This is a genomic window from Bradyrhizobium sp. USDA 3364 (genome assembly GCF_054056355.1).
This window is the reverse complement of sequence record NZ_JBSRYG010000002.1, coordinates 1,978,125-2,093,467: the sequence shown is the minus strand read 5'-3', so window position 1 is coordinate 2,093,467 and position 115,343 is coordinate 1,978,125. Positions and strand designations below refer to the sequence as shown.

The following is a 115,343-nucleotide window of genomic DNA, read 5'->3' as shown; positions in this document are numbered from 1 at the left end:
TGTCGAAGAAGAAGGAGATGGACGCTGTCTGGACCGAGTTCTTCGGCGATGACCTGCCCGCGCGGGCAACGGTCGGCGTCGCCGACCTCGGCGGCAGCGCGCTGATCGAGGTGGTGGTGACCGCGCTCAAGGGCTAGTGCACGATGCGGCTTCGGCGCTAGACCTCTGCGTCCGCTGCCGGAGCCGCGTAGATTTCCCGCGCGCGCTTGGTCACGGCCGCATAGCGCGCCGTGGCGCTGAGGCTCATCAGGCCGGCGCGCACCAGTCCCAGAATGGCGCGTCGCGAGTGGAACGGTCCGGTCTTGCTCGCGGCATATCCGCGCGGATAGAGCTGCAGGCGGCCGGCGAGGGCTTCCCGCAACGCCAGCTTCTGGGTCGCACTCAAGCGCCGGCGTCGTGCGGGCTTCTCCGCTTCCGCCAACATGCGCAGCTCGATGCGCGACGATTTCCGTGGCGCGGCCCTCATTGTCAGTCCAAACTCCGGTCGACGGGCGCGACCCTCCCAGGGCGCGGCCCGGCTGGCGTCGCCATCGGCGACGGCATGTGGCACATCGTGGATTGCGCCCTTGCTCATGCGTGAGAGACAATCGCATTTCGTGCGGCCGCGGCATCTGACGAAGGTCAGGATCAGTTGTGACGAAAGTCATATTCGTTTGCGGCCGCTGCCGGCTTACGCCAGAGTGGGCTGCTCGCTGAGTTGATGGGCAACGCATGATCGATCTGAGCGCGGATTTGCTTGCGGCCGCGGAAGCCGATGTCATCGGTCTCGCCGTCATCGGCGCCGACCGGCGCATGCAGCGGAAAATCGGGCGGCTGGTCGAATGGCTTCCTGCAATCGGCGCCGATTGCTGCGAGTGCATGCTGCTGGTCGGTATGGAAGCCGAACTGGCGGCGCTTGCCGGAGGCCGGCGGGACATGATCGCGCTGGCCGGCGTGCGCGGTGCATCGCCCGACATCGCGCAGCCGATGACGGCGGTCGTGCGGTGGAATGGCGCGCTGTCGCACTTCTTCGTGATCGCCATGCCCGACTTTGCCGGGCGCCAGGTCGAAACGCTGCTCGGCAGCGAGCGCCGGGCGCGGCGCCTGATGGAGCAGCAGCTCGAGGCGGCGAGCGCGGAGGTGCGCTTTGCCTCGCTGGCGCGGACGCGGCTGCGGCTGGCGCGCGATCTGCACGATACGCTGGTGCATTCCATCGTGGCGCTGCTGACCCAGATTCGGCTGATCAGGCACTATTTGTCCGCCGATCCCGCGCGCGTGGCGGACAGCCTTGCGACCGCGGAAGATGCCGCGGCGAGCGGGCTTTCGCGCGCCCGCGAAGCCATCGACCGGCTGCGAACGCCCGATGATTTGAAGCTTGATCCCGATGTCGAAGGATTGTTGAGCGACTTCGCGACACGCAGCGGCGTCAGGGTGTCGATCCAGATCGATGAAGAGGCACGGCCCGGCCTGCGCGATTGCGGCCTGACCGTTCAACGCATCCTCAGCGAGGCGCTGCGCAATGTTCAGGCCCATGCGCAGGCGCGCCGCGTCTTCTTTCACGCCTTCGATGCGCCGGCCGCGGTCGGTCGGAAGCTCGTCGTCGAAATCCGCGACGACGGCCGCGGCTTCGACCCCGCGGTCCCCCATCCCGGACATTTCGGATTGATTGGCATGGCCGAATTTGCTGAACTTGTCGGCGGAAGCTGCGCGGTGGAGAGCGCGCCCGGACAGGGAACGCTGGTCCGGATCTCGCTCCCCGTGGCGGTGCCGTCGGCAGGGTCTGCCGGCGTGCTGGCCGATTGATGTAGTTGCCGTACGTTCGGAGCGTTTTCGAGCGAAGTGGGTACCGGTTCGCGTCAGGAAAACGCGACCGCAAGACGACGGAATCTTCGAGAGGATGACGGAAGCCCGTGAGCAGGATTGAGAAGGTACGGGTGCTGATCGCCGAGGATCAGACGCTGATCAGGGAAGGTATCGCCACACTGCTCGCGCAGCAGAACGACGATTTCGAGATCCTTCCCGGCGCGTCCGACGGCGAGCAGGCCATCGAATTCGCGCGGCGCTATCGGCCGGACGTCATCCTGATGGACCTGCAGATGCCGCGCGTCGACGGCATCGCCGCGACCCAGCGGATTCTCCGCGAACTGCCGCAGACCCATGTCGTGGTGCTGACGACGTTCGAGACCAACGATCTGATCTTCGAGGCGGTGAGCGCGGGTGCCAAGGCGTATCTCTTGAAGGATGCCAGGATCGACGAGATCGCAGGCACGATCCGCGCCGTGATCAACGGCCAGTCCGGGTTGTCGCCCGGCGTCGCCGCGCGCATCCTCGACGAGTTCAAGCGGCTGCGCGGCCCGCGCGTGTCGGCGAAGCTGCCGGTGCGCGACGGGCTGACGGCGCGGGAGAATGAAATTCTCACGCTGATCGTCGAAGGCAAGAGCAACACCGAGATCGGTGAACGGCTGCATTTGGCCGAAGGAACCGTGAAGAACTATGTCAGCACGATCCTGGAGAAATGCCAGGTCAAGAACCGTACGGAACTGGCAATAAAGGCAATAACTTACTAGAAATAATTGCCCTCAACCGCACAACCATCCGGTTGATCTGGCTGAGATTGCTCGCCTTTCTCTGGGCCGTGCCCGCAAAATTGGCTATAGGGTTGTTTCGGATTTGCTTTTTGACACCGCAGATCCGGAGTGCGCGGCTATGAGTAAGCAGGAAATCACCATGAAGGGTACCGATCGCCAGACCAAGGACACGGACGGGCCGGCAAATGCTCCGGCGGCCGGCAACGGCGCGGATCCGGCAGCGCATGGCATGGCGGCGATCGATCAGGTCCGCGACCTCCTGTTCGGCGGCGCGCAACGCTCGCTCGAGACCAACCTCTCGGGTCTGCGTGACGAGATGCAGGCATCGCTGAAGCAGATGCAGGCGGACTTCACCAACGAGCTCACCGCGCTGCAGGCGAGGCTCTCCGACCTCGAACGCGATACCGAGCAGAAGCGCCTCGAGTCGCTGAAGGATGTCGGCGCGGCCATCTCCCAGCTCGGCACCGTCATCAGCGGATTGGGATCCGGCCGCACGAGCAAATAGCATGGCAGCTGCTGCCGGCCAGAACCGCGAGATCGAGCAGCTCAGGACCTTGCTGTTACAGCCTGAGGCGACGCGTCTGACTTCGCTCGAGGCCGATCTCGATACGCTGCAGCGTTATGTCGGCAATGCCGATCGCCTGGAGACGGCCACCGCCGGCATCCTGGTCGAGGCGCTGGAGCGCGCCGAGGTCAACCGGCCGCGCGAGCTCGCCAGTGCGATTGCGCCGGTCGTGGTCTCCGCGATCCGCAGCGAGATCAAGAACTCGCGCGAGCAGATGATCGAGGCGCTCTATCCGATCGTCGGCCGGCTGGTCAGCGCCGCGGTCGCCAATGCGTTCAGGGAGCTGGTCGCCTCGCTCGAGCAGCGCATCAATGCGCTGACCTCGGCGCAATTATGGGTCGGGCGGACCAAGTCGCTGGTGACGGGGCGTCCGATCAGCGAGTTCGTGCTCGCCGACAGCCCGCCGCGGATCAACCGGCTTTTGATCATCGAGCGCGGCAATGGCCGCCTGATCGCGGACTGGAAGCGCGAGGCGAACCCGGACGAGCGCGCCGATCTGCTCAGCGCGATGGTTGCCGCGATCCTCGAATTCTCCGTGCAGGCGTTGGCCGGCGAGGGCAATCTGCAGACGCTCGATTTCGGCGGACGGCAGCTCGCGCTGCGCGCCTCGCCCCGCTTCATCCTCGCGGCGGAGTGCCTGGGACCGCTGCGTCCCGCCGACAATGCCAGGATCAACTCGCTGTTCTTCGACGCGATCGAGCGCATCGACCGCGGCGCGGATTGCGACGGGCCGATGCTGGCCTCGCTTGCGGCCGCGATCGAGACCGACGACGCGCCGCCCAGGATCGCGAGCCGGCGCGGCAAGGTCATCCTGTTCGCCGTGCTCGCCGCTGCGGCCGCGCTACTGCTCTGGCTTGCCGCGACGTCGGTGACGCGCAGCCTGCTGGAGCGGCGGACCCATGCGGCTCTGGAGCAGCTCGCCGCGAAACAGCCGTTGCTGAACTCATTCCCGCTGCAGCTCGACTTCGATCACGGTAGCCGCAGCGTCGCCGTCTCGGGCATCGAGCCGAGCCAGCTGGAGACCGCGCCGTTGATCGACGCACTGGCGGCGGCCGCGGCGCCGTACAAGATCGTCAACCACATCGGGCTAGTGTCGACGCCGGAGCAGGCGGCGGCATCGCAGGCCGGTATCGCGGGCCTGCAGCAGAGCCTGACGCGGCTGCAGGCGAGCCTCGACCAGATGCGCGAGGCGATTGGCGCGCAGGCGAAGTCGGGCGACCAGAAATATGCCGGGCTGACCGAGCAGTATGACAAGCTCGGCGAACAGTACGCCAAGCTGGGCGAGCAGTACGCGAAGCTGCAATCCGTCGCCGACGGTCCGGTGGCGCGGCTCGACCGCTTCATCGCCTCGACCGCGATCTTCTTCGCCAACAATTCGGACGAAGTCCTCGACAACGACCAGGCCGAGCAGCAGCTCCGCGAGCTCGCCGGACTGCTGGCGAACAACGATCTCAGGGTGCGGGTCGTCGGCTATGCCGATCAGAGCGGCACCGAGGGCACCAACAAGACGCTGGGGCGCAAGCGGGCGGAACAGGTGCAGCGCAAGCTGACCGCGCTCGGAGTCGATCCGTCGCGGCTGATTCTGGTGTCGCGCGCCGCGACGATGCCGATCACCGACCGGCTCGAAGCCACCGTCGGCGGCAACCGCCGCGTGGCGTTCGAGACGGTCTATCGAGGCGAAGTGGCCCGCTGATGCTCACCGCGAAAGTCATGCTGCTCGGCGACATGGGGGTCGGCAAGACGTCGATCCTCTACCGGTTGATCTACAACCGGTTCGAGGGTCAGTACAAATCGACGCTAGGCGTCGAGATCCTGAGCCATGACGTGGCGCCGGCGGACGGCAGCGATCCGATGCGCCTCGTGCTGTGGGACACCGACGGCGATTTCGGCACGCAGATCTTCGACACCGTCTATGTCACCGGCGCGTCCGCGGCCATCATCGTGTCCGACGTCACGCGGCCGCAGACGGTGACCCGGATGGTCGAACTGGTCCGCGGCTTTGAAGAACGCTTCCCGGGCCGGCCCTACCGGGCGCTGTTGAACAAGATCGACCTGCCGGAAGCCGCGGGCAGCGCCGGCGCGATCGCGGGGCTCGCCAAGTCAAGTGTCAAATCGGTCAGCGCCAAGACCGGCGTCGGCATCGCGGAAAGCTTTGTCGAACTCGCGCAGACCATCCGCCGCCGCCAGCTCTAGTCTAGGTCACGATACCTAAGCACATAAGCGCGTTGGTGTCAGCCGTCCCGACTTCTCGGGGCTGGCGAATCGGGCCGGGACGGCTGACTTCATCGCACGTGGGGCGTACGATGAAACGCTCGCGACGCGCGGTGCACGACCGCACGATTCTCTCCCCGACTGCACCACGCTGTCCCACACTCCGATAGTGACGATGGTCATCTTCCGCTCGGCCAATGGCCTGCCTATCGTCCGCCCCGTCACCGGAATCAGCCACGAGACAAACGGTGTCTCGGGCGCACGGAGTGAGAGACATGAGCATTTTTGGAAGCATCATGGGTGCAATCTTCGGCCACGGCGCCCAGGCCAAGACGGCTGAGACCACAACCGCTGCCGCGCCCGGCGCTGCGCCGGCTTCAACATCGACATCATCGTCAGCACCTGCATCCGCCACGCCCACAGCGCAAACGGTCGACGTCGCTGCGATCGTCGACAAGGCGGCTGCTGCCAGCGGCGAGAAGCTCGACTGGCGCACCTCCATCGTCGACCTGATGAAGGCGCTCGGCCTCGACTCGAGCCTTGCGGCGCGCAAGGAGCTCGCCAAGGAGCTGCACTACACCGGCGATACCAACAACACCGCCACCATGAATGTCTGGCTGCATCAGCAGGTGATGGCCAAGCTCGCCGCCAATGGCGGCAAGCTGCCCGACGACATCAAGACCTGACATCCTGCCTCGAGCCGTGCGTGGCGTTCGCGCCCCGCACGGCTCAGAACAATGCGTATTGCGTGAGGAGCAGCTGCGATGACCTCATCTCATCTTGCCATCCTGAACCGGCCCGTGAACAGATCTTGGACCGGCGTCGTCGCCGCTTCGATCGGCGCGGGACTTGGACTGGCAGCACTGGCGCTGGGCATCACCATCGCCATTGCCCGCGCGGATAATGCCGGCAACGAGCCACGGCCGGCGAGCGCGAATGTGCAGCGCGCCGCGCAGAACCCGCCGCCCGCGCGGGTCATCTTGCCCGCGCCGTGGGAGCAGGCAGCGCCCGCGCAGCCGGTCGCGGCGCCCGCGAAGCCGGCAGAGCACCAATAGTTTTCGCACCTTTTGTTACGGCCGGCGCATCCGTCGCCGGGCCGCGCCACATCCTTTGGAACAGGAGATCACATGCTGAAGGAATTCAGGGAATTTGCCATGAAGGGCAACGTCGTCGATCTCGCCGTCGGCGTGATCATCGGCGCCGCGTTCGGCGCGATCGTTTCGTCGATGGTCGCCGATATCATCATGCCGATCATCGGCGCGATCAGCGGCGGGCTCGACTTCTCCAACTATTTCACCGCGCTGTCGAAGTCGGTGACGGCGACCAACCTCGCCGACGCCAAGAAGCAGGGCGCGGTGCTGGCCTGGGGCAACTTCCTGACCCTGACGCTGAACTTCCTGATCGTTGCCTTCGTGCTGTTCATCGTGGTCCGCCTCATGAACCAGCTCAAGCGCGAAGCACCCGCGGCACCGGCCGAGCCGCCGAGGCCGAGCAGGGAGCAGGAGCTCCTCACCGAGATTCGCGACCTTCTGAAGTCGCGTGCGTAGAGCGTTTTCAAGCGGCGACACTGTCGCTGCAAGCATGCTGCGTACTGCCCAGCTCTGGAGCCTCATCATGCCAGAACAGGTCAAGCTGCCCCGAAAGCTATCGCAAGAACCCGGTGCTCCGTCCAGGTTGCGGCCGAGCCACCGGCGGGTCATCGAAGAACTCGACCGCTGGGCCAATAGCCCCGGCCTGCAGCCGCCGAGCGACGGCGACCAGCAGGACGACGACAAGCGCTAGAGCATGATCCGGAAAAGTGGAAACCGGTTTTCCGAAAAGAGCATGCTCAAACAAAGAGGTGAGATCGTGATGCGATTCCGTGGAAACGCATCATGATCTAGCCAGGTGAGAACGGCACCTGCGGTTACGACCGCAGCGCCGTCGCGATCAGCGCGGTCGAGGGAATCGCGAAGCTGTCGCCGACCCGCCTGCGCTCGATCTCGCTCCGAAGCGCGCGCGCGACCGCGGCGCTCCGGTCCGCATCGAGCCCGCTCCAATGCGGCATGAACTCGAACAATTTGTCGATGTCGGCGGGATTGGCGACATTGAGTTGAAAGTCATGGGTGATCTCGGCGACGACAGGATCGGAGAAGCCGGCGGCGATGACCGCTGCAGTGAGGCGGCCGGGATCGGCGAGTTCGGCGAGGCCCGCGACGGGCATCGGCGTGACGCTGTCGGGATAGAGCCGCCGGATAATCTGCGAGAGCAGGAGATGCACGGCGGCGCCGTCGGCGCTTTTCCAGACCGCCACCGCCACCGATCCGCCTGGTCGCGTCACCCGTGCCATCTCGCGCAGGCCGGCGCGCCAGTCCGGAAACAGCATCACGCCGAACACCGACACCGCCGCGTCGAAGGCGGCATCGGGCAAATCGAGCGCCTGTCCGTCCATCTGCCGCGCCTCGATATTGGGCAGGCCATGGGCGCAGACCCGCGCCACCATCCCGGCCGAGAAGTCGATCGCGGTGACCGCGGCGCCGGTGTGTGCGGCAGCGAGTGCTGCGGCGCCGGTGCCGGTGGCGACGTCGAGCACCTTCGACGACGGGCCGATCGGGAGCGTTGCGACCGCGGCGTCGGCGAACAGCGTCGTGAACGGCTGCGACTGCGCCTCATAGGCGGCGACCATCTTGTCCCAGTGTGCGGGATCGTTATACGGCAGCGGCTTCGCCTGCTCACTTGACTGCATGAATCTGGTCCTCGAGGCTTTGCTTGTGCTTGGCGAGCCGGCGCTTGAAATCCTTCGCGAGCGCTTCGAGCGTCACGGCGCCGAGCCGCTTCAGGAACAGCGCCTCGACCTCGCGAAACGTGTCGCCGAGCGCTTCGTTGACGGCCTGTTCGACCAGGCAGCCGGGATTCTCCGAGCGGTGGCCCATCGCGACGATGGTGGGCGCGCCCACCGCGCGATAGATGTCCGCGAGCGTGATGTCGGCGGGATCGCGCGCCAGCGTCCAGCCGCCGCCATGACCCTTCTCCGAAGAGACCTGCCCTTGCTCGCGCAGGCCCGCCATCACCCGGCGCACCACCACCGGGTTGGTGGCCATCGCCTTTGCAAGCTGCTCCGACGTGACCGGTTCGCCCGCTCCGATCATGTGGAGCAGGCCGTGCAGGACGCTGGACAGGCGGCTGTCGCGGATCATGTAACGTCATATGTTACATGATAGCCGAGACGTCAAGAGGGGTAATGCGTCGCAGGAGTCGATGCATTGATCCGATATTCGCGTGCCGGATTTGGCGGCGCCGCCCGTTTAACCCCCATCGGGGTCTTGAAAGGCGGGGGCGGTATCGTGGGCAATGTGGCGGTCGATCGGATGTTGCTGGATGCGGTGGCGCATTATGGCTCGGGCCGCGCGACGGAAGCCGATGCGCTGTGCGGCGATATCCTCACCGCGCATCCCGACCATGTTCCGGCGCTGCATCTGTCCGCGGTGATCGCCTTCGTGACCGATCGCGCCGCAGAAGGCGCGGTGCTGCTGAACCGGGTGTTCAGCCTCGATCCGCATCATGGCCCGGCGTTCGGCACGCTCGGCGATGCGCTCGCCGTGAAGGGCGAGCATGAAGGTGCGGTGGCGGCGTTCCAGCGCGGCGTGACATTGCGGCCGAAGGATGCCGGCCTGCACATCAAGCTCGGCGTGGCGTTGTGCGAGCTGTCGCGCTTCGACGAGGCCGAGACGGCATTTCGCCGTGCAATCGCGCTCGATGGCGGCCTGACGCGGGCGCGATTCAACCTCGCGGTCGCCCTGGCCGGGCAGCACCGGCTGGTCGAAGCAGAGCAGGCCTATCGCGAGGTGATCGCGCGCGATCCGGCTTATCGCGGCGTCTGGCTCAATCTCGGCAATGCGCTAACCGACCAGAAGAGGCACGAAGCGGCCGTCACGGCCTATCGGCGCGGGCTTGCCACGGATCCCGATAATCCCGGGCTTCACAGCGGCCTTGGTGCGGCGCTGTACCGGCAGGGCTTGCTGGAAGACGCGACCCGGCATTATCGCCGCGCGATCGCACTCGATCCCGACAGCATCGCGCCGCAGCGCCTGCTCGCCATGGTGCTGCACGAACTGGGCGAGCGCGAGGAGGCCGTCCGGATCTATCGACAGGTCTCCGCCCGCAATCCGTCGGATCACGTCATCCTCAACAATCTCGGCGCCGCCCTGTTCGAGCTCGGACAGGTCGACGACGCCATCGCCTGCGCCGAGCTCGCGCTGGCGCTGAAGCCGGACTACGCCGCCGCGCACACCAATCTCGGGATCATCTTCGAGGCGCAGAATCTGGTCGAGGCGGCGGTCGCGGCGCATCGGCGCGCCATCGAGCTCGATCCTCTCTATGCCAAGGGCCACGCTAATCTTGCGGTCGCGCTGCGCAATGCCGGTGAGATCGATGCGGCGCTGGTGGCCTCGCGACGGGCCATCGCGCTCGATCCCGATCAGGCGCTCGCGCATTACAACCACGCGCATTTCCTCCTGATGAACGGCGAGTTCGAGGAGGGATTTGAGAAATATCAGTGGCGCCGCAAGACCAAGCTGCTGAGCGACGGCGATCCCGTGTTCGACGAGCCGGAATGGCAGGGTGAGCCGCTGGCGGGACGCACGCTGCTGCTGTTCGCCGAATACGGGCTCGGCGACGCCATCCATTTCGTCCGCTATGTGCCGATGCTGGGGGGCAGAGGCGGCCGGATCATGCTGCAGGTGCAGCCGGCGCTGGTCTCACTGCTGCGGTCGATGCTGCCCGACGTCGCCGTGTTCGCCCGCGGCGAGCCGCTGCCGCCGTTCGACCTGCAACTGCCGCTGCTGAGCCTGCCGCGGATCTTCCGCACTACCGTCGGGACCATTCCCGCGGCGACATCCTATCTGCAACCGGATGCGATCAAGCTCGCGCGCTGGCGCGAGGCGCTCAGTGGCGTGTCCGCGCTCAAGGTCGGCGTGGTCTGGGCCGGCAATCCCAGGCACAAGGGCGACCGCCAGCGTTCGCTGCCGGCGGATGCCGTGCTGCCGCGGCTGGTCACACAGGGCGTGCAGCTCTACAGCCTGCAGAAGGAACCGCGGCCGGACGATGCGCCGGTGCTGCGGAATCTCGGCGCCGATATCGTCGACCTCGCGCCGACGCTCGGTGATTTCGCCGACACCGCGGCGGCGGTCTGCGCGCTCGATCTTGTCATCGCCGTCGACACCTCGGTGGCGCATCTCGCCGGCGCACTCGGCCGCCCGGTCTGGATGCTGTGTCCCTATGCGCTCGACTGGCGCTGGCTGCGCGACCGCGCCGACACGCCCTGGTATCCGACCATGCGGCTGTTCCGCCAGGACAAGCCGCAGGCCTGGGACCGCGTGCTGGCGCGGATCTCCGACGAGCTTGCCCGCGTCGCCGCCGGTGAGCGGGAGTTGCTGCTGCCGCCGACGGCTCGTTGACCGGCCGTCACACTGCGCTCATCCCCTGCGCGCCGCCGAGCAGCTTCACGTTGAGCCGGCCGCCGTCGAACAGCATCTCGTTCAGTGCTGCGTCGATGTCGTCAGGCTTGACATCCTGTCCACCGTCGCGGGCGATGCTGGCTTGCGCGATGCGGCGCATCAGCTCCTTGATGAAGGCGGCGCTGACGCCTTCGGTGCGCTGCACCGCCGCATCGACGACGGGCGGCTCGAGCGGCAGGCCTCTGCCGTAGAGCCGGATCAGCTTGCCGCGTCCGGTCTCGTCGGGCAGCGGCACCTCGATCGCCTGGTCGATGCGGCCGGGCCGGCCGGCCAGCGCGCTCTCGAGCTCTTCGGGGCGGTTGGTGGTCAGCAGGAACAGGATGTCGCAATCCTCCTTCAGGCCGTCCATCTCGTTCAGCAGCTTGTTGAGCAGCGATTCCTCGCAGGGGCCGCCCATGTCCTCGCGGTCGCGCGCGATCAGATCGACATCCTCGATCACGACCATGGTCGGCTGCAGCAGCCGCGCAAGGCTCATATAGGCGCCGAGCAGCCCAACCTGCTCGGCGGTGATGATCAGCGTGGTGTGGCCGGGCAGGTTGGTCGCGAGATAGCGAATGGTGTGGGTCTTGCCGGTGCCGGGCGGGCCGTACAGCAGGATACCCTTGCGGGTCGACTGGCCGAGCTTGCGCAGCAGATCGCGGCTTTCGACGAAACCGAGCACGTTGCGGTCGAGCAGCCGCAGCGTCCGGTCCGGCAGGATCACGTCATCGCGCGCAACCGTCGGCAGCCGATGCACGGTCACGCCGCGTGCGCGGCCGCGATAGTCCGGGGCATTTTCCAGCGACAGGATCTTGCCGCGATAGGATCGCGCCGTATGCACCGCAGCTTCCAGTTCGGCAAAGGTCTGCTGCACCAGGGCGTTTCCGGCGGCGCCCGCGGGCACCGCGAGCTCGATCCGCAAGCTCGGCTCGCTCTGATAATCGCGATGGTAGCTGAGCAGCACCGCGTAGCGCAGCTCTGCGGTCTGGCACAGCCACAAGCCGTTGGTGAGGCATTTCACCGGCTCGGCCTCCCCGACGTCGACGTCGTGATACTGCGGCGGCGCGATCGCCGGCGCGTTGCGGCTGTTTTCCATCAGCGCGGCGAAAGCGAGCGTCTCGTAGCGGTGTTCCTCATGAAGGCCGAAGAAATGGATCGGCGCATCGAACAGCCTGTCGATCGCGATCTGAACATCGGCACGCATGTGACCGGGAAACTGCCGCGACCGGGTCAGGATCTGGTTGCGCGGCACTCCGGCAAAATGCCAATCGAGTGCTATAAAGGCGTATCTGAACTCCTCGCCCGGCAGTTTTTCCGAACTGGCCCTGGCCGCGAGCAGGCAGTTGCTGCACAGGCAGACCGTCTTGCGGAAGAGAAAGACGTCCGTCACGGGTTCCAGTGAGCCGCAGAGGTGGCATGGCCGCGCCGCGTCGGCAGCCTCCGTCGTGATCGTTAACGGATGGCCATTGCTGCGGATCAATTGCTGGGCGGACTCCAGCAGGGCCTGGGCCACTGGCGCTGGATAGGGACCGCATGCGATTCCGTTGTGGGCCTCGATCCGTGCGGTAGCGGCAACCGCCTCTTTCCGGGATTTGCCAAATACCGTGCGCAGCAGGTTGCGGATGAACTCTATCGGTGTCTCGCTGTCGTCGTGAATGAAGAGCTTGAGCGGGCCGTTCTCGGCAAAGACGTCGTGCATGATCACCTCGAAACGCAATTGGAAACAACAAAGAACAAAATAAGAACATCACAAGGGTTCCTGCCCGTCAAGCGAAAGATTCCGCCACCTCATCCCTGGCGTGTGGCGCGCCGGTCGGCCGGCTCAGCCTGGAACGCGCGGCATGTGTAAACGCGGCTCAACGCCTGTGACGATTGTGTTGCGGCAAATGCCAAGAGATGGCCGTCACAGCGGCAAACTTCCGACACACCATCGGGGCGAAAAGGAGTATCCGACATGGCGCGAGCGCGAGAGCAGATTCCTCCCAAGGGTTTGCGGTCGCGCAGTTATTTTATGAGGCCCTCGTGTCGCACAAACTTCGCCTTGCGCTGCTTCTCGTCTTCACTTTGTTCGTCTCTCCCGCGCTTGCGCAGCCGGCCGCCAAGCCGGCGCCGCCGCAACCCGCTACCGGCGACGCGCTGACGCCCGAGCAGGCGAAACGTGCGCTCGACACGCTGCAGGACGACAAGAAGCGCGGCGAGATCATCAACACCCTGCGCGCCATCGCCAATGCCTCGCCGCAGCCGGCGCCCGCGCCCGAGCAACCGCATTCGCCGATCCCGCTCACCGCGGACAGCCTCGGCGCGCAGTTGCTGCTGATGGTGTCGGAGCAGGTCGGCGAGGTGTCGCGCGAGGTTGCCGGCGTCGCGCGCACGCTGACGCATTTCCCGGCGTTCTATTACTGGTTCGTGCGTACCGCCAACGATCCGGACGCCTATGGCCTCCTGATCGACATCGCCTGGAAGCTGGCGCTGGTGTTCGGCTGCGCGCTGGCCGCCGAATGGGTGGTGTTCCGCCTGATCAAGCGGCCGGTTGCGTTCCTGGAGCAGCGGCTGCCGCAGGCCGAGCGGATGCCGGTGCCGGTGCTGGCCAGCGCCGATCCGCCGTCGTCGGTTGCCGACGTCACGCCGACACCCGAGTTGCAGCGGCGCCGGCTCAGCCTGGCGCGGGCCTGGCAGTCGCTGATCCGGCTACCCTTCGTGCTCGGCCGCCTGCTGCTCGAATTGCTGCCGGTGCTCGTGTTCGCGGGCCTCGCCACCGCGCTGCTCGGCACCGAGATCGGCGACCAGTCGACCACGCGGCTCGTGATCCTCGCGGTCGTCAATGCCTATGTGTTCTCGCGCGTCTTGATCTGCGCGGTGCGCGCGCTGGCGGGGCCATTCGGCCTGTTCCGCGTCCGGGCCGAGACCGCGGCCTATATCGAGATCTGGGCGCGCCGCATCGTTGCGGTCGGCGTCTCCGGCATCGCCTTTGCCAATGTCGCGCTGCTGCTCGGGCTGCATCGCGCCGGCTACGCCGCGCTGATCCGGTTGGTGATGCTGGTCGTGCACCTCTTCATCGTCGTGATCATCCTGCAGTGCCGCCGCCAGGTCGCCGAATTCATCCGCGCGCCGGCCGATCGCATCGGCCTTGCGGCGCGGATGCGCAACCGTCTCGCGGCGCTCTGGCATGTGCTGGCGATCGCGCTCGACCTCGCGCTGTGGGCGGTGTGGGCGCTCAACATCCGCAACGGCTATTCGCTGCTGCTGCAATATTTCGTTGGCACCATCGCGGTGCTGTTGGTCACCCGCCTGGTCACCATGGTGGTGCTCAGCCTGATCGATCGCGGCTTCCGCATCAGCCCGGAGTTGATCCAGCGCTTCCCGGGGCTGGAGACCCGCGCCAACCGCTATCTGCCGCTGCTGCGCAAGGTGGTCACGACGGTGATCGCCTTCATTGGCTTCGTCGCGCTGCTCGAGGTCTGGGGCGTCGACGCCATCGTCTGGTTCTATGGCGGTCAGATCGGCTCGCGCCTGATCTCGGCGCTGGTGACGATCGGCATCGCCGCGCTCGCTGCCGCAGTGATCTGGGAGGTCGCCAATGCGCTGATGGACCGGCAGATAGACTCGCTGTCGCGCGAGGGGCATTACGCCCGCGCCGCGCGCCTGCGCACCTTCCAGCCGATGCTGCGTACCGCGCTGTTCTGCATGATCGTCGCGGTGGTCGGGCTCACTGCGCTGAGCGAGATCGGCGTCAATGTCGCGCCGCTGCTCGCCGGCGCCGGCATCGTCGGCATCGCGATCGGCTTCGGTTCGCAGAAGCTGGTGCAGGACCTCATCACCGGGTTGTTCCTCCTGATCGAGAACACCGTGCAGGTCGGCGACACCGTCACGGTGTCGGGCCTCTCGGGCGTGGTCGAGAACGTCTCGATCCGCACCATGCGGCTGCGCGCCGGCGACGGCTCGGTGCACGTCGTGCCGTTCAGCGCGGTGACCACGATCACCAATTCCAGCCGCGGCGCCGGTAATGCCGCGGTCAGCGTCAACGTGTCCTACAAGGAGGACACCGACCGCGCCGGCGAGGTGCTGAAGGACATCGTCGCCCAGATGCGCCAGGAGACGGCGTATCGCGCGCTGATCCGCGGCGATCTCGAATTGTGGGGCGTCGACAAGGTCGACGGCTCGGTCGTGACCATCGTCGGCCAGATCCGCTGCACAGACAGCGGCCGCTGGTCGGTGCAGCGCGAGTTCAACCGCCGCATGAAGCGGCGCTTCCAGGAGGAAGGCATCGAGATCGCCTCGATGGGCCAGACCATCCTGATGCAGCTCCCGCCCCCCTCCGAGCCTGATGGCAGCGCGATGCCGCGCCGCGCGGCAGGCTAATCTGGCACGCTATCGGCGCGTCTCACGGTCGCGATACGTCTCGCGACCGTGAGACGGCCGCACCGCTTCTGAAGCCTGCGCTCGGCCACGGCCGGCCGGAATCCCGCCGTTCCCACCCATTCCTTGCGATTTCCTTGCTGGCACAGCGCTTGCTGAACGCATCAGCGAATGCGCGGCAAGACGCATTGCATGACTGAACCGCAAAGCCAGAAGGAAGGAAACGCACATGGAGCTTGGCTACTTCACCATGCCCTCGCACCCGCCGGAGTGCGGATTGAAGGAGGGTCACGACTGGGACCTGCAGACGCTGCGCTGGCTCGACGAGCTCGGCTATCAGGAAGCCTGGATCGGCGAGCATCACACCGCGCCCTGGGAGCCGCATCCGTCGCCCGATCTGCTGATCGCGCAGGCGCTGCTGCAGACCACGAACATCCGCATCGGGCCCGGCGGCTTCCTGCTGCCGTATCATCACCCCGCCGAGCTCGCCAACCGTGTCGCGATGCTCGATCACCTCTCGAATGGGCGGCTCAACTTCGGCGTCGCCGCCTCGGGCCTGCCGAGCGACTGGGCCATGTTCAACGTCGACGGCATGTCCGGCCAGAACCGCGACATGACCCGCGAGGCGCTCGAGATCATCCTGAAGCTCTGGACCGAGCCCGCGCCGTTCACGCACAAGGGCAAGTACTGGACGGTGAGCAAGCCGGACACGATGTTCGACTTCCTCAAGCCGCACATCAAGCCGCTGCAGGGGCCGCATCCGCCGATCGGCGTCGCGGGGCTGTCGAAGAACTCGGACACGCTGAAACTCGCCGGCGAGCGCGGCTTCATCCCGATGAGCCTCAACCTCAACCCGGCCTATGTCGGCAGTCACTGGGAGTCGGTCGAGGCCGGTGCCGCCAAGACCGGCCGCAAGCCGAGCCGCAAGGACTGGCGGCTGGTGCGCGAGGTGTTCGTGGCGGACACCGATGAAGAGGCCTGGAAGCTGTCGACCGGCGACATGATGGGCAGGATGATGGGTGAGTACTTCCTGCCGCTGCTCGGCCATTTCGGCTTCAAGGACTATCTGAAGCACGCGCCCGACGTGCCCGACAGCGACGTCACCGTCGAATATTGCGCGCGCCGGAATTGGATCGTGGGCTCGCCCGCGACCGTCACGGAGACGATCGAGAAGATCTACCAGGAGGTCGGCGGCTTCGGCGTGCTGCTGGTGTTCGGCTTCGACTACAAGCACAAGCCGGAAGCCTGGCGGCACTCGCTCGACCTGCTCAAGAACGAGGTGATGCCGCGGCTCAAGCATCTCGGCGCCGAGTTCGAGAAGGCTGCATGACAGCTGCGCAGGGTGCGGGGCTTGCCTCGTACCCTGCGTCACATATGTTGGGCTGAGTGTATTCTACGAGGTATGCGGCATGAGGGTCGACGCGCAGAGTTTCAAGCAGGCGATGCGGCATTGCGCTGGCGCGGTGGCGCTGGTGACCGTCGGCCGCGAGCCCGGCAAGCGCACCGGCCTGACCGTGACCTCGGCCTGCTCGCTCTCGGACAACCCGCCTTCGGTGCTGGTTTGTGTCAACCGTAACGCAAGCGCGCATGCCCGCATCCTTGAGGAACGCCATTTCGTCATCAACTTCCTGAACGAGGAGCACGCGCTGCTGGCGCTGACCTTCTCCGGCCAGAAGGGCGTCAACGGCGACGACCGTTTTTCGTTTGGGCGCTGGACCACGGGCGCCACCGGCGCTCCGGTGCTGGAGGATGCCGTCGCGGCGTTCGACTGCGTGCTGAGCCAGGAGCTCGAGACCAAGACCCATTCGATCTTCATCGGCGAGGTCCAGCACGTCCGCGCCGTGACCACGGTCGATCCGCTGATCTATCTGCGCAGCAGCTTCCAGAGCGTGCGCAACATCCACGATCCGATCACGCTCGGCGACGTCGACGCGCGCCGCGTCAGCTGGAACGAGTTTTCGTAAAGCCGCGACGCGCTCGGCCAAGAGCCTGACGCTATTTGAGCCACACCAGCAGCGGGACGGGCGCGCGGCCCTTGCAGGACAGCGTGCCCTCGTAATTGTGCGTCTTGCGGGCGCTGTAGGTGCAGGGCGCGCCGTCCAGCACCAGCTCGGCCGTCACCTGCGAATCCGCCGTGAGTTGCAGCCGGATCTCCCCGGCGCGCTCCTCCGGCCCGTCCTGCGTGCAGATGCCCACATGCTTCATCTTCAGCGGTCCGGAGAATTGCCTGGGCGCGTCCGGTCCGCTTTCGGTGAGATGCCCGGTCAGCTCCCATTCGCCGAGCACGCCGGCCTGGCCGAGGATCTCCATCGCGCCAAGCGGCGGCACGTGGCAAAGCCAAAGCGCAACGGCGCAGAACAGGGCCGCCGTACCGTTGCGCCAAGGTGTCTGCGGCATCAGAGCTTGCTTCCGGTTGTCTGCCGCAATTCGATCAGCTCCGGCCGCGACAGATCGGCATCCGCGGTGAGCCGGGCGATCTGGGTGGCGCATTCCCGCGTCTTGGCCTGATCGCCGGACGCTTTCGCGCTCTTGATCATCCCGACATAGGCGGCCAGCCGGTTGGGCTCCTTCTTGAGCACGGCCTCATAGGTGGCGAGCGCCTCCTGGGCCCTGCCGCGATCAAGCAGCATCGCCGCGTAGAGCTCGCGCGCCGGCGCGAGCGGTCCCGGCGTGACGGGATGCTTCTCGGTCTTGTCTTCCGCCTCCGCAGCGGCATTCATCGCGCTGAGCGCCTCGTCGTATTTGCCTTCGGCGTACAGCACCCAGGCGCTGGCGATCTGCTGCTGGATGTCGACGATGTTGGACCAGTAGGCATCCTTGGCGTCTTTGAGCTTGTCGCGCAACTCGACGAGCTTGGCGATGTCGGCCTTGGCGGCAACAGGATCACCGGAGCGCGCGGCGCCGACCGAGCGCGCGAAATAGGTGATGGCATCCGCATAGGCGTATTTGGTCGGGCGCACCTGCAGCGCTGCCGCGCCCTTCCAGTCGCCGCGTTCGAACACATAACGGGCCTGGCTCGCCGCCACCGCGTAGGGACCGGCGAACCGATCCTGCTTGAACTCCAGCTTGGCGAGCTCATCGATCACCGCGCGCGCCTCCTTGTCCTGGCCCAATTGCAGATAGGCATAGACCAGATAGTCCATCGCGTGCGCCTGGTCCTGATCCTCGCCGTCTTCCTTGGCGATGCGCGCGGATTCCTTGTTCGAGGCGATCGACTCCTTCCAGTAGCCGACGCGCGTGAAGATGTGCGACGGCATGTGCTGGGCATGCGGCGCGTGCTCGGCGATCTTGGCATAGCGCATCGCGGCGGGGAGGCCTTTCTCCGCAAGCGCCGGATAGTCGTAGAGATGGATCAGGTAATGGGCGATACCGGGGTGCTCGGGCTGGCGCTTGAAGATAGGTTCGAGCAGCGCCGCGCCTTTCAGCTGGTTGGCATAGGTCTTGTCGGCCGGCGACGCCGCGACGTTGAGCGTGATCGCATAGGCGATCTGCGCCTCGTCATCGTCGGGATAGCGCGTCGCGACCTGTTCTTCGGCCGCGAGGAATCGCTGCACGCGGGTGCGGTGATCGACCTTGTCGTAGTCGACATACATCACGGCGATCGCATCGACGTAGTCCCGCTCGCGCTGGGTCTGTGCACCCAGCGCCTGGCCCTTCTTCGCGGCTTCGAGGCCGAGCGGAAGGTTCTCCGGCGGTGGCGGCCCGTGCGGATTGTAGAGATAGCTGAGCGCGATGCCCCAATAGGCGATGGCGCATTGCGGGTCGGCCTCGAGGACTTCCTCGAAGGTCCGTCGCGATGCGCTGTACCAGAACGAATGCTGGTACAGCATGGCGCGATCGAACAGCTCCTGCGCTTCCGGCTTGCAGGACGTCGCGAAATGAACTTTGCCCAATCGTTGTTCGGTTGAATCCGAGGCAGCAGGTTGCGAAATGGTCGCGGCAATGAGGCCAACGACCACAGCGAGGGGAAACCGAGTCATGGGACCCGCTCCGTGGCGTTGAAATGAAAGCCGTACGGTATCACCTTTGCCGCAAGGGCGGAACAGGCGGCGCGGTTCTGGCCTAGCTGTCGAGCTCGATCCCTAACGCCTTGATCTTCCGGTACAACGTCGCGCGGCTGAGCCCGAGCGCCCTGGCGGCGTCCGTCACTCTTTCGTCATTGGCGCGCAACGCTTCGACGATCGCGGCGCGCTCGCTCGCTGTGTGATCGGCCGGCACACTGCGCACGGGGAGCGGCGGCAGATCGAGATCGGCTGCGGTGATGACGCTGGCTTCCGCAGTCGCGCCGGCGAGCCGCAGCACGTGGCGAAGCTGACGCATGTTGCCGGGGAACGGATAGGCCATCAGCTGCGCCCAGGCATCCGGTGCGATGCGGCAATGCGGCGCCTCCTGGTCGGCGATCTGCGCGATCACCTCGCGGCGGTCCGCGCGCTCGCGGAGCGCGGGCAGGCGGATCTCCATGCCGCGCAGCCGGTAATACAGATCGGAACGGAAGCTGCCGTCCTCGGCCATCCGCGCCAAATCACGGTGCGTGGCGCTGATCAGGCGAATGTCGACGGCGACGGGCTTCAACGCGCCGAGCGGCCAGACCTCGCGGTTCTCCAGCACGCGCAGCAGCCTTGTCTGCAGTGCCAGCGGCATGTCGCCGATCTCGTCGAGGAACAGCGTGCCGCCGGAGGCCTGCACGATCAGCCCCTTCGATCCCTCGCGCCGGGCGCCGGTGAAGGCGCCGGCCTCGTAACCGAACAGCTCGGCGTCGATCAGGCTCTCCGGCATCGCCGCACAGTTCAGTGCGACATAGTTGTTGCTGGCGCGATTGCTTGCCGCATGGATGGCGCGCGCGAACACGTCCTTGCCGGCGCCGGTCTCGCCATGCAGCAGGATCGGCAGATCGAGATTGCCGACCGTCATCAGCCGCTTCACGCCCTTGATCAGCACGGGATCGCTTCCCGCCAGCCGGTGCAGGCCGTTGAATTGTCCGGCCGGCTTTTCACGCGGCGGTGTGGGTAAGCGCGGCGATCGCGTTCGCACCGGCGGCACCACGCGGCCGCGGCCCCATGGCGTGCCGTCGGCGCGGCGCAGCGCGACCGGCTCGTCCGCGGCCCGCGTCGCGCGATCGTCCAGTTGAATCAGGTGCGACAGGTCGATGCCGTCGTCGATCATCGCATCGGTCAGGCCGAACACCGCGCGCGCGGTGCGGCAGGCGCCGACCACGCGGCGGTCGTCGTCATAGGCGAGCATGCCGTGCCCGTCGCCGGGCAAGGTCGCGATCCAGGCGGCGCGGTAGCGCCGGCGGAAGAACCCATGCTCGATCCGCCGCGTCGCCTCCGTGGTCACGGCGAGCGCGAGTTCATGCGCGCTGCGGCCGAGGTCGCTGCGGCACGAGGAGATGTTGACGGCGCCGGCGAGCCGGCCGGCATGGTCGAACAGCGGCGACACCGCGCAGGTGAACATGTGCCACTGCTCGCGGAAATGCTCGTCGCCATGCACGATGATCGGCCGCTGCTCGGCGAGCGCGGTGCCGAGCCCGTTGGTGCCCTCGAACGTCTCGGCGAAGTTCGAGCCGGTGTAGATCTTCCATTCCAGGAACATCCGCGCGTAGTCGCCCTCGGGCAGCCGGCTCACCAGCATGGTGGCATTGGGATCGGCGAGGTTGACGCAATAGCCGCTGTCGTGGAGCACGCGGGCGAGGTCTTCCAGCTCCGGGATCGCGACCTGGATCAGATCCTCCATCGGCTCGGCGATGTGCCGGACCTCGGCTTCGGTCAGGGTCTGCGGCGGCCCGCGCCGCGCCGGATCGAGGTTGTGATTGACCAGGCAGCGCCGCCAGGACGCGGCAATCCGCGCCTCGGTGTCGACGCCGGCCACCTGATTGGCCGCCGACAAAACACGGGCGACGTGATTTGAGGCCGAAAGATTGGCCATCCAGAGGTCTCCACCCTGTATTTTGTACGAAGTCTGGCAGCCCGACGGCGAATGTCAATTGGCCGACGGGGTCGCGGGGAGGGGACCTTGGGTGGATTGGGCATGACCCAATCGTCATTCCCCGATGCGTAGTTGCACATCGGGGAATGACGAGAGTGGAGAGTTGTGCCCGGCCCTACTTCACCTCACCCGCGGTGAGCAGCACGAACGACCGCCCCGCCGCCTTGTACGTGCCGGCGAACGCGAACGGCGCGTCCGTCTCTTGCTCGGGCGCGTTGGTATCGAGCAGCAGCGACCAGTGCGGGCCGGCTGAGGTCGCCGGCAGCTTGAAATCGACCTCGCCCTCGTAGCTGTTGAGGATCACGAGCACGGTATCGTCCTCGCCCTCGCGGGCGATCGCGGTCTTGCGGGCGCGGCCGTCGAGCAGCACGCCGAAACATTTGATCCAGCCGGTGGTCCAGTCGGCCTGCGTCATCTCCGTTCCCGACGTGCTGATCCACACCACGTCGCGGATGGCGAGCTGGGGATCGCGATCGCCGGAGAGGAAGCGGCTGCGGCGCAGGATCGGATAGTCGCGCCTGAGCTTGATCATCCGCTTGGTGAAGGCGAGCTGCTTCTCGGCGTCGGCGGAAAGATTCCAGTCGAACCAGGAGATGTCGTTGTCCTGGCAATAGGCGTTGTTGTTGCCGCGCTGGGTGCGGCCGAACTCGTCGCCGCCGAGCAGCATCGGCGTGCCCTGCGAGGCCAACAGCGTCGCCAGCATGTTGCGCTTCTGCCGTTCGCGCAAAGTGCGGATCTCGGGATTGTCGGTCGGGCCCTCGGCGCCGCAATTCCAGGAATGATTGTCGGACGAGCCGTCGTTGTTGTTCTCGCCGTTGGCCTCGTTGTGCTTGTTATTGTAGCTCGCCCAGTCGTTCAGCGTGAACCCGTCATGGGCGGTGATGAAGTTGACGCTGGCCCAGGTGCGGCGGCCCTCGCGGTTGAACACGTCGTGCGAGCCGAGCAGCCGCGGCGCCAGACTGCCGGGCGCCGCCTCGCCGCGCCAGAAATCGCGCACAACGTTGCGGTACTTGTCGTTCCATTCCGCCCAGCCCGGCGGGAAGCCGCCGACCTGGTAGCCGCCGGGTCCGCAGTCCCACGGCTCGGCGATCAGCTTGACGGTCGCGAGCAGCGGGTCCTGGTTCATCGCCTTCAGGAAGCCCGACTGCTCGTCGAAGCCATAGACTTCGCGCGCCAGGATGGTGCCGAGATCGAAGCGGAAGCCGTCGACATGCATGTGGCCGGCCCAGTAGCGCAGGCTGTCCATCACCATCTGGATCACCCGCGGATGCGACAGGTTCACCGTGTTGCCGGTGCCGGTGTCGTTGATGTAGTAGCGCCGCTTGTCGGGCAATAGCCGGTAATAGCTCGCATTGTCGATGCCCTTGAACGACAGCGTCGGGCCGCGCTCATTGCCTTCGGCGGTGTGGTTGTAGACGACGTCGAGGATCACCTCGAGCCCGGCGCCATGCAGCCGTGACACCATCTCCTTGAATTCGCGCAGGCTGTTGGCGACGTCGGCGGCATAGCGCGGATCCGGCGCGAAGAAGCCGATCGTGTTGTAGCCCCAGTAATTGGTGAGGTGCTTTTCCAAGAGATTGCTGTCGTTGACGAAGGAATGCACCGGCAGCAGTTCGACCGAGGTGATGCCGAGCGCCTTCAGATAGTCGATCGCGGCATTTGAGCCGAAGCCGGCATAGGTGCCGCGCAATTGTTCGTCGATGCCGCCGTGCTGCTTGGTAAAGCCCTTGACGTGGGTCTCGTAGACGACGGTCTCGTCCCAATGCACGTCCTGCCGTTGCGCCTCCTGCACCCAGTCGAAATTGGGATCGACCACGACGCATTTCGGCATGAACGGCGCGCTGTCGCGCTTGTCGAAGGTGAGGTCGTCGCCGCTCTCCATCTTGTAGCCGAACACCGCCGGATTCCATGTCAGGCTGCCGGCATGGGCGCAGGCATAGGGATCGAGCAGCAGCTTGTTCGGATTGAACCGATGACCGCCCTCGGGCTGGTAGGGCCCGTAGACGCGGTAGCCGTAGAACGTGCCGGGCTGCACGCCGTTGATGAAGCCGTGGAACACCTGGTCGGTATATTCGGGCAACTCGAACCGGTGCGTCTCGCGCTCGCCGTCGAACAGGCAGACCTCGACCTTGGTGGCGTTGGCGGAAAACACCGCGAAGTTGGTGCCGTGGCCGCTCCAATGGGCGCCCAGCGGGTAGGGCAGCCCTTCTTCAATGACGTAGTCGGACATCCGTCCCCCAAGATCTCGAAGGCATCAAAGCAACCTGCAACAAACGCCGCCGCGCCGGAAACGTTGCATGGATGACCCTAGCGGCAGTTATCGATGATCCGTGTGACGCTTCAAGCAGCGCGCGCACCGTCGGAATGATCGTGAGATGAGCACGCTGGTTGGGCTCCCTCCCCCCTTGCGGGGGAGGGTGGGGAGAGGGTCCTAACCGGCTACATGGGTAACAGAATAGACCGGCGACATAGGTAACAGGTCAACTGATCGGCAGGGAGGGCCTTGCTGATGGGATGGGCGGAGACCTGTGCGGTGGACGAACGGATGCGGTTTGTGGTGGCGGTGCAGAAGCACGAGGAGTCATTTGCGGCGATATGCCGAGGGTTCGGCGTGAGCCGCCGGATCGGGTACAAATGGCTGGCGCGGTTTGAGGAGGAAGGCGCGGCCGGTCTGTTCGATCGTTCTCGTGCCCCGCTGCGCCATCCGCAGAGCATCGCCGAGGGAATCGCGGAGCGTTGCCTTGAGGTGCGTCGGGCGCATCCGAGCTGGGGACCGATCAAGATCCGCGCCTTTCTGGAACGGAAGTCACCCCGGACGGCATGGCCTGCGGCGAGCACGATCGGGGAACTGTTCGACCGCGAAGGACTGACGGTGAAGCGCAAGCTGCGCCGGCGCGGGCCGCCCTCGAGTGCGCCCTTTGCCGGTTGCGAGGCGGCCAACGATGTGTGGTGCATCGACTTCAAGGGCTGGTTCCTGACCGGGGACGGCAAGCGATGCGAGCCGCTGACGATCACCGATGCCTATAGTCGTTATTTGCTGCGTTGCCAGGCTCTGGCACGCACCGACACAGATCACGTCTGGCCGGTGCTTGATGCGGCGTTCCGCGAGTTTGGGCTGCCGTGGTATCTGCGCTCCGACAATGGCTCCCCGTTCGCCTCGCGCGGTGCCGGTGGGTTGTCGCGGCTGTCGGTCAAGCTGATCAAGGCCGGCGTGACGCCGGAGCGCATCGCGCCGGGCAAACCTCAGCAGAATGGCCGCCATGAACGGATGCATCTGACCCTGTTGCAGGACGTCGCCAGTCCCCCGGCTCCGACCATGCGCGAGCAGCTCAAGCGCCTACGCAGCTTCCAGCACCTCTACAACGAAGAGCGTCCGCACCAGTCGCTCGACAACGCCACGCCAGCCGACCGATACCAGGCCTCCCCGCGCCGCTTCCACGGGACCTTGCGCAAGCCGGAATACGCTGATGACCAGGACGTTCGCTCGGTCCGGCGCAACGGAGAGATCAAGTGGCTGGGCAACACGATCTATATCAGCGAAGCGCTGATCGGCGAGCCCGTCGGCCTGGCCGAGGATCAGGACGGCTGGACCGTCAGCTATGGTCCGATCGTGCTCGGCACGATCGCTCATCGCAGTGACCAGCTCCGCAGACCCAAACGAAAAGCAAAAGGCTGTGGACTTGAGGACAACGCTGCGCGTTGCCCTCAGGGTCCACAGCCTCAACAACAACAGACCTGAACGAAACGAGAATTGTGTTACCCATGTCGTCGGGTTGAAGTGTTACCTAAGTCGCCGGTTGCTCAAGAGGGGTGGCCCCAGGTTCCTCGCTTTTCGATTGCCTTGTCGATCAGATCCAGAAGTCGCGCCGGCGCGATGTCGGGAGGCGCGGCAATGCGGCCGGTGACGACGTGCTTCTCCATCGGCTCGTGATTCGACATCATCGTCTCCGTGGGGCGCCTCGGTGTGGGCAGGGATCGGCGGGGGGCGACACGTCTCGACGCAGCGAGACTACATCAATCTCATGCCCTTGAAGCTGGTATGCCCGTTCTTGCCGACGATGATGTGATCATGCACGGCGATCCCGAGCGGCTTTGCGATGTCGACGATCGCTTTGGTCATCTGGATGTCGGCCTGCGACGGCGTCGGGTCGCCGCTGGGGTGGTTGTGCATCAATCAACCCCGCCGCGAATTGCCGTTAATTTTCCGACGCATACCTGATTTCCAAGATTAACTGGGGTATCGATGCGGGATCGGTTTCTCATGCTCAATCGTGACAAGCCTTGGCGCGCACTGAGAGTAGTTGTCAGCAATCGTCGATCCCATCAAGTCACGGATTCCGAATCGACCTCAATCCTTGTCGCATCCGTTGTGTCTGCGACTTAGGCCCGGTACGCTCGTTTGTGTGATCGATGATGGCGCCCGCTACTCGTTGACCTCATCTATCAGGAGTGGTCTGAAGGACCGGCAGACGATGAGGCTCCGGCGGTCCCACCGATCGAGTTCCTCAAGGGGGTAAAGAACGGCTTTGCCGACTTTTAGGAACGAAGGTCCAACTCTCATAGAACGCCAGTTGCGCAAGGTGCCCTCGCTGATCTGGCCGCGATAACGTTCGATAACTTCATTGAGCGTCAGGAACATTGGCTCGGACATATGTGCCCTCCTTGTTGTCCGGACACTTCCGGAACCAAGGCGAACGATCATATTCCGCGGTCTCATCCTAGCTGCCGTGGAATCTAAATTAACGATCCTCCGTTCTGATGCCTCACAATGAGCGAAATGGAGCGACCGCTTCTGGCGGATATTGTTGAAAAAGTCGAAAATCGAGCGACACGAAAAATCTCGCGAAAGTTGACGTCGATGCATCTCTGCTGCTGCATCGTTTGCCAGCGCCACTACGGAGGCACGTGATCGATTTTGGACGAAGCGATATGGTCCCTCACGTCGCTGCCTATAAGGCGCATCAGCGGCGCTGGGAATTTTCGTTCCTCACCCCAAAACGCCTTTTTCAACAATATCGGCGCAAAGCGGCCGGTCCACATGTCCGCTCCCGGCGGCAGAACGGACATGAGCTTCCATTTCGCGAAAACGCCTGGCGCGAGCGGTTAGCGTCTGCCACTACGTGCAACACTCGAAACCAGCGCGGCGAGACAACCGAACAACAAGACGGCGCCCGCCGCCAACGGCACGTTGGGCATCAGCACTGCCACCATGCCCGAGAGGCCGACGACCGCCAGGATCGCAAGCGCGAGCGCGCCGTCGTCGACGAACAGACGGGCCAGTTCGCGCAGCAGGATCATCATGACAAAGCCCTCGTTTGGGGGCGACGCACGAGCACGATGGCCGCGCCGCTGACCGCCAGAAAGATCGCGGCGATTGCGACGATCGCGAGATCTTCGCCCGGCCAGGCGACGCCGAGCCCTTCGCCGGTCCAGAATACGCCGAACGCGGACAGCATGACGCCGACGCCGAATTTCAGGGTGTTTTCCGGCACCCGCGCCAGCGGCCGGTGCACGATCAGGCCGGCGGCGGCGACCGCGAGACAGGCCGCGAGGGCACCGATGCTTGCGGGCAGGAGCATGCCACGACCGCTGCCGAGCGCAATCACGATGAACACGACCTCGAGTCCTTCGAGAAGCACGGCCTTGAACGTCGTCAGGGTCGCGATCCAATCGAGGCGGGCGTCGTTGCGGCGGGCCTGTTCGCGCAATTCCGCCGTCTCGGCTGAGAACGCGGTCGTCTCGTCATGCAGCGGGATGATGCCGGCCGCGCGCAAGATCGCCTTGCGCAGCCAGCGCAGTCCGAACAGCAAAAGCAGGATGCCGATGACGAGTTGCAGCAGGTGCAGCGGAACATGATCGAGCAGCGGTCCGAGGGCGAGAACGATCAGCGCCAGTACGATCAGGCCGGCGAGAACACCGAGCCCGGCCGGCCGCCAGCCGCGCACGATGGCGACCGCCAGCACGATCGTCAGCGCCTCGACCGCCTCGACCAGCGAGGCCAAGAACGCGGCCGCAATCGCCGGCCAAACCAGTGCGAAGCTGGCTGTCATCCCACGTCTCCGCGCCCGGCAGACCCGCTGCGGATGGACCTACTGCGTTTGCGGCTGATCATCCAGATATCCTCGTCTCAATCCTACCAGGCAGGTGCAACTCTACGGCCGGCTGGTCGGCATATAGCCGTCGGAGAGCGTCTGCATGAAGCTCACCAGCGCATCTTCCTCCGCGTCCGACAGGCCGAGGTTGCCCACCTTGCTGGTGTTCATGTTGTCGGTCGATTCTGGTGCGGGCCAGCACGTGGTGCTTTCGCCGGGATCGCCGGGCCGACAGCGCGGCAGCGCGTCGCGCGTATTGTAGAAATGCACGATTGCTTTCAGGCTCGTGAAATATCCGTTGTGCCCGTAAGCCTTCACGAAGCCTGGATAGGGCCGCTTATCGACGTTGCGCAGGGTGGGCACCTGAATTCGTCCCTGATTGTCCGGCGCAAGCTTGAGCCATCGCGCGTCGACCGGCGAGGGCTGGCTCAACACGTGGCCGCCGCGGAGAAACGTGCCGACGCCGTCATCGACGAACGACGGGCCTTGCGGGTTGGCCACATATCCGAGGGTGTCGGGCCGATCCTCCCGGTAATAGGGAAGCCGGGGATTGGCGGGGGTTCCGATGTTGCTGGCGGTGAAGTCGGTGAACAGCGGGTCCTCGCCGGGGCCGCCGTCGCGGTGACAGCTGTTGCAAAGCGCCTTGCCGCGGAAGAGATCGTAACCGGCCCGCTCCTGCGGCGTAAATTGCGCCTTGTTCGCAAGCATCGCGTCGTATTTCGAGCTGAAGGCCGTGACCTCGGCCGAAGCTTCATAACCGGCGATAGATTGCGCCATCTGATCGAAGGTGGCGTTGGCCCGGCCGCGATCGAGCCGGTCGAGATGCAGTGGCAATGGATCGCTGGCGGACGGCGGTCCCGGCCGAGCGCAGACCTGCTCGACGCCGGCCGGCCAGGCGATGGCGAAGGCCTGCGGTCCCCACACACTTTCGAACAACGGGCGGTACGGCCGCTGCGAAGCGCGATAGACCGCGCAGGCCACATCGGGCAGCCCCATTTCCACCGGATTGGTCGGCGGCCCCTCGGCCTGCTCGGCGGCAGGATTGCCCAAACGGCGGCCAGTCGCGCGCATATCCCAGAAGTTGCCGCCGACCAGATCGCCCTGCGCGGAATTGAAATGCAGGACGGGGGACAGCGGCGCATAGGCATGCGATTGCGGCTTGCGATTGCTGAAGCGCGTGCGGACGGAGCCGGGATAGGAACCGGTGATCCGGTTCAATTCGGACACCGGACCGGTAAAGCCGGTCTCGGGCATGTGGCAGAAGGCACAGGCCTCGTTGCGGTTCACCGAGAGCTGCTTGTCGTAAAGCATCAGCTTGCCGAGCAGTTCGACTTGCTGGACTTGATTGTCCGGCGGCTCAGCTAATCGCTCGATCGCGCGCGCCTCGATGCGGTCGATCTCGGCCTCGACCTGCTCGATCTCCTGCAGCACACGGGGCGAGAGCGTCGTGCCGCTCTCTTCCGCGCCGGGTGCGTCAGACGCCATGGCAATGCTAATCGTCGCCGCCGCGAACCATAACACCGCCCGCGAGGTCATGCGCGGAACTGAGCTAAAAAATAGCATGCGAACTCCCCTTGGCGACAGCGTCTTCGTGCGCGACCGGTTCGCAGCACTGACGCTTCCACGCCGGCCACCAATACCCCCGCCAGTGAGCTAAGCCAGCTTGCCGTCTTGACCATGTCAAAATGGATGCGCCTATCGTCAAAAACAATATTCCCCCAGCACCCACGCCAAATTGAACCCACAGCGAATTTAAGCTCAATTCGATCGCAGCGTGGGCGCAAAACGACAGCACGATGCCGGTGCAAAAGACTGACAGCGAGTTTTGGCCACATTTGATCAGCGGCGCCAGCGCTCGCCATTCCAGAATTAGCGAGTACGCTGGTAGCAAACGGGTAACGACAATGGCGAGGGCAATGAAGTGAACGACCCGATACGGTGCAAGATTGGTCTTGTCGTTTGGGTTGAACGGCGCCAGCAACCAATCTGGAAGAAGATGGTCGAAATCAAGGGCGCGAATGGCGATCGTCACGATCAACGCGAAGACGAGGTAGGCAATCGACAGCCCGAGCGACGTCCTCGTTCGAAGGACCGGCTGGAGTGCGCGCGCGCCGCCAAGCGCGATCCAGGCGCCCAGGAAGAACAAGAGCTGCCAGGCGAACGGATTGAAGTACCAGACGTCCGATGGCGAGGCCGGCAAATTCCAGCCAAATTGCCGCGCGGCAAGATACAGGGCGATCGAGCCAGCCAGGGTCAGATGCGACCTCCGGACCATGACCCATAAAGCAGGGGCGAACGCGCCCAACAGCAGGACATAGAGCGGAAGCACATCCAGATTGACTGGCTTGTAGATCAACGCCAGCGCCTGGATGAATTCGCGGAACGGCTTGTTCAAGAAAACCGCGACGTTGAACTGGTTCAAATCATCCGGATCGTGAAACCCGTGCGAGACACTCGCGATCACCGCGATATAGATGAGGATGACGGCTATATGCGCGACATACAGCTGGAGGGCGCGCTTGGCCAATTTCGCGGCAGCAGCCACGTAGCCACGCTCGATCATCAAGCGTCCGAACACGAGAGCCGCTGTGTAGCCCGATATGAACACAAAGAGATCGGCGGCGTCGCTGAACCCGTAATGTTTGATCGTGAGCCAGCTCAGCGCCTCGTGCGGGATGTGATCGAGAAAGATCGCCCAGTTCGCAAGGCCGCGGAACAGGTCGAGCCTGACGTCGCGACCCGTAAAAGGAAGGTTTACGCAAGCCGGCATGCGAGACCTATTGCCGGGACGTTGACGAAGGCGATAGAGCGACCTGCGGCGTTGCGACGGCGACGCGAACGGTATCGCCGGTCGTCAAGGTTTCCGGCGGTGAGTTGATAATGCGGTCGGACGGCGACAGGCCGGCGAGCACCTCCACGCTGTCCCCGAGATCGCGGCCGAGCTGGACGCTCTTCAGCGCGACCTTGCCGTTGCCGTCGATGGTCGCGACCTGCGTACCCTGATTGCCGGTGACCAGCGCGGTGGAGGGAATGGTCACCAAATTCGGATCGGCCGGGATTTGGAAGTGGACATTGCAGTAGCTGCCGCCGAAGAACTTTCCGGCCGAGTTGTCGGCCTGAAGCTCGACCTGCATGCTGTGCGAATTCTGATTGATCGCCTTGGAAATGTGCGAGAGATCGGCGTCGAACTGCACTCCCGGGTATTGCGGCATCTCAAATTTGGCTTTCATCCCGACCGTCAGGCCGGCCGAGAATGATTGCGGCACCTGTACATAGATGCGGACGCGATGCAGGTCGGACACTTCGAACAGCGGCTGGCCAGAGTTTCCCGGGTTGATCAGCATTCCGAGCTCGACATTGCGGGCAGTGACGATACCGTCGAAGGGGGCGCTGATCGTCTTAAAGGATTGCATAGCCTCCAACTGCCGAACATTGGCTTGATTTGCGTCGACCACCGCCTCCTTCGCCTTCTCGTCGGCCGACGTCTGGTCGGCCAGCTGCTGGGCGACGATCTGCTTCTGCAGCAGGATGTTGTTGCGGTTCGCGGTGAGCGTGGCGATCTGGTGATTGGCCCGCACGCTTGCCAAGGTCGCCTTGGCTTGGCTGAGCTGCTGATCGAGATCGGGAGCGTCGATGGTGGCCAGCATCTGCCCGGCCTTCACCGGCGTGCCGATGTCGTGATCCCAGCTCTGCACGTAGCCATTCACGCGGGCGAACAGCGCCGCCCGGTTGAACGGCTGGATATTGCCCGGCAGCGTCAGGGCCTGGCTCGGGCTGCTTGGCGTGACTTGCGCGAGGGCCACGGTCGGGATCGCCTGCGCATTGGCCCAGGCCACGACTTCCTGCTTGCTCTGCGCTCGGCTCATCAAGCCGTAGCCGACCACGACGCAGCCGATGAGGACTGCAGCCGTGGCGACGGTGAGGAGGCTTCGCCGGCTTGGGGCTTTGACGTCTTCCGAAAACATTTCTGTTGTTCTCCAATTAGTGTGACGGCGAGGGCAGGGCATCCGCCTGATCTGCGGCGGCGGTCTTTCGTCCGTGCACCAGACTGAAAATCGTCGGCACCAGGAATAGCGTGGCACATGTGGCGAAGATCAGGCCCCCGATCACGGCTCGACCCAGCGGGGTGTTCTGGCCGGGCTCGATCGCCATCGGCAGCATGCCGATCACCATCGCGAGCGCCGTCATCAGCACGGGACGGAACCGGGAGCCGCCCGCCTCGAACGCGGCCTGCAGCGCGCTCGCGCCGGCCGCCATCCGCTCGCGGGCAAAGCTGATCACCAAAATGCTGTTGGCGGTCGCAACCCCCATGCACATGATCGCGCCGGTCAGGGCGGGGACCGAAAGCGTCGTGCTGGTGCCGAACAATATCCAGACGATGCCGGCCAACGCGGTCGGCAGCGCCATGATGATGACGAAGGGATCGACCCACGACTGAAAGTTGATGACGATCAATAGATAGATGAGCACGATCGCGGCGGCGAGCCCGACGAACAGCTGCTGATAGGCACTGGTCATCGTGCTGACTTGACCGCGCAGCGCGACACTCGCGCCTTTGGGCAGATCCCTTGCGGTGTCGTGGATGACCTGTTGAATGTCGGACGCGAGCGCACCAAGATCGCGCCCCTGCGGCGCCGCGTAAATGTCGATCACGGGCTGGACGTTATAGTGCGATACCACGGCGTTGCTGTTGCTGCGCTGGACCTGCGCCAGGCCGCCCAGCAATTGGGTACTGACGGCGGCCGCCGACGTCACAGGAATATTCTTCAACCCCGTCAAGGTGCCGATATCGCGTTGTGGCGTCTGCACTGAGACCGCATAGGAGACGCCGTTGGTCGGATTGAGCCAATAGGTCGGCGCGGATTGCGAGCTGCCAGACAGCGTCGTCAGCATCGCGGTGGCGACGTCCTTTTCGGTGAGTCCGACCAGCGAGGTCAGCGAGCGGTCGACATTGACGTTGAGCGTCGGCTGCTGGAATGCCTGCTGGATGCGCGCGTCGGCGATGCCGGGGATCGCTCTCACTCTGGCCAGCAGCGCATTTGCGTATTTGCGGTTCGCCACCAGGTCGCGGCCGGCGACCTGCAGATCGATCGGGGCTGGCACACCGAAATTCAGGACCTGGCTGACGATGTCGGCCGGCAGGAACGCGAAACTGGTGCCGGGAAACTGCCGCGGCAGTTTTTCCCGCATGGTCTTGATGTAATCGTCGCTCGGCGCATGGTTCGGCTTGAGGCTGATCAGGATGTCGGCATCGCCGACGCCGATAGTGCCGGAGTTGTTGTAGGCCATGTTGATGCCCGAAACCGTGAGCCCGATATTGCTGACGATGCCGTCGAGCTCGCTGGCCGGAATGATGCCGTGGATGGCGGTGCCGATCCGGTCGGTCAGGCTGGCCGTCTCCTCGATCCGCGTCCCCGTGGGGCCGCGGATGTGAAGTTTTATCTGCCCGCCATCGACGGCTGGGAAAAAGTCCTGGCCGAGATAAGGCGCAAGCCCGAACGACAGGATGCTGAAGACCAAGAACCCGGCGATCACCTTGACCCGGTTGTGCAGGCACAGCTGCAGCAGGCCCAGATAGCTCCTGCGGATGTTTTCGAACATGCGCTCGAAGCCGCGTTGAAAACGCTTGAGCGGATTGCGGCTGGGTTTTTCCGGATCGGCGTTGGCATGGATGTGTTGATTGCGCAAGAGATAGTTCGCCAATGTCGGCACCAGCGTGCGCGACAGCGCGTAGGACGCGGCCAGCGCCAGTATCACCGCCTCGGCGAGCGGGCGGAACAGATAGCCGGCGACGCCGCCGAGCCCGAACATCGGCACGAAGGCGATGCAGATGCAAAATAGTGACACGGTGGCCGGCACCACGATCTGCTGCGCGCCGTCGAGAATGGCGGGCTCGATCGCCTTGCCCTGCTCAAGATGCCAGTTGATGTTCTCGATGGTAACGGTGGCGTCGTCGACGAGGATGCCGACGGCGAGTGCCAATCCGCCGAGCGTCATGACGTTGATGGTCTCGCCCAGCAGCGAAAGCCCGGTCAGCGCAGCGAGGATCGCCAGTGGAATCGACAGCGTGATGATCAAGGTCGAGCGCCAGCTGCCGAGGAACAGCAGGATCATGGCGCCCGTCAACGCTGCTGCGATCACGCCTTCGCGGACCACGCTGGAGACCGCGTCGGTAACGAAGACCGATTGGTCGCCGACCGCGGTCAATTTCAGGCTGGCCGGCAGCGTCTGCGACACCGACGGCAGCAGGTTCTTGACCCCGTTGATGATGTCCAGCGTCGAGCTTGCGCCGGCCTTCATGATCGTGAGCAGCACAGCGCTGGCGCCATTGACGTGGACGGCGTTGGTCTGCGGCGGGCTCCCGTCATGCACATAGGCGATGTCGCGCATGTAGATCACGGTGCCGTTGACGGTCTTGATCGGGAGGTCGTTGAACGCCGCGACCGCTCCCGGCGAGCCATTCAAATTGACGGTGTATTCGTAGCTGCCGATCTTCTGCGTCCCGACCGGCGTGATCAGGTTCTGTAGCGATAGCGCGTTGATGACGTCGTTGGCGGACACGCCGTATTGATGCAGCGCCTGCTGGTTGAGGTCGGCCTGGACCTGGCGCACCTTGCCGCCGAACGGCAGCGGCAGCGCGGCGCCGGGCACCGGCGCCAGCGCCGGGCGGATGAAGTTGAGCGCCGAATCGAAGATCTGCGTCTCGGACATCCGGTCGCTCGATAGCGCCAATTGAAAGATCGGCACGCTCGAGGCATTGAAGCTCAAGATCAGGGGCGGCGTGATGCCCGGCGGCATCTGCTTCAACACCGTCTGCGACATGCCGCTGACCTGCGCCAGCGCGGCATTGATGTTCACGGTCGGTTGGAAGAAGATCTTGATGATGCCGTAATTCACGATCGACTGCGACTCGATATGCTCGATGTCGTTGACGCTGTTGGGCAGCGAGCGCTCGTAGAACGTGACGATGCGGCCGGCCATGTCGTCGGCCGGAAGCCCGGTGTAGCTGAACACCACGCTGATGACGGGGATGTTGATGTTCGGAAAGATGTCGGTCGGCGTCCGCAAGGCGGAGGCCGTGCCGATGATCATGATCAGCACCGCCATCACGACAAACGTATACGGCCGCCGCAGCGCGAGCCGGACTATACCGATCATGGTATTCTCCCCGTGGAATGACCTGCCGTCGCGGTAGCGACCGATCCTTAGGGCTGGCTTAGCTCGCCCCTAGCACGTTCTGGTTCGCAGTCTGCGAGGTGCAATCAAGTCGACAAGCCGGAATCTAGGATTGCGTTTCGCATGCGCAAAATGCATTCTCTTCATCCTCACATGCTTGTTTTGAATTACGTTGGAGCTCCAATCGCTTGAGCAAAACCCCGCCCAATCTGGCGGCGCTCGATCTGAACCTCTTGGTGGTGTTCGACGCCATTATGCGGGATCGTTCCGTGACGAGGGCGGGGCAACGCCTGGGGCTGAGTCAGCCCGCGATGAGCCATGCGCTGACCCGGCTGCGTCACATGCTGAAGGACGAGCTGTTTGTCCGCAGTCCGAACGGAATGGTGCCGACGCCGCGAGCCGACGAACTCGCCACCCCGATCAGGACGGCGCTCGACGGCCTGCAACAGTCGTTGGAACCGGTGCAGTTCGATCCGTCAAAGGCGACGGCATCGTTCCGCATTGCGGTCGACAACTACGCAGCCATCGTTCTGGTAGCTCCGATCGCGGCGCGGATCGCCAGGATCGCCCCCGGAGTGCGGCTGGATTTTCGGCCAAGCGGCACGCTGGACGTTTTCGAACAGCTTGATCGCAACGAATTGCATCTGGCGATCGGTCCGTCAGCAGTCCAGGGCGAGCGTTTCTCGCGGCGGCGATTGTTGCAGGATCAATTCGTCGTCGTTCATCGCAAGGGACATCCCGCGGCGAAAACACAGGAAATCTCGACGGAACAGCTGACGACGCTACCCCAATTGGAAATCTCGTCTGCCCAGTTTGGGCCCGATTTTGTCGAAATCGGACTTGGCAAGTCAAAGCCCGGCCTTAAATCGGCGATGCGTGCACCATTTTTGTCGGCAGCGCAGATTATGGCGACGTCGGATTTGGTGTCTGTCCTTCCGCTCAACGTCGCCAAAAACATGACCAGGTCTCACCCCCTTGTCTTCCGTCGGCTGTCGCGTTCGCCTCGGCCGATCGAAGCTGCGATGATTTGGTTGCGACGGCTCGACAACCAGCCGGCACATGCTTGGCTGCGGGAAGTTATCAGCCGCGTGACAAGCGAGCTTCGGGATAGTTGATAGGCTATTTTCGACAGAGATCCGGGTGCTATAGCGCGTTCGCCCGAAGAGTGGGTTGGCCCCCGGTTCGGCGCGATTGCGCGCCGAGCTCAGTCAAAATGTCTGCTTTGCGCGTTACGTCGTCAGGCCGGATGTTCCCCTGAGCGCTGCGGTACCAGCACAATCAACAGAACGATGATGGCCGCCAGCGAGGCCGACGCCGCGTATCGGCTGAGCGCCAGCCCGCCATGGTCGAGCGGCTTGTCGAGGAAATCGCCAACGGTGGCGCCCAACGGCCGGGTGAGAACGAAGGCGACCCAGAACAGGACAGTCCGCGAGACTTTGGTCGAGAAATAGGCCGCGGTAACGACCGCAAGTCCGGCGGCAAAGACCAGCGCGCCGCCAGCATAGCCGAGCCCGGTCGAGTCGGCCATCCAGTCACCGAGTGCGGTGCCCAGGGTCTGCGAGAACATGATCGTAATCCAGTAAAAGGTCTCCGCAGGCCTCGAATCGATCGAGGCGATCGAAACCGTCCCCGTCGTCCGATGCCAGATCGCCAGCGAAGCGACCAGCAGCACGGCGAGAAGCGAACTGCCGCCGAGATAGCCGATCCCGAGCGACCGATCGACGAAATCGGCGAGCGTGGTTCCGACCGTGGTGGTCGCGACGATCACCAGCCAGTAAAGCGGCGGGTGGAATCGCTTCGCGCTCATCTGTGCGGCGACAGCGGCGGCGAAGATCGCCGCAAAGATCGCCGTTCCCGTTAAATAACCTAGATTCATCGACATCGTCACGGCATCGCCGCCGGTCTCGCCGAGCGTCGTCGCGAGTATCTTAATGATCCAGAATGCCAAGGTGATTTCAGGGACTTTGCTCGCACGCTCGGTGCGGATGGGGTGCTTGTAATATTGATCCATGCTTCTTCCACTTCCGCTGGACGTCGACGGCAGACGTGCAGCGTCGCCGTCGGCCGCGTTGATACGTGTCAAAATGCAACGCTGCAGAGCGTCAGGATTTTCCGATTGAATCCATGATCGACAGCAGCTCCGCTATGGTCTGCTTGCATTTGGCAGCGTCTGGGGAGGTGGCGCGTAGCGCTTCTAGCGTGCGGTCAATCGCCTTGTCGACGATGTGCCAGTCGCCGGCCGCGCGCGGCTTCAAGACGGCCTCCGCTTCGTCCCACTGGATCTCTAGATCCTTGATCCGCGTCTTTGCGCCGGCGAGGTCGCCCTTGTCGACCAGCGCTGAGACGTCCACGACGATGGTGCGGAACGGCGTCAAGTCGCCGAGCTTCGATGACATCGCCGCTTCGGCAAGCGGCACGAACGAAATGTGCCCGTTGGTGCGGACGTTCGGCTCGCTTGTTGGCACCGTCAGAAAGCCGACGGCCAGCGCCAGAATTGTCTTGTTCATGCGTGTTCTCCTCTTGGCCTTGCCCGCACGCGATTGCGCGGATTTCTAATGAACATTGACATTGGAAATCACCGGACCGCATCGGTCTTGCCGGTTCGCTCGCCTTCAAAACTCGCCCAGGTGACCAGTGCGACGATGACGGTGAGAAATCCAATGCTGGTGTAGATGGTGCCGAGGCCGACGCCGCCGTAATTTCTGGACTGCGAAAGCAGGTCACCGAGCGAAGCGCCGAGCGGACGCGTAAGGATGTAGGCCAGCCAGAAGGTGAGAATCGGATTGGCGCCGAGATAGTAGGCGAAGGCGATGACCGCGATCAGCGCGCCGAATGCGACGACGCCGAGCTGGAAGCCGAGGCCGAGGGCTTCGGTCGCCAGATCCCCGGCCGCTGTTCCCAGCGCAAATGTGGAGAGGATCGCCGCCCAGTAGAACAGCTCGCGCCGCCTGGTGACAATGGTGTGAATTGAAAGCGTCCGCTCGGCGCCGTACCAGATCGCGAAAGTCGCCGCCAAAGTGGCGGCAAAGGCGGCCGTGCTAAGATAGAGGCTGATTTCAAGCTTGTCGGTGAGCAAGTCGGTGATCTGCGTGCCGACGACGCTGAGGAGGACCACCGTCAGCCAATAGCTTCCAGGAATGTAACTTCGCGCACGGAGCTGCAAGGCCAGTGCGGCGACGAGGAAACCGGCCATGATCACGGTCGTCGTGCTTGCCCCAAGGCCGACATGCACCGCGAGATAATCGGCGCTGGTCTCGCCAACTGTGGTCGACAGGATCTTGATGATCCAGAAGATCGCCGTGACTTCCGGGACCTTGTTGAGCAACAGTGGCGGACGCGGATTCACCGTGGCGGGCACGTGATCTCTCCTCGAAGGAATGCGGCGTGTTGAAGACGATGCCGGACCATGGCGACGCCAACTTAGGAGCGGCTTAGGAGGAGATTTTGAACGGAGTGAACGCGTGTTGACGACGCCGTGTCATTGGCGAGGTCTGCTCTAAGTGTCCGCTAAGTCGGGATGGGGAGAAACGATATCGGTCTCGAGTCGGAGAAATCAGCCGTGCGCGACGAGCGGTATCCCAGGGTGCGGTGTCATATGGGGATTAACCTGGGCGTCGAAAATGAGGCATCGAAATGCGGGTTTTGCTGATCGAGGACGACAAGATGGTAGGCGCGGCCGTCGAGCAGGCGCTTAGGGATGCGGCCTATGCGGTGGATTGGGTGACGGATGGTGAGACCGCCATCCACGCTGCGGAGAATGAGGCCTACGAGGTAGCGCTGCTCGATCTTGGGCTTCCCTTGGCCGATGGCCGCGAGGTGCTGCGCCGGCTTCGTGCGCTTGGCCGCAAGCTACCCGTCATCATTGTTACCGCGCGGGATGGCGTTGACGACCGCATCGACGGCCTCGATCTCGGCGCGGACGACTATCTGGTAAAGCCGTTCGAGATTCGCGAACTGCTGGCGCGCATGCGCGCGGTGCTTCGCCGTGAGGGCAGCGGTTCACCGGCGCTGCTCAGCAATGGCAAGCTTCACGTGGACCCTGCAACCCGGGAAGCTTCTTTCCACGGCGAGGCATCGCTGCTTACCGCTCGCGAGTTCGCGTTGCTTTCGGCCTTGTTGGCGCGGCCGGGTACGATCCTGTCGCGCAGTGAGTTGGAACGGCAAATCTACGGCTGGAACGAGGAAGTCGAGAGCAATGCGATCGAATTCCTGATCCACACCATCCGCAAGAAACTGGGCGCCACAGTGATCCGCAATGTGCGCGGCGTCGGCTGGATGGTGGACCGCCCATGATGACAAAATCCCTGCGCGCTCGGCTTTTTGTCGGCTTGACTGCGGTCATCCTCCTGGCGGGGTCCATCGGAGGCGCGTTCACCTATCTCTGGGCCTTCGACGAGGCGATCGAGATGCAGGATTCGATCCTGATCCAGATCGGAAGCCTGCTGCAGAACGGTAGCGTCAAGAGCGACCGGTCGCTTCGCGGCGTTGATGCGGACGCGCAGGTTGATGTCACGGAATTGGGAACGACGCCGCACGGCCCGGCCGAGGAGCGTCGACTTTGGGGCCTCCAGGACGGACTGCACGTGGCGTCGCGCACCGGTCAGTCGGCGCGGGTGCTAGTGCAGACCCGACCTGATGGAAGCCGGTTTGCCGTGACGCAACTGACCGACGTCAGAGATGACATAGCAGGCAGCATGGCGCTTCGCACGCTGCTACCGATCGCGGCGTTGATTCCCTGCCTGCTGCTGGTCACGGCCTTACTTGTTGCGAGGTCGCTGCGCCCGATGGTCCGGCTGGCCGGCGATCTCGACGCAAGACGCGCCGATGACATGACCCCGCTTCCGCTGTCGCGTACACCAAGTGAACTTCACCCGTTCATCGCATCGATCAACGGGCTGTTGGAGCGAGTGAAACTGATGATGGATCAGCAGCGACGTTTCGTCGCCGATGCTGCGCATGAACTGCGGACGCCTATCACTGCGCTTAGCTTGCAGGCCGAGAATCTCGATCTAGTCGATCTTCCTGAGCAAGCGCGTGAGCGTTTGGCCGCGCTCAAGCAGGGTATGCGCCGCACCAAGCATCTTCTTGAGCAACTGCTCGCGCTGGCGCGACATGAATCCGACCCGAGCAATGAAGCCACCGTGGTGCCGCTGGACCGCATTGCGAAGGATTTGGTGTCCGATTTGCTGCCGGACGCGGCGCGCAAAGGAATAGATCTCGGTTTCCAGTTGATTGAACCGATTGCGACCAAGGGCGAACCCATGATGGTCGCAACGATGATGCGGAACCTGCTCGACAATGCCGTACGGTTCACGCCGCCGAGCGGCCGCGTCGATATCGGGGTCTATCGCGACGGCAGCGAAGCGGTGGTTCAGATTGAAGACACCGGGCCAGGTATCCCGCCGGGCGACGTCGATCGGATATTCGAGCCGTTCTTCCGCGGCAGCCGCCCGTCCGAAGATGGCACCGGACTGGGCCTCTCGATTGTAAAACGCGTCGTTGATCGCCTGGGAGGCACAGTTGTGCTGGAGAATATTTCCGACCGACCCTCGAAAGGTCTTCGAGCAACCGTCCGCCTCCCGGTCGTGAACGATCTTGGTCGATAGCAGTTCAGCTTCGATATCCTGGTTCGATCAAAAGCGCCGCTTTGCGTTTCGGCCGGTTACTTCCGGTCCCTCTCTCACTCTCTCGAGGCAAAGTGCGGAAATGATGTCCTAGGGAGGTAGGTAGGCGCTCTATGTCGTACCTAAGTCGTTCGAGTTAAGGCTCTCTCGTCGTTCTTCAAGCGACGCTATATCCGACGACGTCTTGAGACAGGAGAGTCATGATGACCATACAGACAAGCGAGGACCGAGTTCTTCTGCGCGAAGCTGCGGATGGAAATCCGGAGATCGGCTTCGAGTCGTTTGTACCGGTGCTTATGATGTCGTCTATTGGGCTAACGCTTAGTCTCTTGATAATAATTCTTGTCGCGCGTTAATTCGGCGAAGTTCTCCAGCGCCCTGTATGGCGCTGTCAGCAACATAGAGATTGAGCGCTGGGGGTGGGGGTCGGACTGAGTCATTCGCGCCGACTTTGGCATCTTCGACATGTCCGGTTGCGCGCATTGCGGCCATTTCCAACCTGAATACAAGCGATGCGGGCCGGCCGGTGATCGGCGCATCAAAACCCTCGCTACGGACCAGTATGGCGCAATGGCCGAAAGCGAGTGGTCAAGAACACTTTGTCGGTGTTGTCGGCGACAGGCTCATCCCGGAACTGGATTCAATCGATTCGGGTCTGCGGGCTTCAGCGCGAGAGTACTGAAGCCCGCGGACGATCACACCGTCATCGATACCGACGTTCTTAGCCGATCGCCCTAGATGCAATCACCCTCGGCGTGCGACGGTTAACCGCACACCTGGACGGGACGCAGGCGCCAACCATGTGAGGTGTGGAGACGTCGCTGAACCACGCGGCAACTGCCGTTGTCATAGTACCCATCGTTATAGGCATACGGATAAGAGCCATACGGGTCATCATCAGCGTAGTCGTCATAGTAACCGTATGGGAAGAAGCCGAATCGAGAGCGGTGGCCGAAGTCGCGATCGCGGAAACCGCGACCATCACGGTCGTGGAATCCGCTGCCACGGAAACCATCGCCCCGGAAGCCGCCGGCCATCCCCGTACGGAAGCCGCCGCCCGCGAAACCGCCACCGCGGAAGCCGCCGGCAAAGCCGCCACCGTGGAAACCGCCACCACCAAAGCCTCCGTGGCCACCGCCCATGCCGCCACCTCCGTGGCCGCCACCACCGCCACCACCGCCACGCGCCAACGCCATAGTCGGCATAGCCAGGCCAACGGACGCGACCGCCAATAGCGCTATAACCTTCTTGCGTATCATCACCATTCTCCGTCAGAGATATCGCTCCCAACCACGATGTCCCTTGCAGGTGATACCCGTTTTGAAAATCACCACTGACCTTAGCAATTCCCGTCGCTCAACTCTGCGCGACCACGCCTCATTAAATTTAAAGTCAGGAAGGAGTTGTGCGTGGGTCGCGCAGCGCCTTCAAGAGAGTCCATCGTTACGGATGTAGCTTGATTAGGAGTCTCTCAACAGAGAACAGCCGCTTGACAATTCCGAACCTGAACAAACTGAGAAGCGCTGATGCGGCTAGACGGTTGTTCTGATCTCTTTCCACACGAAGAGCGGCGCACGCTAGCACTCATCGTGAATCCGCATCACGCGGCACTGATAATGAAATCCGTCTCACGCACGACTGACTCGTGAAGCACTTGTTTCTCGTACCACACAAAAAGAAATAGGGCGTCTAAGCCGGGCTCACCCCTCAACCCAGAGCCAAGGTCAAACATGCCAAATAGAGGTCAAAAATGTCGAAACAGGTTCGTGACCACCTAGCCACTCTTCGCGCCGGGCTGCTGGACCACCCCATCTACGCGGAGGTCGCTTCCGTTGAGGATCTGAGGCGATTTATGGAGGATCATGTTTTCGCCGTCTGGGATTTTATGTCGCTGCTGAAACGGCTGCAGCAAGACCTGACATGCACGAGAGTGCCCTGGTTCCCGGCGGACAATGCACGGGCTGCGCGCTTGATCAATGACATCGTGATTGGCGAGGAGACGGATGTCGATCCGGACGGCTCCTATGTCAGTCACCTCGATCTCTATCTCCGCGCCATGGCGGACGTCGGGGCCAGCACCCGCCAATTCGAAGCGTTTCGCTCATTGGCACGAGTCGGTACTTCGGTCGAAGGCGGGTTGGTGCGAACCGGCGTGCCACCTCATGTCCGATCCTTTGTCGCGCACACGATGACACTGGCCCAGTCGGGGTCGACGGAAGAGGTCGTCGCGGCATTTTTCTATGGCCGAGAGGACATCATTCCGGAGATGTTCGGCAGGCTGCAGAAAACGCTCCCGGGCATGAAGCACGACAAGGCTCGCTTGCGCCATTTCATCTACTACATCGAGCGGCATATCGAGCTCGATGGTGACAGTCACGGCCCGATGGGGAGGGAACTGCTTGACAAGCTGGTCGCGGACTCTCCGCAAAAGAACGAACGCGCTCTACGCGCTGCGTGCAACAGCATCCAGGCCCGGATCGAGCTTTGGAACGGCACATTGGGCACACTTCGCGCCGCGCGCGCCGCGTAAAGGCTTCGTCCAAATGTAGGCCGACCGACGGGGCCCGAGGGCAGGGAGGCGCAAGCTCCGTTCGCAAGACGCAGACCCGCCGCCCACGAGAGCGGCGGGTTTTTTTCCTGCGGATCCCAGCCGCTATAGAACAGTTTAAAAACTCAATCATCGGCGTCGGCTACCGCTGACATCGCGTATTCTCCTTTAATTGTGTCAGCGCTTGGGAACGGCCGCTCTGCCATGGTGAGCGCCGGCACGTCTCGGGCTCCAGAGCGAACTCGGTGAGAGATTGCTGGCGTCAACGGCGCGATCGAACTCCACTCCCAACAACGCATATCTCCGTTGACGTTTGACGAATGTTTGGCGGAGAGCGTGGGTCATTGCACCGTTCGGTGCCGCGGGACAATGAACCAAGGAGTAGTCGAGATGGATGACGTTCGAGTCGTGCTCGTATGTCGCAAAATAGTGGCCAGCCTGTGCATCTGCTCCACACCTGGCGACCACTACCCTGCGAACCTCGAGGGGGAGGCGATCAATCCGCTCGGCACACCAGGGAGGATCGCGAGGTGCGACTGGTGCGGCAGTTGCTCCGTACGACCATCCCAACGCGACGGCGGCAGCAAGCAAGGAAGTGGCCGTTCTAATCTTTGAAGCAACTGGCTTCGATCGGAGCCATTGCCGCGGCTGACAACGTGGATGAGCTGACGTATGGCTGGATGGCATCCAAGAAGTAGCCTTCGATGCCGTGAAGCTGCACTCGCCTGCGCGTGTAAACATAGGGATCCTCTAACGACACGTCGGATGCCGCAGAGATGGCAGGAATAGCTGACGTCAAACTGAACGGACCGCTTACGCTCAGCCTCCGGGGATCAGCTAGCGTCACGGTTACGTTATTCGGCTAGATGCAAGAGCATTGGCGCAAGACCGCTACAACCACAGCAACAGATCCTAAGTCGCCGCCAAGCAGGACCCCTACATTTCCGTCGCACCCGGCTTCTCGCAAACGCAATTCGTCAACGACCGACGTTGCGAACGCAAGAGTAGTTGCCACAAAGAGCGGCGGCGTGCTGGGATCTCAATGTCTCTCGATACAGGAGCAATCCGTGGCCAAACGCCCTATACTAACCACCGACAGCGGTATGCCAGTTTCCGACAACCAGAACAGCATCACGGCAGGGCCACGCGGCCCGCTGCTGATGCAGGACTTCGTTCTATTCGAGAAGCTTGCCCACCAGAACCGTGAGCGCATTCCCGAACGCGGCCAGCACGCCAAGGGTTCGGGTGCCTATGGCACGTTGACCATCACTCACGACATCTCGAAATACACCAAGGCCAAGGTGTTGCAGAAGGGCGCAAGAACCGAAGCTTTCCTGCGCTTCTCGACGGTGGCCGGCGAGCGTGGTGCCGCGGACGCAGAGCGTGACGTGCGCGGCTTCGCGCTGCGCTTCTATACCGAGGAAGGCAATTGGGACATGGTCGGCAATAATACACCGATATTCTTCGTGCGCGACGCGCTGAAGTTCCCAGACTTCATCCACACGCAGAAGCGGCACCCGAGGACCAACATGCGCTCGCCGACCGCGATGTGGGATTTCTGGTCCCTGTCGCCGGAGAGCCTGCACCAAGTGACCATCCTCATGTCGGATCGCGGCCTGCCGCAGAGTTATCGCAATATCGACGGCTTCGGCTCGCATACCTACTCGTTCATCAATGCCAAGAACGAACGCCACTGGGTCAAATTCCACTTCAAGACCATGCAGGGCATCAAGAACTGGACGAACGCCGAAGCCGCCGAGAAGGTCGCCTACGATCGCGAGACCCATCAGCGCGACCTGTTCGAATCGATCGAAAAGGGCGATTTCCCGAAGTGGAAATTCTCCATCCAGATCATGCCGGAGAACGATGTCGACAAGAACTGGTACAACCCGTTCGACCTTACCAAAGTCTGGCCGCACCAGGATTACCCGCTGATCGAAGTCGGGATCCTCGAGCTGAACCGCAATCCGCAGAATTATTTCGCCGAAGTCGAGCAGGCCGCGCTTTCGCCCGCCAATATCGTGCCCGGCATCGGCCACTCGCCGGACAAGATGCTGCAGGCGCGCATCTTCTCGTATGCCGACGCGCACCGCTATCGCGTCGGCGTCAATGCGGATCAGCTTCCCGTCAACAGGCCGCGCTGCCCCGTCCACACTTACAACGTCGATGGCACCATGCGGCTCGCAGGCAATCCGAATCCTGATGCCTATTACGAGCCAAACTCGTTCAACGGCCCGGTGCAGGACGAGCGTTTCCGCGAGCCGCCGTTGAAGATCTCCGGCGATGCCGACCGCTACAATCATCGCGACGGCAACGACGACTATCGTCAGCCCGGCGACCTGTTCCGGCTTATGACGGCCAACCAGAAGGAGCAACTCTTCCAAAATTACAAGGCGGCGATGCAAGGCGTTCCGGTCGAGATCGTCAAGCGGCAGATCGCCCACTGCTACAGGGCCGATCCCGACTACGGCGCCGGCGTCGCGAAGGCGATGGGCATCGATTTTAAACCGCAGACCATCGCAGCGGAGTAGGGTCGCTCGCTTCGCCTGCCGGCGGCGCTCCCCGTGCCGTCGGCCATCCCCAAATCCCAACGGATCGCTTCCGGCGCAAACCCGATCGCGCCGGGCGGTCAACCTCACTCTGGAGTCAACGATGTCCAACCCGATTGCACCAAAACTCCTGGCGGAGTTCATCGGCACCTTCGCGTTAATATTCATCGGCGCCGGCGCCGGGGCCGTGGTCGGCGATGGTGTCGGCCTGCCCGGTCTCGCCGCGATTGCCGTTGCTCACGGTTTGACCGTCATGGTCTTCGCCTTCGCCTACGGCTCCGTGTCGGGCGGCCATTTCAACCCCTCCGTTACTGTGGGTGTGCTCGCCGCCGGCGCCATGCGTGTCGGCGAGGCGGCTAGCTATATCGTTAGTCAGCTCATTGGCGGTATTGTCGGCGCGCTCTTGTTGCGGGCTGTATTAGGCGGTGCGGAGACCGGCCTCGGCACCCCCGCACTCGCGCACAATGTCGCTTTGGGTGCCACGACCCTCACGATCACGGCTCGGGCCGGCTTCATGATCGAGGCCATCCTCGCCTTTTTCCTGGTCACTGTCGTGCTCAGCACCGCGGTGGCGGGCCGCGCCGGCATCCTCGCGCCGTTGGCGATCGGGATGACCCTGACCCTCAACATCATCATGGGTGGCGCGCTCACGGGCGCCGCCTTCAACCCGGCGCGGGCGCTTGGCCCGATGATCGCGACCGGGAATTTCAACGATGCCTGGCTGTATTTGACGGCCCCGATCGTCGGCGCCATCGTCGCTGCGATTCTACACACGGGCCTCGGCCGGCTCGTCCACGACCGGATGCCGTCAGCCAGCGCCGCCCGGGACGCCCGCCGAATGAGCCTCTTTCGATACACGTGTTCGGAGATCAGAGGAGATTGCGCCTGCTGCCGATCGGCAGCAGGCAGATCGCTACGTCCTTCGACGATGTCGTTTGCGAGCTGCGTCGCGCGCCACAAAGGGCGGCCTAGCGGTGTGCGCTATCGCGTGGCGTCCGCAACCCCGACCGCTTTAATCGAGACAGCGACGGTAATAGCTCGGAGTTTCGCCGGTCAGCCTGTGAAACGCGCTGGTGAATGTGCTGGTATCGCTGAAGCCGACCTCAAGTGCAATCGCCGTCACCGACCGTTCGCGATTCGCCAATAACTGCTTGGCCCGTTCGATTCGCCGGGTCGCGTGATATCGGTGCGGCGGCAGGCCGAACGAACGTTTGAACGAGCGGGAGAAATGATACGGACTGAGCCGCGCCAACTCGGCCAGTGTCGCAAGCGGAATATCGTCGGCGACATGCTCCTCGATGTAGGCGGCCACCCGCTTCTGTTGCCAGGCAGCAAGGCCGCCACGGCTGACCGGCTCGTGGGGTTCCGTGCCACCGTTGATGCGAACGAGTTCATGCGTCAGCACGATGCCGAGCGCTTCGGTGTATTGCCGATGCGCCGTGTCCGCGTTCTCGATCACCGACTTGAGCTTGAGAGCGGTTTGCCAGAGATCCCGATCGTAAAAGAACAGGCGCGGCTTGAATTCGATCTCGTCAAATCGCAGCGCGGGATCGGCGAGAGGCCCGCGCGGATCAATGTAGAGGTAGGTTGTGTGCGTCAATGCGCGAGGTCTCTGCCATCCGCGGAAGTCGTGCCCGGCGGGAACGAAAGTCAGCTTGTGCGTGAAATCGCGCAAGGTCGACCGCGGCAGGCCTTCAACAAACGACTCCCCATCGTAGCGCTCGGCGACTTCTGCCGCGATTAGCAGGTGCCATGGAGCCCGGAATCCATATTCAAACTGCGTGTGCCGCATGATCTGGACCGTCTCCCCGCGAAACCCCGACCAGGTCGTGGAACGGCGCTCGGCGATCTCAGGCGGGGAGATATTGACGAGCGGACGTGGCGGAGGTGGAAGGGCAGCGGGTTGATTCGGCGTCGATTGGACGGAACTGGCCATTGTTCGATCTCCACTCGCTTGATGCCCGTTTGACCCCAGTGGTTGTTGGTAGGGGCTCGATCAGCAATCCCGGGTTGTATGTGACCGACGATCCGGGGCGAAGGAACAGGCTTCCAAACACGGCAACCTCGCCGTCGCCTCGGTCTCGATTGGGCAAAATCGCACGCGCTCCATATCGGCCAGACGCCGATGCGCCCATGCAGGCGATACTTTGGGACACACTGCCCATCGGAGAGGCTTCAAGTTGGTTCAGGGAAAACGAGGCGAGCCTCGAAACCGCTGACACGACCCATGACAGGGGAAATGAGGGTCAGGCTGCCGCCAATCTGCCTCATAACGCTATCAACAATGGCGAGCCCAAGACCGCCGCCAGCACCGACCGAGCATCCACGAACGAAGGGCTTCCTCAGCGTCTCGAGGATCTCCGATTGAATGATGGCACCGCCGTTCAGCAGGCGAATCTGCCGGTCTGGGCCTACAACGAGCTCGATCGACTCATCGGGGGCACCGTAGCGCACCGCGTTCTCGATGAGGTTACGAAGCGTGATGCCGATGATGTCCAATTCACCCTGTACGATGAACTCGTCCGGACCGTCCGCGGTGACCACCAGCCGGTCTCCGACGTCTTCGCGCCGGCGGAACTCATCGACGAGAATCTGTACGACCGTCATGATGTCGACGCGCTCCCGCTGCATCCCGACACCGGCGCCGCTGCGCGACAGTTGCAGCAACTTCTCGGCAAGGCTGCTGAGCCCCTTGATCTGGACGACGATGCGGGTCGAGCGTTCGGCGTGCTGCGTTCCGGCGAGCTGGGCCGACAGCAACTGCATCTGCGCCAGCACAGCCGCAATCGGCGTCCGCAACTCGTGGGCGCTGTTCGCCGCGAACTGGCGTTCAGTCGCCAAGGCGCGCTCTAGCCGTTCAAGGAGGCGGTTGACCGCTGCCTGAATCGGAGCGAGCTCGGTCGGTAGCGCCATGTCGGAGATTTGCGACAGATTAGAGCCGTCGCGACGGCTGATCTCACCCCGCAGCTGATCCAACGATCGCATGCTCCGAAAGACCGCCCAGCGGATCAGGAACCACAACAACGGCAGGAACAGCAGCAGCGGCCCGACGGTCAACGCAGTTGCCCGCCACAGCGACTCGGCACGGTGCGCCCTGGGCTCTGCAACTTCGATGAAATAGCCATCGGCGGCAGCGGGCTGCGCATAGATGCGATACTGCGGCGTGTCGTGGAATCCCGCCTGACGCGGCACCGGAAACGGTGTCTCAGGCGCATTCTCCGAGCGCATCGCGATTTCGCCGGTCGGTCCGACGATCTGATAGGCCAAGGCCCGTGGATCCATCGTGGCAACTAATTGCTTCGCCATTCGCTGCATGGCCTCTGGCTGCCGCACGGCCTCGTAGGTGGCCGGCAAGAGCCGCTGCGCGACCTCCTCGATCGCATCATCGAGTCTTTCGTTGATCTCAAACACCGTGAGCGTGCCCGCGGCAATGCTGCCGAGGACCCACAAGGCTGCCATCGACGACGCCAACAACCAGATCAGGCGTGAAACGAGGCTTCCTTGCGCCATGTTTCACTCTCCCAAGCGGTAGCCGAGACCGCGTACCGTTCGAATGAAATCTCGCCCGAGCTTGCGGCGGACGCGGCTGACATAGACCTCGATCGTGTTGCTCTCGATCTCCTCGCCAAAAGCGTAGAGCGCATCCTCGATCTGCTCTTTCGACACGATTGACCGTCGCCGCTGCCCCAACACCTCGACCACAGCCCATTCCCGCGCACTGAGTTCGACAGGCCGCCCACCCAATCGCGCGACTTTGGGTTCCCACTCCAATTCGACCGGGCCGATCTGGAGGATCGGCACCGCCTTTCCGAAATACCGGCGGCTGACGGCCTCCAGACGTGCATTCACTTCGTCGAGGTCGAAGGGCTTGACGATGTAGTCGTCGGCGCCCGCTTTCAACCCCTCGATTCGGTCACTGACGAGGTCGCGCGCGGTGAGGATGACGACTGGCAGCGCCTCACCACGGCGGCGAAGTTTTCGCAGGAAATCCAGGCCGCGCCCATCCGGCAGGTGCAGATCAAGCAGCAGCGCGTCATAGGAGACCGTGCGCACCGCATGCTCAGCCGGCTCCAGCCGTTCGAACCAGTCGACGGCATGTCCCGCCGCTCGAACATGCTCCTGCACAGCCGATCCGAGATGCGGCTCGTCCTCAATCAGCAAGACTCGCATGGTCCGCTCACGATCCTCATGAAACGTGGTTGAAGGAGAAAGCTGAAGCCAACCTGAACGTCACAGAGATAGTCTTCAGGCCAGCGTCAGAAAAGCCCGCTAACGATCCCGACCAACGGGTTTCGTCGGAGCGGGAAAATGATTGATACAAGCCTATCACGCACAGTTCACGCTTTCGCGATCAATGGGTCGGAGGCCGGCCATGGCCCGTTGCCTCTTTGTCGGACATTGGCGGTGACGAAGCATCGATTGCTCTTCAGCGCCGCGATGGTCGCTATCGCCTTGGCCGCGGGATTTGCGGCGGGCCGCTCGTTGCCGTCCGCCTCGATCGCGGCGCCGGTGAGCGTCCCGGCGGCAGCTGCCGCTGATCCGGGGCTGCCAGTCACAATTACTCTCTCCGAGCCGAAGCTTGCGAACCTGCAATTACAGATCGAGGAGGCGAAGTCCGGTCCGCTGGTTCAGGCCGTGTCGGCGACGGGTAGCGTCGGCTACGATCAGCTCCATGTTGCCCGCATCAGGCCCGTGGCGCGCGGCCGGATCGAAGCGCTCCATGTAACCGCCGGCGATCGGGTCGTAGCAGGTCAGCGGTTGGCGGTCCTCGACAATTTCGACCTCAGTGCCGCCCATAGCAGGGTTCTGAGCGCCGAGGCGGCGCTCGGTCAGGCGCAAGCGCAACTCAGAGCGGCAAATGCCGCTTACGACCGCGCGACAAACCTCATTCGTAACGACCTCGTGACGCAGGCCGAGGTCGAGGCTCGGCGCGCCACCGTCGCCACCATGGAAGCCGATCTCCGCACCAAGCAAGCCGAGTTGCAGCGGTACCGGGAGGAAGAGGTGCGGCTGCTACCGATGCGGCCCGCCGCCACAGGCGCAAGCCCCTCCAGCGATCAGCCGACGCTCGGCTCGCGGGGCGCCATCGTCGCGCCATTCGCCGGCGTGGTTGATTCGGTCTCTGTGGCGAAAGGAGAGATCGTCGATCCGGCGGCGTCGATATTGACCGTGTCGGATCTCTCGACCGTCTGGGTCCAGGCCGACGTAGCAGAGAGGGATCTCGGCGCAGTCAAGGTGGGCGATGCGGTCGAGGTGAGAGTGCGTGCCTTTCCAGGTCGCGTTTTTACCGGCCGTGTCACCTACATCCCCAACCAGATCGAGACGACGACGGGGATGGCCAAGGTGCGCTGCGAGATCCCCAACCTGGACGGCGCGATGCGCGTCAATATGTTCGCCACCGTCACCATCCTCTCACCACAGGGCGGCGACGCTGTCTTGGTGCCGAGCGAAAGCCTGCAGCAACTCAACGGGCAGAGCATCGTGTTCATTCCGACAGGAGATCGCCAGTTCGCCTGGCGTGTGGTTCGTACGGGCCCGGTCGCAAACGGAAAGACCCAGATCACGAGCGGGCTCGCGGCTGGCACCGCAGTCGTCGGCGAGGGCAGCTATTGGCTCAAGGCGGCTCTGATGCAGTCCACCATTCCGGACCAGGGCTAGGGGAGACATTACCGTGATCAACAGGATCGTCGATGCCGCCCTCGGCAACCGCATGCCCGTCCTCATCCTCATCGCCGGGCTTGTCGCGGCCGGCCTCCTGAGCATGCAACGCCTGCCGTTTGACGCCGATCCGGACATCTCGCCGCTGCAAGTGCTGGTCACCACCCCCCGCACCGGGGCTCGCCCCCATGGACGTGGAGCGTTCGATCACCACGCCGATCGAACTCGCCCTGCAGGGCCTCCCGGGCATGACGAGCTACCGCTCGATCTCGCGCTACGGGCTGTCCGTCATCTATGTGAAGTTCGCCGACGGCGGCGACATCCTGACCGACCGCACGCTGGTTGCGCAGCGGCTGAGCCAGACAGCGCTGCCGGCAGAGGCAGGAACGCCGAGGCTTGGCCCACTCTCCGACGGCCTCTCCGAGATCTACCAGTTCAGGGTCGAGGGCAATAACCACTCGCTCATGCAGTTGCGCTCGATCCTGGATTGGCAGGTCGCGCCGCAGCTCAAGCTGGTCCCGGGCATCACCGAGGTCAACGTCAACGGCGGCGAACTCAAGACCTACGAGGTCCGGGTTTCCGAGAGCGCGTTGACGCACTTTGGCTTCTCGATCGAGGACATCTACAACGGGGTGGCGCAGAACAACCGCGCCATCGGCGGTGCGACGCTCGCCCGCAACGGTGAGCAGGCCGTCATCCGTGGCGAAGGATTGCTGGAATCGATCGGCGACATCGGCAACATCGTGCTGCGTACCGCAACCGGCGGGGCGCCGCTCTACCTCAAGGATGTCGCGGAAGTTGTCGAGGCGCCGATGCCGCGGCTCGGCGCGGTGACGAGCCAGGGCGACGGCCAGGCCGTGGTTGGCGTCGCGTTGATGACGCTGGGCGAGAACACGCGCGTGGTTGCTGAGCGGCTGACCACAGCCGTGCAGCAGATCAACAAGACGCTGCCGCCTGGCGTGAGCATCGTTCCCTACTACAATCGCGCTGATCTGATCGACCGCGTCCTGCAGACGGTGGCCCACAACCTGGCCGAAGGCGCCTCCCTGGTCATCATCGTCCTGTTGTTGCTGCTGGGCAATTTCCGCGCTGCCGTCATAGTGGCGCTGGCTATTCCGCTCTCGATGCTGGCCGCCGTCACTGCGATGTACTTCGCTGGGTTGTCGGGCAACCTGATGAGCCTCGGCGCCATCGATTTCGGTCTGCTGGTTGACGGCGCGGTGGTGATGATCGAGAACATCGTGCGCCGTCGCGCAGAGGCGCCATCTTGCCCGGCCGAGCAGGTGGTACGCGAGGCCGCGCACGACGTAGCGCGCCCGGTCGCCTTTGCGGTCGCAATCATCACCTTGATCTATTTGCCGATCCTCAGCCTGCAGGGCGTCGAGGGCAAGATGTTCCGCCCGATGGCGCTCACCGTGATGTTCGCGCTGGCCGCGTCGCTGGCGCTGACGCTCACGCTGATGCCGGTGCTCGCTTCGTTCTTCCTGCGCAAGCCGGTCGCCGAGCGGGACAGCCGCATCATCGGCGTGGCTCGGAGCAGTTACGCGCCAGTGCTCGCGAGGACGATGCGCCATCCTGGAATCACCATTCTCGTGGCGACCGTGACGCTGGGTGGCGCCCTCGTGGTCGGCTCCCGTCTCGGCGCAGAGTTCCTGCCGCGCCTGGAGGAAGGCGCGCTCACCGTCACCACCACCAAGCTGCCCGGCATCTCGCTCGAATCCGCCATCGCCACCCAGACCATGGTGGAGAAGACGCTGACGAAATTCCCCGAGGTGCAGAGCGTGACTACGCTCGGTGGCAGTTCGGAGATCCCGACAGATCCGATGGGGGTCGAGCAAAGCGACACCTTCATCATTCTCAAGCCAAAACCGGAATGGCGCACCGCGCAGACCGAGGCCGGGCTGATCGAAGCGTACAAGGAGGCTTTGGATCAGAGCGTGCCCGGCATTACGCAAAGCTGGGCGCAACCGATCGAGATGCGCATGGACGACCTCTTGCAGGGTGTGATGGCCGACCTCGCGATCGCCATCCACGGGACCGACACGGCAACACTCCACGACCTCGCCGACCAGGTTGCGCGCGTGGTCTCGGCCGTTCCTGGGGCGGCCGACGTGCAGGCAAAACAGACGGTCGGGCAGCCGTATCTCCGCGTCATCGTCGATCGTGATGAGATCGCGCGACGCGGCTTCAATGCGACCCAGGTGCTCGACCTCGTCGAAGCGCTGGGCGGACGCACCGTCGGCACCATGAAAGATGGCGACGAGCGGTACAATATCCGCGTCCGGCTCGCGCTGCGCGACCGCGACAGCATCGACCATATCCGGGCGCTGCGCGTGAACAACGGCGCCGGCGTCTCAGTTGCCCTCGGCGATCTGGCCGACATTCGCTGGGAGCCCGGCCCAGCCCAGATCGAGCGCGAGGAAGGCAGGCGTGTTGTCAAGGTGCAGGCCAATGTGCGCGCGCGGCCGCTCGTCAACTTCGTGGCCGACGCGCAGCAGGCGGTCGCGGCCCAGGTCCGCCTGCCGCCTGGCTATACGATTTCTTGGGGTGGCAGCTTCCAGGACTTGCTGCAAGGCATGGCGCGGCTGTCCGTCGTGGTTCCCGTAGCCCTGGCCGTCATCCTCCTGTTGCTCTATCTGATGTTCGGCAGCGCTCGGCTTGCGACGCTGATCTTTTTCAACGTGCCGTTTGCGGCGGTGGGCGGAATTTTCGCGCTCGCGCTGCGCGGCATGCCGTTCAGCATCTCCGCCGCGGTCGGCTTCATCGCCCTGTTCGGCATCGCCATTCTGAATGGCGTGGTGATGGTGAGCTACATGGAGGAACGTCGCAGGGAAGGGCTCTCTGCTGCAGTCGCGGCTTGGCAAGCTGCGATGACGCGGCTCCGCCCGGTGTTGATGACGGCGACCGTTGCCAGCCTCGGCTTCCTGCCAATGGCACTTTCGGCGAATTCCGGCGCCGAAGTGCAGCGTCCGCTGGCGACGGTCGTCATTGGAGGCCTGATCAGCGCGACGGTGCTCACGTTGCTGGTGCTTCCTGCGCTTTATCCCTGGTTTTGTCCGGCGCGCTCTTCCGAGCACGCTACCGCACGTCGACGCCTTTTTCGTGCCGCCGTTTCTTCGACAAAGCTTCACGAAGGGCTAACTCGGTCCTAAGGCAATTGCGCAAAGCTGTATGAACTGGGCGAGGGGCCGGCGAAACACGAAGCGCCCCAAACTACCGGAAGTGGACACGATCATGAACAATTCCTTCGAAGCATCCGAGCTTTCGTCTGTTCAACTGGAGGGCACCGCTGTCGTGGGCCCGGACGGCGATCGAATCGGATCGATCGAAAGTGCCGCCATCGACCAGACAAGTGGCTCCCTCTCGTACGTGGTGATGGCCGTCACACGATACGGATTCGTTACGGCACGGTATATGCTTCCTTGGCATCGCCTCGACTACGACCGCCAACTCGCCGCCTATCGGGTGGATCTTACGCATAGGCAGTTGAAGGCTGCTTCGCTTCCCCAGCAGCCCTTCGGTTGCGGGCTTTGACCGACGTCGACGACCGACGTGCGGGGCCCGGCCAATCCGGCGAGCGCGCCTGTTGGCGGCGCATGGCAGCCAGATAATGTTCCGGTCCCGAAGCTAAGTCAGTCCTAAGTCTGATCAACCAGGATTTGACGACTGCGCACTTTCGAGCACGATGAATGCAGCCTTTACCTGATACGGAAGGACCCACCGGAGCTGTGCTAGACCATCGCAACTGGCTGTTCCATCTCGTAGGCGAGACACGTTACCTTCCCCGAAACGGCCGGTCTCGTGAGGACTGACGCCTTCGGTCATTGGAAAACCTGTCGCGATCGGTAGTCGAGAGCAGAAGTGCGCCGCTTAATCATAATCATAGCCCTGCTCGCCGCCGGAGCCGCCACCGTGTCGATCGACACCCGCTGGTCGGGTCCGTCGATCTCGCAATCGGTCGCACAGGGTAATACGCAGGCGATCCCTGTCGTGACTGACAAGGCGAGGCACGCGGATGTTCCGATTTACCTCAGCGGTCTGGGGACGGTTCAGGCGTTCAACAGCGTCCTCGTGACATCGAGGGTCGACGGCCAGATTGTTAAAGTCAGGTTCGAAGAGGGAGGGGATGTCCACGCGGGGGATATATTGGTCGAGATTGACCGGGCTCCTTTCGAAGCTGCGCTGGCCCAGGCCGAAGCCAATAAGCTCAGAGACCAGGCTCAACTCGACAACGCCCGACTCGATTTGGCCAGGTACACCAATCTCGCGAAAACCGGCGCAGCCACCACACAGCAGCTCGACACGACCCGAGCCTTGGTTGCGCAGACCGAAGCAAGCACTAAGGTCGACCAGGCGCTGATTGACACTGCACGGGTGCAATTGAATTACACCAGCATCCGTTCGCCGATAGAAGGCCGCGTCGGACGGCGCCTGCTCGATGCAGGCAACATCGTGCGGGCAACCGATACGACGGGCATCGTCACCGTCAACCAAATCCACCCCATCTTCGTGAGCTTCGCGCTGCCCGCCGATACGCTGCCGCAACTCCGCGCGGGGTTGAAGGATGGTAATGTCATCGTAACAGCGCTCGATCGCGACGGGCGGGCTCTTGCTACCGGCGCGCTCGCCGTCATCGACAATCAGATCAATCCGGCCACGGGCACGATCAATTATAAGGCGAAATTCGACAACGCCGATGACCCTCTATGGCCAGGACAGTTCGTCAACCTTCGCATCCAGCTTGCGATCCGCCGCAACGTGATCGCGGTACCGGTGACCGCGGTACAGCAGGGTCCCGACGGACCTTACGCTTTCGTCGTCGGTGACGACCGTACCGTGCAGAAGCGGCCGCTTAAGGTCGGCCGACTCAACAAAACCACCGCCATCATTGACGATGGGTTGCAAGCGGGTGAGCAAATCGTGACCGACGGTCAATATCGAATTCAGGCCGGAAGCAAAGTCGAAGTCACGGCACAAGCGGCATCCTCTGCCGCGACTGGTCCTGCAAATTCGCCATGAACGTTTCAGCCCCTTTTATCGTTCGGCCGACTGCGACGACGCTGCTGATCATCGGCCTGACCCTGCTTGGATTGGTTGCCTACTTCCTGCTGCCGATCGCGGGCGTGCCCCAAGTCGATATCCCGACCGTCCAGATATCGGCAAAGCTGCCCGGGGCGAACGCGGAGACCATGGCAACATCGGTGGCAGCGCCGCTGGAGCGGCAATTGTCGCTGATTTCGGGGGTAACCTCGATGAGCTCCGCGAGCTCGCTCGGTCAGACGTCGATCCAGGTGGAATTCGACCTCGGCCGCAGCCTCGATGGCGCTACGCAGGATGTGCAGTCGGCGATCAACGCCGCCGGCGGACAATTGCCGAAGAATCTGCCCAATCCGCCGACCTATGAAAAGGTAAACCCAGCCGACGCGCTGCTGATGTCGATTGCAATCATGTCGCCCGACCTACCGATCGCGAAGGTCGACGACTATGTCGAAAACTACCTCGCCCCCCAGATTTCGCGCATCTCCGGCGTCGGGCTGGTCGATTTTCACGGTGAACAAAAGCCCGCTGTGCGCGTGCAGATCGACCCGAGCGTAGCCGCGGCCATGGGTTTGAGCCTGGAAGACGTCCGTGCGGCCATCGGCACCGCAACCGTCAATGCTCCGAAGGGCACGTTGGACGGCCAAAGGCAGTCGTTGACGCTGGATACGACCGACCAGATTTTCGACGCCTCGGCTTTCAGTTCGGTGATCGTCGCCTATCGCAACGGAGCGCCGGTCCGGATCAGCGACCTCGGCAAGGCCGTTAACGGCGTCGAAGACGTTCGTCAGGCCGCATGGCTGAATGGCGAGCGGGCCATCGTCATCGATGTGCACAAGCAGCCCGGCTACAACGTCAACCAAACCGTCCAATTGGTAAAAGATGCGCTGCCGGCCCTGCAGCGCACCCTGCCGCCTTCGATCGTAGTGCAAATTCTGGGCGACCGCACCCAGACGATCCGAGCTTCGGTCAACGACGTGCAATTTACCATGGCCATCAGCATCGGCCTGGTGGTACTGGTGATGTTTGTGTTCTTGCGCAACGCGCGCGCGACCCTGATTCCGAGCGTTACCATCCCGGTCTCCCTGCTGGCGACCTGCGCGGTGATGTACCTGCTCGGCTACACCATCGACAATGTATCGCTGATGGCGCTTACCATCGCGGTCGGCTTCATCATCGACGACGCCGTGGTGATGGTGGAGAACATCATTCGCCATATCGAAGCCGGTAAGAGCCCGTTGCAGGCCGCGCTGATCGGAGCACAGGAGATCGGCTTTACCATCCTGTCCATGACGTTTTCGTTGATCGCGGTGTTTCTGCCGTTGCTGTTGATGGGCGGGCTGATCGGGCGATTGTTCCGCGAATTCGCCGTCACCGTCAGCGTCGCCATCGTCATCTCTGGAATTGTCGCCCTGACGCTGACGCCGATGATGTGCGGCTGGCTACTGCGGCCGGACGACAACCACGGTCACCCGAAGGCTGCCGGAAGGATCGAGACCTGGCTCGATACTGCTTTCACCAGATCGCTGGACGCATATGCGGCCAGCCTGCGCTGGACGCTGCGGCACCGACTGACCACGATGGCCGTGATGGCGGCAACGCTTGCCGCCACCGCATTACTCTACATCGCCATTCCAAAAGGATTCTTTCCGCAGCAGGATAACGGCACCATCCAGGGAACCGCCGAAGCCGCCCAGGACATTTCCTACACCGCCATGGTGCAACGCGTGCATGAGCTGGCCAAGGTGGTGATGGCCGATCCGGACGTGCAGACGGTGTACTATTGGGTCGGTTCCAATCCAACCGTGAATAGCGCCCGCCTGATGATCGATCTCAAGCCGCTCAGCCAGCGCAAGGCGAGCGCCACCGACGTCGTCAACCGGCTGCGCAAAACCACCGCCAAGGTACCGGCGATCGCGTTCTTCGCCCAAGCCCGCCAGGACGTGCAGATCGGCGCGCGCGTCAGCAAGACCCAATATCAATACACGCTGCAGGATCCCGATGTCGCCGAGCTGTTCAAATGGGCCCCGATCATGCTGGCGAAGCTCTCCTCGCTGCCAGAGCTGCAGGACGTGACCGGCGACCTGCAGGCGACCGCGCCGCGCATGATGCTGAAGATCGACCGGGACGCCATTGGCCGGTTGGGAATTTCACCGCAGGCGATCGACGATACGCTTTACGACGCCTTCGGACAGCGGCAGGTGGCGACCATTTTCGGTCAGCTGGACCAGCACCGCGTGATCCTCGAAGCTACGCCCGGCGCCCAGGAAGACGCATCCTCCCTGGAGAAACTTTACGTGCCGTCGGCGACGGCGCAGATGGTGCCGCTATCGGTGCTGACGAAATCCGACATGTCGATCTCTCCGCTCACGATCAACCATCAGGACATGTTTCCTTCGGTGACGTTGTCGTTCAACCTAGCACCGGGACACTCGCTGGGCGAGGCCATCACCGCGATTCAGAACGCGGAACGAACCATTGCGAAGCCGGCCGCCCTTACGGCGCTCTACCAGGGATCGGCCAAGGTTTTCGAGACCTCGCTGGCCACCCAGCCCTACCTGATCGCAGCGGCGATCGTCGCGGTCTACATCGTGCTCGGGGTGCTCTACGAAAGCTTCATCCATCCGATCACGATCCTTTCGACGCTGCCCTCGGCAGGGGTCGGAGCTTTTCTGGCGCTGATCGCTCTCGGCTATGATTTCTCCTTGATCGCGCTGATCGGCGTTATTCTCCTGGTCGGGATCGTGAAAAAGAACGCAATCATGATGATCGACTTTGCCCTGGTCGGGGAGCGGCAGCGGTATCTGACGGCGGAGCGATCCATTTACGACGCATGCCTGATGCGGTTTCGTCCCATCATGATGACGACCATGGCGGCCTTGCTCGGCAGTCTGCCGTTGGCACTTGGATCGGGCGCGGGCTCGGAATTGCGCCGCCCGCTCGGCATCGCCATCGTCGGCGGACTATTGCTGTCGCAGTTCCTGACGTTGTACACAACCCCGGTCATCTACATTTATTTGAGCAAGCTCACGCGTCGGGCGCATGGTGATCGGCTACCCAGGTTCATTCAAGGGCCGAGGAACAGGGTGACATCGTTGCGAGCCGCGCGGCAGAATAAGAACCCCGTCGACGGTGGATAGGGGCTTCAGGTGAGGCAGTGCTGATCGGCGATCCGAAAATCGTCGATGTTCATACGTTCAACGATCACAGGGTCACACTGGAGCCGTTGAACCTCGGAGCGACAAATCTAATTTTCGTTGATGACAGAAGCATTGCGATCATCAATTTAAGTATCGTAGTCGTAGGCCCAAGCGATATTTGAATGATATTCATCGTTAAACAACGCACTGTGCGTCGTTCACGAATGGGGCGGTCGTCGTGGTATATACAGATCAAACTCGGCGCCCTTCGACCCCCACACTCCGCCGGAGCCACCTTCCCGGTAGGCCCAGTTCCGGAAGCTGATGGGCTCTATGTCTCTTTCGGATCAATCTCGTCGGTTTGCCCTTAAGTCGGTGACTTCCGGCTCACCCTCGACTCCGGACATGTCGCTATAGCGCTCGCCAATTGACGCGATGGGCCACCCGACCGACATCGGTATTCCTATTGCCGGTGGATCAGGCGTTCAGGTTACGTCGGATTTTGTCTTCCGGTTGCCTTGAGGGCTTGGGTCAATTCTCGGACATCTTTCAACTCTTCAAGTCCATCGACGAGCGACACGACGCGCTCTGCGCCGACCTTGCCAACGACAGGAACCGCGAAGTTCATGAATTTGCGTTCGAGTGACGATCGCGACAGCGGGCGTTCCGCGTCGCCTTCGGGAACTTCCACCGTCTCACGCAAAGACTGACCGTCTGCGAAGACAATCTCTATGCTCGCACCGCGCCCCTTGGGGAGCTTGGCGATGAGTGCCTCTCCGGGCTTCACTGACGTCTTTTCCACCAGCGCCATCACGTCCTGGGACCGCCAGCGATCTTTCTCGAATTGAGCGACGGTCACATCGCCGTCGAGAAGGGCCATGGCGAGGCAGGTGGGCAGACTGTGATCGGCGGTACCCTTTGTCTGCGGTTTGAATTTCGCCGGATCCGCAACACGTTCAATTATTCCCGGATAGCTCTCAACCGTGATCGCCCGGATATCCTGTCCGCGACCTTTGATCTTTCCAGAGAGTGATGCGCCAGCCTCTGCCACGGCTTGCAACTCAATCTGAATCGGGAAGCGTTTGAATGCCACCCGGGGCAGCCGGTATCGCGCAAGCTCCAGATCAACGGCCAACCCCTCCTTGACCGGTTTCATTTTTGACGCCAGCCATTCCAGCGTGCCGGAAGGGCCGGTAAAGCCCTGGGCGGCGAGCCGCGTCGCGAAAACGCCGTCAGCCGCCGTGGCGGCAAGTCCCATGGCTTTCATCATGCTAATCGCGCCGCTATTCACTACAAAACTCGTGAAGCCACGTGCGCCCGATATTCCAACCGCATTTGCGAGGGCTTCCTTGGGAAGCCCCCAGATCTTGCCCGCAATCAGAGGGACGCCGTAGGAGGCCGCACACAAGGGATGGAAGCCACGTTCAATGAAGGAGATGGCGTCATTAACGCGCATGCTCGCCTCGTAGCCCGCGACCATCGCTTCGATGAGTTCGCGACCGGATCGTCCATTCTCCTCGCAGAGAGCAATCGCCGTCGGCAGCACCTCGCTCGGATGAAGTGGCTCGGTGCCGATATAGGTATCGTTCAGGTCGAGGGAGCGAACGAGAACGCCATTGACGAATAGCGCGCCTTCTACGGTGGCTGATCGCGGATAGCCGATCACCGTGGCTGTATTGCCCTCCCCGAAAGTCTTGCGAATTGTCGTCTCGGCTATATTTGCGGGCTCGGATCCTACTGATCCGAATGCGCATCCGAGAGTGTCGAGAAGAACGCGCTTGGCTGAGCCGATAACGTCAGCGGGCAGCGCTTGATATTTGATGGAAAGTGCAAATTCCGCAAATTTCTGCTCAAGCGTCGCTTTCTGTGGGTCTCCTTCGCCAGCGGCAAGCGCTGAACCGGCGAAGCGATAACCGTCGGACCGCACGCTCCCCAGAAGGAGACTCGCGGAAACGGCAGTTGCGGATCGCGCCAGAAATTCACGACGTTTCATGAAGCTCTCCACTATGAAATTGCTGCAACGGCACCGATCGGTAAGCGCTGGTTAGTAAGACCGCCAACGCGTGTAAGGGCTTGAACGAAATCGCGATAACCCTGATGGGGATTAAATTCAGAAATTGATAATGGGCCGCGCTCCGTCAAGGAATTGCGCCGTCAAGGAATAAGGGCAGCAGGAACGCGAAGCCAAAAGTACGCCCATGCCCCGACAACTCCAAGTACGAGCGAGCGCTACGGTTTTAGACAGCTCAATATGCCGGCTCCGGTCAATCTCATCGGTTTGGCCCTAAGTCTGTGACTTCCGGCTTACCCTCGACTCCCGACATTGTCGCTGCGCTGCGCCAACTGACGCGATGGGCCAAAAGCCGACCTCCATGACCCGCGATGTAGCCCAGCGAGTGAGCCTAGGACGCCCGTGTCAGGCGGGTCGCCAAAGCAGGCTCGAACCCGGCGAGCGATACAGCGCAGCGCCGTTGGTGTAGAATACCGCAAGAAGGGCACCGCCATGGCTACTCCCAAGCAGGGTCGCATCGATCGCCGACTAGCCGCCATCTTGGCCGCCGATATCGCCGGTTATAGCCGGCTCATGGGTATCGACGAACTCGGCACAGCGCGGGAACTCCGCGAACATCGCGAAGCAATCGATCCAATCATGGCGAGCCATGGCGGTCGCATCTTCAAGACAATGGGCGACGGTCTCCTGGTAGAGTTTCCTTCCATTGTGGCCGCGGTCGAGTGCGCCTTGGCGGTCCAGAATCTCATGGTGGAACGCAACGTCGATGTTCCGGATGATCGGCGAATGTTGTTCCGAATCGGTGTCAACGTTGGCGACGTGCTCATTGAGGGCGACGATATCATTGGGGATGGCGTCATTATCGCCGCCCGCCTCGAAGGCATTGCAGAGCCGGGCAGCATCTACATCTCCGACGCGGCGCATCAGCAGGTGCGCGACAAGCTTGATGTGACTTTCGAGGATAGAGGCGAGCACCAGTTCAAGAACATAGCGCGGCCGGCGAGAGCTTACCGGGTGCAGGGGGTAGGCGCGGCCGCAATCCCACTGCCGACACTCCCGCTTCCGCAAAAACCGTCCATTGCCGTGCTGCCATTCCAGAACATGAGTTGCGATCCCGCGCAGGACTATTTTTCCGATGGGATTGCCGAGGACATCATCACCGAACTGTCGCGGTTCCGATCGTTGTTCGTGGTCGGGCGTAATTCGTCATTCTCGCTGCGCGGCAAGATGGACGTTAAGGAAGTCGGCCGTCGGCTCGGTGCTCGATACGTGGTGGAAGGGAGCGTTCGCAAGGCTGATAAACGGGTGCGGGTCACGGTCCAACTCCTTGATGCGGCAAGTGGCAATCGCCTGTGGAGCGAGCGCTACGACCGCAACCTTGAGGACATCTTCGCCGTCCAGGATGAGATCACCCGGGCGGTTGTCTCGGCCCTGCCGGGCCGGCTGGAGGAAGCAGACCGCCACCTCGCCAAGCGCAAGCAGACATCGAATATCACCGCATACGATTTTGTCTTGCTTGGTAACGAACGGTGGCGGCGTTTGACACGCAAAGACCTTGCCGAGGCGCTGGACCATTTCCACAGCGCCATCGCCCTTGACCCACATTACGCGCGCGCCCACGCGAACGTGGCATGGACCCATGTCTGTAACGAATTCCTTGAGGCCGCGGATGCGTCATCGCTGGATGAGGCGCTGCGGCATATGGAGATAGCCCTGGACATCGACGACAGCGACGCCTGGTCTCACGGGGTCTTCGGACAATTGCTGTTCTTGCTCAAGCGGGACGACGAAGCTGAAATCCACTTCGAACGTGCGCTTGGGTTCAATTCAATCGACGCAGATGTCGCCGCCGTGTTCGCCAATATTCTTGTCTACTGGGGAAGGTGGCGAGAAGCGCTCACATGGATCGACACAGCCAAACATCTCAACCCGTTACCGCCCAATCTCTACCATTGGTATCACGCGCTTGCCCTCTATTCGGCACGCGAATACGAGCAAGCCATCAGAGCGCTCCGGGAGATGCGAAGCCCCGACCGCTGGTCGCATGGCCTCCTGGCCGCCTGCTATGCGCAGATCGACAGGCTCGACAAAGCTCGGACCGAATTGGACGCATTTGTCGGGGAATGGGAGCGCGAATTGAAGGAACGAGGCGAAGCACTGCCGCTGAGCCGTCTCGACCTTGCACTGTCGCGGGCGGATAGATATCGAGATCCTTCGGACCGCGAACACTTTCTTGAGGGTTTGAGGAAGGCCGGCCTAACGGATTGATTGCACGTTCCTCCCAAAGGATTGCATCTCACGCGCCGAGCCACAAACTACGCCAAGTCAGGGGCCCGCAGATCGTCTGGACTGTGGAGTGATCAGCGTGATCGCAAGTCCGACGAGGTGACCAAGTGGGAGGGAACGGGTAACCGCAACGTCAGCTTCACGCCTGACACCGGACTATCGATGGAGGCTCGACCCTTCCGAAAGGACCAACAACGGAAATGATCGCATCGGCTGCCGGCGCTCGAACTCGTGATTTCTGACGCTCGTGCCCCTTTTGGCGCAGAAGTCGCGTATTGCAGTAGGGCCGGAGAGCTCTCTCATGGCACGCAGGACCTGTTGACCGTTCTGCTGGAAAGCATCCGAGGCTATAAGAATCACGTTCAATCACTGCTTGGGAATGATGAACCATGATTGTGCGTGCAGATGGGCGGCGAGTGGGATGTTTGTGCACCAATCTTCCGTCAGATGATATCGCGTTGAACTAGAAAGTATTTTTGTCAGAGCGCGAAATCGCTGGGGTATGGGTTTGGGGCCGGGAGTCTGTGATCCAACGTGTCCTTCATCCTCGACAACGTCTAGTCATGCTGGGGATATTGAGAGCACGTTGGTTCACTACTAACTCTACACCATTCGGAAAAAATGCTCAAAAGCTGGATGCGTCCGGCTTTGCAATGGCTGACTCGTTCGTCTGCAAGGTTCGTGATCGTCGACACACAATCAGGTTGGATCGATCCCAGCGATCGAGCTCGTCGACCGGATAGAGAGGCACTTTGCCGATCTTGATGAACGACGGTCCGATTCGCAGGGATCGCCAGTTGCGGAATGTGCCTTCGCTGATTTGGCCACGATAGCGCTCTATAACTTCATCAATCGTTAGGTAGGCAGGGTTCGACACGGACACTCCTTGTAGCTGCAATCGTGCAACAGCCTGTTGCACGATTGGGGTGATCATCACGGTGGAAAGGGAGGTGTGATCGCTGAAGGGGAAGGCGTCGCGGCAGAGCCTGGCAGCCAGCTAAAGCTGATCGGGCTTATACGCCACTTGGGCGACGACTTTCGACGCGTCACGCCGGTTCTGAAATTTCCCGATAAGCGAACCACTACGGACCGTAGACCGTGGTTTCGCGGTAGAGGTCCCACATCCTGTCCTTTGTCGGCGAGAGCCGCTACAGCCGGACGTTCGTGCCGGCAGTGCCAGTCGGGCGATCTCGCTAACTGTCTCCATTTACAATCAGCGCCCGACAGAAGCCGCTGTTCCCCCGCGATTCGATCCTTTTCGCGCCATTGCTCATATTCATTTTGTTGCTCATCCTGAGGCGCTCTTCCTCGCGCTCTACATGGTCGCGTAAGAGCCTGATGATGGCCGGCAGCTCGGTTCCCTTGGCTTTCTCACGATCATAAATCGCCAGACAGGCCGGCTGCAGCTCTTCCTTGGGGCAGGAGAAATAGTCTTCGGAAGCTCGCATCGCTGGGTGACGTCGTTGTCAGCACCGGTCCAGGCAGCCCGTTCAGATAATCGCGCAGATCGTCGAATGGAATCCAACGAGCAATGGACATCGCGCCACGATCGCTGTTCTTAACAGGCGAGCATCCAACGAACCGTCAGTTGCCAAACCAATCTGCATTCGGCGAGGACTTTCTGCAGATTTGCTTACTCACTGGAATGAACCAGAGCGGGAGTTTCAGTCCCGGCGCACCTATCGCGCTGAAAAATAAGAAAGAACTGGCGCGCCCAACACGATCCGAACGTGTGCCCTTCCTTCCGACGGTGGTGGTCGCCCCCGTTAGCCCCGCCAATTTCGCAGCTATTTCCACCGATCGTAAGAAGCGGGCGCTCTGAGCCCTCTCAACCATCGACGCTTGCTAACCGCGGCTTGCTCTTCCGCCGCGACTGGCCCATTCTTGCTGAGATGCCGGAGCCGCTCCGTAAAGGTCCAGCAGATGCGCCATCGCGGCTCCCGGGAGGTCTTGACCCATGAGCTGCTCTTGTTGCGGTTCCGAGGTTCAGAGAGGCTTTGCTTTTTGCCCGAAGTGCGGCACGAAGCAGCCGAACATATGCTCCGGCTGCGGTTATGCATGTGCACCCGATTTCGCGTATTGCCCGAAATGCGGCGCCCTCGTCAGCGACGTTCCCAAAGCCGGCGGGCAGGCGGCGATGCAGACGAGCGGGGTGACAGTCCCGGTCAGGGCCTCCTCACCATCGCTCACCCCCGAATGCGATGGCCGACGCTCAACAAGCATTTCGACTGCAGTCAGATAAGATCGACAGCGAAGCCAACCGCCGTACCATTACCGTGCTGTTTGCCGACCTCAGCGGCTTCACCACGATGAGCGAGCGGCTCGACCCTGAGATTATGCAGACACTTCAGAACGAACTGTTCGAGGAACTGACGGCAGCGGTGCAAAGCCTTGGCGGGTTCGTGGACAAGTTCATCGGCGACGCGCTGCTCGCGCTGTTCGGTGCGCCGGCTGCGCACGAAGACGACCCGGAGCGGGCGGTCCGTGCCGCGCTCGACATGAACAGCCGGACGATGCGCCTCAGCGAACGTGCGAAAGCGTACGCCGGTTCACCGCTGCTGCTCCATGTCGGCATCAACACCGGACACGTCGTTGCAGGCGGATTGGGCGTAGGCGTTGCCAAGTCCTATTCAGTGACCGGCGACACGGTGAATACAGCGCAACGAATTCAGTCGATGGCGCCCCCCGGCGACGTGTACGTGGGGCCGCTGACCTACCGTTTGACCCGGCACGCGTTCTCGTATGAATCCCTTGGCGAGGTTGCGCTCAAAGGCAAGATGGGTAACGTGTTTGTCCATCGTTTGAAGGGGCCGCTCGACACACCGCGTGCCGCCCGAGGCCTCGACATGCTCGGCCTGAGTGCACCGCTGATCGGGCGCGACGCCGAGCTTGCCCGTTTGGTCGATAGCCTCGATCTCGCGTGCGGCGGCGCGGCGCAACTGGTCCGGTTGGTCGGCGAAGCCGGCATCGGCAAAACGCGTCTGGTGAATGAATTCGTTGCCAGAGCCCGCGATGAAGACCGCTTCACAGGCGTGGCGATCCGGCGCGTCGTCTGCTCGCCGCTAGGCGAACAATCCTACGGCACACTCGCCGCCGTGTTGCGCTGCGCCTACGGCATCGCCCAGAAGGCAACCATCGCAGAGGCCAAAGCCAAGTTTGCTGAAGCGCTGTCGGAGCTCGGCCTAGCGGCCGAGGAGGCCGATCGCCTGATGCCGCTCTATATCCACGTACTCGGTCTCGGTGACCCCGACGCCGCCTTGCAGCACGTCGAGCCCGAGCAGCTCCGGAGGCAGATATTCTTTGCGATCCGCACCGTCTTCGAACGGCGTCTGGCCCTGTCGCCGCTTCTGATCATTGTCGAGGATCTGCACTGGGCCGACGCGGTGTCTCTGGAAGCGCTGCGCTTCCTGATGGACCGGCTGGAGCGTACACGGCTGATGCTGCTGTTTACGCATCGGCCAATGTTGGAACTGGATCAGTTCGGCTCGGGACGAATCAGCCACACGACCCTTCGATTGCTTCCGCTTGGCGACGCTGACGGACGGCAGCTGCTCGAAGCCTATTTCAGCAACGGCTGGCGTGAGGCGCCGGGAAATCTGTTCGGTCTAATCCTCGAGCGCGCGAGCGGAAATCCGCTTTTCTTTGAGGAAATCATCCGTGGCCTCATCGAGGCTGGCAGCCTGGAGCGTGACGGTTCACAGTGGCGGATCAACTCGGACGAGGCCGCCGCAGATATCCCGGCAAGCATTCAGGCGCTCCTGTTGGCGCGCCTGGACCGGCTGCCGCGTGAGGTGCGACGGTTGGCCCAGGAGGCCGCGGTGATCGGCCCCCGCTTTGATGCGGCTCTTCTCGGTGCGACGGCAACCGAGCGGGGCAAGGTCGAAGCAGGGCTCGAACTTCTGTGCGACGCCGAGATCGTCGAGGAGGTCGCGGGCTCGAACTCGATTGCGCTGCGATCCTACCGTTTTACGCAAACCATGCTTCAGGATGTGATTTATCAAAACCTGCTTTTGCAGCGCCGGATCGAACTTCATGGACGGATTGGCGACGCTCTGGAGCAACTCTATGGCAACGAGCCCGAGCGGCTCGAAGACCTCATCCTGCTCGGACACCATTTCAGCCTGAGCGCGAGCAAGTCCAAAGGCGCGCGCTATCTGCGCGCCTCTGGCGATCGCGCACGCGCGACCTATGCCAACGATGATGCCATTCGTCTATATCAGCAGGCCCTCGCCCTGCTGTTGACCAGCGGCGAGCGGGAGCCGGAACGCCTGGTCCTGTACGAGCAGATTGCGGACCTCTGTGGCGTGGCCGGCCGGCGCAACATCGCCGAGGAGCACTATCAGAGCGCGCTGGAGGAGCACCGCGCTCAGGACGATCGCGTCGCCGAAGCCCGAATTCTTCGCAAGCTTGGCCGATTGCTGTGGGACGCCGGCAAGCGGATCAAGGCAGAGACGCATTATGCCGAGGCGGCGGAACTGCTTGGCGGGACCGACGCACCCATCGACTGGGCGCACCTCCTGCAGGAGCGCGGCCGCCTCGCGTTCCGCACGGGCGATCACGTGGCTGCCGCGAGATGGGCAGATGAGGCGCTCGGCTACGCCCGATCCGTGCCGACGGACGCGGGCCAGCAAACCCGGCTCGAGGCGGCGCGCGCCATCGCGGAGGCTCTCAACACCAAGGGGGTTGCACTGGCGCGGCTTGGGCGGCACCAGGAGGCGGTGCGCGAAGTGGAGCAAAGTGTGTCGGCCGCGGAAGCCGCCGGCCTTCTCAACGTGGCGTGCCGCGGCTACACCAATCTCGGTGTGCTCTACACGATTGTCGACCCGGCGAAAGCCGTGCAGGTTTGCCGGCGCGGGCTCGATGTTGCGCGTCGTATCGGTGATCTCGGCTTCCAGGCGCCTTCTCGCCAATTTTGCCGTTGCCTGCTGCACCTTCACGGACAGATGTACCGACGAGGGGGTGCCGGCTGCCGAAAAGGCGATCGAAATCGACCGTGCGCTCGATCAGCGCGAGCATCTCCCCGTGCCCTTGATCGTGCTCGGGCAAATCCATCAATGCCATTTCCGGCCGGATCTGGCCGCCCGATGCTACCATGAGGCTATCGCGGTGGCGGGCGAAACCGGCGAGCCGCAGCAGTTGTTTCCATGCTATGATGGCCTGGCGACGTTGAACCTTGATCGAGGCGACATGCCAGAGGCCGAGCAATACTTCGCGATGGCCCACGACGTCTGCGCCCGCCACGGACTTGATCCCGCCGGGCTGATCGTACTGCCATTTCTTGACTAGGCAATTTGAAGGAGTTCACCATGTCAGAACATCATGTTGATGGACCGCTTCAACCGGGCGATCGTGCACCGAACATCGTGCTGGACGCCATCACACGCGACGGAAAGATCGCGCTCGAAGATTTTCGCGGACATAGTCCGATATTAGTCGGCATGTATCGAGGCCTGCACTGCCCGTTCTGCCGGCGCCATATCGCAGCACAGGCGCAACTTGACGTCGCTCTGCGCGACAAGGGCGTCGAGAGCCTCACGGTCGTCAATACGCCGATCGAACGCGCGCGGCTCTACTTCCGCTATCATCCGTTGCCCAACCTGCTCGCCGCGTCCGATCCTGAACGGCTCTCGCACCGCGCGTTCGGCCTGCCCAATATCGAATTCACTGAGAAGGAGACCGAGTGGCCGCGCAAGGTCGGCATGGATGTGGTCATGAGCATGCAGGTTGACCTGCCCGGAGAATTGTCCGGACCGATGAATCGTTTGGCGGCTGCCGAGTACCTCAACAACAAGGACGGTTACGAGCTAACGGATGCGGATCAGCGCATGGCAGCAACCGGCCAGGGCCAGCTATTCGGGCAGTTCCTGATCGACCGTGAGGGGATCGTCCGCTGGACCTTTACCGAGGTTCCCGAAGGCGGCCAACGCATGTTCGCGGCGCCGAGCCCGCAGGAATTGATGTCGGCTGCCTCGCAGGTGGCAGGCTAACGTTCTGTAAATCGGCGAGCCGTTTGCGCCCTCCGATCAGCGTCCAACGCAGGCTCTGACGCAATCTTGGTGCAACTCCACTCTATTCTGCCCATAGCTTGACCCGGAGCAGATCGATTTTGCCGCGGCCGTACGCTTGCCGCCTGACGAGTTTGAGGCGGGTGATCTGCCCCTCCGTCTGTCCGTTGGACCAAGGTAAGGTGATCGCCGACCGAACCGCCGCTTCGTCTTTCGTGACGCCGCGGGCAAATGAGGCAACGAAACTGGCGCGAGCGCGCTCGATCCACGGTGACAGCTCGGCGGCGGCTCTGCGCCGGATTGTCAAATGGAATTCAGCGATGATCTCGCGTGCCTCGACCAGGGCTGGTACGCCAGCTTCGATCGCTGCGACAGTGACCGTCTCTGCCTTCCAGAGCATATCACGTCCAATCGTCATGAGACGAGCGATCGTTCTGGCCGACGGGATCCGGTGAAAGTTTTGTGCGTCGGCCTTTTCGAGCCGCCGCCTGCGTGTTGCCCATTCTGCGACGACACGAAGAGAGCCTCGGAAGCCGCGCGCCTTTAGGCGCCCCAAAGTCAGCGCCGTTTCGGCGGCCGGCGGCCCGTTGGTCGTCGAGCCATGGCAGGTGCTGATCGAGCGAACTCTGCCAGGTCCGGACATCGTGGCGTTCGCCACGGATCACCTGACGAACCAGCTTCCTGCTATGACCAGTCTGGCGCACGATCTGCTTAATCGGCGTTCCGCTTTTCGACAGGGCCAAGATCGTCGCATTAACCGGACGAAGCGATTGTAACAAGTGGTGCGGGGACCGTACTTCTCCGGCACATCGCGCCATGGCGCACCTGAACGCAGGACCCAAAAGATCCCATTGAGCACGCGACGGTCATTTACGCGCCGAACGCCGCGCGGCTTGTTCGGTAGCATCGGTTTGATGGCGGTCCATTCGTAGTCGCTGAGTTCGTAGCGCATGATTCGGGACTCCGGTCTCGAGCTTGAATCATGTCTCGGGCAGCGCCATCAACCCGCCATAACTTATGGCGCCTCCGCTAATGCTCTAACTTTCGTTTTCGGACCTGGCCGGACTTGCTTCTCGCTCGACCGGGGCGCGAATGACACAAAGTGGCACCCACTAGACGCAAGTGCGTCCGACGATGACCGTCTCGCCGATCTCGAAGCTCATCAGATCCTCGCCGACTTCAAGCGGTCACCGCATAGGTCTCGCGCGTCGCCGCGATCAGTTCGTCAACAGTCGGTGCCGTCACCGTGTCGCTGGCGAGCATAACGAGGTGCGTGAAAGCTGCGAGTTTCGGCTGCGTCTCGGTAAACAGGCGACCGGCTTCTTGCGGTGAAGTATGGTGATTGACGATGCGCTGGATGTAGGCTTCGCCCAGCAGCTCCGGCCGCGCCATCGCGACCTCGTGCACCAGCAGGTCGGCGCCCTCGCCGTAGCGCAGAACGTTCGCGTTATAGCGGGTATCGCCTGATATGACTGCCACGCGACCGCGGTACTCGATTCGATAGCCGTAGGCCGGCTTGATGGTATCGCCGTGATCGACCGTGAAGGCGATGATGCGCAGATCATTGGCTTGGTAGACGACGCCGTCCTCGTCAAACTCCTGCACCGCTATCGCAACATGCTCTCGCGCGAGCTTTTCGTCCTCGACGCGGATCTCGATGTCGTGAGCATAGGCCTCTTCGAGATGATGCATCAGCCTCGCTGTGCCTACCGGGCCGATCACATTGAATGGCCGCTGCCGGTTGCCGAAATGCGAGCTCAGCCAGCCTGTCAACCAGAGATCGGGAATGCCGACCGTATGATCCGAATGAAAATGGGTCAGCAACAATGCGTCGATCTTGCCGATAGGGATGCCAAGTTGGAATAGGCGCATGGTCGCGCCGCGCCCGGCGTCGATCAGGATGGTGCGATCGCCGGCCTCGATCAGCGTGCTCGGGCCGAAACGATCGGGACGAGGGATTGGCACACCCGTCCCGAGCAGGGTAACTCGAAAATCGGATGTCACTATTGCTGGACCTTTATGCCGGCGTCGGCGACGACCTTGTGCCAGTGCGCGACTTGGTCGCCAACCAGCCGGCCGAACTGCTCGGGCGTGCCGCCTGCGGCTTCAGCGCCGATCTTCGCCAGCGCATCTCGTACCGAAGGCTTCTCCAGCGCCTTGTTGATCGCAGCGTTGAGCCGTGCGACTGCCTCCTTCGGAGTGCCGTGCTTGACCGCAAAACCGGTCCAGTCCTCGACAACCAGCGATGGGAAGCCGGCTTCCACGATGGTCGGAACGTCTGCGAGGATCGGCACGCGCTTCGGACCTGTCACCGCGAGCGCCCGCAGCTTGCCAGTCTTGATCAGGTCGACCACCGGCAACATGGTGATGAACATGAACGCGTTGGTGCCGTTGAGCAGATCGCCGATCGCTTGCGGAAATTGTGCATAGGGAACGTGCTGGGCTCGCGTGCCAGTCTGCAGCTTGAACTGCTCCCCGATCAGATGCGCCGGCGTGCCGAAACCTCCAGAGGAGAAAGTCAGCTTGTCGGGCTGGCTTTTCAGAAGCGCCACTAACTCCGCGACGGTTTTGGCAGGCACTGATGGATTGACCACCAACACGTTGTAGGAGACGGTCGCCTTGATGACTGGATCGAAGTCCTTGTCGAGATTGAACGAGATATTTGGCACGAGCGACGGCGCCGCGACTGATGGAACGGACATCGCATAGAGGCTATTGCCATCCGCCGGCTGGGTGAGTACGTCGGTCGCCGCGATGGTGGTGACGCCGCCAGGCCGGTTCTCGACGATCACGCGCCAGCCCTCGGATTCCGTCAGTTCCTTCGAGACGATGCGGCTGATGATATCGGGTGGTGTGCTGGCGGAGAACGGGGCCACGAATCGAACCGTTCCTGTTGGAAACGGCGTCTGCGCGCCAGCGTGTGGTGCCGAGGCCACAAGCAGGGCTAGGGTCGCGATCGACAAAGGGATGCGGCAAAGCAGGTGGTCCTTCATGGAAGTCTCCATCGGAAGACGAGAATATGAAGTTACAAATCGTGGCCTGCAGGCGCGCCACCTTTTAACGTGACGGCCGCGATTGCCAGAAAAATCGACGTGCATTACGCTCCGTGGAACGCTACATTCCACAATGTGTAATCAGCCATTCCACATTGTGGAACGCAGGAGAGCGATGGCGGGCCCGAAAGTGATCAAGAGCTTGGAGCGCGGTCTGCTTGTGCTCCAAGCGCTTCAAATGCAGCCTGATTCGTCGCTGCAAGAGCTTTACGCCTTCACGAACATATCCAAACCGAGCCTGTTGCGGATCCTTCACACGCTCGCACGATCGGGTCTGGTTACGCGACGCCTTGCCGACGGGCGCTACCGCATCGGCGCGACGCTTGCGCACGCGCCTTCGCGTCGCGAGCATCGTGACCGTATCGCGGAAGCCGCAGCACCGATCCTTCAGCGATTGTGTGAACGCGTGTCCTGGCCGTCCGATTTGATGGTGCCTGCCGGCGATCATATGGAAATCCGCGAAACCAGCCGTTCGCGCAGCCCGATCCTGTTGCAGGAGGAGCGGATTGGATTACAGGTGAATTGGCTCCTGACTGGAGTTGGACGAGCTTATCTGGCCTATTGTCCTGCCAAAGAGCGGCAGCGAATTATCGAAATGCTGCGCACATCAAGCAAAGCGGAAGACCGCTTAGCGCGAGAGCCGGCGCGCCTCAATGCCATTCTCGCGGAGGTACGAGCGCGCGGCTACGCAACCCGCGATCCAACACATGTCGGCGGCTGGTATGGCCGACCTCCGCATGCGGACGGCCTGATTTCGATTGCGGTTCCCCTGCGTGACGGACCTCGGGTTCTGGGATCGATTAACATTGTCTGGCTCAAAACCGCCTTTTCGGTCGAGGCCTTTGTCTCCCGGCATCTCGGCGAGCTTCAGGATGCCGCAGAGGAAATCGTCAATTCGCTTCGGCGTCGATCAAGACGTTGAAGGTCGACTTGTGGCGCCAACGGCGGCGGGCATCCCCAATGTCCACTCGCGGGCCTTCCACGGCTTGGAGCCCCTTGTGTGGGCACCGCGTCGTTTACCTGCGCTGCAGATTTTGGTCGCTACCGCGCATAGCGCACTTTGGTAAGCCGTAGGCCCGGCAGATTTCTGGGTTCACGGCCTAGAACAAGTACTATAGTCTTGCAGCTTGGCCGTGTCTGGGGGCGTTTATGACGCAGAAGACCAATCTGGGAATTGCGCCCACGCCTACGGAGATCGAAGCGGCCCTTCGCGAAAGCGAGCAGCGGTTGCGTTGGCTAGCTTCCATTATCGATTCCAGCGATGATGCGATCGTTAGCAAAAATCTCGATGGCATCATTTCAAGTTGGAATAGCGGTGCTGAGCGCATCTTCGGCTACTCCGCCAGCGAGGCCATTGGTCAGCCTATTACCCTTGTGATCCCTCAAGATCGGCACAGCGAAGAACGTGAGATTTTAACGCGCCTCCGGCGAGGTGAGCGCATCGATCATTTCGAGACGGTTCGGCAACGCAAGAACGGCAGCTTGATCGTCGTGTCGCTGACCGTTTCTCCTGTCAAGGATGCAAGCGGAAAAATCGTCGGCGCATCAAAGATTGCGAGAGACATTACCGAGCAGAAGAAAAATCAGGAGCTGATCGTGACCTTGGCGCGAGAGGCAGAGCACCGGAGCAAGAACTTGCTCGCGAACGCGATGGCAACGGTCAATCTTTCTCAGTCGAACTCGCCTGAAGGTCTCAAAGAGATAATCGCTGGACGCATCCAGGCACTAGCAAATGTTTGTTCGCTTTTTGCGGAAACGCGTTGGATCGGTGCGGAAATATCCGCGATTGCGACACAGGAACTAGCTCCTTATTCCGATGGGAAGCGAACGTTCACGGACGGTCCACAAACCCTATTAGCGCCAGACGCTGCTCAAGCAATTGCGGTAGCGATGCATGAACTAGCGACCAATGCAGCGAAATACGGTGCTTTGTCCAAACCCGACGGCCAAGTCCGTCTGGAATGGTCACACCAGGTTGGCGGCGGACTGCGACTACGCTGGACGGAGACAGGTAGTCCAGTTGCGCACGAACCAACGCGAAAAGGACTTGGTAGCCGCATCATCGAACAGATGATCGTCCAGCAGAAGGGGGAAGTTCGCTTTGACTGGGGCAAAGACGGCCTTGTCTGCGAAATTACGCTGCCAAGTCTGGGGTGAGAGGTTGAGCGGAAGTCGTCCCACACTGGAGCCGACTGCAGCCTTTGTGAAGGGTTTCGGATGCCGCCGCTTGAGGGACGGCGCCGCGTATTCGGCGGTCGGCGTCCGAGACCCTTCACAGAAGCGGACGTCAACCAACCGACGACCGCCGCCGAATCCGTCGAAAATGACCCAAAGCATACCTGCCGACACGCCGCAAATATGTCAGTTTTCTAGCTTCGTCTGGAGGTCTGGCCTGATTTCGAGGTTTCTGCAACGCCCGCTTTGCGAAGTCCGGCCAGCAGTCGATCGAGAGAAGTTGCGTCAAAGACGACGTAATCCCGGAGCACCTGGGTAATCGAAAAATCTGGTCGATGCTTTCGCGTCTCCCGAATCTCCTGCTTTGCGCCTGCGTGATCGCCCAGATGCCCAAGCGCTGACGTGATAATCATATGCGGCGCCCAGGTGTCGAATGCCTGGATGGCCTCACGGGCGAGTTCAACGGCCTTAGTGTCATTACCTAGATAGAGATATCCGATAGAGAGTATGTTGAGATACTGGCGTGCGTTCGGAGCGAAAGGACTCAAACGGAGCGCCCATTCGACCTGTCGAATTCCCTCTTCGCAGCGGCCAGAGTGGATCAGAATCCGGCCAAGGATCGCATGGGCGTGCGCGAAGCTTGGATTGAGTGCAATCGCGCGCCTCGCCGCATTGACTGCGGACTCTGGTTGGCGATCGAAAGTCAGGCCCCAAGCCAACGCCAGATGCGATAAAGCGTCCCGATCGTCGAGCACTACCGCACGGCGGGCACGGTCGAGAATATCTTTCGGGTCATGCGCGGCGTAGCAGAAGAAGAGATCCTCTGCCTGACTCCACGCGATCGCCGCATGAGCGGGCGCAAAACCGGAGTCGAGCGCGAGCGAGCGCTCGAGCACCCGTCGCGCCTCGACATTTCCGTCCCGCGTGCGCTGCGCGATCAACGCCATCCCGCGATGGAACAGCTCCCAAGCGCCCAAGTTTTCGGGGGGCGTGGCCTTGGTTCGCTCGTATTCGGCGCGGCCCAGTTCCGGTTCGATCTGCCCAGCGATCTCCCGGGCGATCTCGTCTTGAATGGCAAAGACATCGTCGAGCCTGCGATCGAACCGCTCCGCCCAGACGTGATTGCCAGTACCACCGTCCAGGAGTTGGGCAGAAATCCGGATGCGTCCGGCATCCCTGCGGACGCTGCCTTCGACCACATAGCGTACGCCAAGCGTCGCCGTGATCTCGCGTACATCGGGGAGTTCGCGCTTGTATCGGAGCGTCGCATTGCGTGCGATCACGAAAAATTGCCGGATGCGGCTGAGCGCGGTGATGAGGTCTTCCGTAATCCCGTCTACGAAGAAGTCGTGTTCGGTGTCGCCAGACATGTTGGTGAATGGCAGAACCGCGATCGACGGACGATCCCCAAGCGCCACTGTTGAGGCTGAGGGTTCGGGCGACTTCTCGATAGGTAAGTAAGAACTCGCAACCGCCTGACGCTTCTCTACCTCGCCAACAAACCGAACGCCCTTTCGCGCGATGGTGCGAATTAGTCGTTGCTGGTCGCCGTCATCGCCGATCGCACGGCGCGCCGCGTTGATACGACTGATCAACGTCGATTCAGACACGATGCGGCCGTTCCAGACGGCCTCCAATAGGTCGTCCTTGGTGACCACTCGGTCATGGTTCTCGATCAGATAGACTAGGAGGTCGAAAACCTGGGGCTGCACCGGCACAAGGCTTTCGCCCCGCTGAAACTCGCGCCGGTCGGTATCCAACACACACTTCTCGAAATAGAGGCGCACCCTATCGGCTCCAGCGGGCGGCTCCGGCCGCAGTCGGCATGTCAATGGAAAGAGCATGAAAAATCAATACGGCCCCAAGGCCAACGTCGCGCTCCGAAACTAATCTGGTTGCATTGCGTACCCCTCGGGAGAACAAGCCATGAACGAGCAAAGTCAGTCGAAAGACCTCAACACGACGGTATCGGTCACGCCGGACGTCATCATGCAACTCGGCTTCGCCTTTTGGGGCTCAAAGACGCTGCTAAGCGCGGTCGAACTCGGGCTGTTCACTTTGCTGGCCAACGGGCCGCTCAGCGCAGACGTTTTGACGACCCGGCTGAAGCTTCATCCGCGCAGCGTCCGAGACTTCCTCGATGCGCTGGTCTCGCTCGGACAGCTCGAACGTAACGATGGTTTGTACTCCAACACGCCGGCCGGCGCCCAATTTCTCGACCGACGCAAACCGTCCTATGTCGGCGGAATACTCGAAATGGCGAACGCGCGGCTTTATCCATTCTGGGGTACGCTGACCGAAGCCTTGCGTACCGGAGAGCCGCAGAACGAAGCGAAGCAAGGTCGCGACCTGTTCGACGAGATATACCGCAACCCGGAGATCCTCTCAGAGTTCCTCAAGGCGATGACGGGATTGAGTCTTGGCGCCGCGCACGCTATTGCAGAGAAATTTCCTTGGGCTGACTATAAGAGCTTCGCCGACATCGGCACCGCACAGGGTGGCCTTGCGGTCGAGCTTGCACGGGCGCATCCCCATCTCTCCGGCATCGGCTTCGATCTGCCAGTGGTGAGGCCGCATTTCGACGCCTACGCAGCGCAGTTCAGTCTATCCGGGCGCCTTTCATTCCAGGCAGGTGATTTCTTCACGCAGGGGATGCCACCAGCCGATGTGCTGATTATGGGGCATATTCTGCACGACTGGAGCCTTGAGAAAAAGCGGACGCTGATACGAAAGGCTTACGACGCGCTACCGTTCGGCGGTGCGTTGATCATCTACGATCCGATCATCGACGATGACCGTCGGCGCAATGCCTTTGGATTGCTGATGAGCCTGAACATGCTAATTGAGACCCGCGAAGGCTTCGACTTTACGGGGGCGGACTGCATGGGTTGGCTCAAGGAGGCAGGCTTTGCAGAGATGCGCATCGAACCGCTGGTCGGTCCAGACTCGATGGTGATCGGACTCAAGTGAAGAAACTTGCGGAGGCTTCGGTATCGGATCGAAGCGGATATTGACGAAGATTTATGATGGGGTGGACGCCCCGCCCGACGGCATCGATGTGCCAAAGTGGAGGTGTTGAGCACCACTTAAGGGAGGCGTCCGTGTCCGAAGTTAGCATAATCGGTCTGGACATCGCCAAGCATGTTTTCCACGCTCATGGAGCGGACGGGAACGGGCGAGTTGTATTCAGCAAACGGATCAGCCGAGGAAAGCTGCTGGATTTCTTCGCGGCCCAGCCGAGTTGCACGGTGGCTCTGAAGGCATGTGGCGGAGCCCATCACTGGGCGCGTCAGCTCGCGCAGCTTGGCCATGAAGTTCGGCTGATCCCTCCCGCCTATGTAAGCCGTTTGTGAAGCGGCAAAAGAACGACGCGATCGATGCCGAGGCGATCTGCGAAGCAGCGCAGCGGCCTAGCATGCGGTTTGTGGCCGTGAAGAGCGAACAGCAACAGGCGGCGGGTCCAGTGTTTCGGACCCGTGACCTGTTAGTGCGGCAGCGAACGCAGCTCATCAACGCGATCCGGGGACACCTCACTGAATATGGTCGGGTCGCACCTAAGGGGCCGTCGCACGTGGCGATGCTTACCGACCTGATCGAGGAAGAAGACATGGCCAGCTCGCTTCCCAAAGCGGCCCACGCCATGTTCCGATTGATGTTGGACCTGCTGACTGACCTCGATGGCAAGGTCGCGGACCTCGACCAGGAAATTGCGAGAATCAGCCTTGCTGGCTCAAAGCAACGCGCCTCGGGCTTGCTACCGCAGGGGCCCGAACGCCGCGCGGACTTCTTGTGAGAACAGAGTCGGCTGTTCCCAGGCCGCGTAGTGACCGCCTGCCGCAACGCGGTTGTAGTAGATCAGCTTGTGATAGGCGCGCTCCGCCCAACTCCGCGGCGCTTGGTAATTTTCGCCGGGGAATACGCTCACCGCGGCCGGGATGGAGACGTTGGCGGGCAGGTAAAGGTTGGTCTTGTTCTCCCAGTACAGGCGGGCCGAGGAGATCGCCGTATTCGTCACCCAGTAGAGCGTGATGTCATCCAGCACGTCATCACGCGTGAGGTTCTCCGAGGCGTGTCCGTTCACGGGGCGCCCGAGTATTGCCGATGTTATCGGCACAGCCGGCTGGCCCCACCCGTCGCCGTGATCGATCATCCAGGCGGCGAGACCCACGGGAGAGTCGGCAATTCCGTACAGCGTCTGCGGGCGGGTGGCCATGAAGGCGGCGTAGGCGCGCCGCTTGGCGATCGCGACCTTGAGTTCGTCGAACGCGCTCTGCTCGTCGTCCGCAAGGTCGGCCGGAGCGGGATCGCCGCTCTGCAGAGCTTTCAATATCTCGGGCGGAACGGTGCCGGGCAGGTTGACGTGAATGCCTAGCAATTCCGGCGGCGCCAACTTCCCCATTTCATTGGAGACCGGCGAACCCCAGTCACCGCCTTGCGCAACGAAGCGTGCATATCCAAGCCGTTTCATTAGCACGACCCAAGCGCGCGCGATGCGGACCGGATCCCAGCCCGTCGAGGCTGGCTTGCCGGAAAAGCCATAGCCCGGCATGGAAGGAATCACGAGATGAAAAGCGTCCGAGGCGGGTGCGCCGTGGGCCGTCGGATTGGTCAAGGGATCGATGATCTTCAGCTGCTCGATGATCGAACCAGGCCAGCCGTGTGTGACGATGAGCGGCAGCGCACTTTCATGCTTCGCGCGAACATGAATGAAATGGATATCCAATCCATCGATCTCGGTGATGAACTGCGGCAGCGCGTTCAACCGCGCCTCTACCTTGCGCCAGTCATAGCCGGCCGCCCAATAGCGCGCGAGCTCCTGCATAGTCGCAAGCGGCACGCCCTGCGAATCGTCGGCAACCGTTTCATTCTCGGGCCACCGCGTCGCGGTGATGCGCGCGCGCATATCAGCCAGGACGGATTCCGGAATGTCGATGCGGAAGGTGCGGATGGCTTCACCCAGAGCCGCCGGCGCCGGATGTGCGGGGAACAGGCTCGCTGCACCAGCCGCGGCGGTGCCGATCGCTCTGGTCAGAAACTGCCGGCGGCTCGGCGCGGCCGCCGCTGCAAATGTAGAAATGCTCATGATAAAATCTCCTGCTAACGGGGAATGATTGATGAGCGATGTTACGCGCGGAGGAATATTCAAGTCGAGAGAGTTTGCCAGTGACCGCCACCGGCATCGTGCTCATAGACAAGAGTCGGCTTAATCCGAACAAGGTGACCATTGACCTATGCTCGCTTTCTAGCCGCAGGGTCTGGTGATGCTCAGTCCCGTAGCTTTATCGAGGCCGAAGAAGCTGGAGCAACCCGCGTATGTCTGCGAGGCTCTTCCCGAAAGTGGCGCGCCGCGTCGGCGCCATGAGCTACGCGAGATAGCCCCGAAACACCGTCCCACAACAGCTTCAAGGCGGTCAGGACCAGCAATGCGTAGCAGGTCCGAAATGTCTGCCGCCGATCCAGCCTGCCGTGCAAGCGCCAGCCAAGCCACACGACGCTGGGAAAGGCGAGCAGGCACGCCGCCATCAATATCTAGACATTCTCGGCCGGCCGCACCAAGAGCAGCCAAGGCGCCTTGCCGACAGTGAAGAACATGCTTGTCGTTCCGGCATAGACTTCCTTGCTGAGGCCGAGCGGCAGCAGATACATCGCAAGCGGCGGCCCGCCGGAATGGGCAACCATCGTCGTCACGCCCGAGGCAACACGGGCCGCCACCGCCTTCGGCCACGAACGCGGACGAATGATCGCCTGCGATTCGCCGACAAGCCAGAGTGCGACGAAGATCAAGGTGGTCAGCGCCATCATGATCGCGACGGCCCGATGGTCGAGCACACGAAACAGCACATAGCCGAGCCCGATGCCGGCCACGAGTCCCGGCACTAGCAGCTTGAGGACGCCTCGACCATGTCGAAGGCTTCCAGTAACGCAGCGCGAACACGTCCATCGCGATGAACAATGCTCCAGCAGCCCGCCGGAGGTCACCGGGTCCGTCACTAGCGACAACAAGGGAATGCCGACAATGGGGAACCCGCCGCCGAACGCGCCCTTCATGAAGCAGATCAGGAAGCGCCGGCAAAGGCGATCAGGATCGTGGTAGTGGTGAGCTCCATGGCAATTATGACATCAAGCGCTGCGTTGCCTCATCTTGCAGGCAGGGTATTGCGAGGTTGTCGCCTGAGCCTGGCTGTTGTGGCGGTCGCCATGCTGCGCAAACCCAAGCACCTCGACAGTTGCGGTCGCGCCCGCAACGAGCGCACTACGCTCGGAGCGGTCGAGTACGATCCGCACCGGCACCCGCTGCGCCAGCCGCACCCAGTTGAAGGTCGGGTTGACGTTGGCAAGCAACGTCTGGCCGTTGCTGCGATCGCGATCCTCGATTCCGGCCGCGATGCTTTCAACGCGTCCGCGCAGCGTGTGATGGCTGCCCATTAGCTGCACGTTGACGGCGTCGCCCAGATGGATGCGCTGCAGCTTGGTCTCCTCGAAATAGCCCTGGACGTGCAGCGTGTCGGAATCGAGCAGCGCCATCACGCCTTTGCCGGGCGTCAGATAGGTGCCGGGCCGCAGCTCCATATTGGTGACGATGCCATTGACGGCGGCGCGCACCTCGCTGCGCTCGAGGTTGAGTTTTGCTAGCGCAACATCCGCGACGGCCTGGTCATAGGCGGCCTGCGCCGAGCCCTGGGTGGCGGTGACCTGATCCATTCGCTGCGTGGAGACGACCACGCCGGGGGTCAGCGCGCTGTAGCGCTTCAGATCGGCGTTGGCATTGTCGAGCATGGCGCGCTTGCCATCCTGCACCGCTTCGGCTTGCTTCAGCGCGATTTCGTAGCGCGCGCGGTCGATCCGGAACAGCACGTCGCCGCGATGAACCTGCTGGTTATCCCTGACCAGCACCTCGGCGACGAAGCCGGAGACGTCGGGCGCAACAGGCACCACGTCGGCCCGCACGTGACCATCTCGGGTCCAGGGCGCGTCCATGTAGTAATCCCACAGCTTGTAACCGGCCCAAAGTGCGAGCAGCACCATGAGAGCGGTCGGAGCGAAGCGGCGCAGCGGTTTAAGAAGGGCTTTCATGACACTAACTCCTTGGAGACGAGGTTCGGCAGGGGTGCAACACCATCGCGGGCTTCTTGATCCCGGCGGCGTTTGGAGGCTTCGAAGCCGTGCATGCCGGTCTGCCACTGGAGGCCGACGATTGTCCCCTTCACGGGCTGCAGCAAAAACAATGCCGCAAGCCCGGTCACGGGTATCCAGATCAGCAATTGAAGCAAGACGGGAGGTGAATAGGCCATCTCGACGGCAAGAAGTGCCGGCACAACAAGGTGGCCAACGACAGCGATGACAAGATAGGCCGGAAGGTCGTCTGCGCGTTGCGGCGTGTAATCCTCGCCGCAAGCCTCGCAGCTGTCGACCACCTTCAGAAAGCGGCCGAACAGATGGCCTTCACCGCAGTTCGGGCACTTCATCGTGAACCCGCGCCATAAGGCTTTCGGAAATGAATCAGGGGCTTTCATGAGAGCAACTCCTTGGATGCGAAGACCAGGCCGGCGGCCAGGCAGATAAAAAGCGAGAAATCAAACAACGCGGGATGCCAGATCCCGCGATACAGGCCGACCCTCGCGATCAACCTGCTGGCGATGCGCGCAAGCACGAAGGCGATCACACTCCACAGCAGTAGGCTCGGAACAAGCACGCCGAATAGATCGAGTTCGTATGTCATGCGGCCATCTCCCGTGGTTCTGGCGGCAACGGTTGGTAGATCGGGGCGTCCGGGAACAGCCCGAAGCGGATTCCGGAAAGGGCGATGAGCGCCTCACTGCGAGCCTCGCGCGCAAGTTCGTGCAGTATGAATGCGATCGTGTCGTCGAGTTGTCCGAGCAGTTCGTTCGGGAACTGGCCGGCACTCCGGGCTTCAAAGATCGCGGCAAGACGCGCGAGCAGCGCTTCGATCGCCGCTCTTGCGGAGCGCGATAGGCCGAGGCTCGCCTGGCGGGCATCGATGATGCTCAGGGCCGTCCGCAACTGACGAAGATTGGCGGCGTCGCTCCTCGCCTCGGCGGGAACCGCGGCAATGCGCTGGCCCAGCAGAGCGAGACGATGCTGCATGAGACTGGCGACCGCGACACGATCCTGCGACGAATTGCGTGCGGCGACCGCGGCCAGGGTCTCCCGGTTGCTCAGAAGCAACCTTCTTGCGATCCAGCCGGTCCCGAGGAAGCGAACGATACCGCATATGACGCCCGTGAGCCCGATGCCCAACACCAGCGCAATGCTGGAATTGGCGAACGACGCGAAGTCCGCCGCGTAGGATGATTGCAGCGCCAGCTGCACGGAGATCAGGTTGGCGAGCAGGGAGCCGACAAGGGCCGTCTGGGGACGCGCGATCATCCATCCGAACAGCACGAACGCCGGCATCAGCGCGGCCATCAACATCTCGAGCGTCGTGATCCGCGGCAGGATGCCGAACGTGTAGATCGCATTTATGATCACGACGAGGACGACCAGCGTGTAGGTCCTGCGGAATGTCGGAAGCGGTTCATCCGTGCTGGCGAGTTTTGTGCCGAGGATGGCGGCAAACAGCGCTGCAGTCGTGCCGTCCGTCCAGCCGGTGCCGATCCAGAACGCAAAGCATCCCAGCATGGAGAGCGTCGCGGCCGCGGCCGACCAGAGCGCAACGCCGCGATCGCGGTGCGCAACGGCTTGCCCCGATGCATCGAGGGTGAAGGCGAGCGCAAGCCGTTCCGGATCGCGGCCGTCGGCAATCGCCTGGCGCAGGGCGTGGCAATCCTGCATGATATCGACGAGGTTACGAAGCTGGGCCACGAGGCTGGCCGCCATGATCGCCCTCCAGGGCGCATCCCCGTCCAGCGCCGGCTGCATTTCTGCAAGCACCGCACGCAACAGATCCGCTTCCGCGCGATCCTGACGGCCCTCACCGAGCCAGCGCTCGATCCTGGCGCAGACCGCGCCGAGACTGGCTGGCATCCCACCACTGGAGTCGAGCGCCGCGATGCGGTCCTCAATCGAGGCGAACAGCGGCAGCAGCGCCAGCATGTGCCGGCGCAGGCGCTGCAGGCCGCGTATGATGTTCGCCGAAGTGGTGGACTCATAGTCGAGATGATCGTAGAGTTCGTCGATTGCGGACGCGGAAGCGGCAAGGCGCATGCGTTCGCTGTCGCGCTCGGGATCTCTGCCGCGATCGGTTAGGACTTCTGCGCCGAGCCGGCCAGCATCGGCAAGCCAGGCGTCTGCCTGCCCCGCGACGGCGGAGGCGACGCTCCGTGGCAGCACCAGCATCGAAACGACACTGGCGCAGATGATTCCCAGCGTGATCTCCTGCACACGGGAGACCGCGACGTCGAACGTGAATTCGGGCGTCGCCAGAACGGGAAATCCGACAATTGCGATGGTGTAGCCGGCCAACATGAACACGTAGCTGCGTGACGTGCCGTCGAGGAGCCCGATATACATGAAGGCGCCAACCCATAGCGCGGTCGCCAGGCTGAGCAGTTCGGGCGCATCCACGAGGTTCGGAACCAGGATGACCGCTCCTGCCGCACCGATCAGCGTTCCCAGGATACGGTAGACCGCTTTCGAGGAGGTCGCTCCGGTCAGTACGCTGGTGGTCACATAAACGCTCGTCATCGCCCAATACGGGCGCGGCATGTCAAGCAGCAGTGCGATGTTGAACGCCAGCATTGCGGCTGCAAACGTCTTCAGCGCAAAGACGAGTGCGGCATGTCGCATCCAGAATGGTTGAAGTTGGCTCATGGCGGCGCCGTCAGCAGGATTTCTGCATCCGCAGCGGATGCACACTCGCCAATTTGCAGGGTTGCGGCTTGGTCGTCGCCTCGACCGGACTGATTCCGTGGGGCCTCAGCATGAATACAAATGCGACGAGGCACAGCAGCGTGCTGGCGAACGTAGCGACACACAAAATGTCCTTCACGTTCAGCTCCCGACCAATTTCTGCTGCCGCATTTGAAGTACTGCCTTCCGGAATTTGTCGCGATACGGCAAATCCGAGATTCATCCTTGCGGATTGTGGAAAGGCGCTTGGAATGGCCTGGAATTCGACGTTTCCAGCCGCTTTGGGGTCGAGGGCTGGCTGAAGGCAGCGCCGCAGGTACCAGCGCCGCGAACGCATCGAGAGGTGTGCGCCAGCCGGCCCGGGCGGTCGTTTGACCAGGCACGGCGTCGAGCTCGCGACCGGCATCTGCGGCGGCTGTCGATTGCGAAGTTGGGGTGTCGAACACCACCCTGTCCGGCCATTTGTGATCCGAACGGATGCGCAAATTGACTCTCGCCTGCGGAGGAATTCCGGGATGGGACGCGTGGAGGGGAGCCGGGAAGCACCAATCGGCGGCAAACAGCGCCACCAACAGTATGCTTCCTACCCACGCAAAGTACTGACGTAGCGGCATTGCGGCCTCCGCCTCACTCGGCCGCAACCTGGCGCGGAGCGACGGCGTCTCCCTGCCTGGCGCGCAATTCGAGCAGACCAAGCAGGACCTCGTCCCTTTCCGCCGCGAGCTCGTCGATGCTGCGCGATCCGGCCTCGGCGTGAACGCCGTCGATCAGCTTCTTCTGGAGCTCGGGGGTCAGCGTCGGCGATCCCAAGACCTTCCACCAGGCCGTGATCGGTCCGGTGAACTGCTTCAGCATGTGCTCGATGCCGCCCGGGCCGCCGCCCAGATGATTGAGCATGACCTGGCCCATGATGCCCCAGCGCAGGCCCGGTCCCCAGGCGAGCGCCGTATCGACATCGGCGACACTGACCACGCCCTCGTCGACGAGGTAGTAAACCTCGCGGGCAAGCGCGGCCTGCAATCGATTGGCGACGTGGCCGGGGACCTCCTTGTTGAGGCGCACGGTCTGCTTTCCGATCGATCGATAGAATTCTGTCGCGCGCCTGATCGTTTCTTCCGAGGTCTTTGCGCCACCGACGATCTCGACCAGCGGGATCAGATGTGGCGGATTGAACGGATGACCGATGACGCAGCGCTCAGGATGCAGACGGCAATCCGACTGGATTTCGCTCATGGTCAGGCCGGACGAGCTTGATGCGACGATCACGTCGGCCGGCAGCTGTTCATCAAGCTCGCGATAGAGTTTTTTCTTGAAGTCGATCCGCTCTGGCCCGTTTTCCTGGACGAGGTCGGCGCCTGCCAGCGCGGTCGGCAGATCGCTGGAGAAGCTGAGGCGCGACTGCGATGCGCCACGCGCCAGGCCCAATCGCTCGAGCGCCGGCCATGCCGCCTTCACGAAGCGTCGCAAGGACGTTTCCGCGTCAGGCGCGACGTCGGTCGCGACGACATCCAACCCCTTGGCCAGGAACTGCGCGGCCCAGCTCGCACCGATGACACCGGTGCCGATGATCGCAACTTTCTGAATAGGCCTGTCGATGGTCATGTCATGTCTCCGATGGATTTGTCAGACTTCGGCGTAGGCGATGCCGGTGAGGTTGCCCTGGGCTTGGAGGAAGCTTCGCGCGTTCGTTCCGTCCAGGTTGGCGGAATAGACCGAGCCGGCGAAGTCGGTGACGAACATCCGGCTGCCGGCAACGTCGAGGTTGATGCCGATCCCCTCCATCAGATGCGTGATCAGGATTTCCTGCTCCGCCTTGCGGTCGATCGGCGCACGGCTGACGGTGTTGCCGCGCGGAGGGTCGCCGCGGTCGGTCCAGTAGAGGAGGCGGCTCTCCAGATCGAGCACGAGGTCGATCGGTTCCGGAAGGCGATCGAACAGCACCTCGATGTCGGAACGGTTTGCCGGGTTCTCGCCGGTGGGAATGTCGATATTGGCCCGGAAGATGCGGCCGAGGCCCGCGTTATCAGGGCCTTTCTGCGTCCAGTAGATCTTCCGAAGCACTGGATCGACGGTAATCCCGACGCACCATTTGGTCTGGTCGCGCCGATCATTGCCGCCGCGGCCGGTCTCGACCAGCGTTTCGACCTGTGAGCCGTCGAGGTTGGCGCGCATCACGCGCATGCCCTCGCGGTCGCCCCAATAGAGCTTGCCTTCGTCTTTCTCGAGATGGAGCTGCTTCGGCGTGAAGGTGACGCCTTCCGGGACGATGGTCCGGCGATTGCCGCCGTCAAGATCGGCGCGCTCGATCGAGCCGTCATTGAGGTAAGGCACGCCCATGTTGGTCCAATAGATATGACCCGCCTCAACATCGACGGCGATGCCGTCGGGGTTGCGGCAACCGGTGACGATGATCTTGCGGTCGGAGCCATCGGGCTTGATCGCGTGAATCCGGCCCCCGCTCAGTTCGAGCAGGAACAGGCGGCCGGAGCGGGTGGCGGTCGATGCCGCCTTTGTTCGTGTCGCTTCTAGCAAGGTCATGGTCTGTCCTTTTGATTTCACAGTTGCGTGCCGATGCCGGCGACTAGGCTGCGCGTTCCTTCGCTTTCGGCACGGCGCCGCTGGCGCGCAGGCCGTCGATGTCCTTGGCGTCGAATCCGAGTTCGCGGAGGACCGTGTCATTGTGCTCGCCGAGACTAGGCCCGCGCCGCGCCGGCTCCTTGGCGACACCATGCACCTGGATCGGACTGGAGATCGTCGAGGTCAGCTTGCCGACGGCGCCTTCGAGCGGAACGACGATGTCGTTCGCGGCGAGCTGCGGATCGTTGATCACTTCTTGCGGCCCGCGCACGGCGCCGAACGTGACGTGCAGCTTGCTGAATACCTCGTACCAATGCGCCATCGGCTTTGCGCCGAACACTTCGTCGAAGATGGCCGAAATCTCCGGCATGTTCGCCGCGAGCTTTGCAGGATCCGAGAACCGGGGATCGGTGAGGAGATCCTCCCGGCCGATGGCTTTTGCTACGGCCGTCAGCTTGTCGGGCGTGACGATGAGCACGAACCAGGTGCCGTCGCCGGCACGGTACACGTTGAGTGCCGCATTGGCGGGGTGCGTGCGGTCGTGAGGGGCGGCAAACTTGGCGCCGATCAGCGCGGCCTGGATCGAAACGCTCGCCGACCAAACACCCTGGGCAAGCAGCGAGGTCGTCACGAACGCCCCCTTGCCGGTACGCTCGCGGCGATACAATGCGGTGACGATCGCCGAATAGAGGCCGACGGCGGTGGCATTGTCGCCGCTGCCGCCCACCGGCCAGGTTGGCGGTGCGCCGGCATCGCGCGTCATCGAGAGCAGGCCGCTGCGCGCCCAATAGGAGGTGATATCGAAGCCGGGCAGATCGGCATCCGGGCCTTTTTCACCGAAGCCGGTGATATCCGCATAGATCAATCGCGGATTCCATTGCACGACGTCGTCGTATTCGAGCTTCAACTTCTTGCGTGCAGGGTGCGGCGTGTTGACGATGAACACGTCGGCCCATTTGACGAGTTTCTCGAGGACGGGCTGAGCGCCCGGAGATTTCAGATCGAGCGTGATGCCGCGCTTGTTGCGGTTGGCCAAATGCCAGGCATAGGCGTCCTTCGCCAGCGGCTGCGGCGGGACCTGATGCCCGTGTCTCCAGAGGTCGCCGCTCGGCGGCTCCACCTTGATGACGTCGGCGCCGAAGTCGGACAGGATTACGGCGGCGCTGGGTCCGGCGATGAAGCTCGCGAGGTCGACCACTTTCAGTCCGGAAAAAATGTTGTCGCTTGCCATGGATGTCGTTCCTTATGGTTGTGATGGACGCGCCGGCTTCATCGCCCGTGCGGAAGCCGGCGCTCGCGAGGTCAGACGAAGGCGCCGAGGCCGATGATGGCCTTGCCGACGATCAGGTTCTGCATCTGATAGGTGCCCTCGTAGGTGTAGAGCGCCTCGGCATCGGCGAAGAACCTCGCAACGTTGTAGTCGGCGACGATACCGTTGCCGCCGAGCAGCTCTCGCGCCCATGCCACCGTCTCGCGCATTCTGGCCGTGGTGAACGCTTTCGCGAGCGCTGCATGCTGGTCAGTGAGCTTGCCTTCCGCTTCCAGTTGCGCCGCGCGAACCACCAGGCTTTGGGATGCGGTGACGTTGCCGAGCATTTTGGCAAGAAGGTCCTGAACCAGCTGGAACGAGCCGATCGGTTTTCCGAACTGCTGGCGCTCCTGGGCGTATTTGACAGCGTGCTCGTAGGCGCCCATCTGGCATCCGGTCGCCTCCCAGGCCACGTCGTACCGGGTCAGGCGCAGCACTTTCGCGGTATCACGGAACGAGCTGTCGTTCTGCAGGCGGTTCGCTTCCGGCACTCGCACGTCCTTGAGCGTGATCTGGCCGTTCTGCACCACCTTGAGCGCGATCTTGTTCTGAATCTTTTCGACGCTGAAGCCCGGGGTCGTCTTGTTCTCGACGATGAAGCCCTTGACCTGATTGTCGGCCACGTCGCGCGCCCAGATCACCGAGACATCGCACCACGGTGCGTTGCCGATCCATCGCTTCTGGCCGTTCAAGACCCAGCTGTCGCCTTCACGCTTCGCCGTGGTCAACAGACCACCGGCCGCGCCCGAGCCGATCAGCGGCTCCGTCAGGCCGAAGCAGCCGATTTTCTCGTAGCGCGCCATCGGCGGCAGCCATTTCTGCTTCTGCTCTTCCGATCCGCCGAGGGCGATGGATTGCATCGCCAGTCCGTTCTGCACGCCGAAAAAGGTCGCGATCGAGGAATCGACCCGCGCCATTTCCATCCCGACGAGGCCAACCAGTAGCTGGCTGCCGCCGGCGCATCCGTAGCCCTCGATGCCGAGACCGCCGAGACTGAGCTCCTTGAACGCGGGAAGCAGTTCGAAGGGAAAGGCATCCTCGGTCCAGTATTTGGTGATGATCGGCGCGACCTTGGACTCCATGAAGGTCCGCACCTTCCGCACGATCGCTCGTTCCTCGGCCGTGAGGAGATCGGCGAACTGATAGAAGTCGCTGTTCGGCGGCGGAAGCTGTTTCGGTACGGAAGGCTTGAGTGCGGTAACGGTCGTCATTCGAGGCTCCTACTGGCGGGTTTGTGCTTACCCCGCAGAAGGTAGCTGGCCGACGGAATCCGCGGCATCCGTCAAATGACCAGTCCGGTGACAGACCCTGATCAGGATGCCCGGCTGTTGACGGTGGAGAGAATGGACCCCAGACCGGATCGAGAGACGACCCCGGTTTTGGAGAAGACCCGGTGCAAATGGTAGCCAACGGTTCGGTGCGATAGATAGAGTCTGGCCGCAATGACCTTGTTCGAAAGCCCTTGAGCGGCGAGCTGAGCGATGTGCAGCTCCTGCGGAGTCAGATTCTCCCATATCTGCTCGATCCGGTGAAGGCTCGCTTCACCGGCTGCCCGTAACTCCTCTCGCGCTCGATTGCTCCAGGGCGAAGCGCCAAGCGCGTCGAAAATGTCGCGGGCCTCGCGCAGTGGAGCCCGCGCGTTGGCGGACCTGCGTTGTCGGCGCAGCCACACGCCATAACCAAGCAGGAGGCGTCCTCGCAAGAAGGGCCAGTTCTTTGCAACTGGCCCAAGACCCAGCAGGAAGAAGCGTTCGGCATCTTCGTTCGTTGCGACCAGCGCCTTGCCGTAGCACAGCATCGTTTCGACCCACGGCACCGGCGTTGCAGCCGAGTCGCGTTCGATTTCTTCGATCACGCTAACAGCAGCTTGCGAATTATCCGAGTGGACGGCCGCCTCGACGAAATCGGCCAGCGCAAAAAACTGCAGTCCTGAGTTAAAGGCGGGATCGGCAGGCGCAAACAGGCGCCGCAGATGCTCGAAGGCTTCCCCGTGCCGGCCGCCACCGATAGCGGCAATGCCTCTTGCCAACTGCAACATAGCCAGCAGGAAACTGGCGCCCATGGAAAGAATCAAGCGCTCTGCCTGGGCGGCGAGCGCTTCGGACTGTTTCAAATCACCTTGCATGCCGGCGATTTTCGCCTTGACGATCGTAGCCGCAGCGACCCAAAGGGCAGCTCCGGTCTCCTCGGCAAAGCGAGCCGATTCCTCGGCTTCTCTCATGGCCCCTACCCAGTCGCCCACTTCCATTTCGGCCCACGCCTGTGCGAAAAGCACGCGCGCCAAATTGCCGATTCGGGCCTGCTTGCGCAGTTCTGCGCTCGACTCGGTCAGAAAGCTTACTCCGAGATCGAACGCTCCGATGACGTTCGCAGTACTTCCCAGGATTCGCGCGACATGCGGGTCGCCGCCCCTCTTTTCGGAAAGCGCCTTCAGTTTCGCGTGCAGTTCGCCGCTTCTCCGAAGCGGCTCGGCATAGGCGGATATTGCGATGAGACGTGGATCCAGCTCCGGCAAGTCCAGTTGGCTTGCTGCGGTGAGGACGTTTGCACGGACATTGCTGCTTGCGTTGCTCCACCAGCAGCGCTGTGCTGCTCGCCACAGAAGATTGCTCGCCAGATCCTTTGCGTCAGCGGCGCGCGCCTGGTCGGCAAGGTCGACCAGAGCGGATATCTTTGCGGGATCGTTGGCCATCGGGGGCTGACTCATTTCGCGGCACCATCCGATCCGGGCGGCGCTTAGCTTGTCCGACCGGTCCACCTCGGCCCCACGCAGCAAATGCTCTAGCAGATCCGGGCGACCAAGATCAGTCGCAATCTCGGCGGCCTGCAACAGCCGCTCTTTTCTGGCCTTTGCCATGCTGCTCAGTTTTGCCGCGATTTGCAGGATCTCGATCGCCATGGTCATGGCGCCCCGCCGCCGCGCACGGGCTGCCATGAGATCGTGTTCGGCAGCCAGCTCATCGTCCGGGCCGATCGCGGCGGCGGCACGGTGCCAGAGCCGGCGGTCCTGATCTTCGATGATCGCGGCGAGTGCAGCATGGACCTTCTGGCGCGCTGCTGGGCCGGCGGCTTGGTGGATCGCAGATCGTACCAGCGGGTGTCGGAACCGCACCTCCGTTGCATCGAAATCAACGAGTTTCGCCGAGACGGCGGGCGCCAAAGCATCAACTCCGACGCGTGTGGCAAGCAATGCTTCGCCGGCTCGCATGATTTCGTAGAGGGAAGCCACGTCGTTTTCCGCGGCGATATGCAACAGGGTCCTGGTGACATCGGGCAGATCGGACAAGCGGCCGGAAAAGGTGCGTTCAAGCCGCGCCGTTAGTGGAAGCCATGAGGCCTCACGTTCATCTTCTGCTTGCAAGCCGCGCGGCAGCTCGACCAACGCCAACGGGTTGCCGGCGGCTTCTCTCAGGAATCGGCTGCGTAGATTCTTCGAAAGGTCAGGCGCCTGGATGTCCAGCAAGCGGGCCGCGTCTGCCTCGCCGAGAACAGGAATAACGTGCCGTGGCGTATCGGCGTCGCCAAAGGGAAGATCAAAGCCCTCGCGCACGGCCAGCAGCAGAACGATGGAATCCGAACTCAATCGCCTGGACACAAAGGATAGCACCTCACGTGTCGCCTCATCCAGCCACTGAGCGTCGTCCGCGACGAGCAAAATTGGCTTATGACTTTCACCTCCAGTCAGAAGCGTAAGCGTGGCAAGGGCAACCAGCCAGATATCCGGAGACACAGCGGCATCATCGCTCAAGCCAAACGCATTCAGCAAAGCAGACCGCTGATGAGGGGCCAAAGATTTTGCCCGCTTCATCAGGGGGCGAAGTGCCCGCTCAAGTCCCGAGAATGCCAAATGGACTTCAGCCAGGACTCCCGTCGTGCTCAGTACGGTGATGCCGCGTTCGCGTGCCCTGCTCTTGGCCTCATCAAGCAGGGCGGATTTTCCAATCCCGGGTGCGCCGCTGAGGACGAGCGTAGACCCACCCCGATCGATCCGGTCGAGAAGCTGATCGATCAGTGCAATTTCCGCATCGCGTCCCTGCAAGGATGGCACGCTCGATGATGGGACGCTTTTGCGCTGATTCTGCTGCGGTGTCGCAGTTCTTTTCAGCCGTTTCGCCATATCAAGTCCCGGGCAGTCGGCTGAGATGATTTCAAGCCGGACCCCTGAGCACACCCTATCATGCGCCAGCGAAGAAGGGCATCCGGTGCATTGTATCGGCTCCACGACGAGGGGATTGCCCTGAGGCCTGCCTGAAGGCCGGTATAAGAATGGTGTCGGCTTAGGCACGCGATGGAGGCCATTCGGTCGAGGGCTGAGATCGCCTTCCAGGGTCGTTACACGAATGCGTCAATGGCCCATCCCGGCGCGCTCGACGGCTCGGGCGAACGCGCCAGGCACGTAAGTTGTCGAGGACAAAAATCGGAGCAGCTCGCATAACGTCCGTGTGGCGATCCAATGTGAGGATACGACTGTCAAGGATGAGCCACTCTCCAGCAACACGTGCCGCGAGCGCCGCATGATCTTCATTTGGGAAGACGCTCTTCATGAGGACGATCCTCAGATCAGCCTCAGACATGCCGACTTCCATCAGCGCCAGGTATTTGACGACCGCATAATCCTCACAGTCGCCCGGACTGAAGGGCCTCCAACGGAGGCTGCTCGAATGGGGTAACCGTATTCCAGCAACCTGAAGGAGCCAATTGCTTTCGTGCTTTATGGCGCGGCGCGCCGTTCGGCCCAAGTCAGCAGCGCATCAAGCGCGGGACATAGTTCCTGTCCCCATTCCGTCAGACCATACTCCACTTTCGGCGGCACCTGATGGTGGACAATCCGCTGGACGATGCTGTCTCGCTCTAATTGCCGAAGCTGCTGGATCAGCATCTTCTGAGAGACCGCGGGGATGGCGCGCTCAAGATCGGAGAAGCGAAGCATCTTCCCGCCGAACAGATGGAAGAGAATCACCAGCTTCCAACGGCCCTCCAAAAACTTAAACGCCTGCTCAACGCCGGTCGCGGCGGTGGCCGGTGTGTGCCTGTTCGCCTTACTCGAAGGTGAGTACCTTACTTTTTCGTGCGTTCTTGCCATTTCGTAAGCCTAGGCTCATCTTTTCATCAGCGCAATCGAGGTCGTAAGGGCCGATTAGATGAGCGACCCGAACCAATGAGAAGAGCGATGTCAATTCTGCTTCCAGTCCCTATTGAGCGTTACATTCAAATTGCAAACTCGGGCATTGCCGAAGCTGCATCGGAGTGCTTCGCACCTGATGCTACCGTGTATGACGAAGGCCAGACCTACAAAGGCGTGGCGGCGATAAGGAATTGGATGGCCGCCACGAAGAAGAGATACGGCCACACCGTTGCGACACTCGAATTCACTGAGCACGGCGTCCAAAGCGTCCTCAAGGCGAGGCTCGACGGCAGCTTTCCGAACAGTCCAATCACGGTCAACTTCAATTTCGCGTTAGCCAGCGGAAAGATTCGCTCGCTCGAGATACGCTCATGAGCGGCTATCTCGAGCTTGAGGGCACGCGCGCGCTAGTGACCGGCGGCACGAAAGGCGTGGGCGCGGCGGTGGTGGCCGCGCTCCGTGAGGCAGGGGCGCGGGTCCTTACGACGGCGCGCCAACGTCCCGGGAATGTGAGCGAAGCTGAATTCATTGCGGCGGATGTTTCCACAGCGGACGGATGCGCGGCAGTTACGGATTGGGTGCGTAGGCAACTCGGCGGCATCGATGTCCTCGTGCATGTCGTCGGTGGAGCATCCGCGCCGGCCGGAGGCTTCGCGATGCTTGATGATCGCGAATGGCAGAAGGCGCTGGATCAGAATCTGTTCGCGGCGGTACGGCTGGATCGCGCTCTGCTGCCTCTGATGATAGCTCAAGGCTCTGGAGCCATCATTCATATCACGTCGATACAAGACAGGATGCCATTGCCGGAGGCGACGTTGGCCTATGCGGCCGCGAAGGCTGCGTTGTCGAACTACAGCAAGGGGCTCTCCAAGGAGGTCAGTCCCAAGGGCATCCGCGTAATCCGGGTCTCGCCCGGCTGGGTCGAGACGGAAGCGGCGGTGCGGCTGGTCAACCGGCTGGCAGAGGAGGAGGGTACCGACTACGAGGTCGCGCGCAAGGGTCTAATGGCCTCCCTTGGCGGCATTCCGCTTGGCCGCCCTGCGCAGCCGAAGGAAGTTGCGGACCTCGTCGCGTTCCTCGCTTCGCCGCGCGCGGCATCGATCACCGGCACCGAGTATGTCATAGACGGTGGCACCATCCCAACCGTGTAAAGCCTGTTCTGTAAGGCTCCTTCTGAACGTCCTTTCAGGCCAGGTCTGCCGGCTTCAGCGTTCTCCTCGTTGTCGAGACTGTCCGTGCAGGACCGTGGCTGTTAGCGACTTAGTTCCGAGATGTCACCCGTGGCGAGCCTTCTCATTGGCACGCAGGACCTGTTGAGCGTTCTTCTGGAAAGCATGCGAGGCTAAAGAATCACGTTCAATCACTGCTTGGGAATGATGAACCATGATTGAGCATGCAGACGGGCGGCGAATGGGATGTTTGTGCACCAATCTTCCGTCAGATGATATCGCGTTGAATTAGAAAGTATTTTTGTCAGACCGCGAAATCGCTGGGGTATGGGTTTGGGGCCGGGGGTCTGTGATCCAACGTGTCCTTCATCCTCGACAACGTCTAGTCATGCTGGGGATATTGAGAGCACGTTGGTTCACTAATAACTCTACACCGTTCGGGCAAAATGCTCAAAAGCTGGATGCGTCTCGCTTTGCAATGGCTGACTCGTTCGTCTGCAAGGTTCGTGATCGTCGACACACGATCAGGTGGATCGATCCCAGCGATCGAGCTCGTCGACCGGATAGAGAGGTACTTTGCCGATCTTGATGAACGACGGTCCGATTCGCAGGGAACGCCAGTTGCGGAATGTGTCTTCGCTGATTTGGCCACGATAGCGTTCTATAACTTCATCAGTCGTTAGGTAGGCAGGGTTCGACACGGACATTCCTCGTAGCTGCAATCGTGCAACAGCCTGTTGCAGGAATGGGTTGATCACCACGGTGGATAGGGCCCCCGAGGTGTGATCGCTGAAGGGGAACGCGTCGCGGCAGAATGCCCTGAACCTGTATTGGGGCGGCGCATTGCGGCCGCGATAGCCTTTGTCAAGGAGGCGCGCCTCCGTGTCCGGGATCACGGCTTTGAACGTATGGCCGTGCTAGGCTGGACGCCTTCACATGAGTGACGAACTGACCGACTTTGGCATGCGTCTTCTGCGGTGCGCAAGCGCGCGCTGACGGCGCCACTCTCGGCGACTTTCAAGATGCTGCTGGGCCCGCCGTTCACTCCAGCCCGGCTTTGCGCATCCCGTCGAGAAATCGTTCCATCAGTTCGGTCGTCTGGTAGGGTACACAAGTTCTGATCCAATCGAGTGAAAGCTGCGGCTGTTCCCGCCGAATGTTCTTGAGGCAGGCGCGCGCTTCGCCGAGCCGTCCGGCGTGGGCGAGGCTTGCGCAGCGCAGGCGATGAGCACCCTGAAAGCCCGGGCGCAGCCGTGCGGCTTGCGTCGTGTACTCGATCGCCTCGCTATATCGGCCCGCCGTGAAGTGCGCGACCGCGATAGATCCGAGGAACAGCGCCATCATTGGATCGAGCGGACTGAGCCTGATCGCATCCTGCGCATGCGCGATGGCTTCGTCGTCCCGGCCCGCAAACGCGAGCCCGTGGCTGAGATGCGCATGCGCGGACGCGGAGTTCGGGTTAAATTCGAGTGCTCGGCGCAGCGCGGCGATGGACTCCCGGCTTCTCCGCTCCATCAGCGCGCAGTAGCCGAGCGCGATGTGTCCCCAAGGATCGCGGTCATCAAGGGCGATCGCACGCGCCGCATGCTCCCGGCCGGGAGCAATATCGCGTTCGCGATCGTTCCATCCCATGTGAGCGGCGAACACCAGACAAAATCCTAGCAAGCTGCGCGCCGGCGCGTAGTCCGGGTACGCCGCGACGGCACGCTCGAGCGCTACGATCGCTGTGGCGTAGTCGGTCCTGGTCATGCGCCAGAAATGCGTCTGCGCGCGGGCAACCAACTCCCAGGCGCCGAGATCGCTCGCGGTTCGTGAAAGCGCGCGGATGCCTTCCGCGGCAAGCACGCGCGGCTCGATCACGGCGGCGACCCTCGTGGTAATCTCGTCCTGCACGGCAAAAATGTCGCCAAGCTCGCGATCGTAGCGTTCCGCCCAGTGATGGCCGCCGGTCGTTGCGTCGATCAGCTGGACGCTGATGCGAAGACGCGTGCCGGCGCGGCGCACACTGCCTTGCAGCACGTAATGCACGCCAAGTTCACGCGCGACCTGTTTCACGTCGACCACGCGGTTCTTGTAAGCAAAGGTTGAATTGCGTGCGATCACGAACAGCCAGTGAATGCGGGCAAGCCCGGTAATCAAATCTTCGGACATTCCGTCGGCGAAATGCGCCTGATCCGGATCGCCGCTCATGTCTTCGAACGGCAGCACTGCAATGGACGGCTTATCGGGCAACGCCAGCGCGATAGCCTCATTCTCGGGACCTGCGGTCGATGCCCTCTTGCCGATGAAGCGATAACCTCGACGGTGCAGTGTCTCGATGTACCGCGGCTTACGTGCATTATCGCCGAGCGCTTTGCGCAGTTCCTGAATGCAGGTCACCAGTGCCGCGTCGCCCACGGCGACCTCGGGCCATACCGCGCCGAACAACTCCTCCTTGGTGATGACCTCTCCGGGCCGGCCAGCAATGAAGGAGAGGAGCGCAAGCGCCTTGGGTGTCAGCCGCACCTGCCGACTACCGGACATCAGTCCAATCCGCGGCTCAAGACGATAGCGCCCAAACGTAAGTGCCCGATCTTGCATGCGTTTCTCCGCTGCCAAGCTTAGCACAGTCTCCTATAGAAATCCCATTTCTCGCTTATGACTTCGCGGCGCCACGTTCCTAACGTGGCAGGCAGTCCAGCGTCCGATTTTTCAACGGCTAGGTGGAAGGGCCACGATGACAACGTCACTCGCAATTGCTGCCACGGCGGCGGCTGGAATCGTCCTCGTACAATCGGCCCGGGCAGAGACGACTGAGGATAAGCTCGGCAAAGTGCATTTCGAGACGTCGTGCAAGCCGGAGGCGCAGATGCATTTCGACCGCGCGATGCTCTACCAGCATTCGTTCTGGTATCGCGCGTCGCAGGCGGTGTTTGAGGATACGCTGAAAGTCGACCCCGAATGCGGCATCGCCTACTGGGGCATTGCGCTCAGCCTGCTCCTGAACCCTCATGTTCCCCCACCTGCCAAGAACCTCGCCGAGGGCGCGGCCACTATCGCCAAGGCGAAGTCGGTCGGCGTAAAATCGCAGCGTGAGCGCGACTACATCGATGCGCTCGCCGTGATGTATGCGGATCATGAGAAGGTCGATCACCGCACGCGCGTGGTAGCCTATGCGAATGCGATGGAAGGATTGGCGCAACGCTATCCGAACGACGACGAGGCGCAGATCCACTATGCGCTCGCGCTCAATACCTCAGCCTCGCCGTCTGACAAGACCTACGCGAATCAGCTCAAGGGCGCCGCGATACTGGAGCCGATTTTCAAGCGTCAGCCTCAGCATCCGGGAGTCGCCCACTACCTGATCCATCTTTACGACTACCCGTCGATTGCCGAGAAGGGCCTCGAGGCGGCGCGTCTCTACGCCAAGATCGCCCCCGGCGCCGCGCACGCGCAGCACATGCCGTCGCACATCTTCACGCGCATCGGTTACTGGAAGGAATCGATCGCTTCCAACATTGTCTCGGGTCGCGTCGCCAAGGAGGCCGGCGACTATCACGATCAGCTGCACTCAATGGACTACCTGGTCTACGCCTACTTGCAGCTGGGTCAGGACCGGCAAGCGGGCGCCGTGATCGACGAGATGAAGACGGTCTCGGGCTTTACGGAGACGTTCCTGCCCGGGCCCTATGCGCTGGCGGTTTCGCCGGCCCGGTATGCAGTCGAACGCGGCGACTGGAAGATGGCTGCCGCGCTTGAGGTGCGGCCGAGCCCGCTTGCGCATGTGCAGGCGATCACCTATTTCGCGCGTGCGCTAGGCGCGGCGCGCTTGGGCAATGCGGAAGCGGCCAAGGCGGATATCGCCAAGCTCGGCGGATTGCGCGAAATGTTACGGCAGGCGAAGGATGCCTATTGGTCCGAACAGGTCGATATCCAGGCGTATGTCGCTTCCGCCTGGGTGCTATTTGCCGAAGGCAAACATGATGCAGCGCTGAACTTGATGAGTGCTGCCGCCGATGCCGAGGATAGAACTGAAAAGCATCCCGTCACGCCGGGCGTGCTGAAGCCAGCGCGCGAGCTTTACGGCGTGATGTTGCTGGAGCGCGGCAATTCCAAGGAAGCGCTCGCCGCCTTCGAGGCAACTTTGAAGAAGGAACCAAATCGTCTCGGCGCTTACGTAGGCGCTGCCGCCGCCGCCCAGAAGGCCGGCGACGTCGCCAAGGCGCGCGACTATTACGGGAAGGTCATCGCCACCGCGAGCGAAGCGGATATGACTCGCGCCGAAGTCGCCGACGCACGCGCGTTCCTCGAAAAGCACTGATGTGCGAGATGAGGGGTCTAGCGAGAGCATTGACAGCACTGACAGTGGTCGGCGTGCTCGCGGCCCCGGCTCGCGCCGACCCGGTCAGAGTGTTCGGCTATGGCGGGGTGCTCGGCGAGTGGGAGCTGAACGCGGACGTGACAGAACGGCCGTCAACCCCTTGGCGCGAGTACCACGGCACCGTCAGCATGACGCATATCGGGCTGTGCACGCAGAACGGCCCGGAGCAGCGAAAAGGCGAGATCACGATCGAGACGACCCTATCCCCCGCGCGACTGAAAGCCACGATGCGGCTTGATGGCTCCGAATGCAGCTATGCGGCGACATTGTCGGACGCTTACAAGGGCATCATGAATTGCCCCGGCAGGCCCGCAATGCCGCTTACACTGTGGGTGAGGTAAATCGGGGCTAGCTTGTATCACTCCGCGGGAGCACGTGCGAGGATCGATCGGAGATCGTAGGTGTCATCGCCGCGCATTCGCGCGGCTCGGTGGCATGCTCATCGGCTGTCATTGGAGCGCGTCGTCCTCGGCGACTCGGGCGAGGAGGCTCGTCTCTACGCGAGCGCCGATTACTGGTTGCATGAGCTAGGCTACCGTGTTCTGGAAGCAAGTAATGGCCCGCCGCGCATTGGAGATCGTGCAGGCCGACACGAACGTCGCTCTCATTTACAGATGTTGTTCTTCCCGATGGGTTGGACGGTCGAGAATTGGCCCGGGAGGCGCAGCGCCGACGCCCCGGCCTTCCTGTCCTGTTCACCACCGGCTACACCCGTAACGCCGTGATCCACAACGGCCGTCTGGAGTCCCGCGTCCATTTGATCGGAAAGCCTTTTACATTCGCCGAACTCGCCGCGCGTGTTCGCGCCATCCTCGACGGACTTTAGTCATGGCTCCATCATCACTTCCGCTGTTGAAATTGGCTGAATAGCCTAGTGACGGCAGTTTCATCCGCATTCATGCGTAAATTCAAAGGAGTAGCGTGATGTCCATTACCGACAAGATATTCGCCGGATCCGTTCCCGAAGTCTACGACACTTACCTCGTCCCTCTTATCTTCGAGTCCTATGCTGCCGACCTCGCAGCGCGCGTCAGCGCGTCAGCTCCGCAGACTGTTCTCGAGACGGCCGCCGGCAGCGGCGTCGTCCCGCGTGCGCTGGCTCCCCTTCTCGACCCGAATGCGCGCTACATCGTCACCGACCTCAATCAACCCATGCTCGACCGGGCTATCGCTCGGCAAGCTCACGATCCACGCATTCTGTGGCAACAAGCCGACGCGTTAAAATTGCCGTTCGAAGACGAAAGCTTCGATGTAGTGTGCTGCCAGTTTGGCGTCATGTTCTTTCCGGATCGAGTCGCCGGCTATCGGGAAGCGCTTCGTGTTCTCCGGCCAGGCGGAAGCTTCTTCTTTAACGTCTGGGATCGCATCGAGGATAATGAATTTGCTCATGTCGTTACGCAAGCAGCTGGCAAAGTCTTCCCGCAAGACTCACCCTTGTTTCTGGCAAGAACGCCACATGGCTACCACGATGCAAGTGCGATCGAGGCAGATTTGCGTTCCGCCGGCTTCTCGTCCATCCGGCTCGCCACGCTGGCGCAAATGAGCGCCGCGCCGAGTCCGCGCCATCCCGCAATTGCCTATTGTCAAGGTACGCCCCTCCGAAATGAAATCGAGGCCCGCGATGCCACTGCGTTGGAAGCAGTGACCACGTCCGCTGGCGACGCTATCGCGAGGATATATGGAGACGGCCCTGTCTCAGGAAAGATCCAGGCGCATGTTGTGGTTGCATGCGTCTGATCAGCAAATGCACACTGAGCCTGCCCTGGGCACTCGTGTTTGGAGCGCTGATCAGCCCGACCGATCCCGTGGCTGTCCTGAGCACTCTCAAGAACATCAAGGTGCCGCCAAGTCTTGAGGTCGAAATGCAGGGCGAATCCCTCTTCAATGACGGCATCGGCATCGTCCTGTTCACGATCCTGCTCATGTTAGCAACCGCGGGAGCGGGCGAACGCACGACGATCGGTGCAATCAGCGAGTTGCTCCTGGTCGAAGCTGGAGGCGGCCTCCTGCTCGGCATCGTCACCGGATACCTGGCGTATAGGGCCATGCGCCTTATCGACGCGCCATCTCGAAGTGTTGATCCTGAAGCTTGAACAGCATGCTTTGATCATCGCAACAGCCTCGATTCCGATCGTCCTTGTCGCGCGATTCAACGCTGTGGGACTGCCCACGCTCGTCCCGTGGGCCAATTGGATGATGTCCGTTCGCAATGTGCCGTTTCTTGCATGGGCCGGCATCCGCGGGGGATCTTCGTGGCGCTCGCGTTATCCGTCCCCGATAGCCCCGCCAGACCGTCGATTCTAGCGGCAACTTACGCCGTCGTCCTCTTCAGCATCATCATGCAGGGATCGACGCTCGGATATGTCGCAAGGCGGACGGTGTTGTCTGGGAGAAAAAAACCAAAATCTTCTAGGCATCCATCACTTTGACTTCTGCGATACCGACAGCGCTGCGATATGACTGCGCATTCCGATGAAGTCGGCCGTGGATTCCGAGCGAAGCCGGCCGCCTGTACCGATGGAAGCCGGCCGGGGATTCCGATGATCCCGGCCGCCTGCCGAGGCGGGCTCTCGCGACGACGTCGTCATCAGGTCAGTTGGCGGCCTCGTCGTCAAGCGTCTGACGCTTGGCGGCGGCTTTGCGCAGGCTCTCGCCCTTGAGGGTGAGCCTGTGGGCGTTGTGCACGAGGCGATCGAGGATGGCGTCGGCAATGGTTGGGTTGCCGATGAGTTCATGCCAATGCTCGACCGGGAGCTGGCTTGTCACCACGGTTGAGCCGCGGCCATGGCGATCCTCCATCATCTCCAGCAGGTCGCGTTGTTGCTCGGCCGTCATCGAGGCAAGCCCCCAGTCGTCAAGGATCAGGAGTTCCACGCGCGCCAGGGTCCTGAGGAGGCGAGCATGGCGGCCGTCGCCCCGCGCGAGGGCGAGCGCCTCAAACAGCCGCGGCAGCCGTTGATAGAGCACGGAGCGGTTGTCCCGGCAGGCCTTGTGGCCCAAGGCGCAAGCAATCCAGCTCTTGCCGACGCCGGTCGGGCCGATGATGAGCAGGTTTTGATGCCGGTCGATCCACTCGCCGGCGACGAGCTTTTGGAACAGCGGCTTGTCGAGTCCGCGCGGCGCCTTCATGTCGATATCCTCGACGACGGCGTTTTGCCGGAGGCTTGCGAACCGCAACCGGGCGACCAGGCGCTTGTTCTCGCGCTCGGTCGCCTCGCGGTCGACGAGCAGCGCGAGGCGCTCCTCGAAGGCCAGCGCGGCGATGTCAGGCTGTCGTTGCTGTTCGTCGAGGGCCTTCGCCATGCCATTGAGCCCGAGCGCGACGAGGCGCTCGTGAGTGGGATGTGTCAACATCGTCTCTCCTTTCTTCAGTGGTAGTAATCGGTGCCGCGGATGTTGCCGTGTCGGATTGGTGGCCCGTCCGGCGGCTGTTCATTCGCGTAGGCGCGATCGAGCCCGTGCTGCAGGATCGACTTGATCGAGCCGTAGGTGGTCGCGCCGATGTCGTTGCCGCGCTGGCAGGCGGCCTCGATGCGGGCCGAGCCGTAGCTGCGTGCGAGCCGCAGAATGCCGAGACAAGCCCGGAAGCCCTGCTCGGGGTGTGGCTTGGCTCTCATGATCGCCTCGACGAGAGCGATCGTGGCGGGGCCGATCTTGGCGGCTTCTCGTTTGATCCGCGCCGGCGTCCATTCGGCATAGCGCCGGTGCGCGCTCGGCATGTGCTCCGGGATCGTGGTGTGGCGATGGGGCACGTCAGAGCGGGCGTGGCTGGCCACCCGGATGCCCTTGTGCAGGATCTCGATCGTCCTGTCGGTTATGCGCGCCTCGAGCTCTTCGCGGATCAGACGTGAGGGCACCGAGTAGTAGTGACCGGCGAGCTCGACGTGATAGTCGGGCGCGACCCGGCACTTCTTCCACTCGGCATACTGATACGGCATCGGCGGTAGGGCTTTGAGCGCCGGCTTGTCGATCTGCGCGAACAGCTCATTGCGGCTCACGCCGAGCTTGCGCATGATCTTGGCGTTGAGGTCGGCGATCGCCTCGCGGATTGCCGCGTTGAGTTCGTCAAGCGAGAAGAAGCGCTGGTTCCGCAGCCTCGCCAGCACAAACCGCTGGACGATTTGCACCGCCACTTCCACCTTCGCCTTGTCGCGCGGCTTGCGCGGACGCGTGGGCAGGATCGCGGTGCCGTAATGCTGGGCCAGCTCCTGGTAGGTGCGGTTGATGCCCGGCTCATAGCGACAGGTGGCGGTGACGCCGGATTTCAGATTGTCGCAGACGATCGCCTTCGGCACGCCGCCGATCGCCCGCAAAGCATTGACGTGCACCGCAATCCAGTCAGCCAACCCCTCCGACCAGCGCGCCTCGGCAAAGGTGTAGTTGGATGCTCCCAGCACGGCGACAAAGACATGGGCCAGCCGCTGCGCGCCGGTAGCGGCGTCGAACACCGGCACCGTGTCGCCCGCGAAGTCGACGAACAGCTTCTCTCCAGGCCCATGCGCCTGCCGCATGGTCGGCGAGATCGTCTCGCTCCATTTCCGGTAGAGATCGCAGAACCGGCTGTAGCCATAGCCGTCCGCGTGCTCCGCGCGATATTCCTCCCACAGCAAGAGCAGCGTCACGCTGCGCCGCTTCAGCTCCCGGTGCACCGCCGTCCAGTCGGGCAACGGCCGCGCCGGCTTCTCCTCGAATGTCGGCGGCGTGAACAGCCGGCGCTCGAGCTCGCCGTCGTCCATCCCTTCCGGCACCGGCCAGGTGATGCCGATCACGGCAGCCCGCCGCAGATACTCGCCAACCGTCGATCGGCTGATGCCGACGGTGACGGCGATCTGCCGCTCGCTCACGCCAAGGGCGTGCCGCAGTCTCAAAACTTCTCGAACCTTCCGCATCGGCGCTCTCTCGGCGGGCATCAGACCTCCCCTTGCTCGGCCGCAAAGGGGGGCTGGTCCGCGATTCGATCGCCGTCTTCGAGAGCGTCAGGCCGGTCTCAACAGGGTGGCCGGCTTCGATCGGAATCGGTGGCCGACTTCCGTCGGAATCGGTGGCCGGGTTGCGTCGGAATCAGTGGCCGGCTTGCTTCGGATTACGCAATATGACCGAAAGGGCCACGATCTCTCATTGCTATAAGGCCATCAAGCTGGGCTCGAAATATCTTGCAAGTCAGCGGACGATGCGATGTGCCGGCTGGCGTCCTCAAACGAGAACGGCATAACGCTGGAGCGTCGCAAACACACGAGGAATCTCGCTCGAGGTTGACCATGCCTCAGGGCGACCGCGTGCAGCAGCTTGTATCCGTTGCGAGATCTGATTTTTGTCTCCGAGATGCGTTTCAAAACCATTCTCGAACGCATTCGTCATGGCTCGGCGATCAAGGACAGTCCGGCCGTCGAATTCTGCTGAACCTGGCGACGCTTGATGGGCGCGTGGCTTCAAAGCTCGCCGCGTGCGGGTCCGTTCGGCCTGCGGCATATGGTCTTTCTCAATCAGAACATTACCGGTTCTCCCTGATCAGACGCCAGGCCTGTCCGGAAGGGCATATCGCACAGGTCGAGCCCATGATACGGTGTAACCTTTGGGGGAGCTGAAAGCATCGGAGAGCCAGCAACCCAACTGGAGGACTGTGATGAGCATCACGCGCCGCGCCGCGACTTTTGGCGGTCTCAGCCTGCTAGCCGCGACATCCGTAAGCACCGTAAGCCGAGCCGAACTCGGCTCTTTTCTTGGAATCGGGGAAGGACTTGAGGATTTCATACTCGCTACCGACGCGTACATCTTCGGCTATCCGCTGGTCACGATGGAGACGACGCGCAGGGTCATAACTAATGTGGCAGACCCGATCGGAACGCGCGGGCCGATGGGCCAGATCATCAAGCTACGCCAGTACCCGGATGCTTCGTTCCGGGACGTAACCGCGCCGAATGCCGACACGCTGTACACGACCGCGTTCTTCGACGTCGGCAAGGAGCCTTGGGTGCTCAGCATTCCTGACATGAAAGGGCGCTATGCGCTTTTCCCGATGCTGGATGGTTGGACCACCGTGTTTCAGGTGCCGGGCAAGCGCACGACCGGCACCGGCGCGCAGACCTACGCGGTGACTGGCCCCGGGTGGAAGGGCACACTGCCCGCCGGCGTCAAGGAGTACAAATCTCCGACCAACATTGTCTGGCTACTAGGCCGTATCTACTGCACGGGCACGCCCGAGGACTATGCCGAGGTCCACAAGCTGCAGGACGAGTTCAAGCTTGTGCCGCTTAGTTCGTACGGCAAACCCTACATGCCTCCTGCAGGCACGGTCGATCCATCGATCGACATGAAGACGGCCGTGCGCGAGCAGGTCAACCGCATGGACGCTGTGGCGTACTTCACGCTGCTCTGCAAGCTCATGAAAGAAAATCCGCCAGCGGCAGTGGACGCACCTCAGCTGGCCAAGTTTGCGAGCATTGGCATCGTTCCCGGTCAGGATTTCGACGCGACTAAGCTCAAGGCGGATTTCGTCAAACGCGTGCCCGAGGTGGGCTTCGACCGGATCATGCTGCAGTTCAAGATCAACAAGGACGTCAAGGACGAGAACGGCTGGGCCTATACGACCAAGACCGGCATCTATGGTACCGATTATCTGATGCGGGCGCTCGTCACCGCTATCGGGCTAGGTGCCAACCGGCCGCAGGACGCGGTCTACCCGACCTCGATGAAGGACGGAGAAGGCAAGAAGTACAACGGCGCGAACAAATACGTAATGCGCTTCTCCGAAGGCCAACTACCACCTGCGGAGGGTTTCTGGTCGTTAACGATGTACGATGCCAGCTACTTCTTCGTAAACAATCCGCTCAACCGTTATTCGATCAGCGCGCGGCAAAACCTGAAATCGAACCCGGATGGATCGACCGATCTGTACATTCAGAAGGACTCGCCCGGAGCCGATAAGGAGTCGAACTGGCTCCCAGCACCTCCCGGTGATTTTATCCTGATGTTGCGGATGTATTGGCCCGACGAAAGCGATCCTTCGATTATCGACGGATCATGGAAGATTCCACCGGTGAAGAAGGTCTGATGTGGGGAGTGAGTATGGGGTTGCAGCTGGTTGGCCCCATACTCCTTCTTGATGGACCTTTGTTGTTGCCTATGAATCGGGCGGTATGTCGTCGCGAACTACAACCGGAACCTGATCACCGCGTTGGTCGACCTAAAGGGCTGAGCCATGAAATGTAGCAAGAAGTTGTTTGCCGTCGTCTCCGTGGTCTTCGTAATTCTTCTGTCATGGAGCACGAGAACGCTCAATGCGCGCGACGCCGATCTCGCCTCTCCCGCCTTCGCGGCGGCTCAGACGGCCAAACAGCAATGCATGAATACCTGCCGTGCACGATATCGCGACTGCCTGTCCTTGAAGCAAATACCATCCACGGAGTGCCGGGGCGTTTACCGGGATTGCATCCGCAACACTTGTAGCGCTGTGCGGGGATGACCGGCGCGCATGCTTGAAACGCCATCAGTCACGCAGCTTTCGCAAGTCATCAGTCACGCGATTGCGCCAGCATTCATTCTGGGCGCAGTTGCCGGCTTCATATCTGTCCTGGTGACACGCCTCAACCGCATCATCGACAGGTGTCGCGTTGTTGCATCTCATGAAGGCACCGAGTCGACCAAGGAGCGGCTTTATCCCGATATGTCGCAACTCAACCGACGTGCGGCGCTCATCAACCGAGCGCTCTTTTGGGCGGTGGCAAGTGCACTTGTCACCATTCTTCTCATGATCGTTGCATTTGTAGATGCGTTTTTTGAGCTGCCTCATGAGAGAGGTGTTGCTCTGTTGTTTACCCTAGCGCTTATATTGTTTGGCGTTTCTCTCATCAGTTTCGCTCGGGAGATCCGAATAGCGATCACGGATCCCAACAACTACGACTGAGCCTAGCATTCCTCGCCGGCGCCTCAGGTTCTATTCTCCCGGTCGCCGCGAGAAGGTTCGAACCGCGCGGTGATGGAAATCTTGATGAACTCAAGCCAGCGACTTCAATCGTGGAGATGTAGGCCACTCGCTATATGCGCGCCAGTCTCAGCCTACCGCGCCAGCTTTGGCAGTGCCCCCTCTTAGCACCTGAAGGTAGCGCACCGGCGGCTGTTGTCGTCCATGAAAGAGCGGACCAACTTCTCCGAGCTGCAGGTGGAACTTGCCAGATCAAGATCGCTTACTGTACTACGCCTTTGATCGATTTCCAATGGCTCGATGGTCAAGAGTTGCGCAGGCAGCCACAGATTGAGCGGAAGGTCCTGCTGCAGGGGAAGCTCGACTATGAGGGCATTATCTCAAAAAATGCGGATGCGCCTTACCGGTAGGAGAGAACGGAAGCCTGGCCGAAGGTGAAGACGGTCAACGCGAACGGTTTCCAGTTGTCTGCTTCATCAAGGAGCGCACCCGTGTCGCCACACTTTATCTTGGCAAGCAGCAAGGCAACGACCTGGTCTACATGGGCAAAGGGCGGCACCGGCTGGTCGCGGACAGTGTCCAACCAATCCGCAAGCAGTTCGATATGGTCGTTCGTCCGAAGTCAAAGCTCGCTAATCCGGTCAGAAACCCAACGACACCTGGGTTGAGCCGTCGTTCGTCGCAAATGTCGAGTGCCGCGACATTACGTCAGAAGGGTTGCTACGAGCCAGTTCGTTCAAAGGGCCTATCCAGGAAGTAGGAACGCAGGAAGCTCCCGTCCGTTGAAGGTCAGGAGAAACCCTATGAACAAGCGGATTGATGAAGCGGTAGCGGCGCGTGCCTATCAACTCTGGGAGAAGGCTGGCAAGCCGGAAGGGCGCGACGAGGAATTCTGGCGACTCGCCGAGCAGGAACTGATCAACGAAGATAAAAGCTCTCCTTTGCGCACTCCCGACACGCTGTGATGAATCCCAATTGCCCCATCTGCCACTGATTCGGCTGGTGTGCACGAATTATCTGCATCTCGCCTGAAGGAGCCGGATATGAGCTAGGTGCTCAACGAGGTCGGCCCAGCGAGCCCTAGCATTGGCCCGTTTCCAGCTTTCCGTCGGCGTCGTTTGAACGCATGAAAGCGCCCGTTCCGGACACCCGCTCCGATGACGTATTCAGCTGCCTGCGAGGTTGTCTAATGCGGTGGGCTGAGGCGCTTGGAGCGGCCGGCATGATCGTGGACGACTTCAGAGGTTCCAGTAAATGGTCGTAATCAATCGGCAGAAACCTAGCTGCGCTTCAGGCGAGCGACCCCCTCTCGTAGTCAACCAAAGCTCGATAGTGTCGTGCGCAGAGCCCGAGCCTTTGCGCTTCGCCGTCGAAGACTTCTCAAATTGCTCGGCCAGTTGCCTAACGTCCACGCAGGGGACAGGGCAACTTCGTGGTACGCAATAAGGGACCGAACGCTACGGCCCCTTTCTAATTCAGCGCCCGCTAGGGGCTATTTCTCTATCAGTTGTTGAAGATTCTCATGCGCAGTTTGATTAGTTGAATCAAAGCCGCTCTTTCTTCGGGCGTGTGCCGCTCAACTGAGGCGGCCTTACTTTTTCGGAAACAGCTTGTCCCTTACATACCGGGACGTCGGCGTCAGTCGAATGCCGCGCGGCTTGCGCCAGATCGCCTTGTCGATTTCGCGCTTGTCACCAATGGTCAGGCGGCCAGAGGCTTTTCGGGTGACAAAAATCGCATCGCTCATCTTTTTGCCCGAGCGGCGGTTCTTTGATTTTACTTCCTTCCAAAGCCGAACGCGCCCGAGCTTGAGCTTGGGTAACTCCTCTTTGATTTCTCTCCGGAGGCAATCCTTTTCCGTCTCGCGTGACCGCTTGCGACCACCAGGGAACATCCAAAGTCGATCACTCTTGCGTCGCACCAAGAGAACCTTACCGCGCTTTACCGCTATGAGCTTTGAAGACTTCGCCATTCAATGCTCAGTTTCGCCCACGGGAATCGCTCCACTGTAGCAGAATGCCCGTTAAGCCTCGGTTTCCTCAAGCTTAAAACTTATTGGGGCACGTACTCGTAAGCGACGAGGACTCCGAGTCCGATCATGGCGACCAGGCACTGCGATGGTGGGCGCGTGCACTCTCCCTCCAGTTCCCAAAAGTTAGCGGGCATAGGTTGATCCAAATCAGCGAGCAAGAACTGAAGGATGGCCCGGAACCGAAGAACGCATCGCGACCCCGTGAAGATTATGGGCTAGCAACATTTGCTAGTTCACTAAGTCGTCCTAACCGCCCGACCTCCGAGTGCGCCCCCGTACGGGACAGCGAGGGGCTTTGGATCAAATCTAATTTGGAGACGCAGGAACGATTCGATTTGCGATCACTTTCCCCTTCGCCACAATGTCAGATACCCAACATTGTGGCGCAATGCCGCCCCGCAGGGGCCGCCAGCCACCAAAAAGACAGAAGGTCGCACCCATGCAGCCCAGCGCTCGCAGACGACCTGTTGTGCTCGTCGTCGAAGATGACCCGCTTCTCCGAATGAACGCTAGCGCAGCAATCGAAGCCGCCGGTTTCGACGTCGTCGAGGCCGCCGGGGCCGAGGAGGCTATCGCGATCCTTGAGCAGCGAAGTGACATACGTTTGCTGTTCACTGACATCCAAATGCCGGGATCGATGGATGGACTTAAGCTAGCCCATTTCGTCAAAGGTCGTTGGCCACCGATCAAGATCGTTGCCACATCAGGCCATGCATATGTCACCGAGAGCGACTTGCCCGACGGCGGCCGGTTTTTACCTAAACCGTATGCGATAGCGGAGATGGCAAGCACGATAGACCGACTTATTCGACAGTAAGGATAGTCTTCGCGAAGTCCGTTGAGGGTTCTTTTCGATCATCGAAGCTCAAGTTGCCGGGGACGATATGAGCCTAGCATTATCCCCACTTGAGCGTACTGTCAGGCCATTGACGGCAAACCACAGGCGCCGCTGACTGAGAGTCCTTTGCGCTCCCGGCCACAACCGAGGGAGCGCAGCATGCCGCATAGAGGCAACTTACTTCTCGCATCGCTTTCTCCGGGCGATTTGGCTGCCCTTCAGCCTCACCTGAAGCCCCTGCATCTCGAACAGGACCAGGTCTTGTTCGAGGCAGGCGATACCATCGACGCTACCTATTTTCCAACCAGCGCAGTCGTCTCGATCGTGGTTATGCTGTCGAGTGGCCAGGTCGTGGAGGCCGCGATGGTCGGCCGAGATGGCGTGCTTGGAGCGGCGGCGGCGCTTGATGGCAAGATGGCATTAAGCCGGGCCGTAATCCAACTGAGCGGCGAGGCAATGGTTTGCGGTCTGGAGGGGCTCAGGGCAGCGGCCATGCAAAGCCAGCCGTTTCTTTCGCTACTGATCAGACTGAGCAGACCCTATATGCGCAGGCGCAGCAATCGACCGCCTGCATTGCGGCGCATCATGTGGAGGCCCGTCTTTGCCGGTGGCTGCTCAGGTCGAGAGACTTGTCGCAAAACGATACGCTTTTATTCACGCAAGAGTTCCTGGCAGAGATGCTCGGTGTCAATCGAACGAGCGTGACATTGGTGGCGCACACCCTTCAGCGAGCCGGAATCATCCAGTACAGCAGAGGCAAGATCCGGATCACCAACCTTGAGGGCCTGCAGGATGCGGCCTGTGAATGCTACGAAACCGTGAGGTCGCAGTACCAAGGCCTGCTCGGCGGGGATTATGATCAGGCGAGAACTCGCGCCCCCTCGTAGGCGGGAGGTCGGCTCCTTGGCACCGCAAATCTAAAATTGGGTATCCGACATTGGATGTAAGTTCCACTCATTACCGCGCGACGACGGGGAGGAAGCCATGCTCGTGCATACTGTCGATGACGACGTGTCCTTCCGGACGCGGTTGCGCGCTTCGATTTCCGCTTTGACCCAAACAGGCATCCAAATTCCATTATCAGGCCAGAACGAATGCTATAATGTTGCCTCAGGGGCCGCGTCCGGGGATGCTAACCGGTGACGGTGCCGCTAGGGCCGCAGCGGGAAAACTGGCCGGCGCGATCCCTTAATCACCGACGGAGATATCCGCGGTGATACCCGTAGCCTCGATGCACGCCGTAACCGTAGCGACGGACACCGTAGCCACGATAGCCGTAGCCGTATCGTCGGTAGACAGGCGCGGTACGGACACAACCCCGTGGGCCGCAGACCACTGCGACGTTCTCGACGTTCGAAACGGGCGAAAGTGGGGCAAACGGCATCGCGGACGCTGTCTCTCCCACAGCAACGCTGCCGAGCGCAGCAAGCGCAACAAGTAAAAATTTGAGTTTCATGGCTTCTTTCGTGTTGGCATCTTAAAGCATCGCGCACAGTAAGACGTCAAAGGTGAACCGGAGATGAGCAGCATGAGGTCTGCCTAGCGATCCTCGGCGCGCCGCCTGCCGCGGGATCGCTCATGAAACGCAGCCCTGTTTTAGGTTGATTGACCGGAGGAAAGTGTCCAACCCGCTCTGGCCACAGTTTTTCTTCTCGCCGGCCTGCTTAGGCATTTCGGGCCGTACCGGCGGCGAACTGTTGCCGGCCGCCGCTTTTCGCTTCGTCGTTTTGTATCCCGTGTCCGCTGGATCATGCCAGTGTCGAGAAATGATCTTGGACGGTGTCGTCCGTAATTCGGATGGACGGGGTGTGACGACGATTTGAATGGGTCCAGCGGGGGCGGCTGAAGCATCCACTGTCACCACGGCAGCCTGGTCCGCTTGCGCGGGTTCATTCGCGACAGCGGCCCCGACTGTGTCGTCATCGACCTTTAATGGAAGCCGGTCGCTTTTGCCCAAGGTCGCCGCCACGGGATAGTCTATCGTCGGCAATTCGGGCGTTGGATTCCTACCCAGCGCTGCGACAACTCCTATACCGACCAGGCCGAATACTCCGAGGGCACCAATCCTGATCATGCTGGTTGATCCTCCTGACCAATCCAACGGAACGCGAAGGCTCATGCCCAATTTTGCCCAGAATAAGGCTAAGCTTTTGGTCCTGCTAACGAAATAATCCTGGGCGTTATGGCGGCTCTCAAGGCCACAGTTCAACGGCACGGGCATCCGATTGCGACCCGTGCAGGGGCGCGGTACTTCCGCCGCAACTCGGCCCCCAACCGCCTAGCTAGGGCTTGGGGTCGGAACGCCGACGGCGCCTTGTGATCCTTTGCCATCGACAATTGGCCAAGCGACATCGGCGCGAGTGTTCCTAGACTAATTCCCACTCGCGAGTTTCCAAAGAAACGGCCCCAGCACTTCTGGGGGCTGGGGGGCCAGTGCTGGAGCCGTCACCTGATCCGCCGATTTTATCTCTTGGAGGTCGGCAGCTTCGATACTGTGCCCCACTCGGATCCTTCCGCAATAGCTTGCGTGCAACAGTGTCCTAGTTCCCCAGCGCGGGTGTCGTCAGCACCCGAGATGCGGTGCTGGCCCGTGGCATCGCCGCTAACTTCAGTGGTCTTTTTTGATTTCTTGAAGTGGGATGTTTGCTTTAGGAGAACGGCACCCAAGGCTCAGCGGATGTTCCCGGCGGCCCCATCCAAGATTTCTATAGCCCGATCGGCTTCAATGGATATGCAGTTTGTGCCAATATCGGTGGTATGAATCGAGAACGGCATCGACGTGCCCTGGAAGCGCAGCTGAAAATCTCTCGTGCTCTCGCTGGAGAGTATCCGGACCGACCGACCGCCGACGATCTCCAGAACCTGGAGAACGAGATCAGGCGTCAACTCGGCATAATTGCTGACCAGGCTCGCACCGAGCAGGCTAACGCCGTCGCCCAAGAGTACGCCGACAGCCAGCGAGAGATTATCGCCGAACTTCGGACGAAACTGAATTGAGGCTTGCGTCAAAAGCGCCAGTACGGCTCCAAGCTCGGGCGAGAATCACAGGAGGAGACCTCCGTGAAGGGATTGCTGATAGTCATTGGCGTTGTTTTGGCTCTCTACATTGCCGACCAGCAATTCGCCCACGGCCGATACACCGATGCCATACAGCGCATGGCGGCGCAGATGAGGCATTCATTTGGAATGTAAGGCCCGCCCCAAGCTGGAACGCTATTTGTCAAGCGCGTTTAACTGGGGAAAGCGGCAGCGTTGACATGATATCTGTCTGACGCCCGCGCGAATGCCAACGCCAATGAAGCCACGGCTATGATGACCGCTGCACCTGCTTCGTGGAGTGGCCTTCTCACCTTCGGGACAGCGATACAGTCCCTCCGAGACCGGAGTTTCATCGATGCGGTCTTCTAGACCCGAACTGCTCGGCCTACCACGAACATCGGGGGCCTTATCGGGGCCTCCAACGCACGAAGGGAAATAGCCCAGGCCGCCCGAAGCGATGAAGCCGCACCGGATTCCGATCGCCGTGCGAAGCCTAAAGGATCGGAGCGCAACCGACCGCGAGCGCCGTCATGCTTGACAGCGAAAGCGTTGTGATAAATTTTGGGCGCTGGAAATTCGTTCCGCTTCTCGAAACCGAAAAAGGACAACGAAGACCGTCTGGAGTGACGACGATGTTCGATAAAGAAATTGCCCGTATCCGTGCTCACCGCAACAACATCTACCGTTATCGACGGCTGCTGAAGACGAGGCTGTCGGACCTCGAACGACAGTTTATTGAACGGCGGCTCTCCGAGGAGCAGGCCGCTGCCGAGGCGCTGTTTTCCGAATCCTTTCCCGTCACGTCTACCTTGCCGAAAGCCCGTCCCCGATCGCGGGGACGTCGTTATGACCGACGTTCCGCGACATGCTGATCGGCGGCAGCAAGAAGGTCATCGGCCACCATCGGCTGCTGCTGGCCAGCCGGAAAACCGGGAACGAGCGCGAACCATACCTAAACTGGATCGAGCGCGAGCAACGGCTGCTCGACGAACTCCAGGCTTGGTTCCCGGAAAACGGTTCGCGGCGTGACCTCTCTGACGGACCACGATCGCTTTGCGGCGTTCGACATCGTGCTGAAGCGGCGCGGCCGCAGGTGGAAATGGTCCGTCTGCGTGGCTGGAGGAGAGGCCGTCATGTGCGGCTCGGAATGCAGCCGCGCCGGAGCGAGATACAAGGCGCAGCGTGCGCTGTTTCTCCTGCTGTGCGCGAGCGGCGTTTCGGGCACGGCTCAATCTTCCGGACGGCTCTGAAAGGCGATTTTGAGTCTAGCGGCCTCGGCGACGGTGACGCAAATTGAAAACGAGCCAGAGCTAGCGGAGGTCTATTCAATAGAGATTGGGAAATCGTCTAGCCCCCAAACGCTCACAACATCGCGTCTGCCAGCAGCCACGCGCTTCCAATGGCGGTGGCAATGACTGCGGTGACATAGGCGAGTTGACGCCGCCGAGAGGGCATGATCACCGAGGCACCTGCTTGCTTAGGACGTCCGTCAGCGTCTGTTTTATGCGTTCGGCTTGTTCCTTCGTCAACTTCTCGGCGAAGGGACCACCTTTTTCCAACTGCGCCGGACCCTTACTTACTCGATCATAAACCATCCAGTCGATGCTTCCTCTTCGAACGATGAACCTCGCGTGTAGAGGCGGTGTGTCGTTCAACGATACCTCCCTATGATCGGATCGCTGGTGTCAAAATTGCACACCAGGCGACAGTTTGTTCCTGAAGCGGGACACTGAAATTCCAACACCATCCTAAAGTGCAAGGCCCGTGCCGATACCATACGTCTTCAAATGAACCGCCGCGCCAACGATGCTAGGACGTGTTGCGGATATTTGATCACCGGAGCCCTGTTCGCAGCGGTGGCCGAACGTCGCTCTGCTTGGGGAAGGATTCTATGCGCGGCGAGTGAATTCAGACAACGAGAATAGTCGTTGGTTACTAACTAAGGTTGTGAAGCCGGCGCGACCTGATAGAGTGGGATTATAATTTTCATCAGTAGTTGATTATCAAAGCGATTGGAATGAGGGCGCGCCATGCCCACCACGGAGGAATTCCGCGAAGAGGCCGAGGCTCAGATCGGTCGGGCGGCCAGACAAGGGCGTCCGCATATCGAGATCAACGCAGGCGAACTGCATCGGATAGTGAGCCCGGATCAGAACATGCACGCAATAGCCTGCAGCGCCATGCGCCAGCTTATGCGGCCGGCCGACGTTGTGATCTATGAACCTCCCAGCGAGGACGGTCCGTCGTAAGCGCTGTTCAGCGGCCACCTTCCGGATGACGGAGTGATCTGCGAGTCTGCGGTTCGGTTTGGACCGTTAGGCTTAGAATGGACACAGAGCATAGCGCTATCACGGAGCCGGTGCGGCGGCTTGAGGTCTTCACCGGAGCCGGCCGCCGGCGGAAGTGGAGCGATGAGGACAAGGCGCGGATCGTTGCGGAGATCGTGGCGAGCGGCGACTCGGTCTGTTCGGTAGCCCGACGGCATGGATTGTCACCGCAGCAGTTGTTTGGCTGGCGACGTCAGTTGCGAGAAGGAGCAGGCGGTCATTCCGAAATGGAAGAAGTACAGTTTGTGCCGGCGGTGGTGGATGCCGCGGTGCCGGCGCCCGCTGTTGAGCGCAAAGCGGTGCGCTGCAAGGCCAAGGCGGATA

At 62.0% G+C, this 115,343-nt stretch carries 98 protein-coding genes and 10 pseudogenes (2 of these 108 cut by a window edge); 55 read left to right on the top strand and 53 right to left on the bottom strand.

Annotated features, from left to right (window positions below):
- Positions 1-137 carry the end of a RidA family protein gene (locus ACVILL_RS09715; protein ID WP_456728856.1) on the top strand. The gene continues 211 nt to the left of window position 1, outside the view, so 137 of the gene's 348 nt are visible here — the last part of the coding sequence; the start codon falls outside the window, past its left edge; it ends in the stop codon at positions 135-137.
- A 20-nt stretch (positions 138-157) separates the two neighbouring features.
- Here ACVILL_RS09715 and ACVILL_RS09710 read toward each other — a convergent pair whose 3' ends face one another.
- Positions 158-424 carry a hypothetical protein gene (locus ACVILL_RS09710; protein ID WP_456728855.1) on the bottom strand — a complete coding sequence of 89 codons (267 nt, stop codon included), beginning with the start codon at positions 422-424 and terminating at the stop codon, positions 158-160.
- Between the two features lie 287 nt (positions 425-711).
- Between ACVILL_RS09710 and ACVILL_RS09705 the strand changes: the two genes are divergently transcribed.
- From ACVILL_RS09705 to ACVILL_RS09665, 9 genes are all read left to right on the top strand, one after another.
- Positions 712-1,782 carry a sensor histidine kinase gene (locus ACVILL_RS09705; RefSeq protein WP_456728854.1) on the top strand — a complete coding sequence of 357 codons (1,071 nt, stop codon included), beginning with the start codon at positions 712-714 and terminating at the stop codon, positions 1,780-1,782.
- 107 nt (positions 1,783-1,889) lie between these two features.
- Positions 1,890-2,546, top strand: a complete 657-nt coding sequence (locus ACVILL_RS09700) for a response regulator transcription factor (RefSeq protein WP_456728853.1) — start codon at positions 1,890-1,892, stop codon at positions 2,544-2,546.
- Positions 2,547-2,685: 139 nt separating this feature from the next.
- Positions 2,686-3,072 carry a hypothetical protein gene (locus tag ACVILL_RS09695; protein ID WP_456728852.1) on the top strand — a complete coding sequence of 129 codons (387 nt, stop codon included), beginning with the start codon at positions 2,686-2,688 and terminating at the stop codon, positions 3,070-3,072.
- Between the two features lies 1 nt (position 3,073).
- Positions 3,074-4,825: an OmpA family protein gene (locus ACVILL_RS09690; RefSeq protein ID WP_456728851.1), complete on the top strand. Its 1,752-nt coding sequence runs from the start codon at positions 3,074-3,076 to the stop codon at positions 4,823-4,825.
- Positions 4,825-5,325: a GTP-binding protein gene (locus ACVILL_RS09685; RefSeq protein WP_057018933.1), complete on the top strand. Its 501-nt coding sequence runs from the start codon at positions 4,825-4,827 to the stop codon at positions 5,323-5,325. The genes ACVILL_RS09690 and ACVILL_RS09685 overlap by 1 nt, the downstream gene beginning before the upstream one ends.
- Before the next feature lie 293 nt (positions 5,326-5,618).
- A complete protein-coding gene (locus tag ACVILL_RS09680; RefSeq protein ID WP_456728850.1) occupies positions 5,619-6,029 on the top strand; it encodes a DUF3597 domain-containing protein in 411 nt (136 codons plus the stop codon).
- A gap of 78 nt (positions 6,030-6,107) precedes the next feature.
- The gene (locus ACVILL_RS09675; RefSeq protein ID WP_456728849.1) at positions 6,108-6,398 is read left to right on the top strand and encodes a hypothetical protein; all 291 of its coding nucleotides are present in this window, start codon (positions 6,108-6,110) and stop codon (positions 6,396-6,398) included.
- Positions 6,399-6,470: 72 nt separating this feature from the next.
- A complete protein-coding gene (mscL, locus tag ACVILL_RS09670; protein WP_456728848.1) occupies positions 6,471-6,890 on the top strand; it encodes a large conductance mechanosensitive channel protein MscL in 420 nt (139 codons plus the stop codon).
- A 67-nt stretch (positions 6,891-6,957) separates the two neighbouring features.
- Positions 6,958-7,125: a hypothetical protein gene (locus tag ACVILL_RS09665; RefSeq protein WP_456728847.1), complete on the top strand. Its 168-nt coding sequence runs from the start codon at positions 6,958-6,960 to the stop codon at positions 7,123-7,125.
- 124 nt (positions 7,126-7,249) lie between these two features.
- Here ACVILL_RS09665 and ACVILL_RS09660 read toward each other — a convergent pair whose 3' ends face one another.
- Positions 7,250-8,068, bottom strand: a complete 819-nt coding sequence (locus ACVILL_RS09660; protein ID WP_456728846.1) for a class I SAM-dependent methyltransferase — start codon at positions 8,066-8,068, stop codon at positions 7,250-7,252.
- Positions 8,055-8,519: an Rrf2 family transcriptional regulator gene (locus ACVILL_RS09655; RefSeq protein WP_456728845.1), complete on the bottom strand. Its 465-nt coding sequence runs from the start codon at positions 8,517-8,519 to the stop codon at positions 8,055-8,057. The genes ACVILL_RS09660 and ACVILL_RS09655 overlap by 14 nt, the downstream gene beginning before the upstream one ends.
- Before the next feature lie 171 nt (positions 8,520-8,690).
- On the opposite strand from ACVILL_RS09655, the gene ACVILL_RS09650 reads away from it, so the two are divergent.
- A complete protein-coding gene (locus ACVILL_RS09650) occupies positions 8,691-10,778 on the top strand; it encodes a tetratricopeptide repeat protein (protein ID WP_456734221.1) in 2,088 nt (695 codons plus the stop codon).
- A gap of 7 nt (positions 10,779-10,785) precedes the next feature.
- Here the strand turns inward: ACVILL_RS09650 and ACVILL_RS09645 are convergent, their stop codons facing one another.
- Positions 10,786-12,516, bottom strand: coding sequence for an ATP-dependent Clp protease adaptor ClpS (locus ACVILL_RS09645; RefSeq protein ID WP_456728844.1), 1,731 nt, complete (start codon positions 12,514-12,516; stop codon positions 10,786-10,788).
- Between the two features lie 323 nt (positions 12,517-12,839).
- Between ACVILL_RS09645 and ACVILL_RS09640 the strand changes: the two genes are divergently transcribed.
- The 3 genes from ACVILL_RS09640 (at position 12,840) to ACVILL_RS09630 (ending at position 17,137) form a co-directional block, all read left to right on the top strand.
- Entirely contained in the window at positions 12,840-15,176 is a 2,337-nt protein-coding gene (locus ACVILL_RS09640; RefSeq protein ID WP_456728843.1) for a mechanosensitive ion channel domain-containing protein, read from the top strand.
- A gap of 226 nt (positions 15,177-15,402) precedes the next feature.
- Complete coding sequence (locus tag ACVILL_RS09635) at positions 15,403-16,503, top strand: LLM class flavin-dependent oxidoreductase (RefSeq protein ID WP_456728842.1); 1,101 nt, start codon at positions 15,403-15,405, stop codon at positions 16,501-16,503.
- A 79-nt stretch (positions 16,504-16,582) separates the two neighbouring features.
- Positions 16,583-17,137 (top strand): flavin reductase family protein, encoded by a 555-nt coding sequence (locus ACVILL_RS09630; RefSeq protein ID WP_456728841.1) that lies wholly within the window; start codon positions 16,583-16,585, stop codon positions 17,135-17,137.
- Between the two features lie 31 nt (positions 17,138-17,168).
- Here the strand turns inward: ACVILL_RS09630 and ACVILL_RS09625 are convergent, their stop codons facing one another.
- The 4 genes from ACVILL_RS09625 to glgX form a co-directional block, all read right to left on the bottom strand.
- The gene (locus tag ACVILL_RS09625; protein ID WP_456728840.1) at positions 17,169-17,570 is read right to left on the bottom strand and encodes a hypothetical protein; all 402 of its coding nucleotides are present in this window, start codon (positions 17,568-17,570) and stop codon (positions 17,169-17,171) included.
- A complete protein-coding gene (locus tag ACVILL_RS09620; protein ID WP_456728839.1) occupies positions 17,570-19,066 on the bottom strand; it encodes a hypothetical protein in 1,497 nt (498 codons plus the stop codon). The genes ACVILL_RS09625 and ACVILL_RS09620 overlap by 1 nt, the downstream gene beginning before the upstream one ends.
- A 169-nt stretch (positions 19,067-19,235) precedes the next feature.
- Positions 19,236-21,098, bottom strand: coding sequence for a sigma-54-dependent Fis family transcriptional regulator (locus ACVILL_RS09615; RefSeq protein WP_456728838.1), 1,863 nt, complete (start codon positions 21,096-21,098; stop codon positions 19,236-19,238).
- A 175-nt stretch (positions 21,099-21,273) separates the two neighbouring features.
- On the bottom strand, positions 21,274-23,388 hold the full coding sequence (glgX, locus tag ACVILL_RS09610; protein WP_456728837.1) for a glycogen debranching protein GlgX: 2,115 nt from the start codon (positions 23,386-23,388) through the stop codon (positions 21,274-21,276).
- 279 nt (positions 23,389-23,667) lie between these two features.
- Between glgX and ACVILL_RS09605 the strand changes: the two are divergent.
- Positions 23,668-24,783 (top strand): annotated as a pseudogene (locus ACVILL_RS09605) (integrase core domain-containing protein); the annotation flags it as partial.
- Between the two features lie 176 nt (positions 24,784-24,959).
- Here ACVILL_RS09605 and ACVILL_RS09600 read toward each other — a convergent pair.
- The 9 genes and pseudogenes from ACVILL_RS09600 to ACVILL_RS09560 all read right to left on the bottom strand — a co-directional run bounded on the left by ACVILL_RS09600 (position 24,960) and on the right by ACVILL_RS09560 (position 34,408).
- The gene (locus tag ACVILL_RS09600) at positions 24,960-25,097 is read right to left on the bottom strand and encodes a hypothetical protein (RefSeq protein ID WP_456728836.1); all 138 of its coding nucleotides are present in this window, start codon (positions 25,095-25,097) and stop codon (positions 24,960-24,962) included.
- A gap of 70 nt (positions 25,098-25,167) precedes the next feature.
- Positions 25,168-25,332, bottom strand: a pseudogene (locus tag ACVILL_RS09595) (JAB domain-containing protein); the annotation flags it as partial.
- Positions 25,333-25,581: 249 nt separating this feature from the next.
- Positions 25,582-25,809 (bottom strand): helix-turn-helix transcriptional regulator, encoded by a 228-nt coding sequence (locus tag ACVILL_RS09590; protein ID WP_456728835.1) that lies wholly within the window; start codon positions 25,807-25,809, stop codon positions 25,582-25,584.
- Between the two features lie 452 nt (positions 25,810-26,261).
- Entirely contained in the window at positions 26,262-26,459 is a 198-nt protein-coding gene (locus tag ACVILL_RS09585; RefSeq protein WP_456728834.1) for a hypothetical protein, read from the bottom strand.
- Entirely contained in the window at positions 26,456-27,208 is a 753-nt protein-coding gene (locus ACVILL_RS09580; protein WP_456728833.1) for a COG4280 domain-containing protein, read from the bottom strand. The genes ACVILL_RS09585 and ACVILL_RS09580 overlap by 4 nt, the downstream gene beginning before the upstream one ends.
- Positions 27,209-27,310: 102 nt before the next feature.
- Positions 27,311-28,735: a cytochrome-c peroxidase gene (locus ACVILL_RS09575; RefSeq protein ID WP_456728832.1), complete on the bottom strand. Its 1,425-nt coding sequence runs from the start codon at positions 28,733-28,735 to the stop codon at positions 27,311-27,313.
- A gap of 64 nt (positions 28,736-28,799) precedes the next feature.
- Positions 28,800-30,020, bottom strand: a complete 1,221-nt coding sequence (locus ACVILL_RS09570; RefSeq protein ID WP_456728831.1) for an OpgC domain-containing protein — start codon at positions 30,018-30,020, stop codon at positions 28,800-28,802.
- 7 nt (positions 30,021-30,027) lie between these two features.
- Positions 30,028-31,215: an efflux RND transporter periplasmic adaptor subunit gene (locus ACVILL_RS09565; RefSeq protein ID WP_456728830.1), complete on the bottom strand. Its 1,188-nt coding sequence runs from the start codon at positions 31,213-31,215 to the stop codon at positions 30,028-30,030.
- Positions 31,216-31,231: 16 nt separating this feature from the next.
- Entirely contained in the window at positions 31,232-34,408 is a 3,177-nt protein-coding gene (locus ACVILL_RS09560) for an efflux RND transporter permease subunit (protein WP_456728829.1), read from the bottom strand.
- Positions 34,409-34,614: 206 nt separating this feature from the next.
- Between ACVILL_RS09560 and ACVILL_RS09555 the strand changes: the two genes are divergently transcribed.
- The gene (locus ACVILL_RS09555; RefSeq protein ID WP_456728828.1) at positions 34,615-35,541 is read left to right on the top strand and encodes a LysR family transcriptional regulator; all 927 of its coding nucleotides are present in this window, start codon (positions 34,615-34,617) and stop codon (positions 35,539-35,541) included.
- A 122-nt stretch (positions 35,542-35,663) separates the two neighbouring features.
- Here the strand turns inward: ACVILL_RS09555 and ACVILL_RS09550 are convergent, their stop codons facing one another.
- From ACVILL_RS09550 to ACVILL_RS09540, 3 genes are all read right to left on the bottom strand, one after another.
- Positions 35,664-36,437, bottom strand: a complete 774-nt coding sequence (locus ACVILL_RS09550) for a COG4705 family protein (protein WP_456728827.1) — start codon at positions 36,435-36,437, stop codon at positions 35,664-35,666.
- A gap of 91 nt (positions 36,438-36,528) precedes the next feature.
- Positions 36,529-36,933 (bottom strand): hypothetical protein, encoded by a 405-nt coding sequence (locus ACVILL_RS09545; protein ID WP_456728826.1) that lies wholly within the window; start codon positions 36,931-36,933, stop codon positions 36,529-36,531.
- 68 nt (positions 36,934-37,001) lie between these two features.
- A complete protein-coding gene (locus tag ACVILL_RS09540; RefSeq protein WP_456728825.1) occupies positions 37,002-37,784 on the bottom strand; it encodes a COG4705 family protein in 783 nt (260 codons plus the stop codon).
- Between the two features lie 275 nt (positions 37,785-38,059).
- On the opposite strand from ACVILL_RS09540, the gene ACVILL_RS09535 reads away from it, so the two are divergent.
- The 6 genes and pseudogenes from ACVILL_RS09535 to ACVILL_RS09510 form a co-directional block, all read left to right on the top strand.
- Positions 38,060-38,719 carry a response regulator transcription factor gene (locus ACVILL_RS09535; protein WP_456728824.1) on the top strand — a complete coding sequence of 220 codons (660 nt, stop codon included), beginning with the start codon at positions 38,060-38,062 and terminating at the stop codon, positions 38,717-38,719.
- The gene (locus tag ACVILL_RS09530; RefSeq protein WP_456728823.1) at positions 38,716-40,032 is read left to right on the top strand and encodes an ATP-binding protein; all 1,317 of its coding nucleotides are present in this window, start codon (positions 38,716-38,718) and stop codon (positions 40,030-40,032) included. The genes ACVILL_RS09535 and ACVILL_RS09530 overlap by 4 nt, the downstream gene beginning before the upstream one ends.
- Before the next feature lie 965 nt (positions 40,033-40,997).
- A complete protein-coding gene (locus ACVILL_RS09525) occupies positions 40,998-41,285 on the top strand; it encodes a hypothetical protein (protein WP_456728822.1) in 288 nt (95 codons plus the stop codon).
- 515 nt (positions 41,286-41,800) lie between these two features.
- A complete protein-coding gene (locus tag ACVILL_RS09520) occupies positions 41,801-42,580 on the top strand; it encodes a DUF3050 domain-containing protein (protein ID WP_456728821.1) in 780 nt (259 codons plus the stop codon).
- A 1,085-nt stretch (positions 42,581-43,665) separates the two neighbouring features.
- Positions 43,666-45,129: a catalase gene (locus ACVILL_RS09515; protein WP_456728820.1), complete on the top strand. Its 1,464-nt coding sequence runs from the start codon at positions 43,666-43,668 to the stop codon at positions 45,127-45,129.
- A 121-nt stretch (positions 45,130-45,250) separates the two neighbouring features.
- Positions 45,251-45,907, top strand: a pseudogene (locus ACVILL_RS09510) (MIP/aquaporin family protein); the annotation flags it as partial.
- 252 nt (positions 45,908-46,159) lie between these two features.
- Here ACVILL_RS09510 and ACVILL_RS09505 read toward each other — a convergent pair.
- The 3 genes from ACVILL_RS09505 to ACVILL_RS09495 all read right to left on the bottom strand — a co-directional run bounded on the left by ACVILL_RS09505 (position 46,160) and on the right by ACVILL_RS09495 (position 49,317).
- Positions 46,160-47,083 (bottom strand): helix-turn-helix domain-containing protein, encoded by a 924-nt coding sequence (locus tag ACVILL_RS09505; RefSeq protein WP_456728819.1) that lies wholly within the window; start codon positions 47,081-47,083, stop codon positions 46,160-46,162.
- A 239-nt stretch (positions 47,084-47,322) separates the two neighbouring features.
- The gene (locus tag ACVILL_RS09500; RefSeq protein ID WP_456728818.1) at positions 47,323-48,657 is read right to left on the bottom strand and encodes a histidine kinase dimerization/phospho-acceptor domain-containing protein; all 1,335 of its coding nucleotides are present in this window, start codon (positions 48,655-48,657) and stop codon (positions 47,323-47,325) included.
- A 3-nt stretch (positions 48,658-48,660) separates the two neighbouring features.
- Positions 48,661-49,317: a response regulator gene (locus ACVILL_RS09495; RefSeq protein WP_456728817.1), complete on the bottom strand. Its 657-nt coding sequence runs from the start codon at positions 49,315-49,317 to the stop codon at positions 48,661-48,663.
- A gap of 138 nt (positions 49,318-49,455) precedes the next feature.
- On the opposite strand from ACVILL_RS09495, the gene ACVILL_RS09490 reads away from it, so the two are divergent.
- The 6 genes from ACVILL_RS09490 to ACVILL_RS09465 all read left to right on the top strand — a co-directional run bounded on the left by ACVILL_RS09490 (position 49,456) and on the right by ACVILL_RS09465 (position 59,164).
- Entirely contained in the window at positions 49,456-50,805 is a 1,350-nt protein-coding gene (locus ACVILL_RS09490) for an efflux RND transporter periplasmic adaptor subunit (RefSeq protein ID WP_456728816.1), read from the top strand.
- Positions 50,806-50,993: 188 nt separating this feature from the next.
- On the top strand, positions 50,994-53,957 hold the full coding sequence (locus ACVILL_RS09485) for an efflux RND transporter permease subunit (protein WP_456728815.1): 2,964 nt from the start codon (positions 50,994-50,996) through the stop codon (positions 53,955-53,957).
- A gap of 82 nt (positions 53,958-54,039) precedes the next feature.
- Positions 54,040-54,339, top strand: coding sequence for a PRC-barrel domain-containing protein (locus tag ACVILL_RS09480; protein ID WP_456728814.1), 300 nt, complete (start codon positions 54,040-54,042; stop codon positions 54,337-54,339).
- Between the two features lie 378 nt (positions 54,340-54,717).
- Positions 54,718-55,824 (top strand): efflux RND transporter periplasmic adaptor subunit, encoded by a 1,107-nt coding sequence (locus ACVILL_RS09475; RefSeq protein WP_456728813.1) that lies wholly within the window; start codon positions 54,718-54,720, stop codon positions 55,822-55,824.
- Positions 55,821-58,982: an efflux RND transporter permease subunit gene (locus tag ACVILL_RS09470; protein WP_456728812.1), complete on the top strand. Its 3,162-nt coding sequence runs from the start codon at positions 55,821-55,823 to the stop codon at positions 58,980-58,982. Before ACVILL_RS09475 ends, ACVILL_RS09470 begins: the two co-directional genes overlap by 4 nt.
- Positions 58,983-58,999: 17 nt before the next feature.
- The gene (locus tag ACVILL_RS09465; protein ID WP_456728811.1) at positions 59,000-59,164 is read left to right on the top strand and encodes a pilus assembly protein N-terminal domain-containing protein; all 165 of its coding nucleotides are present in this window, start codon (positions 59,000-59,002) and stop codon (positions 59,162-59,164) included.
- Positions 59,165-59,472: 308 nt separating this feature from the next.
- Here ACVILL_RS09465 and ACVILL_RS09460 read toward each other — a convergent pair whose 3' ends face one another.
- The gene (locus ACVILL_RS09460) at positions 59,473-60,975 is read right to left on the bottom strand and encodes an MmgE/PrpD family protein (RefSeq protein WP_456728810.1); all 1,503 of its coding nucleotides are present in this window, start codon (positions 60,973-60,975) and stop codon (positions 59,473-59,475) included.
- Between the two features lie 510 nt (positions 60,976-61,485).
- On the opposite strand from ACVILL_RS09460, the gene ACVILL_RS09455 reads away from it, so the two are divergent.
- A complete protein-coding gene (locus tag ACVILL_RS09455) occupies positions 61,486-63,261 on the top strand; it encodes an adenylate/guanylate cyclase domain-containing protein (RefSeq protein WP_456728809.1) in 1,776 nt (591 codons plus the stop codon).
- Between the two features lie 643 nt (positions 63,262-63,904).
- Here ACVILL_RS09455 and ACVILL_RS09450 read toward each other — a convergent pair.
- The gene (locus ACVILL_RS09450) at positions 63,905-64,156 is read right to left on the bottom strand and encodes a helix-turn-helix transcriptional regulator (protein WP_456728808.1); all 252 of its coding nucleotides are present in this window, start codon (positions 64,154-64,156) and stop codon (positions 63,905-63,907) included.
- Between the two features lie 316 nt (positions 64,157-64,472).
- Positions 64,473-64,727 carry a hypothetical protein gene (locus ACVILL_RS09445; RefSeq protein ID WP_456728807.1) on the bottom strand — a complete coding sequence of 85 codons (255 nt, stop codon included), beginning with the start codon at positions 64,725-64,727 and terminating at the stop codon, positions 64,473-64,475.
- A gap of 83 nt (positions 64,728-64,810) precedes the next feature.
- Between ACVILL_RS09445 and ACVILL_RS09440 the strand changes: the two genes are divergently transcribed.
- From ACVILL_RS09440 to ACVILL_RS09430, 3 genes and pseudogenes are all read left to right on the top strand, one after another.
- A complete protein-coding gene (locus tag ACVILL_RS09440) occupies positions 64,811-65,101 on the top strand; it encodes a hypothetical protein (protein WP_456728806.1) in 291 nt (96 codons plus the stop codon).
- Positions 65,102-65,236: 135 nt separating this feature from the next.
- Positions 65,237-68,565: pseudogene (locus tag ACVILL_RS09435) on the top strand (adenylate/guanylate cyclase domain-containing protein).
- A gap of 20 nt (positions 68,566-68,585) precedes the next feature.
- Positions 68,586-69,266 (top strand): redoxin domain-containing protein, encoded by a 681-nt coding sequence (locus ACVILL_RS09430; protein WP_456734220.1) that lies wholly within the window; start codon positions 68,586-68,588, stop codon positions 69,264-69,266.
- 82 nt (positions 69,267-69,348) lie between these two features.
- On the opposite strand, the pseudogene ACVILL_RS09425 reads toward ACVILL_RS09430, so the two are convergent.
- From ACVILL_RS09425 to ACVILL_RS09410, 4 genes and pseudogenes are all read right to left on the bottom strand, one after another.
- A pseudogene (locus ACVILL_RS09425) lies at positions 69,349-70,039 on the bottom strand (transposase); the annotation flags it as partial.
- A 2-nt stretch (positions 70,040-70,041) separates the two neighbouring features.
- A pseudogene (locus ACVILL_RS09420) lies at positions 70,042-70,236 on the bottom strand (transposase); the annotation flags it as partial.
- Between the two features lie 227 nt (positions 70,237-70,463).
- Positions 70,464-71,249: an MBL fold metallo-hydrolase gene (locus tag ACVILL_RS09415; protein WP_456728805.1), complete on the bottom strand. Its 786-nt coding sequence runs from the start codon at positions 71,247-71,249 to the stop codon at positions 70,464-70,466.
- A 38-nt stretch (positions 71,250-71,287) separates the two neighbouring features.
- The gene (locus ACVILL_RS09410) at positions 71,288-72,160 is read right to left on the bottom strand and encodes a Bug family tripartite tricarboxylate transporter substrate binding protein (protein WP_456728804.1); all 873 of its coding nucleotides are present in this window, start codon (positions 72,158-72,160) and stop codon (positions 71,288-71,290) included.
- Positions 72,161-72,452: 292 nt separating this feature from the next.
- Here ACVILL_RS09410 and ACVILL_RS09405 point away from each other — a divergent pair, with 292 nt between their 5' ends.
- Together ACVILL_RS09405 and ACVILL_RS09400 are read left to right on the top strand one after the other, a co-directional pair.
- The gene (locus ACVILL_RS09405) at positions 72,453-73,259 is read left to right on the top strand and encodes an IclR family transcriptional regulator domain-containing protein (RefSeq protein ID WP_456728803.1); all 807 of its coding nucleotides are present in this window, start codon (positions 72,453-72,455) and stop codon (positions 73,257-73,259) included.
- Between the two features lie 227 nt (positions 73,260-73,486).
- A complete protein-coding gene (locus ACVILL_RS09400; protein WP_456728802.1) occupies positions 73,487-74,494 on the top strand; it encodes a PAS domain S-box protein in 1,008 nt (335 codons plus the stop codon).
- Positions 74,495-74,706: 212 nt separating this feature from the next.
- On the opposite strand, the gene ACVILL_RS09395 is transcribed toward ACVILL_RS09400, so the two are convergent.
- Positions 74,707-76,299, bottom strand: a complete 1,593-nt coding sequence (locus tag ACVILL_RS09395) for a winged helix-turn-helix domain-containing protein (RefSeq protein WP_456728801.1) — start codon at positions 76,297-76,299, stop codon at positions 74,707-74,709.
- Between the two features lie 139 nt (positions 76,300-76,438).
- On the opposite strand from ACVILL_RS09395, the gene ACVILL_RS09390 reads away from it, so the two are divergent.
- Both ACVILL_RS09390 and ACVILL_RS09385 read left to right on the top strand, forming a co-directional pair.
- Positions 76,439-77,482 carry a methyltransferase gene (locus tag ACVILL_RS09390; protein WP_456728800.1) on the top strand — a complete coding sequence of 348 codons (1,044 nt, stop codon included), beginning with the start codon at positions 76,439-76,441 and terminating at the stop codon, positions 77,480-77,482.
- Positions 77,483-77,613: 131 nt separating this feature from the next.
- Positions 77,614-78,066 (top strand): annotated as a pseudogene (locus ACVILL_RS09385) (IS110 family RNA-guided transposase); the annotation flags it as partial.
- 200 nt (positions 78,067-78,266) lie between these two features.
- Here the strand turns inward: ACVILL_RS09385 and ACVILL_RS09380 are convergent.
- From ACVILL_RS09380 to ACVILL_RS09315, 14 genes are all read right to left on the bottom strand, one after another.
- Positions 78,267-79,595, bottom strand: a complete 1,329-nt coding sequence (locus tag ACVILL_RS09380) for an epoxide hydrolase family protein (RefSeq protein ID WP_456728799.1) — start codon at positions 79,593-79,595, stop codon at positions 78,267-78,269.
- A 446-nt stretch (positions 79,596-80,041) separates the two neighbouring features.
- Positions 80,042-80,560: a TSUP family transporter gene (locus ACVILL_RS09375; protein ID WP_456728798.1), complete on the bottom strand. Its 519-nt coding sequence runs from the start codon at positions 80,558-80,560 to the stop codon at positions 80,042-80,044.
- Positions 80,561-80,632: 72 nt separating this feature from the next.
- Positions 80,633-81,586 carry an efflux RND transporter periplasmic adaptor subunit gene (locus ACVILL_RS09370; protein WP_456728797.1) on the bottom strand — a complete coding sequence of 318 codons (954 nt, stop codon included), beginning with the start codon at positions 81,584-81,586 and terminating at the stop codon, positions 80,633-80,635.
- On the bottom strand, positions 81,583-82,026 hold the full coding sequence (locus ACVILL_RS09365) for a DUF983 domain-containing protein (protein WP_456728796.1): 444 nt from the start codon (positions 82,024-82,026) through the stop codon (positions 81,583-81,585). The genes ACVILL_RS09370 and ACVILL_RS09365 overlap by 4 nt, the downstream gene beginning before the upstream one ends.
- A complete protein-coding gene (locus ACVILL_RS09360; protein WP_456728795.1) occupies positions 82,023-82,232 on the bottom strand; it encodes a DUF1656 domain-containing protein in 210 nt (69 codons plus the stop codon). The genes ACVILL_RS09365 and ACVILL_RS09360 overlap by 4 nt, the downstream gene beginning before the upstream one ends.
- Complete coding sequence (locus tag ACVILL_RS09355; RefSeq protein WP_456734219.1) at positions 82,229-84,259, bottom strand: FUSC family protein; 2,031 nt, start codon at positions 84,257-84,259, stop codon at positions 82,229-82,231. The genes ACVILL_RS09360 and ACVILL_RS09355 overlap by 4 nt, the downstream gene beginning before the upstream one ends.
- A 34-nt stretch (positions 84,260-84,293) precedes the next feature.
- The gene (locus tag ACVILL_RS09350) at positions 84,294-84,728 is read right to left on the bottom strand and encodes a hypothetical protein (protein ID WP_456728794.1); all 435 of its coding nucleotides are present in this window, start codon (positions 84,726-84,728) and stop codon (positions 84,294-84,296) included.
- A 221-nt stretch (positions 84,729-84,949) separates the two neighbouring features.
- Positions 84,950-85,924: a 3-hydroxyacyl-CoA dehydrogenase NAD-binding domain-containing protein gene (locus tag ACVILL_RS09345; RefSeq protein ID WP_456728793.1), complete on the bottom strand. Its 975-nt coding sequence runs from the start codon at positions 85,922-85,924 to the stop codon at positions 84,950-84,952.
- 21 nt (positions 85,925-85,945) lie between these two features.
- Positions 85,946-86,860 (bottom strand): 3-hydroxyacyl-CoA dehydrogenase, encoded by a 915-nt coding sequence (locus ACVILL_RS09340; protein WP_456728792.1) that lies wholly within the window; start codon positions 86,858-86,860, stop codon positions 85,946-85,948.
- A gap of 43 nt (positions 86,861-86,903) precedes the next feature.
- Positions 86,904-88,130, bottom strand: a complete 1,227-nt coding sequence (locus ACVILL_RS09335) for a CaiB/BaiF CoA transferase family protein (RefSeq protein ID WP_456728791.1) — start codon at positions 88,128-88,130, stop codon at positions 86,904-86,906.
- A gap of 71 nt (positions 88,131-88,201) precedes the next feature.
- Entirely contained in the window at positions 88,202-89,419 is a 1,218-nt protein-coding gene (locus ACVILL_RS09330; protein ID WP_456728790.1) for an acyl-CoA dehydrogenase family protein, read from the bottom strand.
- 101 nt (positions 89,420-89,520) lie between these two features.
- The gene (locus ACVILL_RS09325; protein WP_456728789.1) at positions 89,521-92,325 is read right to left on the bottom strand and encodes an AAA family ATPase; all 2,805 of its coding nucleotides are present in this window, start codon (positions 92,323-92,325) and stop codon (positions 89,521-89,523) included.
- Between the two features lie 160 nt (positions 92,326-92,485).
- The gene (locus ACVILL_RS09320) at positions 92,486-92,947 is read right to left on the bottom strand and encodes a transglutaminase-like cysteine peptidase (protein ID WP_456728788.1); all 462 of its coding nucleotides are present in this window, start codon (positions 92,945-92,947) and stop codon (positions 92,486-92,488) included.
- Positions 92,920-93,291: a winged helix-turn-helix transcriptional regulator gene (locus ACVILL_RS09315; RefSeq protein ID WP_456728787.1), complete on the bottom strand. Its 372-nt coding sequence runs from the start codon at positions 93,289-93,291 to the stop codon at positions 92,920-92,922. Before ACVILL_RS09315 ends, ACVILL_RS09320 begins: the two co-directional genes overlap by 28 nt.
- Before the next feature lie 87 nt (positions 93,292-93,378).
- Between ACVILL_RS09315 and ACVILL_RS09310 the strand changes: the two genes are divergently transcribed.
- On the top strand, positions 93,379-93,708 hold the full coding sequence (locus ACVILL_RS09310; protein ID WP_456728786.1) for a nuclear transport factor 2 family protein: 330 nt from the start codon (positions 93,379-93,381) through the stop codon (positions 93,706-93,708).
- Entirely contained in the window at positions 93,705-94,484 is a 780-nt protein-coding gene (locus ACVILL_RS09305) for an SDR family oxidoreductase (RefSeq protein ID WP_456728785.1), read from the top strand. Before ACVILL_RS09310 ends, ACVILL_RS09305 begins: the two co-directional genes overlap by 4 nt.
- 542 nt (positions 94,485-95,026) lie before the next feature.
- On the opposite strand, the gene ACVILL_RS09300 is transcribed toward ACVILL_RS09305, so the two are convergent.
- Positions 95,027-95,398 carry a hypothetical protein gene (locus tag ACVILL_RS09300; protein WP_456728784.1) on the bottom strand — a complete coding sequence of 124 codons (372 nt, stop codon included), beginning with the start codon at positions 95,396-95,398 and terminating at the stop codon, positions 95,027-95,029.
- Between the two features lie 145 nt (positions 95,399-95,543).
- The gene (locus ACVILL_RS09295; protein WP_456728783.1) at positions 95,544-97,025 is read right to left on the bottom strand and encodes a winged helix-turn-helix domain-containing protein; all 1,482 of its coding nucleotides are present in this window, start codon (positions 97,023-97,025) and stop codon (positions 95,544-95,546) included.
- Positions 97,026-97,218: 193 nt separating this feature from the next.
- Here ACVILL_RS09295 and ACVILL_RS09290 point away from each other — a divergent pair, with 193 nt between their 5' ends.
- The 5 genes and pseudogenes from ACVILL_RS09290 to ACVILL_RS09270 form a co-directional block, all read left to right on the top strand.
- Positions 97,219-98,802 carry a tetratricopeptide repeat protein gene (locus ACVILL_RS09290; protein ID WP_456728782.1) on the top strand — a complete coding sequence of 528 codons (1,584 nt, stop codon included), beginning with the start codon at positions 97,219-97,221 and terminating at the stop codon, positions 98,800-98,802.
- Between the two features lie 29 nt (positions 98,803-98,831).
- Entirely contained in the window at positions 98,832-99,203 is a 372-nt protein-coding gene (locus ACVILL_RS09285) for a hypothetical protein (protein ID WP_456728781.1), read from the top strand.
- A gap of 290 nt (positions 99,204-99,493) precedes the next feature.
- Positions 99,494-99,688 (top strand): annotated as a pseudogene (locus ACVILL_RS09280) (hybrid sensor histidine kinase/response regulator); the annotation flags it as partial.
- Between the two features lie 98 nt (positions 99,689-99,786).
- Positions 99,787-100,599, top strand: coding sequence for a class I SAM-dependent methyltransferase (locus ACVILL_RS09275; RefSeq protein WP_456728780.1), 813 nt, complete (start codon positions 99,787-99,789; stop codon positions 100,597-100,599).
- A gap of 14 nt (positions 100,600-100,613) precedes the next feature.
- A pseudogene (locus ACVILL_RS09270) lies at positions 100,614-101,291 on the top strand (cation:proton antiporter domain-containing protein); the annotation flags it as partial.
- A gap of 163 nt (positions 101,292-101,454) precedes the next feature.
- Here the strand turns inward: ACVILL_RS09270 and istB are convergent.
- A complete protein-coding gene (gene istB, locus ACVILL_RS09265) occupies positions 101,455-102,216 on the bottom strand; it encodes an IS21-like element helper ATPase IstB (RefSeq protein WP_456727991.1) in 762 nt (253 codons plus the stop codon).
- A gap of 14 nt (positions 102,217-102,230) precedes the next feature.
- On the bottom strand, positions 102,231-103,751 hold the full coding sequence (istA, locus tag ACVILL_RS09260) for an IS21 family transposase (protein ID WP_456727992.1): 1,521 nt from the start codon (positions 103,749-103,751) through the stop codon (positions 102,231-102,233).
- 734 nt (positions 103,752-104,485) lie between these two features.
- Here istA and ACVILL_RS09255 point away from each other — a divergent pair.
- Positions 104,486-105,913, top strand: coding sequence for a DUF1254 domain-containing protein (locus tag ACVILL_RS09255; RefSeq protein WP_456728779.1), 1,428 nt, complete (start codon positions 104,486-104,488; stop codon positions 105,911-105,913).
- Between the two features lie 420 nt (positions 105,914-106,333).
- On the top strand, positions 106,334-106,765 hold the full coding sequence (locus ACVILL_RS09250; RefSeq protein WP_456728778.1) for a DUF2721 domain-containing protein: 432 nt from the start codon (positions 106,334-106,336) through the stop codon (positions 106,763-106,765).
- Between the two features lie 418 nt (positions 106,766-107,183).
- Here the strand turns inward: ACVILL_RS09250 and ACVILL_RS09245 are convergent, their stop codons facing one another.
- Complete coding sequence (locus ACVILL_RS09245; RefSeq protein WP_456728777.1) at positions 107,184-107,366, bottom strand: hypothetical protein; 183 nt, start codon at positions 107,364-107,366, stop codon at positions 107,184-107,186.
- Positions 107,367-107,443: 77 nt separating this feature from the next.
- Between ACVILL_RS09245 and ACVILL_RS09240 the strand changes: the two are divergent.
- Both ACVILL_RS09240 and ACVILL_RS09235 read left to right on the top strand, forming a co-directional pair.
- Positions 107,444-107,569, top strand: a pseudogene (locus ACVILL_RS09240) (non-homologous end-joining DNA ligase); the annotation flags it as partial.
- A 17-nt stretch (positions 107,570-107,586) separates the two neighbouring features.
- The gene (locus ACVILL_RS09235; RefSeq protein ID WP_456728776.1) at positions 107,587-107,748 is read left to right on the top strand and encodes a DUF2934 domain-containing protein; all 162 of its coding nucleotides are present in this window, start codon (positions 107,587-107,589) and stop codon (positions 107,746-107,748) included.
- 626 nt (positions 107,749-108,374) lie between these two features.
- Here the strand turns inward: ACVILL_RS09235 and ACVILL_RS09230 are convergent.
- Positions 108,375-108,755 (bottom strand): NUDIX hydrolase, encoded by a 381-nt coding sequence (locus ACVILL_RS09230; protein ID WP_456728775.1) that lies wholly within the window; start codon positions 108,753-108,755, stop codon positions 108,375-108,377.
- A 499-nt stretch (positions 108,756-109,254) separates the two neighbouring features.
- Between ACVILL_RS09230 and ACVILL_RS09225 the strand changes: the two genes are divergently transcribed.
- From ACVILL_RS09225 to ACVILL_RS09215, 3 genes are all read left to right on the top strand, one after another.
- A complete protein-coding gene (locus ACVILL_RS09225; protein ID WP_456728774.1) occupies positions 109,255-109,632 on the top strand; it encodes a response regulator in 378 nt (125 codons plus the stop codon).
- A gap of 180 nt (positions 109,633-109,812) precedes the next feature.
- Positions 109,813-110,358: a Crp/Fnr family transcriptional regulator gene (locus tag ACVILL_RS09220; protein ID WP_456734477.1), complete on the top strand. Its 546-nt coding sequence runs from the start codon at positions 109,813-109,815 to the stop codon at positions 110,356-110,358.
- Positions 110,241-110,540 (top strand): Crp/Fnr family transcriptional regulator, encoded by a 300-nt coding sequence (locus ACVILL_RS09215; protein ID WP_456734218.1) that lies wholly within the window; start codon positions 110,241-110,243, stop codon positions 110,538-110,540. The genes ACVILL_RS09220 and ACVILL_RS09215 overlap by 118 nt, the downstream gene beginning before the upstream one ends.
- 689 nt (positions 110,541-111,229) lie before the next feature.
- Here the strand turns inward: ACVILL_RS09215 and ACVILL_RS09210 are convergent.
- Together ACVILL_RS09210 and ACVILL_RS09205 are read right to left on the bottom strand one after the other, a co-directional pair.
- Complete coding sequence (locus ACVILL_RS09210) at positions 111,230-111,727, bottom strand: hypothetical protein (RefSeq protein ID WP_456728773.1); 498 nt, start codon at positions 111,725-111,727, stop codon at positions 111,230-111,232.
- A 596-nt stretch (positions 111,728-112,323) separates the two neighbouring features.
- Positions 112,324-112,662: a hypothetical protein gene (locus ACVILL_RS09205; protein WP_456728772.1), complete on the bottom strand. Its 339-nt coding sequence runs from the start codon at positions 112,660-112,662 to the stop codon at positions 112,324-112,326.
- A 51-nt stretch (positions 112,663-112,713) separates the two neighbouring features.
- Here ACVILL_RS09205 and ACVILL_RS09200 point away from each other — a divergent pair, with 51 nt between their 5' ends.
- From ACVILL_RS09200 to tnpA, 5 genes are all read left to right on the top strand, one after another.
- Positions 112,714-112,845 (top strand): hypothetical protein, encoded by a 132-nt coding sequence (locus ACVILL_RS09200; RefSeq protein WP_456728771.1) that lies wholly within the window; start codon positions 112,714-112,716, stop codon positions 112,843-112,845.
- Positions 112,846-113,222: 377 nt separating this feature from the next.
- Positions 113,223-113,564 (top strand): hypothetical protein, encoded by a 342-nt coding sequence (locus ACVILL_RS09195; protein ID WP_456728770.1) that lies wholly within the window; start codon positions 113,223-113,225, stop codon positions 113,562-113,564.
- Entirely contained in the window at positions 113,558-113,989 is a 432-nt protein-coding gene (locus ACVILL_RS09190; protein WP_456728769.1) for a hypothetical protein, read from the top strand. Before ACVILL_RS09195 ends, ACVILL_RS09190 begins: the two co-directional genes overlap by 7 nt.
- Before the next feature lie 733 nt (positions 113,990-114,722).
- Positions 114,723-114,941 carry a hypothetical protein gene (locus ACVILL_RS09185; protein ID WP_456728768.1) on the top strand — a complete coding sequence of 73 codons (219 nt, stop codon included), beginning with the start codon at positions 114,723-114,725 and terminating at the stop codon, positions 114,939-114,941.
- A gap of 77 nt (positions 114,942-115,018) precedes the next feature.
- Positions 115,019-115,343, top strand: the 5' portion of a protein-coding gene (gene tnpA / locus ACVILL_RS09180; RefSeq protein ID WP_456728767.1) for an IS66-like element accessory protein TnpA. Its footprint extends 128 nt past the window's final position; the window shows 325 of its 453 coding nt (coding positions 1-325); it begins with the start codon at positions 115,019-115,021; the stop codon falls past the right edge of the window.

Bases quoted from the DNA above. Each gene is read 5' to 3' on its own strand.
- ACVILL_RS09710 (WP_456728855.1), bottom strand. From the start codon at position 424: ATGTTGGCGGAAGCGGAGAAGCCCGCACGACGCCGGCGCTTGAGTGCG.
- ACVILL_RS09705 (WP_456728854.1), top strand. From the start codon at position 712: ATGATCGATCTGAGCGCGGATTTGCTTGCGGCCGCGGAAGCCGATGTC.
- ACVILL_RS09695 (WP_456728852.1), top strand. From the start codon at position 2,686: ATGAGTAAGCAGGAAATCACCATGAAGGGTACCGATCGCCAGACCAAG.
- ACVILL_RS09690 (WP_456728851.1), top strand. From the start codon at position 3,074: ATGGCAGCTGCTGCCGGCCAGAACCGCGAGATCGAGCAGCTCAGGACC.
- ACVILL_RS09685 (WP_057018933.1), top strand. From the start codon at position 4,825: ATGCTCACCGCGAAAGTCATGCTGCTCGGCGACATGGGGGTCGGCAAG.
- ACVILL_RS09680 (WP_456728850.1), top strand. From the start codon at position 5,619: ATGAGCATTTTTGGAAGCATCATGGGTGCAATCTTCGGCCACGGCGCC.
- ACVILL_RS09675 (WP_456728849.1), top strand. From the start codon at position 6,108: ATGACCTCATCTCATCTTGCCATCCTGAACCGGCCCGTGAACAGATCT.
- mscL (WP_456728848.1), top strand. From the start codon at position 6,471: ATGCTGAAGGAATTCAGGGAATTTGCCATGAAGGGCAACGTCGTCGAT.
- ACVILL_RS09665 (WP_456728847.1), top strand. From the start codon at position 6,958: ATGCCAGAACAGGTCAAGCTGCCCCGAAAGCTATCGCAAGAACCCGGT.
- ACVILL_RS09660 (WP_456728846.1), bottom strand. From the start codon at position 8,068: ATGCAGTCAAGTGAGCAGGCGAAGCCGCTGCCGTATAACGATCCCGCA.
- ACVILL_RS09655 (WP_456728845.1), bottom strand. From the start codon at position 8,519: ATGATCCGCGACAGCCGCCTGTCCAGCGTCCTGCACGGCCTGCTCCAC.
- ACVILL_RS09650 (WP_456734221.1), top strand. From the start codon at position 8,691: ATGTTGCTGGATGCGGTGGCGCATTATGGCTCGGGCCGCGCGACGGAA.
- ACVILL_RS09645 (WP_456728844.1), bottom strand. From the start codon at position 12,516: ATGCACGACGTCTTTGCCGAGAACGGCCCGCTCAAGCTCTTCATTCAC.
- ACVILL_RS09635 (WP_456728842.1), top strand. From the start codon at position 15,403: ATGGAGCTTGGCTACTTCACCATGCCCTCGCACCCGCCGGAGTGCGGA.
- ACVILL_RS09630 (WP_456728841.1), top strand. From the start codon at position 16,583: ATGAGGGTCGACGCGCAGAGTTTCAAGCAGGCGATGCGGCATTGCGCT.
- ACVILL_RS09625 (WP_456728840.1), bottom strand. From the start codon at position 17,570: ATGCCGCAGACACCTTGGCGCAACGGTACGGCGGCCCTGTTCTGCGCC.
- ACVILL_RS09615 (WP_456728838.1), bottom strand. From the start codon at position 21,098: ATGGCCAATCTTTCGGCCTCAAATCACGTCGCCCGTGTTTTGTCGGCG.
- glgX (WP_456728837.1), bottom strand. From the start codon at position 23,388: ATGTCCGACTACGTCATTGAAGAAGGGCTGCCCTACCCGCTGGGCGCC.
- ACVILL_RS09600 (WP_456728836.1), bottom strand. From the start codon at position 25,097: ATGTCGAATCACGAGCCGATGGAGAAGCACGTCGTCACCGGCCGCATT.
- ACVILL_RS09590 (WP_456728835.1), bottom strand. From the start codon at position 25,809: ATGTCCGAGCCAATGTTCCTGACGCTCAATGAAGTTATCGAACGTTAT.
- ACVILL_RS09585 (WP_456728834.1), bottom strand. From the start codon at position 26,459: ATGATGATCCTGCTGCGCGAACTGGCCCGTCTGTTCGTCGACGACGGC.
- ACVILL_RS09580 (WP_456728833.1), bottom strand. From the start codon at position 27,208: ATGACAGCCAGCTTCGCACTGGTTTGGCCGGCGATTGCGGCCGCGTTC.
- ACVILL_RS09575 (WP_456728832.1), bottom strand. From the start codon at position 28,735: ATGGCGTCTGACGCACCCGGCGCGGAAGAGAGCGGCACGACGCTCTCG.
- ACVILL_RS09570 (WP_456728831.1), bottom strand. From the start codon at position 30,020: ATGCCGGCTTGCGTAAACCTTCCTTTTACGGGTCGCGACGTCAGGCTC.
- ACVILL_RS09565 (WP_456728830.1), bottom strand. From the start codon at position 31,215: ATGTTTTCGGAAGACGTCAAAGCCCCAAGCCGGCGAAGCCTCCTCACC.
- ACVILL_RS09560 (WP_456728829.1), bottom strand. From the start codon at position 34,408: ATGATCGGTATAGTCCGGCTCGCGCTGCGGCGGCCGTATACGTTTGTC.
- ACVILL_RS09550 (WP_456728827.1), bottom strand. From the start codon at position 36,437: ATGGATCAATATTACAAGCACCCCATCCGCACCGAGCGTGCGAGCAAA.
- ACVILL_RS09545 (WP_456728826.1), bottom strand. From the start codon at position 36,933: ATGAACAAGACAATTCTGGCGCTGGCCGTCGGCTTTCTGACGGTGCCA.
- ACVILL_RS09535 (WP_456728824.1), top strand. From the start codon at position 38,060: ATGCGGGTTTTGCTGATCGAGGACGACAAGATGGTAGGCGCGGCCGTC.
- ACVILL_RS09530 (WP_456728823.1), top strand. From the start codon at position 38,716: ATGATGACAAAATCCCTGCGCGCTCGGCTTTTTGTCGGCTTGACTGCG.
- ACVILL_RS09520 (WP_456728821.1), top strand. From the start codon at position 41,801: ATGTCGAAACAGGTTCGTGACCACCTAGCCACTCTTCGCGCCGGGCTG.
- ACVILL_RS09505 (WP_456728819.1), bottom strand. From the start codon at position 47,083: ATGGCCAGTTCCGTCCAATCGACGCCGAATCAACCCGCTGCCCTTCCA.
- ACVILL_RS09500 (WP_456728818.1), bottom strand. From the start codon at position 48,657: ATGGCGCAAGGAAGCCTCGTTTCACGCCTGATCTGGTTGTTGGCGTCG.
- ACVILL_RS09495 (WP_456728817.1), bottom strand. From the start codon at position 49,317: ATGCGAGTCTTGCTGATTGAGGACGAGCCGCATCTCGGATCGGCTGTG.
- ACVILL_RS09490 (WP_456728816.1), top strand. From the start codon at position 49,456: ATGATTGATACAAGCCTATCACGCACAGTTCACGCTTTCGCGATCAAT.
- ACVILL_RS09485 (WP_456728815.1), top strand. From the start codon at position 50,994: ATGGACGTGGAGCGTTCGATCACCACGCCGATCGAACTCGCCCTGCAG.
- ACVILL_RS09480 (WP_456728814.1), top strand. From the start codon at position 54,040: ATGAACAATTCCTTCGAAGCATCCGAGCTTTCGTCTGTTCAACTGGAG.
- ACVILL_RS09470 (WP_456728812.1), top strand. From the start codon at position 55,821: ATGAACGTTTCAGCCCCTTTTATCGTTCGGCCGACTGCGACGACGCTG.
- ACVILL_RS09460 (WP_456728810.1), bottom strand. From the start codon at position 60,975: ATGAAACGTCGTGAATTTCTGGCGCGATCCGCAACTGCCGTTTCCGCG.
- ACVILL_RS09455 (WP_456728809.1), top strand. From the start codon at position 61,486: ATGGCTACTCCCAAGCAGGGTCGCATCGATCGCCGACTAGCCGCCATC.
- ACVILL_RS09445 (WP_456728807.1), bottom strand. From the start codon at position 64,727: ATGCGAGCTTCCGAAGACTATTTCTCCTGCCCCAAGGAAGAGCTGCAG.
- ACVILL_RS09440 (WP_456728806.1), top strand. From the start codon at position 64,811: ATGGACATCGCGCCACGATCGCTGTTCTTAACAGGCGAGCATCCAACG.
- ACVILL_RS09430 (WP_456734220.1), top strand. From the start codon at position 68,586: ATGTCAGAACATCATGTTGATGGACCGCTTCAACCGGGCGATCGTGCA.
- ACVILL_RS09405 (WP_456728803.1), top strand. From the start codon at position 72,453: ATGGCGGGCCCGAAAGTGATCAAGAGCTTGGAGCGCGGTCTGCTTGTG.
- ACVILL_RS09400 (WP_456728802.1), top strand. From the start codon at position 73,487: ATGACGCAGAAGACCAATCTGGGAATTGCGCCCACGCCTACGGAGATC.
- ACVILL_RS09390 (WP_456728800.1), top strand. From the start codon at position 76,439: ATGAACGAGCAAAGTCAGTCGAAAGACCTCAACACGACGGTATCGGTC.
- ACVILL_RS09380 (WP_456728799.1), bottom strand. From the start codon at position 79,595: ATGAGCATTTCTACATTTGCAGCGGCGGCCGCGCCGAGCCGCCGGCAG.
- ACVILL_RS09375 (WP_456728798.1), bottom strand. From the start codon at position 80,560: ATGAAGGGCGCGTTCGGCGGCGGGTTCCCCATTGTCGGCATTCCCTTG.
- ACVILL_RS09370 (WP_456728797.1), bottom strand. From the start codon at position 81,586: ATGAAAGCCCTTCTTAAACCGCTGCGCCGCTTCGCTCCGACCGCTCTC.
- ACVILL_RS09365 (WP_456728796.1), bottom strand. From the start codon at position 82,026: ATGAAAGCCCCTGATTCATTTCCGAAAGCCTTATGGCGCGGGTTCACG.
- ACVILL_RS09360 (WP_456728795.1), bottom strand. From the start codon at position 82,232: ATGACATACGAACTCGATCTATTCGGCGTGCTTGTTCCGAGCCTACTG.
- ACVILL_RS09355 (WP_456734219.1), bottom strand. From the start codon at position 84,259: ATGCGACATGCCGCACTCGTCTTTGCGCTGAAGACGTTTGCAGCCGCA.
- ACVILL_RS09350 (WP_456728794.1), bottom strand. From the start codon at position 84,728: ATGCCGGTCGCGAGCTCGACGCCGTGCCTGGTCAAACGACCGCCCGGG.
- ACVILL_RS09345 (WP_456728793.1), bottom strand. From the start codon at position 85,924: ATGACCATCGACAGGCCTATTCAGAAAGTTGCGATCATCGGCACCGGT.
- ACVILL_RS09340 (WP_456728792.1), bottom strand. From the start codon at position 86,860: ATGACCTTGCTAGAAGCGACACGAACAAAGGCGGCATCGACCGCCACC.
- ACVILL_RS09335 (WP_456728791.1), bottom strand. From the start codon at position 88,130: ATGGCAAGCGACAACATTTTTTCCGGACTGAAAGTGGTCGACCTCGCG.
- ACVILL_RS09330 (WP_456728790.1), bottom strand. From the start codon at position 89,419: ATGACGACCGTTACCGCACTCAAGCCTTCCGTACCGAAACAGCTTCCG.
- ACVILL_RS09325 (WP_456728789.1), bottom strand. From the start codon at position 92,325: ATGGCGAAACGGCTGAAAAGAACTGCGACACCGCAGCAGAATCAGCGC.
- ACVILL_RS09315 (WP_456728787.1), bottom strand. From the start codon at position 93,291: ATGGCAAGAACGCACGAAAAAGTAAGGTACTCACCTTCGAGTAAGGCG.
- ACVILL_RS09310 (WP_456728786.1), top strand. From the start codon at position 93,379: ATGTCAATTCTGCTTCCAGTCCCTATTGAGCGTTACATTCAAATTGCA.
- ACVILL_RS09305 (WP_456728785.1), top strand. From the start codon at position 93,705: ATGAGCGGCTATCTCGAGCTTGAGGGCACGCGCGCGCTAGTGACCGGC.
- ACVILL_RS09295 (WP_456728783.1), bottom strand. From the start codon at position 97,025: ATGTCCGGTAGTCGGCAGGTGCGGCTGACACCCAAGGCGCTTGCGCTC.
- ACVILL_RS09290 (WP_456728782.1), top strand. From the start codon at position 97,219: ATGACAACGTCACTCGCAATTGCTGCCACGGCGGCGGCTGGAATCGTC.
- ACVILL_RS09275 (WP_456728780.1), top strand. From the start codon at position 99,787: ATGTCCATTACCGACAAGATATTCGCCGGATCCGTTCCCGAAGTCTAC.
- istB (WP_456727991.1), bottom strand. From the start codon at position 102,216: ATGTTGACACATCCCACTCACGAGCGCCTCGTCGCGCTCGGGCTCAAT.
- istA (WP_456727992.1), bottom strand. From the start codon at position 103,751: ATGCGGAAGGTTCGAGAAGTTTTGAGACTGCGGCACGCCCTTGGCGTG.
- ACVILL_RS09255 (WP_456728779.1), top strand. From the start codon at position 104,486: ATGAGCATCACGCGCCGCGCCGCGACTTTTGGCGGTCTCAGCCTGCTA.
- ACVILL_RS09250 (WP_456728778.1), top strand. From the start codon at position 106,334: ATGCTTGAAACGCCATCAGTCACGCAGCTTTCGCAAGTCATCAGTCAC.
- ACVILL_RS09235 (WP_456728776.1), top strand. From the start codon at position 107,587: ATGAACAAGCGGATTGATGAAGCGGTAGCGGCGCGTGCCTATCAACTC.
- ACVILL_RS09230 (WP_456728775.1), bottom strand. From the start codon at position 108,755: ATGGCGAAGTCTTCAAAGCTCATAGCGGTAAAGCGCGGTAAGGTTCTC.
- ACVILL_RS09225 (WP_456728774.1), top strand. From the start codon at position 109,255: ATGCAGCCCAGCGCTCGCAGACGACCTGTTGTGCTCGTCGTCGAAGAT.
- ACVILL_RS09220 (WP_456734477.1), top strand. From the start codon at position 109,813: ATGCCGCATAGAGGCAACTTACTTCTCGCATCGCTTTCTCCGGGCGAT.
- ACVILL_RS09210 (WP_456728773.1), bottom strand. From the start codon at position 111,727: ATGATCAGGATTGGTGCCCTCGGAGTATTCGGCCTGGTCGGTATAGGA.
- ACVILL_RS09195 (WP_456728770.1), top strand. From the start codon at position 113,223: ATGCTTGACAGCGAAAGCGTTGTGATAAATTTTGGGCGCTGGAAATTC.
- ACVILL_RS09190 (WP_456728769.1), top strand. From the start codon at position 113,558: ATGCTGATCGGCGGCAGCAAGAAGGTCATCGGCCACCATCGGCTGCTG.
- ACVILL_RS09185 (WP_456728768.1), top strand. From the start codon at position 114,723: ATGCCCACCACGGAGGAATTCCGCGAAGAGGCCGAGGCTCAGATCGGT.